The organism is Acinetobacter sp. P1(2023), from assembly GCF_028367635.1.
Classification (GTDB): domain Bacteria; phylum Pseudomonadota; class Gammaproteobacteria; order Pseudomonadales; family Moraxellaceae; genus Acinetobacter; species Acinetobacter pittii_E.
Map to the genome: position 1 here is coordinate 518,283 of NZ_JAQNDD010000001.1, position 115,343 is coordinate 633,625.

Here is a 115,343-nt window from a genome sequence, read left to right on the forward strand (position 1 = left end):
TCCCAACCATTGCGCCTTTTATCTTGACACGGTTACTTGATGAAGTGCATCAGCAGTTACCTAAAATTCAATTGCATCTGCATGAAGCTCAAAGTGAAAAAATTGTAGAGCGTCTAGAACACGGTAATCTAGACATGATTGTTCTTGCTCTACCATTTGATACTAGAGGCCTAAAAGTCGCTGAAATCTCGAAAGAAAACTTGTACCTTGTGTGTAGTAAACAAGATGCAAATGCTTTACAAGCAAACTCTTTAGATGATCTTGATTTATCAAGATTAATTTTGCTTGAAGAAGGTCACTGTTTACGTGACCACGTTTTAAGTGCCTGCCCTATCGGTGAACGTAAAAACGACAACCGTTTAAAAGCAAGCTCTTTACCAACTTTGGTGGAAATGGTTTCTTCTGATTTAGGCTTTACGCTTTTACCAGAAATTGCAATTGATAACAGTATGATCAAGTTTAATGATCAAATTACTGCAAAACCAATTGAAGATGCCCCGAGTCGGACTTTAGCGTTAGTCACTCGTAAAAGCACACCACTACAAAGTGAATTCGACGTGTTACTGCAAATTATGCAGAAAATAACGACAAACTTACATGAATAAAAAAAGGAGTCTACGGACTCCTTTTTGTTTTACTGAGCTGTAAGCGATGCCCACTTAAACACCCAAGCAGACGGCATATTCAAACTATTATCGGCAATAATTTTTTCTCTAATAATTTGTGCGATAGCATAGTCATTGGCTGGGTCTATCATAACTCGTATTCCTTTAGTGGTTGAACTAGTGACGACCTTATAGCCTTTTGCTTCAAGTTGAGATTGAACCCGGTTGGCTTTATTTTGATTAGCTGCTAATGCAACCTGAACCATCCACTTTTTTTCACCATTTTCTAAAATTTCTTTAGCGATTGCAGCATCAAGTTGTTTTTTATTTTCAGAATTTTTCTTTTCTTCTAACTTCTTTGTGTGAACATCTTCAGTTTTCTTTTGAGCTACAAACTCATCTTGCTTTTGTTTTCTTTTCTGGATAGTTATTGCTTTATTATTTACTTCACTTTTTTTATTTTTATCATTAGAAGCTGGGACAAAATAAGGATATATGGCTTGGTCATTAAATCTTTGAAAGACGATGATATCTCCATAACACTTCTGCTCTGCGTAAGCGGTCACTGGCATTATCCCCAAAAGTATTTTAAAAAGTAAACTTCTAATAAAGCATTGCATTTTATTCATTTACCAAAGTTAAGTATATTTAATGCGGCGTATTAAAGTAGATTTCACATGATTTGTATATTTTTAAAATTCAATGTTTTATGCTAAAAATCACATATTTTGAAAACATCTTGCTGTTCTTCAAATTATTATCGTTTATCCAACAACCATTTAGAAATACTAAGTAAATTAGATTGAATTTCAGTGAATTAAAAAGCCGACAAAATGTCGGCTTTTTAATGAGAGTTAAAAGTTCATTATTTAATAATTTCTAATAGTGCCCTTTGAGCATTATGTAGTTTTTCACCTTCTGCTGGCTCAGCACGTACCCAAGTACCATCTGACTGCAATAACCAAGCTTGCTGATTATCTTGCAAATAGTTCACGAGTCCTTGTTGATAAATACGCTTTTTCAATGCAGGATCTTCGACAGGGAAACATGCTTCAACACGGTTAAATAAATTGCGATCCATCCAGTCTGCGCTTGAGCAGTAAATACGTGCATCCCCATTATTACTGAAGTAGTAAACGCGAGTATGCTCAAGGAAACGGCCTACAATTGAACGTACACGAATATTTTCTGATAAGTTAGGTAAACCCGGACGTAAACAGCAAATAGAACGAATAATCAGGTCAATTTGAACACCTGCTTGAGATGCTTCATATAATTTATTGATCAATTGAACTTCCGTTAAGGCATTTACTTTCACAATAATTTGAGCTTTACGCCCAGCCTTAGCATTGGCAATTTCTTCATCAATAAAGTTGATGAGCTGAGCATGTAAGGTAAATGGCGCATGTAATAGCTTTTTCAATTTCGCCATTTTGCCCATACCTGTGAGTTCTTGGAATATGCGATGCACGTCTTCACACAGATCTTTATCAGTCGTCATGAGACCATAATCGGTATAAATTCGAGCATTCATCGCGTGGTAATTACCTGTTCCTAAATGAACATAACGCACCAGTTTGTTGTTTTCACGGCGTACCACCATAATCATTTTGGCGTGAGTTTTATAACCTACGATACCGTAAACAACGACAGCCCCCGCCTCTTGTAAAACGTTAGCGACTTCAATATTGGATTCTTCATCAAAGCGGGCACGCAATTCAATAACTGCGGTCACTTCTTTTCCATTACGCGCAGCTTCCGCCAAAATCTGTACAATTTCAGAGTCAGCACCACTACGGTAAAGTGTCTGCTTGATTGCCAATACTTGTGGGTCGCGTGCAGCTTCACGAAGTAGCTGAATGACGGGAGCGAAAGATTCAAATGGATGATGAAGCAAAATGTCTTGCTTCTGCATTGCAGAGAAAATGCTCTCGGTCTTTTTAAACACTTTAGGCACAACCGGCGTATGCGAGTCATAACGCAAATGAGGGCGTTTAAAATTTGAAACCAAACGAGCCAAGTTTACAGGACCATCAACTTTGTATAATTGCTCATCGGTTAAATCAAATTCTTCCAATAAGTACTCATAAATATGCTGTGGACAGTTATGAGTCACTTCTAAGCGAACCGCACGACCAAAACGTCGAGAACTTAACTCACCTTTTAAAGCTTTTGCTAAATCTTCAACATCTTCATTTAATGCCAAGTCAGCATTACGTGTAACACGGAATTGATAACATCCAGTTGCAGTCATTCCAGGGAATAAATCTGACACATGCTCATGGATAATGGCAGATAACATAACGTGATGTTCTTTACCACCTGTTAACTCATCTGGCAGTCGAACCACGCGAGGTAATGAACGTGGTGCTGGTACCACAGCTAAATCAATTTGACGACCGAAAGCATCTTTACCTTCTAATGTCACAATAAAGTTCAAGCTTTTATTGACGAGACGTGGGAACGGATGCGCTGGATCTAAGCTAATTGGCGTTAATACAGGTGCAACTTGCTCTTGGAAATATTTCTTAATCCAAGCCGACTGTGCTGGCGTTAACTCACCACGACGGAGGAAGCAAATATCTTCTTCACGTAACTTAGGTAAGATTTCCTCATTTAAAATACGATATTGACGTTCAATCGCAGCATGAGCGGTTTCAGAGATTTTTTGTAGGACTTGTCGTGGGGTTAAACCATCAGGGCTACGACTTTCATTGCCTAGAGAAAATTGCTCCATTACCCCCGCAACACGAATTTCAAAGAATTCATCGAGATTGCGTGAAAAAATGAGCAAGAAATTCATTCGCTCAAGTAATGGATGTAAAGGGTCTACCGCTTGCTCCAATACACGCAAATGGAAGTCAAGAATAGACAATTCACGATTTATATAACGGTCATTATAACTATATTCTGTTGGGGTCGTCGGTGTAATCGCTGTATTCATGTCTAACTCAATTCTCTATCCAGCCAAAATCTCTATAAAACAGTATGCTGCAAAAATATGACAATTTGGTAAAAACTAAAAAATTTACACATCTTTAAACATCATTATTCAGGAATCTGGGTGCTATTCATATAACGTAAAATAACGCGTTTTCTATATTGTAGTTTACGATCGTTGCGGTGATCTTGGTAATATTTCGGGTCAGGCAATAAAGCGGCTAAAAAAGCAGCTTGTTCACGTGTTAAGCTTTTAGCACTTTTACCATAATAATATTGCGCAGCTGCTTCAACACCATAACGATTTTTGCCAAACTCAACGGAGTTCATATACACCTCAAGAATTCGGCGTTTTGACCACATTCGCTCCATCATCCATGTTGCGATAGTTTCTTGGCCTTTACGAATAAACGAACGCTTGTTGTATAAAAATAAGTTCTTTGCAAGTTGCTGAGACACAGTAGAACCACCAGCAACCACTTCCCCCTTTTCATTATTACGCTCTAGAGCAAAACGAATACCATCCCAGTCAAAGCCATGATGATAAATAAACTTTGCGTCTTCCCCTGCTAAAATTGCATGTTTGAAATTGTCGCTAATATCATCATAGTCAAGCCATTCATGAATAATCGGCTCTGAGGTATCTGACCAATAATCTAATCGCATAAACATGGTGGTATCCACTTCATGTGTACGCCACCAAACTAAACTTGAGAAAATCCAAAGCTGAATAAGGAGAATTGCCCCAATAAAAATTAACAACACGCGAACAATAAAAGCTTTCATGTTCGTCCTGATCTCCTGTATTCAACTTTTTTCATGTTAAGCTGTTAAGCATGTTCATATATAACAAAAGCATAGCATGACTCAATATCAGCCTCCGCACATTAATCGTAAACTCAATGTACAAACTTGGTGGCTGACCGCCTTATTGATCTTGATTAATGTAGGTTTGTTTGTCTGGCAAATTGCGACTGGTGTCGATATTAGCGACCCAGCCATGAAAGATGCTATTCATTGGGGTGCAGATTTTACACCACTTACTTTTACTGGGCAGCCCGAACGCTTATTTACCAGCATGTTTTTCCATTTTGGTCTTGTTCACCTCATGCTTAACATGTGGGCTCTCTATATTTTTGGTAATGTTGCTGAGTCACTATTTGGTCGCTTCTATTTTATAGGCATGTATTTACTTGCTGGCTTATTCGGTAGTCTTTTAAGTAGTTATATGACCATTCAAAATGGGCATGAATTACTGCAACATTTCGATCAGAGCTTACTACCTCATGTCAGTGCAGGTGCTTCAGGCGCCGTAATGGGATTAGGTGCTGCGTTAACCGTCCTTTCCTTATTTCCACCGCTACCGCATCAAGCCTACATACTCGATAAAAAAGCATTATTAATGATTATGGCCATCAACCTTATTTTTGGTTTTGTCGCAACGGGTATTAATAATGCCGCGCATATTGGCGGCATGATTATTGGCGCATTCCTTGCGCTAATGTGGTACTTAAGCTATGTCAGCAAGCTAAAAACTATACTTAAAATTCTAGGCTTATTAGGCGCAGTAATTATTACAGGTGGTTTCTATATGTACTGTGTAAAAATCAATGCACCTTTACTTCCGCTATGGCATGAAATCATTATCCAGAATCCTGATATTATTCCTTAACCTACAATTGATTTAACTCTCTTAAACTTTGTAAAGGCGGTAAATTACAGAGATAACCTAGTCGATAACGACCAATTAGGGCGCAAATCAGCATCATGCCAAGAGGTAAAATCAGCCATATTTCAATATGCCACTGTAGGGCCATATTCATTTTATAACTTGCAATCGCACTAATCACTTCTGCAAAACAGCAGGCAACTATGCCTGCTAACAGACCTAAGAAACCAATCTCAAAACTGAGCATTTGCTTCATTTTATTTTTAGATAAACCAAATGAACGCAGTAAAGCAACCTCACGGCGTCGCTCGTCCATTAATAAGTTTAAGCATGCAATCAGTACCAATATTCCAGAAAAACCGACTAATGCTGCCAGTACAGTTACTATTTTGACCAAAACATTCATTAACCGTTTTACTTCATCTAAAACTCGGTCAACATCAATAAATACAGTATTGGAAAACTGCTGAATAATATTGATCATTTTAGGTTGATCTTGCTTAGGTACATAGAAACTACCTAAATAACTTCCAGCATTTTCATCTAAGGTTTTCGGTGAAAAAATAAAGAAAAAGTTAGGGCTAAAGCTTTCCCACTCTACGCTCCGGAAATTCACAACTTTGGCTTGTAATGTACCTTCAGGCAGGCTAAAGGTCAGCTTGTCTCCAATTTGGATTCCTAAACTTTCGGCAGTTTTACTTTCAACTGAAACTTGCCCAATGCCATTAAACTGAGCTTGTCCTTTTGTAATTGCATTGTCATTTGGCAATAGATTTGATTGAGTCAAATTTAATTCACGGCGCAAAGAATTATTTTGCTTTATCGCCTCTTCTGAAAAGGGTACATCATTTTTAGCCAGCAATCGGCCACGAATATTTGGATATAACGGGGTGCTTTGCCAACCATGTTGCTTTAACTGTTGCTCAAAGGCTTTTAAATCGAATGGAGGCAATCCATAAACAAATTGATTAGGTGTTCCTTCTGGAAGTTGCTGTTGCCAACGCTCCAATAAATCTGTTCTTAATACACTGAGGACTGTAATGAGGCTTAAGCCTAAAGCCAATGCGGTAATTTGTAAGGCACTCTGTGATGGGGAACGAATATAAAAAGACAAACGATTTTTCAGCTTTTTTAAGCTACGAAGCAATAGCCAAACAACGCTATAAAGCAAAATACAAAGAACAATAATGGCAGCCAAAACCAGAATGCTGAGCATTAAGTTTTCACTCAACACTAAACTAAAAACAATCAGGCTACTAATGCCAGCAAAAAACATAAAAAATAAAGATTTTCGAGATTTGGCTTGCTCGCGAATAACGCGAATTGGAGGTGTATTTAAAAGTTCCCAAATACTTGGCAAAATAAATCCAAGCAGCACAATCACACTCGTAAAAATAGCAATGGGTAAAGGTCCAACTAAAAGTGGTATGACCGAAAAACTTAGCTCTAATTGAGGAATTAATTGCAGCATAAGCTGGAGCAGACCATAACCCATGATTAAACCTAATAGACTGCCCAACACAATTGAAATCGCACTGACAACACTAAGTAATCCAATATATGCCCATAAGATTTGGAACTTACTGGCTCCTAAACATCTGATCAGCGCAATATGATCTTGGTTTTGTTGCACATAACGTTGACTCGTTAGAGCGATGGCAATCCCACACAACAAAATCGTTAAAATATTGGCTAATTGCAAAAAGGTATCTAGGTTTTCAAGCGGGCGTAATAATCTACTATTCGATTCACTTGCATCACGTAAACGCAAGCCAGCCGTCTCATCTGCGTCTTTAGCTGTTTGATGTTGTTGCTTAAATTGCTTTGAAAATGCCTGAACCTGTTCAGGGCTACCTGCCATTAACAGTCGATAATCGATTCTACTGCCTGTTTGAATTGCATGCGTTTTAGCAATATCAGCTTGATGGATAATAACCGTTGGAGAAAAACCTGAAAAACCGAGTTCCTGATTTGAATCACGCACAATTACGCCACTAAAGTGGAAGCTACCGTCAGCAATAGAAACAATATCTCCTCTTTTTACTTTCAGTAAGTCTGCTGCTCTTTGACTTAGCCAAACTTCACCAGACTGAATCTCTTGAGTTTTTGGCTCAATTTCAAGCTGTCCTCTTAGTGGAAAATCAGGTTCTATCGCTTTTACATTGACCATGACAAACTGATCTTGGGTATGCGCCATAGAGCTAAATATGGTGACATTGGTTTGTTTTAAACCAAGCTGCTCTGCCTTTTTTTTCCACGGCTGTTCGATCAGCTCGTTATCCGACAAAACCAAATCCGCACCCAGCATTTGTGAAGCTTGCAGACTTACTGCCTGTTTGACTTGGTCATTACTAAACTTCAGGGCAGTTGTTGCACTGATCGCCAGCGATAGAGCAATAATGAGTAGATATAATCCACCCGTACGAAAACTTTGTAGTAAAAGTGGTTTGAGAAGATTACGCATCATTTAACCACCCTGTACTGTCTTTAATCGGCCGTCATCTAACTCAACATGACGCTGACAAAGGGTTGCTAAATTACGATCATGGGTTACCAAAATTAGAGTGGTCCCTAACTCTCGGTTTAAATCAAAGAGTAAGCTTTCAATTTCTTGTGCCGTCTGACCATCTAGGTTTCCAGTCGGTTCATCCGCAAAAATAATTTGTGGTTCTGCAATAAGAGCTCGTGCAATTGCCACACGTTGCTGTTCGCCTCCAGATAAGACTTTAGGCGTTTGTTCAACCTGTCGACTAAGCCCTACTCGATGCAACCAATCTAAAGCTTTTTTCTCTGCGGTTTTATAATCAAAATCTTTACGTAATCGTAAGGGCAACATCACATTTTCAAGCGCACTCAACTGAGGTAAAAGTTGAAAAGACTGAAATACGAAACCAATATGCTGCATTCGGATTTGAGCGCGCTGTTCCTCTGTTAACTGATGAACAGCTTGACCACATAACCAGACTTCCCCTTCAGACGGTTGATCTAAAGTCGCCAAAATTCCCAATAAGGTTGATTTACCTGAGCCAGAACGTCCCGTAATTGCTACCTGTTCCCCTTCAAAAATCTCTAAATCGATATCTTTTAAAATCGTAAACTGATTTTGGTTAATCTGAATAGTTTGTGTAACTTGATGGGCAGCAATGATGGGTTGTGGCATGATGTGAAAAGTCCTATGTATTCAGAATCAGGGTCGAAGTACAAATGTCTAAATCTTTTTTGATTGGTTCTAAAAGCATCATGCTCATCTCATTAAGTATGCTGCCTATGCTTGTATCGGCGAAAACTATTTTAATTTTAGGAGATAGTATTAGTGCCGGTTACGGAATTGATCCCAAACAAGGTTGGGTACAATTACTGCAAAAACGCTTAGACCAACAGTATCCCAAACAACACAAAGTGGTCAATGCAAGTGTGAGTGGAGAAACAACCAGCGGCGCTTTAGCCCGATTACCTAAATTATTGCAGACGTATAAACCAAATGTAGTCGTGATTGAATTAGGCGGGAATGATGGCTTGCGTGGTCAACCACCTCAAATGATTCAAAAAAATCTGGATCAGCTCATTCATTTAAGCCAAAAACAAAAAGCCAAAGTTATTCTTTTTGGTATGAAAATTCCGCCAAATTATGGGGCTGCATATAGCAAAGCTTTTGAAAATAACTATAAAGTTGTCAGCCAAAAATATCAGGTGAAATTACTACCGTTTTTTCTAGATGGTGTTGCAGGTCAAAAACAGCTTATGCAAAATGACTTGATTCATCCAAATGCTCAAGCACAGTCAAAATTACTTAATTTAGCTTATCCATATATAAAAGGTGCCCTGTAGGCACCTTTTAGTTTTAAGCATTATTATTAATATAATCAGAAATCAAAGAAGGTTACTTCACCAGTTTCTAGCGAATATTCTGCACCCACAACAATCAACTCACCTTTCGCAATCAGGCTCTCTAACACAGCCGAACCATGACGTAATTGATTTACCGAAGCAAAAACGTTTGAACGTACCGCATGACATGAAAGTTTTTTCAAATCATTTTTTAAATCAGTCTGCATTAAAATTTCAACTGACGGACGAACACGGTTCACAATCGACATTAAGTTAGATGATGGCGGGTGATCAGGATTCATCAACGTATCAATTGTTGCTTGAATCGCGCCACAATGACTATGTCCTAATACGACAACAACCGGACAGTCATAGCGCTCTGCCGCGAACTCAACACTACCGACTTGTGAAGGTGCAACCACGTTACCAGCAACACGAATTACGAATAAGTCACCAAGACCTTGATCAAATACCATTTCTGCTGGAACACGAGAATCTGAGCAACCTAATACAATCGCAAATGGATTTTGATCCTTTGCCATTTCAGCGCGTTCATGATGCGATAAGGTTTTTGCAAGGGAAGTATTTCCATTTACAAATCGTTGATTACCAGCTTTCAGACGATCTAAAACTTCTTGCGCAGTAGGCATTTTATATTTCCATTGTTTTTTCAAGGTTAGAAATCATTTTAATGTGTCAAAATTTGAATGTCACTGACAAAAAATAAATCCTTTGTCATGAAAAAAATGAAAAGTACGTCATCTTGTTTAATGTAGATTTTACGGCAAATTCCCTGCTGTTTAGCGAAAAAATAGACATACTTTGGTCCTCGGATTGACTATAATTTTCTTCATTCCAAACATTTGGCAAATGACTCATTGGCAAAGTTTTTCAATAATTTTTCAAACTCGCTTAAGCATCAAGGATGAAATCTATGGCAAGGCTGTCCACATCAATTAAAGCCTCTATGAAAAAAACTGCTACTGCCCTGACTTTGGCTTGTAGCGTATTGTCAGTCATGAGCATTTCTCAAGTGCAGGCAGCCGATAATATTGATGTCAGCTTTCAAACAATATTACAACAAGAGCGTAGCTGGGCCGGACTACAAAGCAAAAGTCTAAAGGTCGGCGATATCACTTGGTCGTATAGTGAAGGTGGCTCTAGCACAAAGCCAACTTTACTACTCATTCATGGTTTAGCGGGCAGTCGTGATAACTGGAACCGAGTAGCTCGTTATCTCACCACAAATTACCATGTCATTATTCCTGATTTACCGGGTAGTGGTGAAACTATCGTTTCTCAAGACTTCGACTATTCGGTCCCAAATCTTGCAGAAAAATTACGTCGATTTGTTGAAGCTGCAAATTTAAAAGGTCCAATCCATATTGCAGGACATTCACTCGGCGGATCTATTGCCCTACTTTATGCTGGACAATATCCATTTGAAACCAAAAGTCTATTCTTGGTTGATAGTGGCGGTATTTTCCGTTCTGCAAATACAATTTATCTCAAAGATCCAACCTATCTAAAACAACTTTTAGTATCTAAAAAAGGCGACTTTAATTATTTATTAAAACAAACCATGTTTAATCCTCCATTTATTCCTAAAGAGTTTTTGCAAGCTCAAGAAAAATTGATGATTGATCAGGCGCCTCAAACACAAAAACTGGTTGATCAACTGATTGCACTTAATAAGGTTTATACGCCAGATTCATTTGCCGTACTTACCAAAACAATTGATGCACCGACGCTCATTTTATGGGGTAAGCAAGATAAAATTATTAATGTAGAAGTCGCAAATGAACTGAAACGGCTTTTAAAGAAGGCTGAGCCTCCCGTTATTTTGGAAAACGTAGGCCATATGCCAATATTGGAAGCTGAACAGTTGGTCATTCAACAATATGTACCGTTTTTATTGAAAGTAGAAGCAAACCAGTCTTTAAAAACGACTACGCCTTAAATAAAACTTTTAATTTGTGAGACCTTATGTCTACCCAACCCCTCATTGAAAAACTTATTGAAGCTCATCTAGATTTTTTAGATGAGCAATTTGCTCAGACTCAGGTGATTCAACAAGAGTTTGAGCAGTTTTATCATTGGTTGGGAAGTCGGCAATTACAACACATTTGGACTTTTGAACCGATTCAACAGCTGATTCAAAAGCAGATTTTAGACACGCCTGCTTCTGATTTTCTGATTGAACAAATTGCTGAGCATATTCGCTTTGCTTTGATTCATCCTGCAAATGACACGGCAACTGTTGAAGACGTTATTCCTGTTTTAACGATTGACCGAATTGCACAGTACGTTGCAAGTAAGGAAGATCACCGTAAAAAGCTGATTAAAACGATTGTGAATAACCCTGCCTTTTCAGCCTTGCTCACGCAACTGATTCAGCAAACAATGCATGATTATTTAGATGAATCAATGTCAAAGCGTGTGCCAGGTGTAGGCCGTTTCATGAAAATGGGTAAATCCGTTTTAGAAACAGTAACCGATTCCAACCTGGACGATACGATTAATCATTATTTGCAAAAGAATATTTTAAAACTGAGCCAGATGAGTGAGCGTGTTTTAAATCAACATTTTGACAATGATAAGCTCTACCATTTTCAGGCAAATGTTTGGCATAAAGTTAAAACGATGCCGCTGTCTGTTTTAAAAAATTATGTAGAAGTTCAAGATCTAACCAAAACCGTAGGTTTAGGACATGAAATCTGGGACCACATTCGTCAGAGCGATTATTTAAAACAACAAGTACATGATGGCATTTACACTTGGTATGTACGTAATCAGGAACGTAATTTTGACTTGTTACTTCGTGACCTCAATATTGACGAAAGTTTAGTGAAGCATGAACTGACCGCATTGCTTGTACCCGTACTACAACAATTAGTCACAACTGGACATTTAAGACGCCGTGCCCGTGTTTACCTAGAAAAGTTTTATTATTCTGAAAAAGCATTAGATATTTTAAATAACAAAGGCGCTTAAAGCGCCTTTGTTATTTAACTATTTAAAATTTATAAATAATACCTAAATTATAACGACGTCCGTCTAAGACATAATTATAAGTTGCTACATCAATGTCTTTATCAAATAAGTTATAGATGCCTGCCGCAACTTGGATTTTGTCAGTCGGTTTATAGTTCATACCAACATCAACCAGTCCATAAGCAGGCTTTCCTTCAGCCATTGAGGTACGGCTTAAATATTCAGAAGTTTTGCTACGGAAATTCAAGCGGCTCCACATATTGACTAAGTCATTAACTTGCCAATCTAAAGTGGTATTAAACATATGTTCCGGCATTTCATTTAAAGGTTGACCTTTAAATTGACCACTTTTTTGCTCAGTATCGGTATACGTATAATTGGCATTCATTTTTAAATCTGGTGAAATTAACCAACCAAATGTCGCTTCAACACCTCTCATATTGGCTTTATCCACATTTGTACGTTGACTCACAAAATCAAAATCTAGACCTAACCACTTACATTCGCGAGCACCTGCATCTCCTGAGCACGTTCTAACTTCTGTAATTTTATCTTTAAATTCACTATTAAAAATCGTTAAGCCAGCATTCAAGTTATCTAAATTATCCCACGCGAATGACAGCTCATAGTTAGTACTTTTCTCTGGTTTTAAATTTGGATTACCAACAATCACTCCAGCAGAACTGCTGCCACCTGTAGCTTGCCCCCATTCTGCTACAGTCGCTCGTAGTGCAGGTGTTTTATAACCTGTTGATACGCCGCCTTTAATAATCCAGTTATCATTTAAAGTCCATACACCATATACTTTAGGACTGAAATGATCTCCAAATTTTTCATCCTGATCCATTCGTAATGACATTGTTAAAGTGAAAGGATCAATAATATTCCATGCATCTTCTGCAAATAACGCCCAGCTATAACGATCTAAATTAGAAACAGGTTGTGAACCACCCACTTTTAACTGGTTACCTAAATCGTCTAATTCTTCTTTTAAATAGCTTCCGCCCACGCTAAGCGCATGATTTGCGAGTGTGATCTGGTTAAGCGTGTTAAATGTAGTATTTACAGCTTCCATATTTCTAGATGGATTCTTATTTTCTTCGCGTTGAATATAAGAATGAGTCTTTACAGGACCGATGTCACCACGGTGCGTTAAGCTATATTCTGTACGGTAATAGTCTGTTAATGAATCTGCTGGTGGATTACGTCCAGTTTGAATTGGTGAAACTGTTTTACCTATTGTGGCGTTACGATTTTGGATAGAACGCTGGTATTCAAGCTCAATGGTATGTTGATCATTAGGAGTCAAGCTTAAAGTCGCCCCTCCTGCACGAATTTTTTGTTTGTGGTAACCACCAATAATTTCATCTTCATCTCTTTGTGAAAATGTACCATTGGCTTTTAATCCAAGTAAATTCTTAATTAATGGTCCCGACACATAAGTATTGGCTTGGTAAAGATTTCCAGATTTATTATTTTCTTGAATTGTTGTATCTAACTTAACCGAACTGTTCCAAACATCTGCAACTTTTTTAGTGATGATATTAATAACACCACCCATGGCATCTGAACCATATAAGCCAGACATTGGACCACGAATAACCTCAATACGTTCAATACTTTCGATTCCCGGTAACCAACCTTGCTCAATACCTGAATTATCACTATTTGGTCGCACAGAACGTGTATTTACTTTCTTACCATCGACCATAATAACGGTATATGCACTTCCCATTCCTCGAATACTGATATCAGATGAGCTTCCACCACCCGTAACAACCACACCAGGTACATCTTTAAGTGCATCAGTTACATCACGATATGCTTTTTTATTAATTTCATCTTGAGTTAAAACAGAAATAGAAGCTGCTGCTTTTTTTATATTTTGTTCAAAACCACTTGCTGTTACGACAATTTTTTCTAGTTGTGCCACTTCACTTTCTTTTTTATTTTTTATGGAAGAATCAACTAAAATATTTTCACTTTCAGCAGCATAAGCCACAGGAAACATTACTGTAAGTACCGAAATTGATAATACAGATTGGAAAATACTCTTCGTCATACCCTACTCCAACAGATTAAATTATGAATAAATATTAAGTTTTGCTTAAACAAATGTAACAAATTTAAATACAAAAATAAATAATATTGATAATTATTTTCAATTACAAGACCATAAAAAAACCTCATTGCGAGGCTTTTTTATTTCACTTTTCAAATAATTTGATTATTTGAAATAAGCACCTTCTGCTTGCGTATGGTCAGTTTGGTCAACCACACGTTGAAGTTCAGGAATGTTCTCTCTTAGAGTGGTTTCTACACCTTGTTTCAAGGTAACGTCAATTGCTGAACAGCCTTGACAACCGCCACCAAATTTTAGTACAGCAGTTAAACCATGTTCTGGGTCATCTTGTACTTCTATCAAGCTACAATTTCCGCCATGCCCTGCAAGACCTGGGTTAATTTCTGCTTGAAGAATGTAAGTAATACGTTCTTCAATCGAAGCATCTGGACCAACACGTGGAACTTTAGAATTTGGAGCACGGAAAGTGAGCTGACCACCAAAACGGTCTTTGTTGTAATCGATTACGGCATCTAAAAGATAAGGAATAGATGGCGCATCAATATACGCAGGAAAATCAGGATAGTCCTGTTTATAATCTGTTGGAATCACTTCTTCTGGCGCACTATATGCCATACAGCATTCGGCACGTGGCGTACCCGGATGCTCAACAAAAATTCGAACGCCAATTCCCGGAGTATTTTGCTTCGTTAATAAATCGTGCAAATACTCTTGTGCAGATGGTGTAATCAAAAGGTTTGGAATTTCTTCTGCAACAGCAGTGTTGGTGTTCTCAGTCGACATAACAATATTCCTCAAGCTGATGCCTTTATATTAACCGAAGATGAGGTAGATTTAAAAAAAATCAACTAAATTTGTCGGATTTATATACAACAGGGTTTCAAGTTAAGTTTTTAATGGCATTATTGACCTCAGTATTGATCATTTTTTAAATATTTCTTATGTTGCATTTGCCGTTTAACCATACAGTTACTCTTATTATTATTACGGTCATTATCTCTTTACTTGCTTTTAGCAATCAAAACGTAATGAACCGATTGATTTTTTGGCCGCCTGCAATGCAACGTGGACAAATTGATCGATTCATTACTCATGGCTTTATCCATGCCGATGGAACACATCTACTCTTCAACATGATTACCCTATTTTTCTTTGGCAGTATTATTGAAAGTTTTTATCGCCAATATTTTTACGACATGGGTTTTGTGTTGTTTTACTTAGGGGGCTTAATCTTCGCGATTTTGCCAAGCTATTTACAACATAAAAATGATGCAAATTGGGCCAGTCTAGGCGCCTCAGGGGCTGTTTCAGCAGTTTTATTTGCTTATATTCTGTTTCAGCCATGGAAGCTGATTTTTGTATTTTTCATTCCTGTCCCTGCTATTATTTTCGCTATTTTATATGTGGCTTATAGCATTTGGGCAGGTAAACGTGGCAATAGCCATATTAACCATAGTGCTCATTTGTGGGGTGCAGCTTACGGGATCATCGTCACCATTTTACTTGAGCCAAAAGTTATTCCACATTTCTTAGATCAACTTACACGCCTTCCTTTCTAAGGGACATAAATCAAAGGAAAGTCCTTAGTGGGCTTTTCTTTTTTTCTCATTAATTTATCACTATAAATTCTCAGTCTTTTTTCTGATTTTCTTTGATCAATTCGTTGTTTTGTTTGCAAAAACCATCTGATTAAACTCATGCCAGTTCTTTTAATAATTCAGATGATACAATGAAGTACAAAGCAATTTTATCTAGCCTTTCCATTGCTTTATTTAGCTTATCTTTGGCTGGATGTAATGACAACGATAATCAAGAAAATGTTGTAAGCACACCTAAGCAACCGAATATCTTATTTATTATGGCTGATGACTTAGGCTATTCAGATTTAGGGGCTTTTGGTGGTGAAATTCACACGCCTAATATTGATAGTTTGGCTCAGGAAGGCCGCCTTTTAACAGATTATCATACTGCCCCGACCTGTTCTCCGACACGCTCTCAACTCATTTCCGGTACTGATCACCATTTAGCTGGCATTGGGGCAATGGCTGAACTCACACCTGAGCATTTGAAGGGACAACCAGGCTACGAAGGCTATTTAAATGAACGTTCTCTATCTATCGCACAAGTACTTAAAGATAATGGTTACCGCACGTACATTAGCGGTAAATGGCATTTAGGCCTAACACCTGAAACCAATGCACATGCTAAAGGTTTTGATCATTCATTTACCCTCTTACAAGGTCTAGATCACCACTTTAAACAAGCGCCAAGTGCGTTTAAACGAAATTCAACTTATACAGAAGATGGGCAGGTTATTCCTGTTTCAGCTTTGCCTGATGACTTTTTCTCGACAAATTATTTTACCGATAAATTACTAAGCTACTTAGATTCAGGCAAAAATAGTGGCAAACCATTCTTTGCTTATGCAGCTTATACAGCACCTCACTGGCCAATTCAGGCACCTGCTGAATACCGCGAAAAATATCGCGGAGTTTATGATGTCGGTTACGATGCTATTCGTAACGCACGTATTGCTAGGCAAAAACAGCTTGGAATTATCCCTACAAACTTTGAAGCAGCAGAACCAATTGCAACTCAAAATGCCCCACAAAAATATGGAAAATGGGATGAGTTAACAGCCGAGCAAAAGGCACTCGAAGCCCGTAAAATGGAAATATATGCAGGCATGGTCGAAAACCTCGATGCTAATGTAGGCCGTATTATTCAATATCTCAAACAAAATAATCTTTATGACAATACTTTAATTTTCTTTGTTTCTGACAATGGCGCAGAAGGTTTTGTACGTGGCGGATATGGCAGTGAATCTGGTTTTGATAACTCTGTAGCAAATGTGGGAACACCAACTTCGTACCACTATATCGGGCCACGTTGGGCCGAGGTCAGCGCGGCACCATTTCATTTATGGAAAGATACAGCTGGTGAAGGTGCAACCACTGCCCCTGCTATTGTGAAATTACCGAACCAGAAAAAAGCAGAAGCAACCAATAATAGCTTTGCATCTGTACTCGATGTTTTCCCAACCCTATTAGAATATGCCCATATTCCAGTACCACAAGGCCAATACAATGGTCGTACCATTAATACGCCATCAGGGGTTTCATGGAAGCCTTTACTTGAAAATAAAACCACTACCATTCGCCCTGCTAATTTTAGTTTTGCCGATGAATTACATGGCAGCAAATATGCAAAACAAGGTGAATGGAAAATTGCAGTTCAAGGACGCCCTGAGTTAGGCACAGGAACTTGGGAGTTGTATAACATTGCCACTGATCGTGGAGAAAACCACAATGTTGCGCAACTTTACCCAGCAAAAGTGCAAGAGTTATTATCGGTTTATCAAAAATATACTGAGAAAAATGGTGTGCAGGAATATAACGCCAAATGAGATTAAAACTATTTTTAGTTACCACAATCAGCCTGTCTTTTATGACAGGCTGTAACCAATCTTTAAAAATTTCTGAGTCATCCTCTTCGACCCAAAAGCCAAATTCTTTAACCGACCTGGGCTCTATTGAAAAGTGTAAAAACTACTCTGGACTACCCCAAGGTTGGCTTAAACAACCTACAGCTGGCATGGTTTTAATTGCCGATGGACATTTTAATTTTGGTTCTGAGAAAGCCTATCCCGATGAATTGAATTTTGGAAAGAAACAACGAGAAGTCAAAGGATTTTGGATTGATCAGACTGAAGTTACCGTTGCTCAGTTTGCAAGCTTCGTAAAAGCAACAGGTTATATTACCGATGCCGAAAAACAAAATCAGGCTGCAGTTTTTTCACCAGACCCTCATCATCCACAGCAATGGTGGCAACTAAAATCGGGATATACATGGAAAACCCCAAACAGCAGTGCTGGTGCTATAGCAACTCCTAATGAGCCCGTACGATATGTGAGTAAAAATGATGCGGAACATTATGCAGTGTGGCTAGGACGTGATTTACCAACAGAACTAGAATGGGAATATGCAGCTAAAGCCAATTCAAAAACTGATACACCTTTACATCAAGCTCCTACTGATGAACATCAGCATCCCCAAGCAAATTACTGGCAAGGTGAATTCCCTTTTCAAAATCTAAATCAAGATCACTTTAAAGATGTGGCACCCGTTGGATGTTTTGCATCAAACAATTTCAAACTATTTGATATGATTGGAAATGTATGGGAATGGACATCATCACCGTATCAAGGTGCTCATGACCAACATATGGGAAATTATTCTGATTTACGACAAAAACAAATCGCGAGCACACAATATGTAATTAAAGGTGGATCTTTCCTTTGTGCACAAAATTATTGTTCACGTTATCGTAGTAGTAGTCGCTACCCACAAGATTTCGATTTAGCTGCAACACATGTAGGGTTTCGAACAATTTTACGGTCTCCTTAATTTCTTCTTAATTAAGCTTATTAAAGATATTTTTTAACCAAAATTAGATCGAAAAATAATCAAAATATTTTTATAGTACAAATGAGAATGATAAAAAAGTGAGAACAAGATGAAAACTTTACTTCTTTGCGCCGCAGCAATTTTCACGATGTCACTATCAGCCTGTGCAGTCCATACTCCCGAAGGTAGTATTGTGATTGACCCAGATTCACCATATTACGGACATCCAGGAGGCTTTTGCCCACCAGGACAAGCTAAAAAAGGACGTTGTTAGAAACTCCCTTTTTTAGAGTAATTTTTAAGTTACTCTAAAGAAATAGAGTTCAATCAAGTAATTGAATACTCAATGAAGGGTTCCACGCCCAAATTAGATGGGATGAAACTAGAAAATTATGGTGTAAAAAAATCACCATATCCCCAAGATTTTTAAAAGACAATCTTACGTTGTCTTCTATCTAGTTTCACCCCAATTCTTTCTTATTCCGTTTGACTTTTCTTACTACTTAAGAAAAAAGTCTAATTTTTAGTCATTTCTGTATCTCTATTATTGATACATTTTGAACATTTTACCTTCAGGTTAAAACTGATGTATTTGCTTAATACAAAATAATCATTTATGTAACGTAAGTCTATAAAAATGTTTTAAAAATGTGAAAAAAATTAAGACTAAAATGAGATGAATTTATCATAATAATCCTCTCTTTCCAGTTTCATCACACAAATAATCAATATTATTTTGTCAGTTATTGCCACTCGTTTCCTTTCATTGGCATAGATAATGTATACATCTGTATATTAACCCAGTCGTATTAACGAGATATTTTATGTCCAGCACAAGTCAAGTCGAAGGTCTACAATTTCCGGTACACGCCTCAACAAAAAAACAAAGTACGTCTCGTACAGGCCAAGAGATTTTATCCGAGGCTTTATCTATTGTAGATAATAAAACTGCACAACAAGTGTTGAATGAAAAAAACTGGCGAAAAAACTATCCTATATATTTTAAAGCCCTTGTTAAACAAGGAATTTCTAATATCAACAACCCAATTACCATTGCAAAGCAAGGTTTGCATAAAGCTCATCATATTTTTGATTATTATCGTGATAATAAGCATTACTTTTTAAAAGATGCCGTTCATATTGCTTCATCTAAACCACTTTATACAGTAAAACTTAAAGGTGAAAGTGACGCTGCACCAGAATGGTATGTTCCTTATAAAGGACAAAAGCTCAGTGGACAAAGCTTACTAGACCAAATTCAACGCTGGGAAAAGGCAGGTATTATTGAACCAAGCCATGCTAAGGCTTTACGTGAAGCTATTGCACATCCAGAATGGTTCGATTTATCTGACCGTACCATGGTGTTATTTGGAGCTGCCTCAGAAGCAGGTCCTCTACCTTGGTTAGCTAAATGGAAAGCGAATATTGTTGCGGTAGATTTACCCAACTCACGAGTCTGGGGAAAAATCTTAAATACGATTCAAAAAGGCAATGCCACCCTCATTGCACCAAGTGCTGAACAAATTGATTCTTCAGTAAAAGCTTCCGAGCTAAAAGATAAGTTAGGTGCAAACTTACTGACTCAATTACCAGAAATTGCGCAATGGTTAGTGCAGTTTCCGCAAAAGTTAGATTTGGCAGCAATCGCCTATTTAGATGGTGAAAAGCATGTACGCGTTTCCATGGCAATGGACAGTATCATGCAATATGTGAGCGAGCATAAATCTGATACAAGCCTTATGTTTATGTGTACTCCAACCGATGTTTATGCGGTACCAAAGGAAGTTGCAGAGGCTGCTCAAGAGAAATTTAAATCACGCAAAAAAATACAAAAATTAGCAGTAAAAGGTGTTTCCACACTTTCTCTCAATCGTTTTTTTCAAGCGCCATATCAAGACTTGGTTACATGTGAAAATGGAAAAACTTATGGTATTGCTGACTGTTTAGTGGTTGAACAAGGTCCAAACTATGCTTTGGCGAAACGTATTCAACAATGGCGTGCAATTTTGGCCCGTCATCAAGGACAACGTGTCAGTATTAATATTGCTCCATCGACCACGACCCATTCAGTAACTAAGAATCCATTACTGAAAGCTGCTTTTAATGGCGCAGAGCTTTTTGATGTAGAAGCATTTAGCCCTGAAACCACTAATGCCATTATGGCGGCACTCTGGATTCATGACTTAAGAAATGAGTCTTCTGTGGCAAATCCTGAAACTGTATTGGACCACCCACTTGAACTTATGATGGAAGGTGCCAACCATGGCGGATTATGGCGTGTGGCTTATTTAGCAAGAACTGCTCTGCCTTTCGCTGCAATTTATGGCTTTGCTACCGAAAAGCTACCTTTTAGAAAATCATCTAAAAAATAATTTATTAAAGCCCAATTTTAGAATTGGGCTTTTTTCTAGTGTGTCTTTATTTAGCTTGAAAGTGTGATAGATATTTTTGCATTTCATCAGATGGTACCATACCGCCTCCAGTCGCCCATATCACATGATTTGCCTGCTGCAACTGCTCAGCTGTTAACTGATGCAAAGCCAAGTAATCAGGACTCGTCTGAACATAATATGGACCCATCATGCCTGCTGCGGCAGAAGGCTCAAGCTGAATATTCTCAGTTCGATTTAAAAGCGCAATGAGCTCATATAAACTTTCATCATGAATGGTATAGTAACCATCGATTAACTGTTGCATCGCACGTCCGACAAAACCTGAAGCACGCCCTACCGCAAGCCCGTCTGCCGCCGTAACATTATCAATACCGATGTCATTTACTGAAATCTGATCATGCAAGCCTGTGTGAACACCCAGTAACATACACGGTGAATGGGTTGGTTCCGCAAAGATACAATGTACATGCTCACCAAAAGCCAGTTTTAGTCCAAAACTTACCCCACCTGGGCCGCCACCGACGCCACACGGCAAATAAACAAATAATGGATGTTCAGCATCGACTTTAATTTGTTTTTGCTCAAATTGCTGTTTTAAGCGTATTCCTGCAACGGCATAACCTAAAAATAATGTTGTTGAGTTTTCATCATCAATGAAAAAACAATGGGGATCTTGCTCTGCGGCTTTTCTTCCCTCGTCAACAGCTACGCCATAATCACTGGCATATTCCACAACATTAACACCCAGTGAACGCAATTTGTCTTTTTTCCACTGTCTCGCATCAGCCGACATATGAACAGTAACTCTAAAGCCGAGTTTGGCGCTCATAATCCCAATAGAAAGCCCAAGATTGCCCGTAGAACCCACTGCAATTTGGTACTTAGAAAAGAAAGCCCGAAATGAATCTTGATCTAATTTACGATAATCATCTTCTGGTTTGAGTAAGCCCGCCTCAATTGCCAATTTTTCGGCGTGAGTTAAGACTTCATAAATACCACCACGTGCTTTAATAGAACCTGAAATAGGTAAATGGCTGTCTTTTTTCAGCCAGAATTTTCCAGTCAATTGTACTTGTTCTGTTGAAGAAAGTGCTTGTTGCATATAAGCAATTTCGACGATATCTGATTCAATTTTTCCCTGTTGTGTTTGAGTTTCAGTAAACACTTTTGCTAAATAAGGTGCGAAACGTGCCAGTCTTGCTTCTGCTTCCCTTACATCCTCAGCAGTTAGCCCAACTTTTGCTAAAGCTTCTTTTAAAGGATAGCGATGAGGTGTAAACCAAAATGTCTCTTGATAAGCTTGCAACGTTTTAATAAGTGGGAATTGTTGTTTTAGCTGATCTATTTGAACCGCATCCATAATCTATCCTGATATAAAATTTTAAGCCCAGCCTATGAAGCTGTTTGGCCTACAACAAATATTAATTTATAGCTGAATGTACATTAAAAACAGTCTCAACTTTAAAAACTAGACAAATAAAAAAGCCACTGTGAACAGTGGCTTTAATTTTTTAAATGCTTTTATACAAACTGTAAGAATAACCAGTACAAACCGCCTGATAAGCAGATTGTTGCTGGAAGAGTAAATACCCATGCAGAGAGAATTGTCTTCACAGTATTAAAGTTTAAACCTGATTTATTCGCGACCATCGTACCCGCAACAGCACTGTTTAAAACGTGTGTTGTTGAAACTGGCATACCTAAACCATCGGCAGCTGCAATTGTACTCATCGCGACAAGCTCAGCAGACATCCCTTGACCATAAGTCATGTGATGCTTACCAATACGCTCACCCACAGTCACAACAATACGTTTCCAACCCACCATTGTGCCGAGACCAAGTGCTAAAGCTACCGCTACTTTTACCCAAGTCGGGATGTATTGTAAGAATGAGTCTAAGCTACTACGGTATTCTTTTACGAGTTTTTGCTGTGATTGATCCATTTTTGGTAAAGCATCTGCTTTATCCAAACGCTTAAACGTCGTTGTACTCAAATACATGTCATTACGAATTTCGCTAATGGCAGCTTCAGGAATATCTTTTAAGTTGTTATAGCTAGAAACTCGCTCACCCAAGTGATCAGTCATACTTGCCAATGCAGGGACAACTTCAGGAGTTTGCTGTTTAGTTTGAATATATTTAGTCAGAATAACACGTGCTTTTTCATCGGTTAATTCAGGCTGATTTTGATTCAAAAATACGGCAGTTTGAGAAGAAAGCTGATGGAATGATTGAACTTGTTGTGTATCGAGGTTTTTATTTAATGAATAAGCCAACGGCACCAGACCAACCAAAATCAGCATGATGAGTCCCATACCCTTTTGGCCGTCATTAGAACCATGTGCAAAACTTACACCTGTACAGGTAAAGATCAAGATTGCACGAATGATTGCTGGTGGTGGTTTATTCCCTTCAGGTGGTTGGAATAATTCTAATTGGCGTTTAAAAATAGTTTTAACCAACAAGAATACAATCGCTGCAAAAGCGAAACCAATTAAAGGTGAAAATAATAATGCCTTACCAACTTTAATCACCTGATCCATATCAACACCACTGGTCGTTACGCCAGTCGATGCACTCAATAGATGGTTCATAATGCCCACACCTAAGATTGAACCAATCAAGGTATGAGAACTAGATGCAGGAATACCTAAGAACCATGTACCTAAGTTCCAGAGAATCGCAGCTATAAGAAGCGCAAAAACCATTGCGAAACCTGCACCACTGCCCATATTCATAATCAGTTCAACAGGCAACAATGCAATAATGCCGTAAGCGACTGCGCCGCTTGCAACCATTACCCCAAGAAAATTACAAAAACCAGCCCACATGACTGCAACCGGTGCCGGTAAAGCATTGGTGTAAATTACTGTTGCCACTGCATTTGCAGTATCGTGAAAGCCATTTACAAATTCAAAGCCTAAAGCAATCAAGAGTGCAGTAGATAAAAGAATAACTGAATAAAGGCTCAAAGGTGGTACATGTGCTAAATCAGCACTCACCTGAAATCCGATATAAATAAGTGTTGCAACAATAATCGTCAGAAACACCGGCATAAAAAACTTAGGTGTCGGGACATGTACATTCGTCGATTTGACTTGCAGGTTTGCCGCAAGTTTTGAATCCGAAACAGGGGGTAGATTAGAATTCATGCAGACGGTAAGAGGATAAGAAAATCCTCTGTATTCTTAAATTAAATTATGACAATTATATGACAAAGCGGCGCCTGATGAAGTCAATTTTTCATATTTTGACCTCATTTGATGCACCTTTCCCCTACCTATTTTATTTTTTTATTAAAATACAATAATTTATATAACTCCATATCCATCGAATTTATGACTATTTTTAAAGCAAAAATATCTAAAAAATTACCTAAACGGCCACTTTTTAAACAACACAATTGTCATAAAACCGAATATTGGAGATGAAATATTTCAATATCATGATCATTTTATGAATATTTGATGAAAAATCAGACTCTACTTTGTCATAAAGCGCTTGTTTGCTGAATAAGTTACAGTGAATGATGGGTCGTTATAGGTCATCTATTGCGCAACTATTCTGTTACAATAGCGCCGCATTTTTAAATTTGTACAATATCGGGGTTTTATATGTCCACGCTTGCCACCCTAAAAGCGCTTCTTGCCAAACGTATTTTGATAATTGATGGTGCAATGGGCACTATGATTCAGCGCCATAAATTGGAAGAAGCCGACTATCGTGGTGAGCGTTTTGCCGATTGGGCACATGACTTAAAAGGTAACAATGACCTTTTAGTGCTGACGCAACCCCAAATTATTCAAGGTATTCATGAGGCTTATCTTGATGCGGGTGCGGACATTATTGAAACCAACAGCTTTAACGGCACACGTGTTTCAATGTCTGATTACCACATGGAAGATCTTGTTCCAGAGATTAACCGTGAAGCAGCACGTTTAGCTAAAGCAGCTTGTGAAAAGTATTCGACTCCAGATAAGCCGCGTTTTGTCGCAGGTGTGCTTGGGCCAACATCACGTACTTGTTCAATTTCACCGAATGTAAATGACCCTGCCTTTCGTAACATTACCTTTGATGAGCTAAAAGAAAACTATATTGAAGCGACTCATGCGCTGATTGAAGGCGGCGCAGATATCATTTTGATTGAAACCGTATTTGATACATTAAACTGTAAAGCTGCGATTTTTGCGGTCAAAGAAGTCTTTAAACAAATTGGTCGCGAATTACCAATCATGATTTCGGGGACCATTACCGATGCGTCGGGTCGTACCTTAACAGGTCAAACTGCCGAAGCGTTCTGGAACTCTGTACGTCATGGTGACTTGCTATCGATTGGCTTTAACTGTGCGCTTGGTGCAGATGCAATGCGTCCTCACGTAAAAACCATTTCTGATGTAGCAGATACGTTTGTTTCAGCACATCCAAATGCAGGCTTACCAAACGCTTTTGGTGAATATGATGAAACACCAGAGCAAACTGCAGCATTCCTAAAAGAATTTGCAGAAAGCGGTTTGATCAACATTACTGGGGGGTGCTGTGGTACAACGCCTGACCACATCCGTGCAATTGCCAATGCGGTAAAAGATATTGCGCCTCGTCAAGTTCCTGAAACTGTACCTGCGTGTCGTTTAAGTGGTTTAGAACCATTTAATATTTATGATGACTCATTGTTCGTAAACGTGGGTGAACGTACTAACGTTACAGGTTCAAAAAAATTCTTACGCTTAATTCGTGAAGAAAACTTTGCCGAAGCTTTAGAAGTGGCACAGCAGCAAGTTGAAGCTGGCGCACAGATTATCGACATTAACATGGATGAAGGGATGCTCGATTCGCAAAATGCGATGGTGCATTTCTTAAACCTTGTGGCTTCTGAGCCAGATATTTCACGTGTGCCAATTATGATTGACTCATCAAAATGGGAAATCATTGAAGCTGGCTTAAAATGCGTACAAGGTAAACCCGTTGTTAACTCGATTTCATTAAAAGAAGGTTATGACGAGTTTGTCGAAAAAGCTCGCCTGTGCCGCCAATATGGTGCTGCGATTATTGTCATGGCATTTGACGAAACAGGTCAGGCCGACACTGCTGAGCGCAAACGTGAAATCTGTAAACGTTCTTATGATGTATTGGTTAATGATGTCGGCTTCCCTGCTGAAGATATTATTTTTGACCCGAACGTGTTTGCAGTAGCAACGGGTATTGAAGAACACAATAATTATGGCGTCGATTTTATTGATGCTACAGGTTGGATTAAACAAAACTTACCTCACGCCATGATTTCTGGTGGTGTATCGAACGTTTCATTCTCGTTCCGCGGTAATGAACCTGTTCGTGAAGCGATTCACTCTGTGTTCTTGTACCATGCCATTAAACAAGGCATGACCATGGGTATTGTAAATGCCGGCCAAATGGCAATTTATGATGATATTCCAACCGAACTTAAAGAAGCAGTTGAAGATGTCATCCTAAACAAAAACCAAGGTGAGTCTGGTCAAGCTGCGACTGAAAAATTACTTGAAGTCGCTGAAAAATATCGTGGACAAGGCGGTGCGGCAAAAGAAGCTGAGAACCTTGAATGGCGTAATGAGTCTGTAGAAAAGCGTCTTGAATATGCCTTAGTTAAAGGTATCACGACTTATATTGATGAAGATACCGAAGAAGCGCGCCTCAAAGCTAAACGTCCTTTAGATGTAATCGAAGGCGCTTTGATGGATGGCATGAATGTCGTTGGTGACTTGTTCGGTTCGGGCAAAATGTTCTTACCACAGGTTGTGAAATCTGCACGTGTTATGAAGCAAGCTGTAGCTTGGCTCAACCCGTACATTGAAGCAGAAAAAACAGGTAGCCAATCTAAAGGTAAAGTCCTGATGGCAACTGTTAAAGGTGACGTACATGATATTGGTAAAAATATTGTAGGCGTAGTACTGGGTTGTAATGGTTATGACATTGTTGACCTTGGCGTGATGGTACCTTGCGAGAAAATCTTGCAAACTGCAATTGATGAAAAATGTGACATCATCGGTTTGTCAGGTCTGATTACCCCATCTTTAGATGAGATGGTCTTCGTTGCGAAAGAAATGCAACGTAAAGGCTTTAACATTCCTTTATTAATTGGTGGCGCGACTACATCAAAAGCACACACAGCAGTAAAAATTGATCCTCAGTATCAAAACGATGCGGTAATTTATGTTGCCGATGCTTCGCGTGCGGTAGGTGTTGCAACGACCCTACTTTCGAAAGAAATGCGTGGAAACTTTATTGCAGAGCACCGTGCTGAATATGCCAAGATCCGTGAACGCTTAGCCAACAAACAGCCAAAAGCTGCCAAATTGACTTATAGCGAGTCAGTTGAAAATGGTTTTAAAATTGACCAAAGCTATGTACCGCCAAAACCAAATCTATTGGGAACACAAGTTTTAACGAACTACCCACTTGCTACACTCGTAGAGTATTTTGACTGGACACCATTCTTTATTTCTTGGAGCTTGGCAGGTAAGTTCCCGAAAATTTTAGAAGATGAAGTGGTTGGTGAAGCGGCAACTGACTTGTACAACCAAGCTCAAGCGATGCTGAAAGATATTATCGACAACAATCGTTTTGATGCTCGTGCTGTATTTGGTATGTTCCCTGCAGAGCGCACTGACGCCGACACTGTCAGCGTATTTGATGAAGCTGGTCAAACTGTTACCCATACTTTTGAGCACTTACGTCAACAATCTGACAAAGTCACAGGTAAACCAAACTTGTCTTTGGCAGATTACATTCGCGCTGACCGTGAGCAACAGGACTACTTAGGCGGATTCACTGTATCGATTTTTGGTGCAGAAGAATTGGCAAATGAATACAAAGCCAAAGGTGATGACTACTCTGCAATCTTAGTTCAGTCATTGGCTGACCGTTTTGCTGAAGCCTTTGCAGAACACTTACATGAACGCATTCGTAAAGAGTTCTGGGGCTATAAAACTGATGAACAGCTTAGCAATGAAGAACTGATTAAAGAGAAATATGTCGGTATTCGCCCTGCTCCAGGCTACCCTGCTTGCCCTGAGCACTCTGAAAAAGCAGTGTTGTTTGACTGGTTAGGTTCTACCGACAAAATCGGTACTAAACTCACTGAACACTTTGCAATGATGCCACCATCTTCGGTAAGTGGTTTCTATTATTCTCACCCTCAAAGTGAATACTTTAACGTGGGTAAAATCTCTCAAGACCAACTTGAAGATTATGCAAAACGTAAAGGTTGGACACTGGACGAAGCGAAGCGTTGGTTAGGGCCGAATTTAGATGATTCGATTGTTTAAGTTTTTCAATCACCCTGATTAAAAAATAGGGCGTGAAGGAAATTCCATCACGCCCTTTTCAATTCTAGAGTTTAGTCTTTTTACTTCAAATGTGACTTAATCTTCTCTTTAATTGCTTCAGTTGAAATACCATATCGATCATGCAAAGTGGGTAAAGCCCCTGCATCTAAAAATGCATCAGGCAAACCAATCATGTCAAAACGAGGATGTTGTCCATTTCTTAGAAGTAATGAGCCAACTGCTTCGCCTAACCCACCAATGACTGAGTGATTTTCAGCAGTTAAAACAGGTCGGCCACCTTTTGCGACTTCATCCAAAATGGTTTGTTCATCTAAAGGCTTAATGGTCGGTACATGTAGCACTGAAACCTCAATGCCCTCTTTTTCAAGCTCTTCGGCTGCCTCAAGCGCACGCATGGTCAATAAACCAGTCGAAATAATGAGTAAATCTTTACCAGGTTTAATCACCTGTGCCTTACCTAACTTAAACTGGTAATTGTATTTATCGAGTACTAATGGAACCTGTCCACGTAATAAACGCATATATACAGGGCCATTATGCGCAGCAATTTGAGGAATCGCCTGTTCGATTTCTAAAGCATCACATGGATCGATAACCATCAAGTTCGGCATAGCACGGAAAATTGCAATATCATCTGTCGCCTGATGGCTTGGGCCGTAGCCCGTAGTTAACCCCGGAAGTGCTGCCACAATTTTGACATTCAGGTTATCTTCCGCAATCGCCATACAAATAAAGTCATAGGCACGGCGTGATGCAAACACGGCATAAGTTGTTGCAAAAGGAACAAATCCTTCACGAGCAAGTCCTGCTGCTGCGCTCATCAAAAGTTGTTCTGCCATGCCCATTTGGAAAAACTTGTCTGGGTTTTCTTTAGCAAAGATATGTAGGTCAGTGTATTTAGATAAATCTGCTGACAAACCTACGATATCGTCACGCTCTTTTGCCAAGGCATTCAATGCATGTCCAAATGGTGCGGGTTTGGTCGGTTGGCCCTCCGCAGCAATAGAAGCAATCATTGCCGAAGTGGTTAGTTTTTTCTTAGGAGGATTGGCTAACTGGCTCATGGTGTATTCCTTACTGTCCGTAGTGGGTCAAAATATTTAAAGCATCATCCCATTCATGTTCATCAACACGAATGAAGTGTGTTTTTTCGCGGCTTTCCAAGAACGACACGCCCTTACCCATCTTGGTGTCACAAATAATGACACGTGGGCATGTTCCCTCATGGTTTCGTGCTTGGTCGAATGCTGTAAGTAAAGCTTCCACGTCATTGCCATCTACGCGTTGGGTGTACCAACCAAATGATTGCCAACGATCAACAATTGGTTCAAACGCTAAAATTTCGCTTGAGTGCCCATCTGCCTGCTGATTATTCACATCAATAATCGCAATCAAGTTATCTAGTTTCCAATGAGAAGCAGACATCACAGCCTCCCATGTTGAGCCTTCATTTAGCTCTCCATCGGACAGTAAGTTATATACAAAAGCATCTGATTTTTTCTGTTTTAGCCCTAGACACGCACCGACCGCAATTCCAAGACCATGTCCCAATGAACCACCAGTAATTTCCATACCCGGTGTATATGAAGCCATGCCCGACATCGGTAGACGACTGTCATCTGCACCGTAAGTTTCAAGTTCTTCAAGTGGGATAATTTTTGCTTCAATTAAGGCCGCATAAAGTGCAATTGCATAGTGCCCAATAGAGAGATAAAAACGGTCACGACCTTCCCACTCAGGGTTTTCTGGCTGATATTTCATGGCATGGAAATAAGATACTGCCAGTAGATCTGCGGCACCTAAAGCTTGTCCGACATAACCTTGACCTTGTACTTGCCCCATACGTAAAGCATGTTGGCGAATGTGGTAGGCACGTTGTTGCAACTCGGCAATTTGGCCTGCTTTATCAATATTTAACATTGTCATTTACTATTTCCTTATTAACGATTGACCAGTTTTGCTGGAACACGCAGAACCAGACTGGCACCGAAAATTAATACTGCCGTGATTAAGAACATGCCGATTGCATTTGAACCAGTGTTGGTGGTGATCCAACCAATTAGATAAGGTGAGCAGAAGCCTGCGAGGTTGGCGAAGCTATTGACGGCTGCAATACCTGCCGCAGCGGAAACACCACCTAAAAAGTTGGTCGGTAACATCCAGAATAAAGAGGATGCCGTCAGCACACCTGAAGCTGCGATGCAAAGGCAAATTAGAGAAAGGGTTAGGTTTGAAGCGAATAAGGTCGCAAATGTAAGTGCTATAGCGCCTGCACACATCGGGATAATTAAATGCCAGCGGCGTTCTTGGAAATGGTCACCGCTACGCCCTGCCAAAATCATAACCACAATCGCACACATATAAGGCAGGCTTGTGAGCAAACCGATATGCCAGTTATCGCTAATGCCCGAGTTACGAATGAGAGTTGGTAGCCAAAAGGTAATGGCGTATTGGCCCATCACTACACAAAAGTAGATGCCCGCCAGTAACCATAACCGTTTATCCGCAATAAACTCTTTAACGCTAGCATGACCTTCTTTGTGCTGGTTATCTTGAGCAAGCTCTTGCTTCACCAAGTTCTTTTCGTCTTGGGTTAACCAATTGGCGTCTTGAACTGAATCTTTTAAAACAGCTAGTACCAGTAGGCCAACAAGCACAGTAGGAATGGCTTCGATCACAAACATCCACTGCCACCCAAACCAACCATGTACACCGCTCATCCGGTCCATGATTAAGCCTGAAAGCGGCCCACCAATCATTCCCGAAATTGGAATCGCGATAAACCAAAGTACGGTCATGCGTGCACGGCGGTAAGACGGGAACCAGTAAGTGAGGTAAAGCAACAAGCCTGGAGCCAGACCAGCTTCGGCAACACCGAGCAGAAAACGTAAGGCATAAAATTGCCATTCAGTTTGAACAAAAGCAAAACAGCCTGACAAAATACCCCATGTAATCATGATACGGGCAATCCAACGTCTTGCACCTACCTTATGGAGTACGATGTTGCTTGGTACTTCACAAAGAAAATAACCAATAAAGAAAATCCCTGCGCCTAGCCCATATACAGCTTCACTAAACTGTAAATCACTCATCATCTGGAGCTTGGCAAAACCTACATTTACTCGATCTAAATAGGCACAAAAATAACAAAGCATTAAAAATGGCATGAGCCGAAATGCAATTTTTCGATACGCCGATTTACGAACCGTTGTATCTACTTCAGATGAAAATACTGTATCCATCATGCGAATCCCTTTACATTTGGTCACAGTATCCTCTTGTGACCATCATTCTATTTTTAGTTTTGAAATAGTGAGCGATTAATGAATCAGCATGCCACCATTTACATCAAGTGTGACACCAGTTAAGTAAGCTGACAGATCACTTGCCAAAAATAATGCTGCATTTGCAACATCTTGCGCTTTACCTAAGCGGCCGAGTGGAATACCTGCCAGAATGTCGTGACGGCGGTCATCATTCATTAAACCGCCAGTAATATCAGTCTGGATTAGGCCCGGCGTAAGAGAATTTACACGGATCTGATCGCCACCAAACTCACGTGCCATCGCTTTTGCCAAACCTAAAACCCCTGCCTTTGCAGCGCTGTAATGTGGTCCACCAAAAATACCGCCACCACGTTGTGCTGAAACTGAAGATAGACACACAATGCTTCCACCACCGTTTGCTTTCATGGATGGAATAACCGCTTGCGACATAATGAGTGTTCCGCGGAGGCTGACATCTAAAATACGGTCATAGTCATTGCGCTGAATATCAAGTGTTTTAACTGGCTGAGTAATACCAGCATTGTTAATTAAAATATCAATCTTGCCATAGTGCTGTAACGCTTGTTCAACAGCTGCTTTGACCTGTTCTTCGTTCGCAACGTTTGCAGCAAGACCTAAATGTCCTTCACCAAGTTCCTTTGCAGCGTTTTGGCTTTGAGCAAGATCTAAATCAACAATAATGACTTTGGCACCTTGTTGTGCAAAGATTTCTGCGGTTGCTCGCCCAATTCCACGTTCTGATGCTGCACCGGTAATTAATGCCACTTTTCCTTGTAGTAACATGTTTAATCCTCTTTTACGCTTTATATCCTGAGTTCTGACTTAGAATCTCTTTTTTCACAAAGCCCAGCAATCAGCTCGAATTCAACAAGGCATGAAAAAAATTCATGCCTATGCTATTTTTAAATAAGTTTTAGGGATAAAAACGGATCATTTCATGGATAGCAGTGAAAACAATTTCAATCAGATGCCTTCAATTAAAACATTACAGGCTTTTGAACAAACCGCCCGTTTCGGCAATGTTGCCAAGGCAGCCGAGAATTTAAATCTCACGCCATCAGCAGTGAGTCATCAAATTGCTAAGCTTGAAGAAATGATTGGGCAGAGTTTATTTATTCGTGGTGCTCGTGGTGTGACGCTGACTCCTTCTGGCGAACGCTATTTTCAAGATGTCACCACCATTTTGCATAACCTAATGTTAGCGACTGAAAAAGCTGCCGATAAAAGCCCGAAAGACAGTTTATATATTCATTCATCACCAAGTTTTGGTTTGCTCTGGTTACTCCCCCGCCTTGAGTCATTTAAAGAAAAATTTCCAATGATTCAGGTCAACTTGTCATGTTCATATGAAAATTTGCACTTCACCCGTGACAAGATTGACATTGATATCCGTCATGGTTTGCCCAACTGGACAGGCGTAGAAATCAGAACCATTCGTAATGAAAAGCTAGAAGTGCTTGCATCTCCTAAGTTACTTGAACGTAGTCCTGTGCATAAACCTCAAGATTTATTAAAGAAAGAACTGATTTTATCGCGTTCAACCTTAGTTACTTGGCCCCAATGGTTTGCCCATCAGGGTTTAAGCATTCCTGAGTTTCCCTACACTTTGAGTTTTGACCGCTCTTATATGTCACTTGAGGCAGCCACACATGGACTAGGTTTTGTTTTAGAAAGTAATTTACTTACTCAAAATTATTTGGAATCTGGAAAGTTGGTTAGAGTTTTTGCCGATGAGCTATCGATTCCTATCTCTGCTCATCATTTGGTTTATCCACGAACCCACCAGTTTATTCCTAAAATTGAGCTGTTTTTAAACTGGATTCATGATGAGTTGGCAGATTGAGAAAGTGGTTTCTTAAAGGATCTGAATTTGCTCAACTCGTAAGTGATGCATCATCTCTCGAACAAATACAAAGTAGGTAAAAATATTAAGCTGATCTGAAGCCACTTGGTTTGTGTAGTAGCTCAAACGCTCAATAAAACTATTAAATCCATGCTCAAGCTCAATACGGCTGATTTGCTTTTTAGCACTAAAAAATAACTGACTGAGTTGTTTCATGGCTTTATCAGAAGTAACAGCTACACCACTTATATTTAAATTTCTAAGTGGCTGAGACTCGATGATTTCTTCAATAAGATAAATCATCTTTTCAATAGCAAGTTCATCAATAACGCCATGGCCGATACTTTTTGAACCAACAAAACCTAAGCCCTGTTCAAGGTGAATGTGTTGGCTGTCTACATCAAACGAGAGACTATTTAGACCAAGTGAAAATTTTAAAACCGAGTCGGGATGATTCATAAAAATAACTTACCGTCGAATTTTGCTCATAAGATTAATTTCTTTATAAGCGTAAATTGAACCAGTTTTTTCAATATTTAACATTAACAGTTCCATTGTTATTAACACTATCTATAATAAAAACTTCTTTAAAAAGATGAAAAATCAATCTTATATTCATCCAGTCCAACTATTACAAGATAGAGTATAAACATGAAAAAATTAGCAATTTTAGGTTTTACGATTTATAGCTTTGCACAACTTACAAATGCAGCAACATTAAATGTTAAGCCATATGGTACAACTCAAGACGGTCAAAAAGTTGATCTATACACCATGAGTAATAACAATGGTGTCTCCGTATCATTTATCAGTTTCGGTGGTGTAATTACCCAGATTTTAACTCCTGATGTTCAAGGTAAAAAAGACAATATCGTTTTGGGCTTTGATGATCTAAAAGGCTATGAAGTTACTGACACCAAGGCAGGTATTCATTTTGGTGGATTGATTGGCCGTTATGCGAACCGTATTGGTAATGCTAAATTTAGCTTAGATGGAAAAACGTATAACCTTGAAAAAAATAATGGGCCGAATTCATTACATAGCGGGAATCCTGGTTTTGATAAACGTGTTTGGCAAGTTAAACCCCTCATTTCTAAAGGTGAAACTGTTAAAGCTTCTCTGAAGTTAACCAGTCCAAATGGTGATCAAGGTTTTCCCGGAAAATTAGATGTAGAAGTGATCTATAGTCTTTCAGATCAAAATGAATTCAAGATTGAATATAAGGCCAAAACTGATCAGCCTACAGTCGTTAATCTCACCAACCACAGTTATTTCAATTTATCAGGCGCTGGCAATAACCCTTATGGTGTACTAGATCATGTGGTACAACTCAATGCAGACCGTATATTGGTAACCGATCAATACTCTTTACCAACAGGTGAAATTGCTTCAGTTGCAGGTACACCTTTTGATTTTCGGACGCCTAAAGCCATTGTGAAAGATATTCGAGCGAATAATCAGCAATTGGCCTATGGATATGGCTATGACCAAACTTGGGTAATTAATCAAAAGTCTCAAGGGAAATTAAATCTTGCAGCTGTTGTGGTTGATCCAAAATCTAAACGAACCATGCAGGTTTTAACCACTGAACCAAGTGTTCAAATGTATACGGCGAATCATTTGCTAGGAAATATTGTTGGCGCAAATGGTGTGCTCTATCGACAAGCAGACGCACTAGCACTAGAAACACAACATTTTCCAGACAGCCCGAATCAACCATCTTTCCCATCTACACATTTGAACCCAAATCAAACTTATAACAGTGTTACCGTATTTAAATTTGGTATTCAAAAATAGTCTTTTGAACTGGAACTATTTTTATCTAAAAAAGACTCTCAACCGAATATGACTGAGAGTCTTTTCATTTATTTAACTTTTGTGTTTGGTAAAAATGCAGTTGCAAACCCAAGTAATGGCAACAATGAACATAAACCAAATACCCATTCAATGCCGTTAATATCCGCTAAATGTCCTAAGCCTGCTGCGGCAATACCACTTACCCCAAACATGAGACCAAACATTAAACCTGCAATCATGCCTACACGGCCCGGAACAGCTTCTTGTGCGTAGACCACCATTGCTGCAAAAGCTGATGACAACACCAAACCTGCAATAATTGAGAAAACTGTTGTCCAAAATAAATTCGCATACGGCATCATTAATGCAAACGGCGCCATGCCAACAAATGAAACCCAGATCACAGCTTTACGGCCGATCTTATCGCCAATTGGGCCACCTGCAAATGTGCCTAAGGCAACGGCTGCCAAGAAGGCAAACAAATGCAACTGAGCTGTTTGAATGCTGATATGGAACTTTTGAATAAGATAAAAAGTAAAGTAGTTACTAATGCTGGCAATGTAGGTAAATTTAGCAAACATCAACACACTAATTGTGCTCAAAGCAATAATGAGCTTACGACCATGCAATTTAGTATGTGCTTGCGTTGCACGTGCAGCTACCTGATTTTTAGCATGATTCACCGTCCAACGGCTTACCCCAAATAAAACCCAAATCGCTAAAAGTGCAAATATCACTAAGCCCGCAACTGCATGCTGCCCAAACGGTACAATCAATAACGCTGCTAATAACGGGCCAATGGCAGTACCGGTGTTTCCACCCACTTGGAAAGTTGACTGAGCTGTACCGAAGCGCCCGCCAGATGCCATTCGTGCCACCCGTGAAGCTTCAGGGTGAAAAGTTGCCGAACCTACCCCAATAAGTGCAGATGCACATAACAACACTGTAAAGCTTGGTGAAAATGCCAACAAAATAATGCCGCAAAATGTAACCATCATCCCGAGTGGGAGAAGATACGGTTTTGGATGTTTATCGGTATAAAGTCCAATCCAAGGCTGAAGCAGTGAACCTGTAATTTGATATACAAACGAAATCAGGCCAACTTGAGCAAAACTCAGCGAAAAGTTTGCTTTTAGCATTGGATAGATGGCCGGTAGCACTGCCTGAATTAAATCGTTCAGTAAATGTGCGACCGCCACGGCGCCTACAATTTTAATAATCATTCCCTGAGGCTGATCATTTGCAACGGTATTGGCAATACCATCTTTCAATTGTATTGAAGACGTCATACCTGAAAAACTCCAATATTTTTAAATGAGATGCTTATTGTAAATTGTCGCTTATAAAGTTATCTTCCAATAATCATCGCATAAGTGACAATTTTTAGGATAATTTATGTCCGATTCTCTTATTCAGTCTGATTTGTCTGAACTTGTGATTGGACTCTCTTCTGAACATTCTTACCGAGAAATCACGCCTACTCACACGCATACACGTGCACAGTTTTTATATGCCTCTACAGGAAATATTCAGGTTTTTACACCCAACCATGTGTGGATTGTGCCACCCATGTGTGCCTTATGGATTCCAGCACATGTTGAGCACAGCGTAATTTCACTGAGTCACGTGAAGTTAAATACGGCATTGGTTGAAGTAAATGCAGCCGCTCTAATGGGACAACATTGTTTTATTATTCGAGTCAGTAATCTGCTGCATGAACTTTTAATTCGTTTAAATGAAATTGAACGAGAAGAAACTCCAAATACAGCAACCTCTCAAGAGCTTTCACGTTCTTTACAAATCTTAATTTTTGAAGAAATTCATCGCGCTAATTTGTTGCCTATTCAGATTCCGTGGCCGAAAGACAAACGATTATTAAAAATTTGCCAAGAGTTATTACATACGCCTGACCATTCAAAAGATTTAACAGATTGGGCTGATGATATTGGCGCGAGCTCTAGAACTTTAATGCGTATGTTCCAAAAAGAAACCGGGCTATCTTATCGGGCATGGGTACAGCAAATGCATATTGCACTTGCCTTGAGTAAAATCGCGAATGGTGAATCTATTGCTCAAATTTCAGAGTCACTGGGGTATACAAACCCCAGCGCGTTCAGTGCAATGTTTAAGCGACATCTAGGGAAAACACCTCAGCAGTTTAGAAGTGCCGCGATGTCGCTATAAGTCTTTTTTTTAGAGCGGATCTCATGCTTTTCTAATAAATCATCGAAATCATGATAGACATGAAGTTCTCGATCTTTGGCGGTTCTCGCATGATCTAGGCGCTGTTCGGGGTCAACCAAAACAAGGGTATGACCATCATCAATCAGACGGTCTACCCCTTCTAAGAACATACGTTTACCCACATCATGAATCAGTGAAATCTGGGTTAAATCAATGACGATTGTGCTTTGGTCAGTCGTCTCTTCTTGCAAAATACGCAACAACATTTCAGCTTCGGTAAATTTCAATACACCGCGAAGCACATACACACTTAACGATGCATCCTTACCTGTACGATAATGGCTTTGGACAATAGTTTGTGCAGAAGGCGTACCTTCCATGAGATGTAGTCCCATGTCACGAGATAACCGTTCTAAAATATCGATGCCTCGAACACTATGACCATGCTCATCTAGTCGAGGTGAAAAAGCAGCAATACTGACCTGACCTGGCAGCACCCCCAAGATACCGCCTGCTACACCACTTTTAGCAGGAATACCGACAGTTGAAAGCCAGTCACCCGCTGCATCGTACATACCACAGCTCATCATGACACTAAGCACTTGTCTAACCACCGATCGGTTCAAGAGGCGTTTTCCAGTTTTAGGGTCAACCCCACCATTGGCAAGTACACTGCCCATACGTACCAGATCTTTAACGGTCACCAAAATCGCACATTGGCGAATATACCCATTCACAATATCAACTGGATCGGTTTCTAAAATTCCCACAGTTCGTAACATATAACCGATCGAAAGATTACGGTAAGCAGTTTTGACTTCCGAATCATAGACAGACTCATCAAAACTTAATTCGCGACCTGCAAGTTCGCTCATAAAGCGGCGTAGAATTTCTGCGCTATGTAAACCATGTTTGACCTGAATTAATGAATGTGTCGTAATTGCGCCAGAGTTGATCATCGGGTTTTTTGGACGGCCATCTTTACCCAATGAAATTTCATTGAATGCTTCCCCTGAAGGCTCCACTCCTACTTTCGCAAGTACTGCATCAATACCCAGCTGTTGTAAAACATAAGCATATACGAATGGTTTAGAAATCGATTGTATGGTGAATTCAACATCATCATCGCCAACCGAATAAATTTCACCATCTACCGTAGACATTGCTAAAGCTAATCGATCTGGGTTTGCATTTGCCAACTCAGGAATATAATCGGCGAGATGACCGCTGTTATCGATGTCACAGGCTTCAATAACATTTGCCAAATATTCTGGGAGAGGGGTTTTCATGGTCAGTAACCTTAAATGAGGAGATTTACAACATCGCGCAAAATTTCAGCACAACCTGCTGATAATATTAAAATTATATCTTTTGTAATGAGTTAAAAATCACGATATAAGTATTTTAATTCCGTTACCTTATTTATTTCAAGCTCATTATAGGTTTTTCAAAACTTTAAACAGAAGATTAGATTATTCTTTCTACAAACAAGATCCCATTTAAATGATCGACTTCATGTTGAACAATACGAGCAGGAAAACCATGAAAAACTGTCTCAACCATTTCACCCTGAAGCGTTAAATATTTCACCTTTACCATTTCTGCACGTTCAACTTGTCCACGCTCATCCGGCACGCTTAAGCAGCCTTCTTCACCTAAACACACCTCGTTTGAGAACTCTAAAATTTCAGGATTTACCATAACTACCGCCTCCATTTCTGGTGCATCGGGATAGCGTGGATTTGGTCGAGACGCCACAATAATGACGCGTTTAGAGATATAAACTTGCGGTGCAGCAATCCCTACTCCATTACGCTCAAGCATTGTCGCATGCATAGCGTCAGCAAGCTGATAAAGCCAATTACTGTTTAACTCATTTACCGAAACGGGAGCCGCAATGAGTTTTAAAATATCTTCGCCACGCTTCGCGACAGGTAGAACTACACTCATCCTTTGAATTTCTCATTAAACTGGCTATGACAAGTTTTATTGTGTCGCTGAATGACTCAAAAGAAAAGTCATTCCTACATCTGTTTTTGTTTCATCTAAAGCATTTTTTGATTTAAAGCTTTTTGTTCTGAGTAAGCCCAATAGCCATCGCCCTGTAGAACAAATTTCCTCCATTTACTTTTACTTCACTTTTCCATTAATATCCAAACTTCAATTACAACAATTAAGTAAAAAATGGATCAGGACTTAACTTTGCAGGATGCGAACTATCTTAATAAAGAAGATAAACGAACCCTTGCCCTTTCTTCATTGGGTGGAGCTTTAGAATTTTACGATTTTGTGATTTATGTGTTTTACGCCAAAATCATTTCCGACCTCTTTTTCCCCAGCACGCTTAGTCCATTTTGGGCCATGCTTAATACTTACGGTATTTTTGCAGCTGGTTACTTTTTTAGGCCTTTAGGCGGGGTCGTCATGGCCCATTTTGGTGACTTGGTCGGGCGCAAAAAGTTATTTTCACTTTCTATTTTACTCATGGCACTGCCTACTCTGTTTATCGGGATTTTGCCTACTTTTGAAAATATTGGGTATTTAGCGCCGTTACTTTTATTGCTCATGCGTGTGGTGCAAGGTATTGCGATTGGGGGGGAAATTCCAGCCGCGTGGACCTTTGTGTCAGAACATGTTCCCGAAAGAAAAATTGGACTGGCAAATGGGTTACTCACCGCGGGGCTATCTTTAGGAATTTTACTAGGTGCGCTCATGTCTTTATGGATTTCACTGAATTTTAGTGAAGTACAAATTCATGACTGGGCATGGCGGATTCCTTTTATTGCAGGTGGTATTTTTGGTCTAGTCGCACTTTATTTACGGACCTATTTAAAAGAAACACCTGTGTTTAAAGCCATGCAGGCGCGTAAAGAAATTTCAAAAGAAATGCCTGTAAAACAAGTATTAAAAACGCATAAAACAGCCGTAGCGATTGGCATGTTATTTACATGGTTTTTAACTGGCTGTGTGGTGGTGGTGATTTTAGCCATGCCCAACCTACTGATTGGTTCATTTGGTTTTGAACGCGCACAAACTTTTGAAATGCAAAGCGCAGCTATTGTCATGCAAATGGTCGGCTGTATTTTGGCAGGTTATTTTGCTGACCGTTTTGGCTGTGGCAAAGTCATGATGGTCGGTGCACTTGCCGTCGCACTTACAGCAGCAGTTTTTTATAACAGTTTGGGGCACGCGGCACATTCAACCATTTTTGGTTTATATATGTTGTTAGGCCTATGCTCAGGTACTGTCGGCATGGTGTCGAGCAGTATGGTTAAAATGTTCCCTGCGCCTGTGCGTTTTTCAGGTATTTCATTTTCTTATAATTTGTCTTATGCGATTGTTGGGGGTATGACGCTGCCTTTAGTACATTGGCTCAGTCAATATAGTGACATTGGTGCGATGTATTATATTTTCGCGCTGACCATTTTGGCCTTTGTAACTGCTTTTGTATTTTGGAATAAATTTGAAAAAAACAGATATTAAAAGCCTCAACATGTGAAATAAAAAACCACGCCAATTGCGTGGTTTTTTAATGCAGTTCAGTTTAGAAAGTAAACCCAATATTAAAGTTTAAACGATATAGCCATTTATCACTATTTGGTGAGGTTGCAGAGGTATAACCCGTTGAGTTGGTCGAACCACCAATAATATTTGAGTTTTTACCCCACGTATAATCCGCCCAAACCATAAATGGTGAAGCAATAAACATCATTCCTGTAGTGTTCATTTGCGAATCTGACCAATCATCACGTTTTTTATCGAGATAACTATAGTCATTATAAAACTTAATGGCTTTCAGTTTACCCATATTGGTGACAGGCAACGTATAGGCAAGGTTTAAACTGGCAATGGTCCCTTCTGAAGCAATAAAGTAAGCAGGTGTAAAACCATTATTGCCCATTAAAGTCACATCATTACTTACACCATCCGGATTTTTAGCATCGTATTGATAGTGAATAACCGAACTTTGTAAGTTAAAGCGTTTGTAGTTATTTTCAGTATGCAAACCGACTGCATAATATTTACCGTCTTTATCGGTCATTTTATTATGTAACTGAGCAATTGCCCCCGAAACACCAAACTCTTGTTTACCAAAATCGGTCTCTAACTTGCGCACAATGCGAGTATTAAACTGATGACGTTTTTCATTCTGATAAGCTTTTTGAGATGGAAATGCGTTTTCTTCCAAGTCATCATAAGTTGCACTTTCAGGGGAATAACGCAAGTTCGTCTCTAGCATTTGCGGATAATAGCCGAGTTTTACATCCCAATCTTTATCGTGATAATTCCAGTTGATCCCTGGCGCAATGTTGTTGCCATAACCTAAAAAGAATGGAATGTGGTAAGTCCAGCCATTTTGCGGATAGGGATAAATCGTAAATGGTTTATAAACCAGACCTGCTTCAATGCTGTTATTGGCATCAAGGTTATAACCCACATATGCTTTTTCAATGGACGTTTTTTGCTGATCTTGAAATAGATAGCTGGCGTTGAGGTATGCATCATCAAACTTACCTTTGAGATCTACCCTGAAAATATCAAAATAGAGCTTACCAAAACCGCGGTTTGGCCCTTCCCAATCTTCATAACGTTGATTTAAGCGAACCACCCCACCTAACTTTAATGAGTCGGTGCCATCATCACTTTTCCATTCAAGCAATGAATCTTTTGCAAAAGCATTGACGCTTACCCCCAGCGTAAGCTGCGCAATGAATGCCATGATCAATGAAGTCTTTTTCATCTCTACATCCTTGATTGAGTTCCAGCATCCTGCTGGAACTTTATTTGTTTTACCTGTAAAACTTAGTTTTTATTGTTTTTTAGACAAAAAATTTTATCTAAAAAAAGGATGGCTTAGCAGCTCCCATCGCATATGTACTAAACCATCCAAACTGGTTAATACAGTTTCTTTTGCGGTGGACCCGCAAAGTTTAATGGCCCAATCGAGTTCATATCGAGCTCAATCACAGTTGGTCCTTCAAAAGCGACAGCCTCTTGAATAACCGTTTTAAACTCATCTGCACTACCCACTTTCCAGCTCTTCACACCCATTGATTCGCCAAGAAGTTTGTAGTCTGGTGTATGTAATTCATTGAAATACTGACGACCACCAAAGTAGTTATTTTGAATGCCACGCATTACACCATAACCACCATCATTCATAATCATGAGGACCATGTTGGTGTTTTCTTGCACCATGGTTGCAATCTCACCAATGCCAAGCATTAAGCCACCATCGCCGACTAAACCAATTACTTTTTTGTCAGGGTTAGCAACCGAAGCACCGATTGCTGTTGCAAGACCTAAACCAATTGCACCTGCGAGTGAATGGATATTTTGGTTGGGTGCTTGTACTGGGAATAAACGGCTCCCCCATGTACTGCCCGACATGGTGATGTCTCGTACAAAAATGCCATCTTGCGGTAAAGCTGCACGCAAGTGATCACAAATCAAAGCGTATTGGTCGATTTGTTTACGCAGAGCATCAATTGCAGCCTGTTTAGCAGCCACTACAGCAGCATCGTAGTCAGCATCAACTTTTGAAGTTCCTTGAAGCTGCTCTAATACACGTGTTAAGACATCTTTGGCATCGCCACAAATGAAGTTACGAATTTTGTAATTACGTTGCTGAGCCACGGGGTTAGCATCAACCTGAATAATATTTTCAGGGAACTCAACCGAATAGGTTTTAGTTTCATTACTACGTAAACGGGAACCCACCACAACCATTAAGTCAGCATCTTTTAATAGTTGCTCAACACCTGCCGAGTTATGGAATGCACCTAAACTACGTGGATGATCATCTGCCAACACACCGCGGCCGTGTGTAGATGAAACAACTGGAATACCTAAATCTGCAATTGCTTTAACTTCGGCAACACTATTTAAAGTTCCACCACCAATCCAGAAAATCGGGCGTTTTGCTTTTTTGATTTCACTCACAAGAAGATCAATTTCAGCTTGTTCTGCCTGTGGCAATTCAAGTGCTTTTACTGGGCCTAAATTAAGTGGTAAATCAATTTCTGCTGCCTGCACATCAATTGGTAGCTCAACACTAACCGGTCCCATTGGAACAGTCGTTGCAACACGGATGGCTTCACGAATCACACCAACAGCATTGTCTGGACTGGTAATGCGAAATGCCGCTTTGCTTGATGCACGTAAAAACGTAAGTTGGTCTTTAGTTTCATGGATGAAACTTGCATCACGGTCGAGATATTCACGCTCAACTTGACCTGTTAAATGCAATACAGGGCTACCCGCATTCATTGCTTCAATGAGTGAACCCACCGCATTACCAGCCCCTGCACCGGTACTGGTCAACGCTACACCTAGGCCTTTAAAGCGTGAGTGTGCATCTGCCATGGTGACCGCACCCGCTTCACCACGGGCTGCAACAAAGCGCATTTTTTCACGGCGTCCTACTGCATCGGCAATAGGTAAATTGTGGATGGAAATAACACCATAAATACTATCAACTTGGTGCGCTTCTAAAACTCTTGCGATTGCTTCGCCTACATTTACACGTTCAGTCATGTCTGTTCCTCAAAATTTGTTTTCAGTCCTTGAATTTATTAATCGCACCAAGGGTTAGGCTGTTCATTCAGCCCCATATAAATACTCTTTTGTTGCATGTACGATAAAATGCCCAAACGACCTTTTTCGCGCCCAATCCCACTGTCTTTAAAACCACCAAACGGCGCACTAATCGAGAACTTTTTATAGGTATTAATCCATACCGTTCCCACTTCTAATGCACGTGCAATGCGCCAAGCTTTGCGATAGCTTTCAGTCCAGATGCCTGCGGCAAGACCAAAACAACTGTCATTGGCTTGGGCAATTAAATCTTGCTCGTTGTCATATTTCATAACGACTAAAACAGGGCCAAAAATTTCTTCCTGACAAGTTTGAGCACTGTTACTTAAGCCCGTGATAATGGTCGGTAAGTAATAGCTTCCTTTAGCATAGTCACCAGTGGTAAGCGCTTCACCACCCATCAGAACCTGACCACCTTCGCTTTTGGCAAGCTGCACATAGCGGTCAACTGACTGCAAATGTTTGTCATTCACTAGTGGCCCTAAATGCACACCCGCCTGTTCTGGATGGCCCACACGTAAGCCTTTGGTAATTTCAACCAAACGTGTTAAAAACTGATCGTAAAGACTGCTATGAATAAACAAGCGAGAACCTGCGATACACGCTTGGCCTGCCGAGCTAAAAATACCGTACGCGACACCTTTAGCTGCCAGTTCGACATCTGCATCAGGTAAAACGATGGTTGGGGACTTTCCACCCAACTCAAGTGAAGTGGTAATCAGTTTGTCAGCGGCAATGTGTGCCAAATGACGCCCTGTGGTTGTTCCACCCGTAAAAGAAATTTTACGAACCAATGGGTGCTGAGCAATTGCGTCACCAATGATCGAACCACGCCCAACCAACACACTCAGCAAACCTTTTGGTAAACCTGCCTCTTCAAAAATTTTGGCAAGCTCTAAAGCAATCAGTGAAGTCGCTTCAGCTGGTTTTAACACCACGGCATTTCCTGCTGCTAAAGCTGGAGCAAGCTTTTGAACTTCACTCGCAATTGGAGAGTTCCAAGGGGTAATGGCTGCTACTACGCCTACAGGTTCATGCACACTCATGGTCATAAAGTCTGGAGCACGCTGAGTGGTGAGCTCATCATTCATTGTTTCACATGCCGCTGCAACATAACGTGCAGTCGCCGCAGCGCTCATCACCAAACCACGAGTTTCGGTTAAAGGTTTACCATTATCGCGTGTCTGTAATTTTGCTAATTCATCGACACGCGCTTCAATAATATCTGCAACTTTGTAGAGAATACGTGCGCGCTCATGCGGCAAACTGTTTCTCCAGCTTGGTTGACGCCAAGCCTGATCCGCTTTTTCAATTGCTTCATTTACATCTTCAAGCGTTGCTGTTGAAAGCTCAGCGTTTACCGACTGATCTGCCGGAAACAGGCTTTGAATGACTGCACCACGACCTAATCGCCATTCACCTGCAATATAAATTTCCTTTGCCATGATCAAATCCTTCTTAAATCTGTATTGCTTCTACACTGTTGCGACAAGCACGAATCACGCTAAGCGCAGCCAAAGTTGATGTTTTCGGGTTACTTGGCAACGGCACACCCACCAGTTCAATGGTCATTTGTCCAAAGCCACCTTCTGCCACAATGGTGTGTTTGTTTTTGTTGATGGTTGGATCAACAGTTAACTCGACCATGGTTTCATCCATTCCAAGCCCTGCAAGCGCAATGGTTGCTGCAACGTTGGCATTGGCTGGAAATTTGGTCGCAGCTTCACGCGCAGTTCCTGTGAAAAAGACCGTAGGTTCAGTAACATGGTCTAAATCGACCAATTGCTCTGCATAACTACCCTTCCAGCTTTTTGGACTTTTACAGCCTTTGTAAGTGACTTTTTGCAAGCCACCTTCTTTAGCCGCAGAAATACCGTCAATACCTGCGATAGCGCCTGCCAGTAAATGCAGATGGGCATCATTTTTTTCAGCAGTTTGCTTAAGCTGAACCAAAAACTCGTTATCAGCTAAAGTACCGACAGAGATCAAACCAATGGTCCAGCCTTTCGCTAAAACTTTCTGAGCATGCTCTTTCACAGCTGCTTGACCTGCCACCTCAATGACATAGTCTGGCGTACCATCACATTGCTCAATATCGGAAATCACCTGAATCTCGGAAGAGACTTGTGATTGAACTTTTTCAATACTGCGAGATGGCACGACAATCCATTTGAGTTGCAGATCTTGAGGCAAATGGGCATACACTTCTGCTGCCATTGCGCCAAAACCAATCATCATCAACTTTTTCATGACAGCACCTGATATTTATAAATGTTTATTAAAACCACCCGAGACATCTATTGCCGAACCTGTGGTGTAAGATGCCAATGGTGATGCCAAGAAAACTAAAGCACGTGCAGGTTCTTCTGGACGACCTAAACGCTGCATTGGGATACCGCGATTTTTTGCGATATTGCCTGTCCACTCTTCCCATGACAGATTTAAATCTGAACGTGTTTCATAGCGGCGTTTCCACTGCGCAGATTCGACCATACCCAGTAAAATCGAGTTCACACGAACACCATATTGAGTAAATTCATGCGCCAACGAATGGGTTAAATTCAATAAAGCAGCGCGTGCAGATGAAGTCGCAATCATGTGCGGTTCCGGTTGCAATGCCAGTAATGAGTTCACATTGGTAATTGAGGCATTTGCCGACTGTTTTAAGTCGTCAAGAAAAGCCCGTACCGGATGTAAAACACTGAAATATTTCAGCTCGATTTCTTTCATCCAGTCTTCATCTTGCGTATTTTCAAAATTTGAAACACGACCTTGCCCAGCATTGTTAATGAGCATGTCCACATTGCCCAAATTGAGTTTGACGTCTTTAGCAAATTGCTGAACTTCTTCTTTTTTCAATACATTACATGCTTTAGTAAAAATATTGGCATGTGGGAAATTTTCTAAAATATAGTCTTTAGACGCATTTAAACGTTCTTCATCGCGACCACACCAAGCTACTTTTGCACCCTCTGCAACCAGTATTTCAACAGCAGCCAGCCCAATCCCAGATGAGCCACCGGTAACAACTGCAACTTTTCCTTCAACTTGGAAGCTCATAATCCTTAATCTCTCTTACGATTGTTCCTGAATCGTCAACATAATTTGGTTAAATGCTTGCGGTTGGTCGACATAACTTAAATGTCCTGCGTCTTCTATGACGAAGCGCTGTTCCAACTGCAATTCCTGAGCAAGCTCTTGTATACCTAACGCAGGAGTGATTTGATCTTGCTGCCCTGCAATCACTGTGCATGGGACTTTTAAATCGGTTAAATAATTACGTATTTCGTCATATGCCAGTAAGTAAGATGCATGTGTAAAACCCTGTAGAGTCAACTGTTGCATCACCTCTGAAACTAAAGCTAAGGCTTGTGGTTCTTGTTTATAAATCAAATGAGGTCCACGGCTTTCGGCCATTCCTTTAGCACCTAACTCTTTCAACATTTTTGGTCTTTTTTCAAAAACCTGAATTTGTGTCTGTTCATCGTGGCGTTGGTAGCCTTGCGCTAAATTAGCGACGACCAAGTGTTCCACTCGCTCTGGGTAAAGTGCAGCAAATGCACTCGCCTGTAAGGCACCTAATGAGTGTCCGACCACAATGGCTTTTTCAATTTTTAAAACATCGAACAACGCTGCTAAACGCTTTGCGTAGTCGGTCGCATTGGGTTGATCAGTTAAAAGTTCATCTGATTTGCCATAGCCCGGTGCGTCCCAGGCAATGACATGAAAATGATGAGACAACACTTCAAGTTGGTTCACCCATGAAGCAGAACCTGAACTAATGCCATGCAACAGCACAAGGTACTCGCCCTGACCGGCTTCCCGATAGGCTTGTTGCTGACCTTGAACAGTCACGGTTTTCACCGGAAATTCTGCTAACTTTTCAATGAGTGTCATCATTTTCAATTCTTTCCTTTCATTCACTTCATCAAACAATTAACGTTTGATTTGAGACAATGGATGCTCTGGTGGATAGTTCGGAATGGTTGGTTTACCTGTTCCCAACATCACACACATCAAGGCATCTTCTTGACCTGGGTTAAATAGACCACGGTAAATACCCGGTGGAATTGAAATCAGGTCACGCTCTTTTAAACGGGTCTCAAATTTTTCGCCGTTGTGCTCAATGAACAAATCAATTTCGCCGCGGAGCATAAAGAACACTTCTTCAACATCGTGGTGAATATGCAAAGGGCCTTCACACTGTGGTGGCAGAACCATGGTTGAAAACGTGAAGTTTTCTGCTGGAACGGTGTTACCGTCATTTACGACACCTGTTGCACCCGTACCCATGTAACGCATTTGTGCACGGCGATATTTCGGGTCGTAATCTGCTTGGAACTTCAAAGCATCGAAGTCATATTTACGTGTCTCAAAGCGAGCAATACGTGTGTTTAACCAATCTTCTAAAGAAGTACCTTCTGGTTGTGCCCATGATTCGAATTGTTGTGTAGTCATTTTTTAAACTCCTATACAGTGAATTAATAACGCTTTAAAAGAGGAACCAAGAATAACGACCCAATGACAGCGACGGCAGCCAAGAAGGTAATTCCTAAATTAAAACTATGTGTTTGCATCACGATGTAACCGATAAGAACAGGCGCAATTGCACTTGCAAAATTACCTAACCCGTTAAATATTCCACCTGCAGTCGCCCCTACATTTGAGGTCGTCACTCTTGCAAGCAGAGCAAATACAGCAGCTACTCCAAAACCCCACGCCATCGCGCTTAAAGACATGGCAGCAATAATCAATAATGGCTTGGTCATAATGACCATCACATACATGAAGATGCCCGCGAGTAATAAACCGCTAAATACTTGAATTGCTCGGCGGCCTAACTTGTCAGATAAAAACGCACCCACCACTTCGCCAATTAACATGGCAATGAATGGAAAACTTGAATACATCCCAAACTCTTTGAGATTGAATCCTTTGTCTTGCATAAGATAAGAAGGAACCCAGCTATTTAGGCCCCACAAATACGTCATCAATGCAATGTTAAATAGACACACCAACCAGAATGCGCTGTTGCTGAGTAGCAATTTAGTATTGGCAATGTGGCCTTTGAAATTGGTACGTTTACTCTCGCCCTCAATTTCGACAGTTTTCTTGAGTTGTAAGTTACGCAAACCGAAAACAATGCTGAAAATCGCGATTAGTGTTAATCCAGCCATCACAAAGAAAGTGGTATGCCAGTCATGGTGTGCTAAAACATTTGCAGTGATCGGGAACCCAAGGAATGCACCAATCGGCGTTCCAAGTAAGAACATGGTAGAAGCACGTGCCTGCTGACGGTCAGTGTAAGTCTGCTTAACAATGGTGTAAGCCAAGGCAAATAACGGACCTTCTGCTAAACCGAGCAGTACACGTAAAATCAACATGCCTGAATAACTGGTGGTAAACCCCATGCAAAACATGAGTAAGCCCCACGATGTTACGCTCCAGAACAGCATTTTCTTTGGGTTAAAGATGTCACCCAAAAAGCTTAGAAAGACTGACGAAAAACCATAAGCAAGTAAGAAACTTGTCATGAGCCATCCGAGCTTGGCCTTATCTTCAGCAATTCCCATTGCACTTTGAAAATGAGGATCTGAAAATAAAACCGCAATACTAATCTTGTCGAAAAATGCCAGTACCACACACACCATAAGGACAAAAGCAGGTACCCAATGCTTCAATCCACTTTTTTCTTCATTACTCATGTGTCATTCCTTCGATTTGGTAATGAGAACCAGATTTAATGTTTACGGTTTTAACTTCATGACATTAAATTCAGAATCTGCTAACAGTTTTGGATCTAAAACGGTGTTGGCTTGCATCCAACGTTTTGCCAGTTTGATCAGTTTAGAATCATTAATGGCAATCATATTGAGCAAACGATTTTCATGATCTAGATATAAATAGCTCACCTGATCTTCACCGCCTTGGCGAATCACCAATTCTTTGGTTTTTTCAGGCTGATAAGTCCCTAAAATTTGAATATTGAAGTGATATTGATCCGACCAAAGCCATGGAATATCGCTATATTCCGTTTCAATTCCGAGCATCGATTTCGCTGCGGCAATCGCCTGATTTTGTGCATTTGCCCAAGACTGAATGCAATAACCCAAGCCCGGATGAATCGCGACATCGCCTGCGGCATAAATGTTTTGATCTGAGGTTTGCCCAAAACAATTCACCACAATGCCATCTTTCACATCGAGACCAGCGTGTACACCTAACTCTTTGGCAATTTCGGCGCCCGCACCCACCACAACACAGTCAAATAACTGACTATTTTGAGGATGGTTCACTACTTCAACTTTTTGATTAGGCGCTTCAACCAAATGAAGGCTCTTACTGTCTAAGTGAATTTTTGTGCCTTGGGTCTCATGCATATTTTTTAAAAATGCAGAAACTTCCGGACTCACACTTCTTGCGCATAAACGGTCACCATATTCAAAAATATGAACATCTTTACCTTGCTTACGTGCAGTTGCAGCAATTTCTAAACCAATCCAGCCACCGCCGATCACAGCGACATTTTTTGCATTCTTTAAAATTTCAGCCAAACGTTCACAGTCATGTACATTGCGTAAGGTCACAACATTTGGAATAAACTGCCATGTATTGACCGGTACACGTGCACGGCTTCCAGTTGCAATCAGCAATTTGTCATATGGCAAAATTTGGCCACTTTCTAAATGAACCTGTTTTTGCTCACGGTCGACTTTTGTTGCAATTTCCGGTTTATGCCATTGAACGTTGAACTCTTGAACCTGTTCAGGAGAGAACAGATTCAAACTTTCATAAGTTGCTTCTTTTGAAAGTACTTGCTTAGACAGTGGCGGACGCTCATAAAACACTTGATCTTCATTTGAAACCACGTGAATTTCGCCCACATACCCATTTTGACGTAAGGTACTTACTGCCCAACCCGCTGCCTGTCCGGCACCTACAATTACGATCTTTTCCATAGCCATCTTCCTTGTAAAGCAATCCCTGTTAAACAGGCTTCACCTGACGGCGGGTTGTGTCATCAAGACCACCTTCAATCGCCCATTCGGTGAAAAGCTCTAGACGATGTTCTTCTACACGAGGTTGCCATTCTTCTGTCAAATAATCATCGTTGGTGTAATATTCAAATGCACCACCTAATGGTGAGTTGACGTACCAGAAATAAGCAGAAGAAATTGGATGACGTCCCGGCCCAATGAAAGTTGACCATTCCGAACGATTCATATTTAAACCGCCCCCAATTACTTCATGGATATCACGAACAACAAACGCAACGTGATTTAAGCCAGCAGGTTTATTTGGAACACTGAGCAAGAATAAATCATGGTGATAACCTTCACCGCGGCAGCGTAAGAATGCACCACGATTTTTGTAAGCGTCAGATAAATGAAAGCCTACTTTTTCAATATAGAAGTTTTCAGTTGTTGCCAAATCTGGTGTGAAGAACACCACATGTCCAATCGCAACAGGTTGACCTTTTTCATAGACAGGACTTGCTGCATTCACACGTTGAATGTTGCCGTATTGGTTAATACCTTCCGTTTTAAGTTCTGGTACTTCTTTTACAAAACTTTGTTCAAAACGAATAGTCATGCCATTTGGGTCAAGACACTGAACTGTACTTTCAGAACGTTTAAAACCTTCTACATCGGCCAAACGAGCTGCTAAATCTTCGAGGTCTTGTGTGCTTTCAACACCCCACGTGACTTCACGTAAAGTTGAACCTTGTTCAATGGCAGCAGGCAAACGGTCATCATCACAATTAAATAAATAAATTTTGCTACCGTTTTGAGTCTGGTATAAATCTGTGCCTTCAATATCTGAAGTACTTTGGCTTAAACCAAAATCTGCTAAAAACTTGTTTGAAGCGGCTCTATCTTCAACTCCAAACTTTAAAATCTCGATCCCTGTAATCATTTGACTACTCCTTAGTTAAAGACAAAACCGCCATTGACCGGAATATTTTGACCTGTCACAAAAGAGGACAAATCCGACAGTAGATACAATGCTGTTCCATTTAAATCTTGTGGAAGTTGCTGACGTTGAATCGCTCTTCCGTTCACATATAAATCGTGACGTTCCTGTGGCACATACTCAGTTGCTTCAACCAGAGTAAGGCCGGGTGACAAGGTGTTAATACAGATATTGAACTGTCCCAACTCTCTTGCCATTGAACGTGTCATGGCAAGAATTGCACCTTTACTTGCCACATAAGCCATCAAGTTCGGTGCGCCCCAAAGTGCTGTATCGGAAGCAACATTAATAATTTTGCCAGCAGCCGATTGTTTTAGATGGGGAACGCATGCCTTACTGATGAGCCATGTGCCTTTCACATTAATATTCATGACCCGATCCCAAAGTTCAGGATCATAATCAATCATATTTTTTCCACCGACATTGGTGGCCAGTGCCGCACAGTTCACAAGGCCGTCTAGTCCTTGTAATACTTCCACACTTTCGGCAACCGCATTTTCAATAGAGTCTGCATTGGCAAGGTCAACTGTTACTGCATGAACGTTTAGCCCTTGTTTCTGTAAAGCTTGTGCTTCTTGTTGTACCAAGTCAGATAAAATATCTGCCATCACAACTTCAGCACCAGCCTCGGCAATGGCTTGAGCAAAATCTCGGCCTAAACCACGCGCAGCACCAGTCACTAAAACTTTTTTGCCTTGCAACAACGCTACATTAGCCATGAGCTTCTTCCTGCATCTCGATACGGTTTGATGCATTTAGCGCAGCAATTTTCTTTAATTGCTTCTCAGCTTCTTTCTTCATTAAACGGCGTAAACGTGCAAGACCAACGTCATGTTGATATAAGAATTCTCGTGCACGGGCATTTGGCGCAAGGTTTTCTAAAATAATGCGATCTTGTTCCAATACATCCCAATGCAACTGTTCTAAATGATTGCGATATAAGAAACGCCATACATTACGTTGCCAGCCACTAACCTTACGGCAGCGCCAGAAAAATACGCGGGTATTGTTGGCATCAATTGGGGTTGCATAACCCACAATCCAGAATTCGCCACCCGGACCAAATTGTTTACGATAAGGAATTGAAAGACGTAACCAGCTTGCACCAGTTGAACCATATTCAACCCAGTCAAAGTTCACACCTGTTTGACCTTCTTTTTCAAAAACAAAGCCATTATCAGTCGTGCGGTGCTTCATCTCTGCAGTACGTTCACCATCTGCCATCGAGTGCGATGTCGCATGTAAATAGGTCCCATGCATTGGGTCCATCACATTATCAATCGCGTATTGATGGTTTACTTTCCAGTCTGCTTGGCAAAGGAATGCACTCCACTCTTCACTTGCAAGTTGCTCAGGGAACTCAAGCGGTGCTGGTTGTTCATTTGCATCGATGCCAAACCAGATAAAAATTGCGCCATGTTGCTCAATGACAGGATAGTTCTTTAAACATTTAGTTCCGGTCATTGGACATTCATGAACGGCTGGTACATCAGCAACCACACCGTCAGCACGAACTTCAACACCGTGATACCAGCAAGCAACTCGGTCACCCAAGTTCCAACCCAGTGAAAGACGAGCACCGCGGTGTGGACAGCGATCTTCAAGCGCATGAACCTGACCTTCGGCATCACGCCAAACCACAATATTTTCGCCTAAACGGGTAATTCCAACTGGATTAGCAGCGACTTCCCAACTTGCTAAAACTGGGTGCCATTGGTCACGTAAACCAAGTTCTAAATATTCTTCAGCGCTTTGTGAAGTTGATACGATTGCGTTCATTTTATTCTTCCTTGAATCAATAACCTAAACGTTGCATTTCTTCTGTAAAGCTTGCAGAAGTCCATTCATCACCAGATTCACAGCGGAAACCCTGTTGATTAAGTGCAGAAACAACATCATCTAACTCAGTTGCGCCCGCAGAAAATGCCTGAATCAAGTTCTTTACAAAATCTTGTTCGTAGAGAGTTGGCTCTTTATAACGTGTCTGCCAAACCAACAATTCAGATTGACCTGGAACTTGAATATTGTTGATACCTGCTTCGGTTGCTGGCGTTGCATGAATCCAGCTTGCCAACTTTTCATTAAATGTCTTCATTGTTCTGCTTCCTTGTACATGTGAGGACTAGAGTTGAATTTGAATATCCTGTCCTTCAACACGAACTGGGTACGTACATAGGTTTCTACACCCGGGTCCACTTTTTAGCTCACCTGTCTGAATGTCAAAAATTGCTTCATGCAATGGACATTCAACAGTCTGATCTTCGATAAATCCTTCGGTTAATAAGGCATACGCATGAGGGCAAACATTTTCGATAGCAAAGTAATTTTCATCGACAAAAAATACGCCTATTTTTTTCCCTTCAATTTCGATGGCTTTCGGCTCATCTTCGCTAACGTCACCCTGCTGACAAACTGAGATCCAACTCATACCTTGCGTCCTCATTTTGTTTTATATACAAAACATAATTTGATTTTCAAAACACAAGCTAAGCATAATCCCCTTGATCATTTTTTGTCAAAGTAAAAATAAATATAAAATTCATCTATTTAGTAAATTTTAAATATTTTGTTACGTTTCAAACAAGAAACAAAGTTTTAAATATAAAAATTGTTTTATGCATTTTTAACAATTACAATGGTTATAAAATAAAGCAGCATGCCCCAAATTGAACCTTGTTTTATTTATAGGAAAAAGAGACGAATGAGCCTAGCGATTGAAGAAGATTCTCAAGAATCAGAAACAACAAAAAATGATGATCGATATTTAGTACCCGGACTTGTGCGGGGTTTAGCTATCTTGCAAGCATTTAACCAACAAGCGCAAGAAATGACAATTACAGAAATCGCTGAAATTTTAGAAGTGAACCGTTCTAGTGCATTTCGTCTGATCTATACACTCGAATCTTGTGGTTATTTAAGAAAAGCATCTCAAAAAACTTATGCTCTCGATTCTAAAGTGATGGAACTTGGTTTTAACAGTTTATCTAAACTTTCATTACTCGATTTATCGACACCTTTAATGAAAGAACTACGTGATCAAACCAAACTTGCGGTGCATCTTTCAATTTTAGAAGGTACTCATATTGTCTTTGTAAATAACATTCAGTCGATGGGAACATTTACGAGTAACATTAGCTTAGGCACCCGCTGGCCTGCTCATGCCACAGTGATTGGTCAAATGTTACTGTCTGATTTACCTGAAACAGAAGTACGTCAGCGTTACCGTAACTTTAGCGATTGGGACAGTTTCTCTGACCTGACGCCAACCAATTTAAAAGCTTTATTGCAAAGGCTGTCGTACGTAAAAACTCAAAAAACTATGGTGAGTTGGGGTCATTATAATCATGATATGGCAGCCTGCGCGGCACCTATTTTTAAACAGTCAAATGGTAAAATGGTCGCTGTTATTTCTGTAAGTTGCCCAATTACGACGTATGATGAAAGAACATTCAAAGAAGATATCGCAAGTCTCGTAATTGAAACCGCAAATAAAATTTCCAAATTTATTTATTAAAAAAAGCGACGTTAAGTCGCTTTTTTATGAAAGTTTATTTTATAAATTAGAAGTTACATTCAAATACTTTCCCATTCATATCCTGAAAAACAAGTATCAAATGATGCTCTTTAATATCAAACTTTAAATACTGCTTTTTAAACTGAATAATTGCATAAAACTCTTCAGCACCATCATCTAAGCCAGTGGCAGAAATCTGGCTGCCTTGTGGAAAATCTGTGAGCCATGCGGCATTATAAAAATCAGATACCGAATTAAATTCACAATACTGTTTTGGCTCTGCCATTATTTTTGCAGCAATTTGATCAAACTGTTGTTGTTTATAAACATCTAAGCTTAACAGCATGATCGCTCTCCAAATTAAAGCTGGTTTGAGGCCAAAAGCTGTTTCTTTTTAACCTTTTCCCATTGATACCAACCATAAGCTGCCATCAATACAAATGCTGCATACAAAGCGGCTGTTAAAAATAAATCTTTATAGATAAACATCCCGACATAAATAATATCGACAAATACCCAAAGTATCCAAGTCGCAATATGCTTTCGACTGGTCCAATACGTTGCGAGCAAACTAAATGCTGCAAGCTGTGAGTCAAGCATTGGTACTGCTGCATCGGTAAAGTTTTTAAGAATTAAACCAAACAGTAAACCACCTACCGCGGCAATAACCATTTGAATGATAGCGGTTTGAACTCTAATTGGTTCAATTCGAATGTCGTGATCTTGCTGTTTTCCCTTAAGCCAGTAGTAAAAGCCATAAAAATTTACGACCATAAAAAAGAACTGCAAAATTGTTTCGCCATATAGCTTAAATTCGTAAAACAAATAGGCATATAAAACAAAGGCAAAGAAATTAAACAGCCAACACCACATATTACGGATGACAGTTAATCCGACTCCAATCAGGCTAATCAAGACCGCGAAAATTTCTAGAGGTGACATAAAAACAGCTGCTTATTGAGATCAATTTGACGGGGATATTATGAGAAAAATATAAAGTTAAGCAAACTGCTAATTTAATATAATCAAAAAATCTATGGTTTATGCTTGAATATAATTTGTACTTTTCTATTTCTATGTTATAAAAATTACATCTGTATTTTTAATATACTTATCATGTTTTTACCTAAAGCCCAATACTGTCTAGCGCGTCAATTATACGCCCCAAAGATTAAGTTCGATGTGGTCAATTGGCGACGTCCTAATTTTGGACAATTTGGCGCTTTAGATACGAAAATCGAGATATTTAATTTGTAATATATCCCCTGATTTTCATCACAAGCCGCCATAAAACGCGGCTTTTTTTATGCCCTTTTAAAACACAAAGAACAAACTTTCTGGAGCTTTATATGAAACCATTATTTGAACAACAGAGTATATCCACCCCGCAGATTCAGCCGGCTGTAGCATTATCTTCATCCCCGACTCGCCTTGCTACAGCCGGCCAATTTCTTGCTGTCGTCATTATTTGGTCGCTTACTCCACTCGCAGCCGTCTGGACAGTACAAGAAATTCACTGGGCATGGGGATTATTTATTCGATTCACTTTGGCTATTCCAATCGCCTTGCTGTGTCTAAGATTTTTTCGTTTAAAGCTCATCTTTAGTAAAAAAGCTGTTTTAAGTTATTGTGCTGGAGCCATTGGCTTATTTGGTTCAATGGCCTTTTGCTACATGGGTGCAGATAAAGTCCCATCTGCCATTATTTCAATTATTTACGGCACCTCTCCGTTGCTATCTGGACTGATTAGCTCCTTTTTATTAGGACGTGAACGTTTTTCACTATGGCAATGGCTTGGACTCGGTACTGCTCTTGTCGGGATGAGTTTTACTTTAGGGCTGTCTTCATCAGGTTTTCAGCTCAACCGCATCGGTATTATATTAGAACTGATTGCTATGCTGTTTTATGTCTTGTCGACGTTTGCCGTGAAATCTATCGGAGCACATATTCCGCCCATTACACAAATGACAGGTGCTACCCTTGTCTCATGGGTCGGTTATGTATGTTTGTTACCTTTCTTTTGGTCACATCTTCCCACTGAATTTCCAAGCCTGAAAATTTCGCTAGCAGTACTCTACAGCGCGTTTTTTTCATCGGTGCTTGCCATGATTTTTTATTATCAACTCATCAAGATACTACAACCGACGACTGTACTACTTATTACCATTATCACTCCAGTGTTAGCTACATTTTGGGGAACATGGTTCAACCATGAACAGCTCAGCTCACATCTTATTTTAGGTTTAACCTTGTTATGCCTAGGACTAATGATGTATTCACGACGCTCTGCATAATTTTTTAAAACCTGACAAATTTATTTGTCAGGTTTTACTTTTAAGTATTATTGGCAACATTCACCATAAAATAAGAACTTAGTTTTACTTTCATCACCCTTTTATTTTTTGCTTACTAAGTAGTCAACAAATTATATTTGACACTTTTTAAACGATCGTTTAAAAACTTATTAAAAATAAACAAAGGACATCGGAACAATGTCAAATCAAGAAGGAAAAGTCAGCCGTGAAACTCGGGGACATATTTTTTTAATTGGTCTAGATCGGGCAGCAAAACGTAATGCCTTTGATAGCCACCTAATTAAAGATTTATCACTGGCGCTTACCGAATATGAAAATAATGATGCGCTTCGCTGTGCAGTTATCTTTGCTCATGGCGAACATTTTACGGCCGGATTAGATCTAGTTGAGCTACAACCCAAGCTCGCTACAGGTGTTTTTGATTTTAGTGATGAAGAAGTGAACCCTTGGGGTACAGTGGGACGAAAACTGAGTAAACCATTGATTGTTGCGGTACAAGGTTATTGCTACACCGCTGGTATCGAACTCTTTCTCAATGCAGATATTGCGATTGCGAGTGAAAATACCCAGTTTGCACAGATGGAAGTGCAACGTGGCATCTTACCTTTTGGAGGAGCTACAGCACGATTTACTCAAGCTGCCGGTTGGGCCAAAGCTATGCGCTATTTACTCACCGGTGACCCTTTTGACGCAAAAGCGGCCTTTGATATGAACCTGATTACAGAAATATGCCCTGAAGGTACGGAGCTCAACCGTGCAATAGAACTCGCTGAACATATTGCTCAAGCAGCCCCTCTTGCTGTAAAAGCCACCCTTGCTTCTGCCCGTGAAGCCATTAATGAAGGTTATGAAACTGCTTTTACCCAATTACAGGGCCATCTTCAACCTTTACTCACCACAGAAGATGTTCAAGAAGGTGTGTTTGCCATGTTGCAAAAAAGACCGCCTATTTTTAAAGGTAAATAACACTTCAACACGCTAGAAAAATAAAGAGAAAAGTAATGCAATCAGCAACTCAAATAAATGAACAGCTTAGCCAAACTGTACAATTCCCCGCTTTAGATGGTTATCAACTCAAGGGCACACGTTACTTTACAACGACACCAGCTAAAGCAAATATTGTCGTTGCGGGAGCAACGGGCGTGCCACATGAGTTTTACCGTCGCTTCGCTGAATATATGACGCAATTTGGCTATCAGATATTCACGTTTGACTATCGAGGCGTTGGAAAATCGAGCCCAAAATCTTTAAAAGGATTTGATATGTCTTATTTAGACTGGGGCAAACTCGATTTAGCAGGTGCAATTGAATATCTATCAAAAGAGCCATTGCCTCTTTTCATGGTTGGTCATTCCTATGGTGGCCATGCACTAGGTTTGCTACCTAATCATGATAAATTATTGGCTTGCTATACATTTGGTACAGGTGCAGGTTGGCACGGCTATATGCCACTGAAAGAACGCTTTAAAGTGCAAGTGGTCTGGAATATCGTGTTTCCACCTATTGTTGCTGTGACAGGTTATTTGCCTTGGAGCAAATTTAATATGGGTTCTGATTTACCCCTCAATGTTTATAAACAATGGCGTAAATGGTGTAAAAACCCTAAGTATTTTTTTGCCGACCCAGAACAGCAACACTTAATTGAACAATATGCTACTGTCAAAATTCCAATTTATGCGGTCTCTGCCCTAGATGATGATTGGGCTTTACCTGCTTCATGTCGCGCATTTATGCAACATTATCAACAAGCTCAAGTTTCATACGTCAGTCTTCAACCTCAAGATGTTGCTATGAAAGCCATTGGCCACATGGGCTACTTTAAAAAAGATGCCGAACACATCTGGAATAAAATCCGCATCACTTTTGATGTTTTTTTATAAATCTGCTTTATGTTTTGGATAATGTGAAATGAGACCGCAAAAACTGACCAAAGAAGATCTGCTTAAGCACTGTGCTTTGCAGTTCAAAACTTACGGATATGCAGGAACGAGCATGGACATGCTGGCAAAAGCTTGCGGTCTCACCAAAGCTTCTTTTTATTATTATTATCCAAATAAAGAAGCGCTTTTGCTTGAAGTGTTAAATGGCACTCATCAATATTTAATCCATTCTTTATTTAGAACGACTGCAAGTTCAGAACTCTCAGCCATTGAGCGTTTTGAGCAAATGCATAAACGTGCTGTGCAGTTTTTTACCCAAGGGGTGAATGGTTGTCTGATTGGGGTAATTTCAATGGAAGCGGCGTATGGTTCACCTGAAATTTTAGCCAAAATACGTAGTATTTTTCAGGACTGGCAACTGGCTATTCAGTCTATTTTTGCTTGTTGCATTGCTCAAGATCAAGCTGAGATTTTAGCAAAACAAAGTATTGCTGATTATGAAGGAGCGATCTTGATGTACCGTGTCACTCATGATGAGTTTTACATCAATCAAGTTAAGCAACGTATTCTTGGACTTCTTCATTCTTAAAAAAATAAAGCCCACTTAACGTGGGCTTCCTTTTCTGGGTAATCGTTATTCAACTCTAACGATTTTACCTAATTCATCATGGTGAACGACTGTAATTTTCTGACTACGTCCCTGCTCAATTTCATGTTCAGGTAAATCAAAATAGCGTGCATAGTCATCTGTCTGTTTTGCTTTAAGCGCACTGCCACCGACACGGCACTCTGGTAGTACATGGCTCCATAACAATAAGCAAATTGCACAACCAATTAATGCTGTAATGCCATGTTCAATACCTACACCAAAGGCATTAAATAAACGATGAACCAAATGTGTTTTTTGAAGCTCAGCCAATACCCAGATCAGTACAAACGGACGCCACAACAACAACCAAACCGCCCACATCATGGCTGTGCTTGTTGTAGAAGCATAGCGTTTATGCCATGGTAATTGACGGCGTAAATCAATAATCAACGAATTTGTCTTCATTTCTCTCTTTACCTAACGAAGTGCTGTGGTTTTCCCCAGACATCAATACAGCACGATCTTTAAAATCTCATGACTCTTGCATTTCATCCACGAATGCCCCGATCCGGGCTCACCCAACGCGCACGTTTCTCATCCCCACGTTTTAAAACTTTTGGAAATGCCACGATAGTTGCCGAGATGGTGATTAGCCAAAAGACCAATGGATACCAGATCATCCAGAAATAGTTTTTTCCCAGATGTGGTTCATAACGACTATCCATCCATTTGCTTAAAGCAAACTGAATGAGACAGGTTGCCCCCAATAAAATACCGCTACCATACGGTAAAAATGGAGAGCTCACAACGGCTAAAGCAGGTACAGGTAAAATAAAATGTACCAGCCATAATAAAGCCATCGCGAGCATTAAATAGGACCAGACTAAAGTTAAGCAAAGCTCAAACATTAAAGGCCATAAAAAGTTTAATTTCGGTTTGGTGAACACATCAATATTTTTAATTAATACCTGTGCCCCACCCATAGCCCAACGTAAACGCTGTTTCCACAAACCGTTTAGAGTTTCAGGCATTAAAATCCAGACCAAGGCATTCGGTTCAAAACGTATATCCCAGCCTGCGCGCTGCAATTTCCAAGTAATATCGATATCTTCAGTCAACATATTGGGTGACCAATAGTCGACTTGGTGAACAGCACTCTTACGAAAAGCAGTAATTACACCCGATACGGTAAACAAGCGACCAAAGGTACGTTGTGCACGTTTAATCATGCCGACAATCGATGAAAACTCACCGACCTGAATACGCCCCAGTAAAGTTGAGCGAGTACGAATACGCGGGTTGCCCGTAACAGCTGCCACCGTTGGATTTTCCAGAAAATGACGAATCATCCACTTTGCTGCATGTGGATCGAGTAAAGCATCCCCATCAATACCAATTAAAAACTCGGCATCGGTCATTAAGCTTCCAGCTTGCAACCCCATGGCTTTACCTTGGTTTTGAGCCAAATGAACAACACGTAGTTTTTCATGTTGTGCTGCTAAGCGGTCGAGTACTTCGCCGGTATTGTCTGAGCTACCATCATTAATCGCAATGACTTCAAAATGAGGATAGTCCAGTTTTAAAGCATGGCTGATCGTTTCCTCTGCATTATCTCCCTCATTAAAACAAGGAATTAACACAGCGACTTTCGGATAACTCTCTAATGGAGCAGGTTGATCGTAAGGCGGAGCCTGACGTTCTTTCCAATAGAAAATGATCGCGCCAATCATCCATAAATACGACATGAATAATGGATAATAGAAAACGAATTTTAAGGCATGCGACCATATTGCAGCAAAGATTGTCATGTTTTAGCCTCAACTACGGCACAAGACGAGATGATTTTTCAGCAAATGCTTTATGCATAGTGTTCACATCCGGATGATCTTTAATTGGGTCATCTGGGTAATATCCAACATGCATGACACCTTGCTGATAAAGAGAATGAATTGTTGCAGCCATTTCAGCCGATGGTACCTTTTCGTTTTTACGCCAGTCGGTTGCCTGTAATTCAAAAACGGTTTTCTTGAGGCCATTAGGATATTGTTTCACACGATCAATCATATCTTTATAGAATTGATCAGAGTTATCGACCTGTTCCATATAAGGCATTGCCATAATAGCCGTAAAGTCATAACGTTTTAACGACTCTTCAAGCGATTGCGAATACCAGTTTTCTGCATATGGTTTCAAAGCAACTTGCGCGTATAAGTTACGTGCGGTAAGCAAGAACGGTTCATATTGTCGCACGTCATCAACGAGTTGCATGGCAAAATCATCTAGATATTTTGTCTTATACGCAGTCCATTTTTGCAAATCTTGATCGTTATCACGAATTTTTGCTAAATCTGTTGGTAAACCTTGTTTCGCATAAGCTTTTAATGCATCTGGGCTTGCATCTTCATAGTCAGATAAGGTGACATCGTCATGGAATAAAATTCCGTTAAATGAAGATGACTTAGCCAAATCTTGATAAATCTCACGAATAGTTTGGCGTGCGTCAGATGAGAACGGACTTAAACGGATATACCCCATGTTGAGGTGTTCACCAGCTTTTGCTTGCTCTGTCACCACCAAATCCTTTGAAACAGGATCAGTTTTTGGTAGTTCCCATGCCAATAAAGGCATCCATGCATAAATACGACTTACAGGCGTACGGGTTTGAATTTGCCATGCTACACGGTTAAATAAGTCGGCACGCATTGGAATGTGACGGTTTGGGAAATAAACCATATCGGCAGAACCATTAGCATCTGGGTCTGAAAAAGCTTGTAAATAAACGGTATTTACACCCATCGCATTAATTCGGTCTAACAAATGACCTAAATTACGCTCTTGCTGTTTCGGATCTGGGTCATAAATATAGTCCAGATCGACATGCATAATTTTTTGCGGACGGTTATTATCCGTTAAATTCAATTCACGATTTTTGATTTCTTGAGCCAAATCATCAGTCGTCATATCGCCTTCTACCAAAATACGACTCATATTTTGTAGAGATTGTTTTGCGTGATCAGCCCCATCATCCAGTGTAATAGTCACTGGCATACCCAATTTTTTCGCAATTTGGACAGTTTGCATATTATAGCGACCATATGGCCACACCATAATACGTGGCGAACGTAAGCCATGTGCTTTAAGTAGCTCGTTATTTTTCTTTAAATCATTATAGATACGTGATTGATATTGTTCATCGTTCTCGTAGGTTTGAGTTTTAACATCATAAAAACGAGTTGTTGCAGCAGGTTCAGAGTTACCTTGCGGGTTGCCTGTAATACCGCGGTGTAAATGATAGCTATGGCTTGCAATTTCTACAAAACCACTATCTTGCATCTCTTTCAGCTCACCCCAGCTTAAGATTTTGTCACGTGGGATTTCTTCCCCTGAAAAATCAACTTTCTGCCCTGCTTTTGGTTCTAACCATGAACCTACGACAGCTAGAACAACCGGAATTTTTTTAGCTTTAATGACTGGATAAGCATTTTGATAGAAAGATTGATAACCATCATCTACAGTTAATAAAATCGGTTTTGTAGGCAGTTGAGCCTTACCCTGATGAGCACGGATCAACTGATCAACCGTAATAAAATGAAATCCGTTTTTTTGTAGCCATTCAACGTGCTGTGTAAATTGTTGAGTGGTCACTGCATATTGAGGAATTAAGGCATTTTTAGTATCGGTAATTTCATGATAACCAATCACCGTAAGTGTTGAAGCGTCCAGTTTAGGTGGTTTAGCTAATGCCATGCCTGACAAACCTGCCAAGGCCAAGCCAAGTGATATGTTCAACAAAGGAGATGCAAAGCGGATAGTCATGAAATAGCGTCTCAATATCAATATAGATTATTTATGTGAAATTTGATGTTAAGGCACAAATTTTTTGAAATTTGGTCTTAATATCACACTGCCTGCAAATGAACAGTTTTTCAGTCAGCATTTATAATCAAATAATCTGAAAATAATCTTAAATATTCAAAAAGCTAAAATATAAATTAATAATGTATTTATATTTAAAGCTCATATAAATAAGAAAGCCCCCTAAAGGGCTTTAATTTTTCACTAGTCACGAGTTTTGACATCGAATAATTCAATTTCAAAAATTAAATTAGAGTTAGCGGGAATAATCTTACCCATTTTACGCTCACCATAAGCTAAATGAGCAGGTACGATGAGTTTACGTTTGCCGCCAACTTTCATTCCTATAATGCCTTGGTCCCAGCCTTTAATTACACGGCCTGTGCCAATCACACATTCAAAATAATTACCGCGGTCAATCGAAGAATCAAATTTTGTGCCGTCTTCTAACCAACCTGTATAGTGAGTTGTAATCAAAGCGCCTTTAACCGCTTCTTTGCCTTCACCCACTTTTAAATCGATAATTTCTAATTCATTTGACATGGTATACCCCTTAAACTGAAACTCTAAATCAAAATTAGTACTTAGTGTACCAACTGAATCTGTAGAATTTGTTGCGCTTTTCTATGTTACTGTAACTGTGTCCACACAACACTTGCCTGACCCTTTTCACCTAAAAGTGTCCATTCATTGTCCATGACATTTAATTGAAGCTGCATCGTACGTTCACAAAGTTGCTCAAGCTCAGCGGTGCTTTGAGAGGCAATTTGCCACACTTGAACGTTATTTAATGTTTTAATTTTACTATTTCTCTTCCACCAGTCTTCGACTTGTGTGCCATAAACAACAATCGCAACTGTTTTACAACGCGCACTGGCTTTTTTGACTTTATCTTCAGACGGCAAACCGACTTCAATCCATGTTTCTAGCTGACCGGTTAAATCTTTTTGCCATAATGCTGGCTCGTCAGTTTCAAAAAGATCTTTAGTAAACTCAAGCTCATCACTTGCGAAACGGGCAAAAGCCATTAGACGAACCATTAAACGTTCTAAAGTTTCCGAAGGATGTAAGGCAAGCGTCAGCTGATAATCACCATAAATATGGTCATCCATATTAGCAATATTCAAGTCTGCCTTATAAATTGTTGCTTTAAGCGCCATGATTAATATGTCCAAAAATTTGGCGCTAAGGATACTCGATTTTGGGTAAAAAATTATAAAAAAACTGAACAATGCAAAGCCTAGTCATGCGAAATTTGCATATTCTTCCAAAACGCTCAGCTTATTTTATAGTTGGCCGACTTTTTGCTTGAAAGAGAAATATTCTCCTCTTGCTAAAATTGATGACTTATGTGGCAAAAGCTCAAGCGTAGTTTATTTTTACAGGTTCTTTGTGCTCTGTTTCTTGGGGTTGCAGTTGGAATTGGTTTTCATGATTTCTCCCTATCTCTAAAACCATTAGGTGATGGTTTTATTTCTTTAATTAAAATGCTGATTGCCCCAATTGTGTTTTGTGTGGTTGTACTGGGAATCTATGGTGCAAATGACATCAAAAAAATGGGCAAAGTCGGTGCAAAAACCATTCTTTATTTTGAAGTGGTGACCAGTATTGCTTTAGTTTTAGGCATTATTGTGGCCTATGTATTTAAACCGGGCGTCGGTATGAATATCGATATTAGCCATTTAGATGCAAAAGATTTAAGTACCTACACCGAACGTGCCCATGAAATGCATACAGGTTCAGAATTTCTACTCAATATTATTCCAAAAACCTTCACTGCCGCTTTTGCAAACGGCGATATTTTACAGGTTTTACTCATCGCTATTTTATTTGGCATTTCTCTACTTTTAATTCCTAAACATTTAGCAGAGCTGGTACGCCAAGCGTTGGAAGCTTTTTCGGAAGTCTTCTTTAAAATTATGGGACTTATTATACGTTTAGCCCCAATTGGTGTATTTGGTTCAGTCGCCTACACCACTGCTAAGTTTGGTTTAGATTCGCTCTTACAATTGGGTTATTTGGTTTTACTGTTTTATGCAACCTGCATTTTATTTGTCGTTATTGTTTTAGGTTCGATTTTAAAAATCGCTGGTCTCAATATTTTCAAATTTGTGGGCTATTTTAGAGATGAACTCGCCATTGTTTTAGGTACAGCCTCTTCAGACTCTGTTCTTCCTCAAGTTATGAAAAAGCTCAAAAATCTAGGAATTAAAGACTCAACTGTGGGTTTAGTTATTCCCACGGGTTATTCATTTAATTTGGATGGGTTTTCAATTTACTTAACGTTAGGTGTAATTTTTATTGCGCAAGCCTGCAATATTGATTTGTCTATGCATGACTTGCTAGCAATCTTACTGGTTTCACTCATCACATCTAAAGGGGCGCACGGCATTCCCGGCTCAGCTTTAGTTATTCTTGCAGCAACACTTTCAGTTATTCCAAGTCTCCCTGCAATTGGCTTAGTGCTGCTACTTTCAGTCGATTGGTTTATTGGAATTATTCGTGCCTGTACCAACTTAATCGGTAACTGTGTGGCGACCGTAGTGATTGCTCACTGGGAAAAAGATATTGATCATGCCCAAGCTAAAGCTGTGTTAGAAGCTAAGCCTTAAAACTATTTATAGAGAACATTGGCTCTTCTTTTGCTCAATGTTCTCTATTCTTCAAACTGACAAGCAAGTAACGCTGTTTCAAAAGCCAACCAATCGTGATTATGTTCGCTAATGATCTCAATTCGGTTATCAATACCCTCTTCGCCCGACTTATAATTAAACTGATCAGGATTAAAGTTAAAAACTTTCCAACCTTGATCTGTATTAAAAATTCCCTTGATTCTTAGCCAATCTTGCTGCGCACATAATACGTCTAGCAAAGCATAAAAATCGAATTTCCAGCGTTTAGGTAATTTCCAACCTGCCACAATATAACCTTGTGCCGACTCGACATAATGATAAGGTAATTGCTGAATTTCCTTTACGACCTCGCTCTCACTCATTTGTTTTTGCAGTTTAAGTAAAGGTTGTATAAATCGTTCAGTTAAACGAGCAGCCACATCAATTTTATTTAAGGCTAACTGACCATGTTCAGTTTTAATCCACTCTTGGTGATAAGGCTGGTATTCATCTTTTAATAACTCAAGCGCCTGATCATCTTCAAAAGTCATTACATCGGTATGTGACACCACCACAATCTGGGCAGCTTTTAACTGATCTTCATAAAGGTTTTGTTTAACCCAATTGGTATCATGCAAACGACTACCATCGACCACCGTAATCAACGCTCGCATGGCTAAACTACTTTGCCAATGGGGTTCAGTCAGTTGGTCAAATAACTGAGAAGGATGCCCAAGTCCAGTCGGCTCAATAAAGAGTCTATCTGGTTTCTGTTCACTTAACAGTCGAGCTAAAGCAATATGCATAGGCAACTGACTGCTGCAACATAGACAACCACCTAATAGTTCTTTGACTGCATATCCTTCATCTTGAGGTAAGAGTTGTTGGTCTACTCCAATTTGCCCAAACTCATTCATTAATACCGCCCAAACCTCATCTTTAGGCTTCTGGCTTAATAAATGCTGTAATAATGTGGTTTTTCCTGCCCCTAAAAAACCAGAGATAATATGGGTAGGAACAATTTTTTGGGCAATCAGTTTCACAAGCGGCTCAAATCAACAAGGTTTAAAAAAACTAAGAAAGGTATATCACTGTTTAAGTAGCATGAAAATGATTTTTCACTTTGAAGATATACTTTTCAATTATCGGGCTAAAGCCCCAAATATGTGACAAGCATCTCATCAATTATCTAAATTAGCTTTTGATATTTATAATTCAAACGAAATATCCTATTCAAGCATATTCACAATTCATGCCAAAGTGTTAGGTTTACGTAAACAATTTGGTTTTTTTTCACTCAAAAAGAAATATTTTTTCACATTTTAAGGTGTAATTAAGGCGTTTAACTTTACAGATTCCGCACATAAACGGCCCGTATATTTCATATTGTTAAGATAGGCGTAATAGATTGTTAAGTTAATTGATGTAATCCAAACCTCGGCTTAGCATGTGTCCTAGCTTAGTCATTCAGCCATACAGGTTTCATGTAGGTATGAACGATTAGGTTTAATTTATTTTTAAATGAAATTTAAGGATGCCATAAAATGAAATTAGCTAAAACTTTACTCGCTACTACACTTGCTTTAACTGCTGCTTCAACTTTCGCTGCTTCTAAGCACGACCAAGCACATAACACTGCTGGTGAAGAAAAAGTTGTTGTTTCAACTCAAGAACAAGCAAACACTGCAAATGCTGCATCTGATGCTGTAGGTTCTGCTTCTGAAGCTGCTCCTGCAACTCGTTAATTCTCTAAGCACTCTCCTCCAAGCTCAGAGATAATTTTACTGAAAGGAAATATGGACGCTGAATTTTAGTAAAGAAAAGAAAGGATCGAACCATGCTGCGGTTCGGTCCTTTTTTAATTCAATTTGTTTTTTTAAGAAGTTTTCTTATACATGCTACAAGATGGATTATGGTTTTCTTGCAGACGTAAAACCTTACGGTGCTCAGCTGCTTCAAAGCGACAACGTTTCCACTCAGTATTGAGATTTAATTGAGGTACTTCACATGGCTTGCCCTGTTCATCAACAGCAACCATCGTGAAATAACAGCTATTAGTATGGCGCACTGTACGCTTCTGGATATTTTGGGCTTCAACACGGATACCTACTTCCATTGAAGTACGGCCTACATGGTTCACACTTGCCAAAAACGTTACCAGCTCACCTACATAAATCGGTTCTTTAAAATTCACTTTATCTACAGATAAAGTCACCACATAGCCACCCGAATAACGACTTGCGCAAGCGTAAGCGACTTGGTCGAGTAGTTTTAGAATCGTACCACCATGAACATTACCTGAAAAATTTGCCATATCAGGCGTCATCAAAACTGACATCGTCAATTCAGACTGGTCATCAGTTGCTGGGGTTATTTCATCTAATGTAGGCATAGCTAAACTCTGGGTCTTAAAACAAGCTCAGACAACATTATGGTTGATAATTCACAAAAAAAACATGCTTAAATCCACAACATGGCATTGTATTTTTTAATATCTTTGATTGTTTTTTAAAATTTAATTTTTTAAGGCTTTATTTTTAAAGTTATTTTTTAAAGCTGTTTTATTTATCTTAGAGTTTTTTAGAAGATGCTATGCCATTTTATTCCATGTTCAATGACATAGCAGATTCTTATGAATGACTTGCTATACTTTATTAATGACGCCTGTTACACCATTAATGATCATATCAATGGCGATCGTACCGATTAATAAAGCAGATAAACGCCCAACAATATCAAAATAGCGGTCGATATGCTTGGCATGTTTATAGCGTAAATGATCATGTGAAAATTTCATCAAAATCAAAATACTGCATGTTAAGAACAAGGTAAAGGCAATCACTAGGGCTGCCTCACCAATTGACATTTCAATCCCTGTGACCACAGCCGCACTAATGGTGCCCGGGCCGATCATAAATGGCATGGCAATGGTGCCAGCCAGATGTTCTGGTGCACCGCGCATTTCACCAATGGTATCGGCACCCTGAAAAACATAGCGATAGCCAATCACCAAAAAGATGAGGCCTCCAAAGATCTGAAAGGCTTCAAAACGTACATTCAGATATTTACTAAAAATTGTTTCGCCGCCCCATGCAAATAGCATGAACACGACAAAAGCAATCACACTTCCCTGAATCAGTGCTTTATTAAACACCTTTGCTTCTGAATGGCGGAGCAAGCCAATCATATAAATGCTCATTAAAAATGGATTGAGCAATGAGAAAAATAAAGCAAAAGAATGTAGATAAGGAGAAGCCATGCATTTTCCTCTTAAGCTTGTGGATCTGGGAACAATGGACGGTTCCCCGGGCTAATACGATTAATATGTAAGAACGTCATATGTCTTTCATATTTATCTAAAATATCGTTAATCACCTGTTCTTTACTGTAGCCAACCAGATCGTTATCTTGCGAGCCGTCATAAAGATAGGTTTCAAGTCGGAAATAGAACTGTTTGCCACGTTTTACACGCTGACTGAAGTTCGGCGCGCTATAGCGTACAGGCCAGATCTGATAAACAAAGTTTTGCTCTTCTTCGAGATGAATGGTGAGATCTAGATGGTAAAGCGTGTCTTCATCTTCTAGTGGCGTTTGCTGCACATCTACATTCATGCCCTGCTTAACAAGCTCATCGGCAACAGCCTGAACGGCTGGCAAACACACTGTGTCTAGCATGCGCTGTGTTTCAGTGGTTCCCGGATGATGCATGACTCGAGTTAAACGTTGTTTCCAGTTCAGAATATCCACGTTCCCTACGACTGGAGCAGCATTCATACTTCGACTGGCATGCCTGTAATCTTCAAGTCTGAGCGACTTGTAAAGCCCTGCCATCACAAGGAACATCACAAAACTAAACGGCAGTCCCATAATAATCGTTGCATTTTGCAAAGCGGTAATGCCGTTGGTCATTAACATAGCTAATGTGAGCAAACCAATAGCCACCGCCCAAAACACACTTAACCAACGAGGAGCATCATTATCAATATGGGTCAGTTTTGTGGTGAAGTTACCTAAAACCAGCGCCCCCGAATCGGCAGAAGTCACGTAGAACAAAAGTCCTGTCACAGTGGCAATTGAAGCAATAAAGGTAAAGCCCGGATATTGCGCTAACAGGTCATAAAAACCATGTGCAGGATTTGCCAACACTGTTGCGGCTAAGGTTTGATTACCTTCAAAAATAACGCTGTGTAATGCGCTATTACCAAAAATAGATAACCACGTAAGTGTAAATAGAAGTGGAATAATTAAAGTACCGCACACAAACTCACGAATGGTACGTCCTCTTGAGATGCGTGCCAGAAAGAGTCCAACAAATGGAGACCAAGCAATCCACCATGCCCAGAAGAAGAAAGTCCAACTACTCATCCACTCTTTAGGCTGTTCAAAAGCGAAACTTTGTAAGGCTAAAGTTGGGAAACGGGTTAAATAGTCACCAATATTTTGGACAAGGGCATTGAGTAAAAACTCGGTATTTCCCAAGAACAAAATAAACAGTAATAGCCCGATCGAAACATAAATATTAATTTCAGATAAAATCCGCAGGCCTTTATTGACCCCAGATGTCACCGAAATAACACTAATACCAACCGCGACAGCAATTAGAATAAATTGCATCCAGATATTTTCAGGCACCCCCAATAACACATGTAGGCCGTAATTCAGCTGTACCACTCCAATCCCGCAGGTTGTCGCAATACCGAAAATTGTCCCGATCACGGCAGCCGTATCTACACTATGTCCAATCGCACCATTAATTCTGTTCCCAAAAATTGGGTAAAGTGCAGAACGAATGGTAAGCGGTAAGTTATAACGATAACTGAAATATCCCAATGACATACCAATCAAGGCATACATACACCAGCCAGTTAAGCCATAGTGAAACAATGTCCAAACCATACTTTGGCGCGCTGCTTCATAGGTTTGACCTGCTCCGACCGGAGGTTGCATATAATGAGATAGTGGTTCAGCGACCGAGAAAAACATTAGGTCGATACCGATACCAGCCGAAAACAGCATCGCAGACCAACTGAGTAAACTAAACTCAGGCTTTGAATGCTTAGGTCCTAATTTGATACTGCCATATCTTGAACAGGCAATAAAAATCACGAAAACCATATAGAGCGTTGCGGCAAGCAGATAATACCAACCAAAGGTTGAAGTTACCCACTGTAGTACCGTGTTCATGACTCGATTTGCAAAATCGTTGAACAAAAACGTGACGAGAGAGAAAATTAAAATAAGTAGAGCTGAAAAATAAAAAACCACACGGTTGAGCGGGTCTTTTTTAGATTTAGATAATGTTAAATCATCAACTGCTCTTGGATTATCTGTTGCCATACAATCCTCAAGGAATAAAATAAAAACAAAATATTTAATTTCGTCTTTTCACTCTTATTTAAAACAGTGAAAAGACGACTTTAAACGCAAAAAAATAATATATAGATGTGATTGGGTGAGGTTATAAAACCTCAGTCACTTTATTCTGGTCACAATCCGATGGGACCGAAATGTCTTTTGAAACAGCTAACCGTTTTTTCACTAATTGAGGGTCAAAATCATCTTGCTTTAATGCTTTAGCTAAACCAAACATATAGAGCAAAATAATGACTGAAAATGGTAAACCACATAACACCACAGCACTTTGCATGGAGTTAAAACTACCGGCTAAAAGCAAGCCAATACTTACAATGGTAATTACCACAGACCAAAAGACGCGTAACCAGATCGGTGAATCACTATCATTGGTGCCCCCTTTTGAGGACAAATTAGCGATCATTAGTGTACCAGAGCCAACTGGTGTCAAAAATAAAACGAAACAAATTACAACAACAATACCGGCAACGTAAGGATTAAACGGCAGATATTCGAGTAATTTAAATAAAGATAATGCTGGATCAGTTAAGACCATATCGCCTAAAACTTTCTGTTTTTGCTGCAAAATTAAATAAATTGCAGTATTTCCAAAAACCGAAATCCAAGCCAATGTAAAACCAAGTGGAATCAGGCATACACCCAATACAACTTCGCGAATGGTACGACCTTTTGAAATGCGGGCAATAAACATGCCGACAAAAGGCGCCCAAGCAATCCACCAAGCCCAATAAAATACGGTCCACGAACCTAACCAACCACTGGCTTTTTGGTTGTATAAATACATATCAAAGCTTTTACCCATAAAATTATTAAGGTAATCGCCCGTATTTTGCACAAGACCATTTAATAAATGGTTTGTCGGACCTGTCAAGAATACAAATAAAAGTAAGGCATACAGCAAACGTAAATTAATACGCGACAACCACGCTAAACCTTTTTCAATACCCACCACTGTCGTGATCGTGGCAACGAACATCATGATGAGCACAGCAGTAATTAAAGTTGCAGAGTTATCTGGAATTTGAGGAAGTAAATAACAAATACCCGATACGAGCACCAAAGCTCCAATTCCCAAATTGGTGACCAAGGAAATAACTGTCGCTAAAATTCCAAAGCCATCGACAAAATCACCCACCAAGCCATGCACTCGCTCTCCAAAAATTGGGTAAAGCGCTGAACGCAGTGCTAATGGCAAGTTTTGTCTGAAAGCGAAGTAACCTAAAGTAACTCCGAGCAATGCATAAAGTACCCAGCCATGAATCCCCCAATGCAAAAAGCTATAAGTCATCGCATTACGGGCTGCCTGAATCGTTCCTGCCTCGCCTTCTGGTGGTCTTAAAAAATGGTCAACAGGTTCGGCCACGCCATAATAAAGTAGCGCAATACCAATCCCTGCCGAGAACAACATTGAAGTCCAAGCCAGATAAGTGAACTCAGGTTTATCGTCATCTTTACCTAGAGGAATCTGCCCTACTTTTGAAAAAGCGAGCCAAGCAACAAAGCCCAAACACAGCACAATAACCAGCATGTAATACCACCCAAAAAAGTGATTTACCTGCTCTTGTACATAGGTCAACCAAAACTGACTTTTTTCTGGAAACAGCACAAAAAGTAGGCCAAAAATGCCAATACTGATGGCTGAACTCCAAAATACAAAACGATTTAACCGAATATGGTCTGAAGAATATCTATCACTTTTCAACACCATCTTATTGCTCCTTGCAATCGGTGTATTTTTCTCAAAATAACGTGATAAGTACTGTACTTATGCGCATCATCCTATCCTTAAGAACCTTTGATTTCACCTCTTTATTTCAGAAGTTATCTTCAAAAATTCATTGATTTTTACATATCATACTTGTTATTGATTGAACGTTCAATCAATAACAAGTATGATAAAAAAGTGCTATGATGCTCTGCAAGTTAACATGTTGAATTTTAAGCACCCCTAAAAAGTGCTGATGTGGACAACCATGACAAAACGCAGAGTAAAACCAGAACATGTGCGACGTGAAGAAATCATGAACGCTGCACTCGACGTAATTTATGAAGTGGGGTTATCCAATACCACCATTGCACAAATTGCAAAAAAAGCCGAGTTGTCGACCGGCATTGTCAGCCATTATTTTGGTGACAAACAAGGGTTGATAAATACCTGTATGCAAGAAATGTTAAATGTTCTGCGTCGTAAAACCGAACAGTACAGAGCAGAAGCAGATTCGCATCCAGAGAGCCAGATTAAGGCCATTATCGACTCTAACTTTGACATTAGTCAGGTCAATGAAAAAGCAATGCGGGTCTGGTTAGACTTTTGGTCAGCAAGTATGCATGTACCAGACTTAAGCCGCTTACAAAAGATTAATGATCAACGCCTGTACTCCAACTTGAAGTTTTATTTCCTCAAGTTAATGAATGAACAACAGGCCAGTGTTGCCGCTAGAGGGTTGGCAGCATTGATTGATGGATTATGGTTACGAGGCAGTTTAAGCCGTCATAACGAATTTGACAGCAACCTTGCTCGTTCCATTGCTTACGATTATGTACAAACGCAATTGCAATTTGCGAACAAGCCTTTGCAGGAGAGACAAAATGAGTGATGTACAAGTTCATCAGTTGTATATCCATGGACGCTACGTTAAAGCAACCAGTGGTAAAACATTTAATAGTATTAACCCTGCCAACGGCGAAACAATCGCGACTCTTCAGCAAGCTTCTGAACAAGATATTGAAGCTGCTGTACAAAGTGCCCAACAAGGACAAAAAATCTGGGCTGCCATGACTGCCATGGAGCGTTCACGTATTTTACGTCGTGCTGTCGACATTCTTCGTGAACGAAATGATGAGCTTGCCCGTCTTGAAACTCTCGACACAGGTAAAGCCTATAGCGAAACATCGACAGTTGATATTGTGACTGGTGCAGATGTACTCGAGTACTACGCAGGACTTGCAACAGCCATTCAAGGTGAACAAGTTCCGCTTCGCGAATCTAGTTTCTTTTATACACGCCGTGAACCTTTAGGCGTGGTTGCCGGTATTGGTGCTTGGAACTATCCAATTCAAATCGCTTTATGGAAATCTGCCCCTGCTCTTGCAGCCGGCAATGCCATGATTTTCAAACCAAGTGAAACCACTCCCCTTACTGCATTTAAACTTGCAGAAATCTATACTGAAGCTGGCTTACCAGACGGCGTATTTAACGTTGTACAAGGTGCTGGCCGTGAAATTGGTCAGTGGCTCACTGAACATCCTGTGATTGAAAAAATCTCATTCACAGGCGGCGTGGAAACCGGCAAAAAAGTTATGGCAAGCGCTGCTGGCTCTACGCTGAAAGAAGTGACCATGGAACTCGGCGGTAAATCTCCACTGATTATTTGTGAAGATGCCGACCTTAACCGTGCCGCAGATATTGCAGTTATGGCGAACTTCTTTAGCTCAGGTCAGGTATGTACTAACGGTACACGCGTATTTGTTCCAAAATCACTTTTAGCAGATTTTGAAAAAGCTGTTGTAGAGCGTGTACAACGTATTCGCATTGGCGACCCAATGGCTGAAGATACGAACTTTGGTCCACTCACTAGCTTCCCTCATATGGAAAAAGTGTTGTCTTTCATTGAGTCAGGCAAACAACAAGGCGCTAAAGTGTTAATCGGTGGTGGGCGTGCGACTGAAGGCGAACTTGCCAAAGGTGCTTATGTATTACCGACAGTATTTAGCGACTGCACTGACCAGATGGCCATTGTTCAAGAAGAAATTTTTGGACCTGTCATGAGCATTTTAAGCTATGAAACCGAAGAAGAAGTCATCCGTCGTGCTAACGACACGACCTTTGGTTTAGCTGCTGGCGTTGTCACTCAAGACATTAGCCGCGCTCATCGCATTATTCACCAGATTGAAGCAGGTATTTGCTGGATTAACACTTGGGGTGAATCACCTGCCGAAATGCCAGTCGGTGGCTACAAGCAATCTGGTGTGGGCCGCGAAAATGGCTTAACCACACTTGGGCACTATACCCGTATCAAATCTATTCAAGTTGAACTTGGCGATTATCAAAGCATTTTTTAATGCCTCAATCGCTCTAAAACCTTCAACCTAAATCACATATGCCGGGCAGTCTTTATAGATTGCTCAGGCAAACTGTTAGTAAAAAAAGGATAGTTATGAATATTAAAGAATATGATTACATTATTATTGGCGCAGGATCTGCCGGAAATGTACTCGCTGCGCGTCTTACTGAAGACAAAGATACCACCGTTTTATTATTAGAAGCGGGTGGCCCCGATTACCGCTTGGATTTCCGTACACAAATGCCGGCAGCTTTGGCCTACCCTCTTCAAGGTCGTCGCTATAACTGGGCTTATTTAACTGACCCAGAACCACATATGAATAACCGCCGTATGGAGTGTGGTCGTGGTAAAGGTTTAGGTGGCTCATCTTTAATTAATGGCATGTGCTATATCCGTGGTAACGCAATGGATTTAGAGCAATGGTCAACCCATAAAGGCCTTGAAAACTGGACTTATGCCGACTGTTTGCCTTACTACAAAAAAGCCGAGACTCGTGACATTGGTGGCAACGACTACCATGGTGATAGTGGGCCTGTATCAGTGGCTACACCTAAAAATGGCAACAATGTATTGTTCCATGCCATGGTTGAAGCAGGTGTACAAGCAGGTTACCCACGTACTGATGACTTAAATGGTTATCAACAAGAAGGCTTTGGTCCAATGGACCGTACGGTTACCCCCAAAGGTCGCCGCTCAAGCACTGCACGTGGCTATTTGGATATGGCAAAAGGTCGTCCAAATCTGACTATTTTGACTCATGCTACAACCAACAAAATCTTGTTTAATCAAAAACAAGCGGTTGGTGTTGAATACATTATTGGTGCTGACCAAAACAATTTACAACGCGCATTAGTTAAACGCGAAGTATTACTATGTGCGGGCGCAATTGCTTCACCACAAATTTTACAGCGCTCGGGTGTTGGTCAAAGTACCTTCTTAAAATCAATGGACATTGATGTAGTACATGATTTGCCTGGTGTAGGTGAAAACCTGCAAGACCACTTGGAAATGTACTTGCAATATAAATGTAAGCAGCCCGTTTCTTTATACCCAGCCTTGAAATGGTATAACCAACCTGCGATTGGTGCCAAGTGGTTATTTAATGGTACAGGTATTGGTGCAAGTAACCAGTTTGAAGCAGGCGGATTTATCCGTAGTTCGGATGAGTTTACATGGCCAAACATTCAGTACCATTTCTTGCCGGTTGCCATTAACTACAACGGTAGTAATGCAGTGAAAGAACATGGTTTCCAAGCTCACGTTGGTTCAATGCGTTCGCCTTCACGCGGTCGAATCAAACTTAAATCGAAGGATCCGTTTGAACATCCAAGTATCTTGTTTAACTATATGTCGACTGAACAAGACTGGCGCGAATTCCGTGATGCAATTCGTATCACTCGTGAAATCATGCAGCAACCTGCACTTGACCCATATCGTGGTGAAGAAATTAGTCCGGGTAAACATTTACAATCTGATGCAGAGCTTGATGACTTTGTTCGTAACCATGCAGAAACAGCTTACCACCCTTCTTGTAGCTGTAAGATGGGCGAAGACGAAATGGCTGTTGTAGATGGTCAAGGCCGTGTACATGGTATGCATGGTTTGCGTGTAGTTGATGCCTCAATTATGCCGCTCATTATTACCGGTAACTTAAACGCAACTACCATTATGATTGCCGAGAAAATTGCAGACCAAATTCGTGGACGTGAAGCGTTACCACGCTCAACTGCACCTTTCTATGTAGCGTCATAAAACTTTAAAGGGTATATTTCTTATACAGAGATATGCCCTTAATTTAAATCTATAGAGTCAATATTAATAAGAACGATGTATGACAGAAAATAAGCATTTATAAGCAGCTTGTTTACACAAATATGGCATGTAATAAAAATTAATCTATTTTTATAGGCAAATTTCCCTCAAGTGATTTAACTTTAATCAAATTAAAATTATTGTTTTACTTTCAAATATTTAAATAAAAATATTTAACTTAAATTAACTTATTAAAACTAAATTTGGTTAAATATAAATCATATTTATGATTTTGATGAACCCCATTTATTATAAAAATTGTCTTGTCAATGCAAAATTAGTCTAAAATATAGTGTGTTTGCGATAATGCCCAGTCATTTTTATTTTTTTCGAAGTTCTCGAATTTTGAGAATTCACTTTCGCATTTATATCCATTTTGTCTGGATACGCTGTCTAGGTTTCCTCACACCTTAAGTGACTCAAATAACTTATTTTAAGGTCCCCCTTACATGAAAAAGTTTTTGAAATACCTTCTGGTATTAATCATTCTTATTTTAATTGCAGGTATTGTTTTCTTGTTTAGACCAACTGCGTCAAAACAAGTAGAAACTGCAAAAGATGAGCCAGTTGTTGATGCTGTTCTTGTTGGCGGCGGCATCATGAGTGCCACTCTCGGTACTTATTTCACTGAGCTTGAACCAAACTGGCAAATTCGTATGTATGAACGTCTTGACCAAGTTGCTCAAGAAAGTTCAAACGGCTTTAACAATGCCGGAACAGGCCACTCTGGCTTTATGGAAATGAACTATACCGAAGAGAAAAACGGTAAGATGGAAATTGCCAAAGCTGAAAAAGTTGCTTCTCAATTTGAAGTTGCTAAACAGTTCTGGTCACATCAGGTAAAACAAGGCGTTTTAGCTGAACCAAAATCATTCATTAATCCAGTTCCGCACATTGCTTTCGTTTGGGGCGATAACGTTCAATTCTTAGAAAAACGTTATGCTGCCATGATCCAAAGCCCGCTGTTTAAAGGCATGAAATTTACTGAAGACCCAGCTGTAATTAAACAATGGGCACCTTTAGTGATGAATGACCGTGACCCTAGTCAAAAAGTTGCAGCAACCCGTATGGATGTTGGCTCTGACGTTAACTATGGTTCAATCACTAAACAATTAGTGAGTCATTTAAATCAAAACCCTAATTTCAAATTACAGACTTCAACTGAAGTGACTGGCATCAGCCAAAATGATGACAAAACTTGGACAGTGGCTTTCAAAAATTTGAAAACTGGTAAAGTAGATCACGTTAAAACACGTTTTGTATTTATCGGTGCAGGTGGTGCAGCAGTTAAATTATTGCAACTTACTGGTTTACCAGAAGCGAAACAATATGCGGGCTTCCCTGTTGGTGGTGAGTTCTTAATTACTGATAATCCAAAAATTACTGCAGAACATACAGCGAAAGTATATGGCCGTGCTGAACTTGGTGCGCCTCCAATGTCTGTACCACATATTGATACACGTTATATCGACGGTAAAAAATATGTATTGTTTGGACCATTTGCAACATATTCAAACAAGTTCCTGAAAAATGGTTCTCAGCTTGACTTGCTTGCATCAACAAACAAAAGCAACGTTTTACCAATGACCACTGTTGGTTTGGAAAACCTTGATCTTGTTAAATACTTGGTAAGCCAAGTCATGATGTCAGATGAAGACCGTCTCAATGAACTTCGTAAATACTACCCAGATGCGAAAGCTGAAGACTGGCGTTTAAGCCAAGGTGGTCAACGTGTTCAGATCATCAAAAAAGAACCAGGTAAACCAGCAACGCTTCAATTCGGTACAGAAATCTTTGCGTCTAAAGATGGTGCTGTAACTGCATTGTTAGGTGCGTCTCCAGGTGCTTCGACTTCTCCATACATCATGCTTAACTTGCTTGAAAAAGCTTTCCCTCAGCAAACTGAAGGTAAATGGAACCAGAAGCTTCATGAGATTGTACTGTCTTATAAACAAGACTTAAGCAAAGACCCTGTGTTACTCGACAAAGTTCGTCAATACACAAGTTCTACGCTTGGCTTGAACTATACATCTCCGTTCAAAGCTGCAAACGATGAAACTGCTGCTGCCCCAGTTGCAAAAGCAAACTAAGTTTGACGATGTATAAGTAAAATACCAAAAGGATGAATTTCGATTCGTCCTTTTGTTTTTTAAGCCCTCACTTGAGATATTTAGATTCGCTATGACGCCTTTAAACACATCATCTAGCCTCTTGTCATTTAGTTTTAAGCTCATGCTTGTTTTGCTGCTGGCTTATCTTTTGTTAAGCGGGTTTTATATGTGGATGATTGGCGGTACAGCGATTTATGTCAGCTCAGCTGTATTACTTACTATCACTGCTTATGCATTTAAGCTCGGTAAATATCAAAAGCTATGTTCTGTTCTAAATCTGCTCATCAGTGCTGTTGCATTACATTTCAGTACTGCTCATCTATTTTTCTCCCCTGTTCAGTTCTTTATATTTTTACCTGCCCTGTTTTTTGTTTTATTGGCTTTTGCTCGCCTAGAAAAAGTTCGTGGCTTATCTAAAGTTTTAATATTCATCAGTTTATTGATTTGGTGTAGCATACACTTTACACAGCTCGAACAACTTCAAGCCTATTATAAAACGCAGCACACGGGTGAAAGCTGGCAACAATATGGCGCGCTATAAGATCATTTTTTATTCTGTATTTTTAAATAAAAATATTTTCAGTTTCACATGAAGTTCATCAGTAAAACTGAACATCGTTTACAGAATTCCTCTTAAGAAAAATTATTCATAACAATCTAATTTATTTAGAAATATATCGAGCATATTAGCGATTGAACACGATTCATCTACACGCTAGATTAGCTGAATTATGTTTCTCCCTTTATGTTGTAATTTATGAAAATTTTAGATGGCGGTTTAGGCCGTGAATTGGCCCGCCGTGGTGCTCCGTTTCGTCAACCAGAGTGGTCTGCACTTGCACTCATTGAAGCCCCTGAAACAGTAAAAGAAGTACATCTCGATTTTATTAACGCTGGTTCAGAAGTGATTACCACCAATAACTACGCTGTTGTGCCATTTCATATTGGTCAAGAACGCTTTGAAACTGACGGCGTACGCTTAATTAAAGTCGCTATCGAGCAAGCAAAAAATGCAGTTAAAGAAAGCGGCAAAAATGTCAAAATTGCTGGCTGTTTACCACCGTTATTTGGTTCTTACCGTGCGGACTTGTTCCAACCTGAACAAGCTAAAAACCTTGCTGAACCCATCATTAACACCTTGGCGCCAGAAGTAGATTTTTGGCTCGCTGAAACCCAATCTTGCTTAAAAGAAGTTGAAACAGTGCATGCGTTATTACCTCAAGATGGTAAGGACTATTGGGTGTCATTTACGCTGCAAGATGAAATTAAACAAGAACAAGCACTACTTCGTTCTGGCGAAAACATGCAACAAGCAGCTGATTTCATTAAACAATCAAATGCCAAAGCTGTATTGTTTAACTGCTGCCAACCTGAAGTGATCTTGCAAGCAATTAATGAAATTAAAGGACTTATTCCAGAGTCTGTACAAATTGGTGCCTATGCCAACGCTTTCCCACCACAAGATGAAAGTGCTACTGCCAACGATGGTCTGGATGAAATTCGTAAAGACTTAGATGCGCCTGCTTATCTTGGTTTTGCTAAGCAATGGCAGCAAGCAGGTGCAAGCCTAGTCGGCGGTTGCTGCGGTATTGGCCCAGAACACATTGCTGAACTTTCTCAATTTTTTAAAGAATAAATACCATGTCTGCTGCCAAAATTGGATTGTTGTCGCTTACAGCGCTGGTATTTAGCTCTATGGTGGGGTCAGGCGTTTTTAGCCTTCCCCAAAACATGGCTCAGGTTGCCAACGGCTCTGCCCTTCTTGTTGCATGGCTCATTACCGGAGTCGGCATTATTTTCTTAGCCCTCACGCTATTACATTTAACCCGCCAACGACCAGATCTAGATGGCGGTATTTATAACTATGCGCGCGAAGGCTTTGGAGACCTGATTGGTTTTTGCTCGGCGTGGGGCTATTGGTTGTGTACCACCATTGGTATTGTCGGCTATGTCGTCATTGCCTTTTCTGGCGTCGGCATGTTTACCGACAGTAAAGACCATATTATTTTTGGTGAAGGTAATACGCTTTACTCGCTGATTGGTTCAAGCATTTTTGTATGGCTGGTACACTGGTTAGTAAGCCGAGGCATTAAAGAAGCTGCGATTGTGAATTTACTGGCAACCATTGCCAAAATCATTCCAATGGTGGTTTTTATCTTCTTTACCTTTATTGCCTTTAAGTTTGATTTGTTCAAACTCAACCTACATGATTTTTCTTTGCAAGTTCCGCTTTGGCAGCAAGTAAAAGACCTGATGCTGATTACCCTTTGGGTATTTACTGGTATTGAAGGTGCAGTGGTTTTATCATCACGTGCAAAAAAACGTCATGACATTGGTAAGGCGACCATTTTAGGTGTGTTACTGGCGTTAAGTTTTTACGTCATGGTGACGGTATTGGCTTACGGTGTAGTCAGTCGTGAAGCGCTTGCTGGCATGCACAACCCTTCTATGGCTACTATTTTGCAGCAATTGATCGGCTTGCCGGGTACCATCATTATTACTATCGGGCTGATTATTTCCGTTGCATCGTCTTATTTAAGTTGGACGTTATTTGCTACTGAAATTCCATTTTTGGCTGCAAAAAATGGTGCATTTCCTAAATTATTTTTAAAGAATAATCAGAACAATGTACCTATTTCATCCCTTTGGCTAACAACGCTTGTGGTACAAGGCTCACTCATTGCCGTGTATTTTTTCAATAAAAACTACACCCAGCTTTTATTGATTTCATCAGTGATGATTTTACTGCCTTATTTTCTGGTGTCGGCTTTTTATCTTAAAGAATCCATTCGCCACAAACGCACGCCGCATATTGCCATTGCAAGTGTCGCTTCAATCTATGCACTTTGGTTGCTCTATGCAGCAGGATTAGACTTATTACTCTTGTCTGGTGTGTTGTATTTAGTCGGTCTGGTTATTTTTTCAATCAGCTATTTTGAGCACAAAAAATCGCTCAAACAAAATCAGCTTAATTAATTATTTTAACCACTGTTGACTCAGTTCAGCAGTGGTTTTCTAAAAACAAAAATTTCTATTTTGAAGGCTGCGACTGCTTTAAGTGTAATCGCAAAATACGGCGTAGTTCTAAAATTGCCTCAGGGCTAGTTTGAATCGAATGCCCACCCTTAATTATCAACTCCGACTGTTCACCACCTAAATGCGAACTTTGATACGGCACAATCCCATCGCTGCTTTTTAACTTATCAGTCGTGCCATCAATATTGCCCATAATCGAATGATAGACCACTTGTGGCGATGGTTGAATGGCTTGGGTAAGCTGCATAAAGTTAGAAGAACGACTTAAATTACTTGCCCCGTTTTCAATTAAGCCCTTTCTGAGTTTGGTATTTTTCTCATCTCTCATTTCAACAGCAATAAAAAAATCAGCAGGCAAACGAATAACACGGCGCGCAATTTGGGTAAACCATCGGTCAGCGTAGTCAGTACCATGATGCGGTGCCGATACAAAAATAACCCGCTTAAAATAAGGCAAAGCTTTGAACTGAAAGCGCTCTCGAATAACAGGATTTTCTTTTAAACGGTTTAACTGCGCCTCATTCATTTTTTGTATGGCTTGCTCTGAAACATCTGCATCGCTTACCAATAGGCGGCTAATCACTCCGCCCATACTATGCCCAACCAGCACGGCATCCTGTGCGGCATAGCTGTCTTTGGCAACGTTTTGAAAAGCTTGATTCAGCAAAGAATAAATCTGAAAACGACTTTCAAAAATCGGCATATTGGTTGAATAAAACACCTGCCAAACTTGGTAGTTTTGTCTTAATTCGGCATCGCCCATAATGTCATTGGTTAGGCTCACCCAAGCCTCGGGGCTACTCGCCAAACCATGAATAAACACAATGATTTTCTTATTTGGGTTAAAAGGTTCCAGCATATATAAATGCGGCATGATCAAATTGGCTTCTTTATTAATTAAGGACCAATAGCCTGCTGCACCTAAATTATATTTCGACAGCCAAAGCCCATAAGGCGCCGAATAGTTGGCAGTGAGCGGATAGTCCATACCTTCAACCTTTACGCGGTCTTGCCGATATGGATCAAACATGGCAATTTCTAACTCTGCCCCTGCAATGACCTGATCTGCTGTGGCTTTTTGTTTTGGATAAGCGATGGCAGTAACCGGAAAGAAGCGTGGTAAATGTATGTTGGGATTATTCTGCTGAGCATAAAAAGCATCTGGGTCTAAAATGAAGCCGTGATTTACATCATGCTCTTTACGCCCGACAATAAACTCTGCCCCTAAACCATCCTTACGGTTGACGGTATTAAAACCAGAAAAGTTCATGTTATAGCTTGAGCGAAAAGTATCGACTTCAATTTTTTGTACATCTACGGCATGGTCAAAATTGACGTGGTACTCATGCTCGTCTGCTTTCAGCAACGGTGGAAAACGATGCGTATTTAAATGATTAAAATACGTGGTCATGAGCTTCGACAAGGCAACGTTATAAAAAATACGCACCTGATTTTGGCGATGGTCAAATACCCGATCGAACGGTGACTCTTCAGAGTCAAATAAATAGACATAGCTATAGCGTAAGCTTTTATCAAACAGCGCTAACTCTTGCTCAATACAACTGCTACTTTTATTAATGACATTACACTGGCTACTACGTCCGACGTCTAAAGCCTTGGCTAAATAGATTTCACTCAGCGCAGCATAGCGTTCTTCTCGGCTGCTATTTTCAGACAAGCTCTGAATTTTATTTAAACAATCATCAAAATTTTGCAGACAAGACTTTTCATCTTTTTTGACCAAATACAGTAAGTTTTGGGTTTGATGGCTTAAGGTGCCATCGGTCAGAATACTTTCATTCTTACTTTTTAAAGCATTGCTTAAATTACTTTCTTTTAAATGAATAACCTGACAGCCACTGAGCAAAGCCATTATTGTTATCACTAAATAATGGTAAGACTTTGTCATTGTGCCTTCCTTAATCGAATATATTCCCCATCTGGTCATTATGCCTGTAAAGCAGTGAACGAACAATTTTGTCTCAGCTTCTGTTTTTCTTTAATGCGAAAAAAGCCTGAACTCATTTTAATTCAGGCTAATTTATTCTTTTTTCTCATTAAGCTTGGTTAAACTTTTGCTGTGAAGCTAAATATGAAAAATACAAAATGGGTAAGATAAACGGCGCTACACTCCAAAAATCAAAATAGACATAGAGTACCGCTCCCAAGAAAGCACCAATGACAAAGCCAATCACAATACTGGCGCTTTTTAAAAAACTAGCCCGATTAGCTGCATTATTGTTTTTAAGCAAGTTGGCAATATCAATCCCGAGCTGCGTGGTGTTGCCGGTCATCATGGTACTTGGGCTAATATTTTTAATGAGCGTTTTGCTAGAAGTATTACGAATAGCCAAAGCAATTAAACCTAGTCCGCCTGTCACTGCAACTGTTAGCGCGTCCGGATTTTTAAATGGCTCGAAATAAAGGCCTGCAACCATGAAGGCACATAGAAAAATGGCTTCAAATAAAAATAAATAAGACAGCGTTTTATGCTTGACCTGACTGCGGTCAATTAACAGTTTGGTAATCACTACTGTCAAAATAAATAGCGGGATAGCGGCGAGCTTGATCCATAGACCTGAGCCGCCTTTAACCCATGCAGCGCCTGCCAACACTAAGTTCCCCGTCACATGCGCGGTAAAAAAACCAAACAATGCAATAAAGCCAATGGTGTCAATTGCCCCGCCCACCATGGTCAGCAAAACAGGATCTCGACATATGGCCCAAGTACTTTGTTTCTCTTGTTGCATTGAGGTATCAGGCATAAGCTGCATCCTATTATTTTAAAGTCATTAATTCAGTACAAAGATGTTTTAAATATTTAAAAACAAATCAAAACTAAAGCGTTTATAAAAACAAAAAAGCATGTAAAAACATAGAGGGTTTAATGTCGCAACACTGTCTTCAAAACAGCAACAATAACGATTGTTTACTTTTAAAACATTAAACGCTTCTCATCCGCAAATCAATTTGACCTCTAAAACTGTTCTGACTATGATGAAGCCACGAGTTGATATCAACTGGTTTTAAACCTGAAAAAGTTATGCCAGATATGGATAATGCAAAACAACAATCACGAGTAGATATATGTCGCTTTATCATTATTTAGTTTTTTTAGGGGGATTATTATTTGTATCAATTGCCTCTGCTGGATATAAAAGTAATGCACACCGTGATTTTTACTCAAAATGCATCGCAGCTGGACATAGCCGTTCAACCTGTCTGTGTATTTATCATCGTTTAGAACGTCAATACTCCCCTAAGCTCATGCATAAACTTGGAAGTTTAAGCCTTCAAAGTCCTGAAGTACCGCGTGATTTCGTGAAAACCATGATGCGTACCATGCAACAGTGCAGATCATAATTTTTTCATTTTTTAAGCCACATCCAGGCTAACACCCCAGCCATACATAAAATTGCAGGATAGACAAACCACGGATGTGGAATAGTCCAAATCATAAGGCCCGCAGCCAAACTCATGCTCAACGTCGAGATGTATTTTGCTTTTTTTGGAATACGCCGATGTTCTTGCCACTCACGAATGAGTGGACCGATATAACGATGATTTCGAAACCATTGATGAAGTTTTTCAGAGCCACGAGCCGCAAAGAAAACAGCCAAAATTATAAAATCAACGGTGGGTAAACCCGGAATAAAAATACCCAATATGCCAAGCGCAATACACAACCAAGCCAAACCAATAAACACCCACCGCGCCCAAACAGAACGGGCAAGCTTACTGACTGGTTGAGCAGGTGCTAACGACTGCTCATGTTTTACGATTGCATTTACTTGATTGAGTTTGTCCATATCGGGTATTCCCTTTATCCACTTTTTATTATTTCAATTCATCAAGCTGATCAAGCGCCTGACCAAAATATCCAAAGGCATCTAACGCTCCCTGAACGACTCGGTCTTGTTGGGTTTGGTCAAAGCCTGTTTTATCAAGTGCTTGAATAAAACGTTTCCAAACTTTAGCGCGCCCTTCTGGATAGGCAGCTAAATTACGCGCAGCAAACGTTTCAGAAAAACCCAAATGCTTTTGAGCTTCTTTAAATAAAAATGCAGCCCCTAAAGTTGAACCTTCAGACACATAAATCCAGCCTAAAGCTTCGGGTAGTTGTACGTTTTCACTGTGTAATTGCTGTTCGTTAGGTTGAATACCCAAATCATTTAAATCGGCAAGTGCTTGTTTTGAGCGGCCACGAATGTCGAGGTCTGGAATCAGCCCTGCCACACCCTCTTTTTCAAAAAGATGTTCAATTTCACGCTGAAAGTAATATTGAGACAACGTAAATTGCGCGTATTTTTCTTTACTTGAAAATACCTTTGCCTCTGACATTAATTGATGCATACGTTCATGTTCAGCAGCGGTTTCTTGTTTCAAACGTAAAGATAAGCTGTTGCTAATGATTTGTTCTGTAGATGAGTTCATCATCTTTCTCCTGCAAAATGGATATCGTTCATCGGTTAACGGCCCCGATTGAGTTTAAGTTGGACTGGAAAATCCACAACAATAGTCACGGCTCGACCGTTAATTTTGTGGGGTTTAAATCTGGATTTACGTGTAGCTTGCATGACCCGTTCATCAAGGCTTTGAATGCCCGAACTTTGACGTAATTGAATATCGATCGGCTGCCCTTTTTCATTAATGCGAATCCGAAGCTCAACCAAACGATTTTGTTGTTTTAACTCGCGGTCATCATAGTCAAGCCCGCCAAAACTCAGCACATCCACGCTACTCACCTGAACAACGTCATCATGTTCAACTTGAGTACTCGGTGCTTTGGAATATTCTTGCTGCATTGCGGGTGTTTTGACGCCGCCACTTTTGGTTCCGCTATTGGTGTTTTGTGGCAAATGCTCAGTTTGCGTTTGTTCAGGGTCTGTCGAACTCAGTTTTTTATCGTTATGAACCGCTAGCCTTTCTGTACGCTGCAATGGTGGGAGCGAAGTTGAATTGTTTAAAGTCGTTTTTGATTGTATTTGCTGTTTGTCATTTAAAGTATTTTGCACGACCTCTTTAGAGGCAGTTTTTGATGCTAATGTTTGAATATTGGTAGGCGAGTTTTTTGATTCTTCAGGTACTGAAGATACCGAACTGTTTAATGTAGATTTAGGCGTTACACTTTTTTCAGGTTGGCTTTCGATCTTTTCAGCCGATGGCTTTTTAGCAGGTGCCAGCGACACAAAACTTACTTTTAAAGCATCTACTTTTGGCGATGCTTGAAAAGTATAAGGTTCAATTAAATGACTCAGCATCCAGATAACAAATACATGCAGACCAATCACCACAACTACGGTTAAGCACTTATAAAAATGCTTCGGCCCTTGAGGTAAAGGCAACATAACCATTGGCTCATGTGTAGGAAATAAAGATTTTGATTTCATGACTTATTCCCTAAAAACGATGCTCAAGCTTGAGGCTAATGTTGTGTTTATCGTAGGAATAGAGCCAATCGATATTGCTTTTATTATGGTTATAGCGATAGGTTAAATTAGGCGTCATACCATAAAACTCAAAGCGCGGCATTTGCACAACAAAGGTATAATTCTGTTCAAAATCATGACGACGTGCCAAGAAAGTTTCTGCATATTTATCAAACAGACGCCAACGATAAGAACTCAGCAAAGTGGTATTAAATCCAGTGCTCCAAGATTTGCTTAACCCCAACCGCACACCTTGCTGTTGATAGGCAGCCATATATTTCTCTTGGGTCGAATGGTCGACTACGTCTAAACCACTAAAAACGGTCCACTGATTTGGGAGAATTTTCCAGAAAGTAGCAAAAGCTGAACTTTCTACCCCATCTAGGGTTTTATATTTCTGATAATTTAAATCTTTACTCTCAGCCTCAAGCTTGAAGGCTTTATCTGCCGAGATAAAATGCATCCACTCGGCACGCGCGCCCCACGCATTGTAAAGGCCATCATTGCCATAACGTTTATGTTCAAAAAGCGGACTCACCCCAATTTGATTTTTTAAGTCAAAGTAGCTGTAGCCAGCATTAATGTTAACGGTAGATTCATTAAATGCCGCGTGGTCGTTATAGGACTGTCCAAACGCCAGCGCACGTAAAGCCACGCCATGATGCCCCTTAATCGCATAGCGTTTTATAAGACTGGCTTCGTAATCTAAACCCGTTGCCGACTCAGCTTTAGGCGTCCCACGGGTAACTTGCTCAATTGGAATAATATTACCGTTACTATCTTTTCCATAAAGCGTCCATGTTTTACTCTGTTCAGAAGAACTATTTAAATTACTGACATAGGTATAACCCGCTGAAACCGAGCCTTGCCAAGAGTCTCGTTTTTTTAATGCCTGAACAAAAGTATTCACTGTGGTTAAAACTCCAGACGGGATTACCGCAGGATCACTTTGTTTCAGTTTGTCTTGAATGGAAATAAAAAGGCGTGCTGCTTCCTTATTTTTCTGTTGTTCAAACAGCACGCGCGCTAACTCAAGTTCACAAATTAAATTATGAGGTTGTTGTTTTAGGCTGCTTTGAAATTTTTGTTCAGCCAATTTCAGTTGACCCTGAGAACGTGCAACTGCCCCTTCGGCAAAGTCGGTTAAAGCCCGATCGTAGCCAACATATTTCTTATAATGTTTTAAATAAACCGTGGCTTTGAGCCACTGTTTTTGCATGACTGCCAAATATAATGCCTTGGCAAGATCATTCTGGTTTTGTTCAACACTGTATTCTTGTCCATTAATTTGAAGTTTTGGTAATTGCTCGGTACTACGAATGGTTCCCTGCTCATGAAACTTGCGCTGTTCTTGTAAAAGTGTTTGGTCCAAGCTTTGATTGAGACGAAGCTGTGTGTCTTCGTCGGCATATAAAAATGGACAACTCAACAATGTCAGACAGCACAAAAGCGTTCGTTTCATAAAACAATAAACCTGAAGCAACCAAGCAAAAGCCCAAAAAACAAAAGGAATCTACGTGTGTAGATTCCTTTCGCATTCATTAATTTTTAGCACCGCCAAAAGCAGTGTTGTAAGACACGTTATCAAACTGGGCAATACCCGCTAAAGCCGAAGCATTTGCACCGAAGAATTGACCTTGAACCACACCAGAGTTGTCGACACCAGCCGTACCGTTAGCCGTTGCCAAACCTGCAAACGCAGCAGTACCCGGGTTAAATGCCACACCATCTAGGCTTAATGATGAAACAGCGGTACCTGTTCCTGTAAGCGTTCCTTCAAGTGTGCCCGCGCCATAATTTGCCGTGAACGTACCACTTAACAGATTGCTTCCAGAACCGTTAATCCCTGCAACGGTATAAGTTGCAGTACCCGCAGTTGGAACAGTGGTATTGGTGTTATCACCCGCGTAGTAAACGGTATGGCTCGCGCTTGCCGGTGTGTCGCCCGCTTTCCACCATTCACCAAAATAGACTTCCTGTGTGCCCACCTGACCAAAGTTAAAATTACCTAATGCACTGTGTGAAGGTGGCATTGCAGACACTGGAATATGCGAAATATTAAAGGTTTTGCTGCCAACCGTTACATTGGTGTTACTCGTTCCCTGAGCAGCGAAAGCCTGAGCCAAACCTTTTAAAGAACTAAAACCTGTAAAAGCGTTATATGGCGCACCCGCAGCTTGAACCGATACCGCTGACACACCACCCGGATGGCTTGCATTGGCAGCAGCACCAATTTTGATGTTACTTTCATTACTCGAAATACCATCAATACCTGCATAAGCAAATACAGTTGAACAAGCAACAAGACCCAAGAACAATTGAGAGATTTTCATTTGTTGTTACTCCATCTTTTTTAAAACTAAGTTATTGTTTAATTTAAAATAACGATTTCGCTATTTTTAGTTTATTGAGTAGGCCCAGCTGCAAACCTACTCGGTTTTTTGTAAATAATAATCATTCAATCTTATTATTTACCGTTACCTGACTCCCCTTTTATGTATATGTAGAGGGAATCAAATTCTGTTTAAAATTTGGTGGTCCAACTAATTTTCATCGTTCGGCCAGGTGCGGCCATGGCACTACGGGTTAAAGGATCGATATAAAACTGGTTAGAAAGATTACTGCCGACAAATTCAACCGTGTTGTAGTTATCAACCTGATAACGCGCATAGGCATCAAAAATCCACGTGTCATCCCAAGCCAAAGGCACATTGAGGTAATAGCCTTTATTAACGCTAGCATCATTGTTTTTGCGTAGCGGGCTTTCATAAGCTTTATAGAATGTGGCACGTGCACCGAGCTCTAACTTTTCATCAAAAAAGCGTGCGCCAAGCAAACCGTGAAAACTCAGTTCAGGTGTAGCCATAGTTACCAAGTAGCCATTTGGGAAACCGTCATCAACACAACGCTGATACGGTTCACGGAACTCAAGGCCTTGCTCGGTTTGAACCGTACCGCCTAAAATCATTTTGTTAATAGCACTATTGGTATCACACACTTCATTTTTTAAGTTATAGGCCACGCTCAAGTCTGTGAAGAAACCGCCATTATCAAAACGGCTTTGTAGCTCTAGACCTGATAGCTTTTGCTCATCCATATTGGTAAAAATAAGGTTCTGGTCACGCTCAATCACATTTTTGGTTTTATTGTAGTAATAAGCGAGCTTAATGTCGGCATTGCGCGCTGTGCTGAACCAATCACGCATGTCATAGACATAACCCACTTCGTAGTTAAAAGCATGTTCAGGTTTGATTGCTTGATATGGCAACATAGCAGAAAAACCGACAGTGCTTTCAAACAAACTTGGTAAGCGATATTCCTCTGCATAGCGTGCATAGATTCTGCTGTTTGGCGTGAGATGAATTGAGGCGCCTAACTGCGGTGCCCAGCCGCTATCTTTAACTTTGTCGGCCGACTCAACCAGAACTTGGTCTACCACCGACATAAAGTTCCCGCCAGTTACGACGTACTTTTGTCCAGAGGCATTGAGCTGATTTAAAGGATTATCAGCAAGCGACAATTGCCCATTCGCATCTGCTTTCCAGCTCAGCGTATTTTTCTGTGACCAGATCATGTTATACAACGTGCTCTCTGAGGCAGGCACAGTATCGAGCTGCCCATCCCACTCAGGATTTTTTGTGGCATAGCGCTGTTTTAAAACATTGATTAAACGCTGCTGGGTAGAGGTGTAACTCTCAGGCATGGTTTGATATTCAAAGGTATATTCTTTAAGCCTACTTTTTTTGGTAAACAGCGGATTTAAACTCGGGTCAATCTCGCTTTGCAAAGACTTATTTAAAAAGTCATCAACAGCCCAATACGAACGATAACGCATGCCCGTATCAAAACTTAACCAAGATAACGGTCTATAATTAAAGTTAAAGTCGAACGTTTTTTCCTCACGGCGCCCTGCTCGTGGCAGTGCCTGATAGAGCGAATAACTTGGGCCAAATTCACCATATACATCGTCAGATGTTAATTTTTCTTTTAAGAAACTTCCGCCGAGCGTCAAATCAAGCTGGTCTAATAAACGGGTTTTATTACTGACTGTAATACCCTTACGCGTATTGTCAGAATGGCTTATTGCCGTATTAATAATGGTGTTATCTCTAAAATCGATTGTGGTTGGCCACCCACCACGTGTGTATGTCTGGCTTTCGGTGTCGGTTTGCCAAATGTTGGCATAGAAATCAATCCAGCGATTATTCTCAGGCTTAAACTTGTATTCGAGGCTATAGGCTTTAGAGTGAATATTGCTTAAAGGCCACTGCGGAACACCCAAGTCAGGCGTAATGCCCCAAACAATTCGAGATGGCATAATTTCACCAAAAATATTTTTGGTATCTCGGTAGGTCAATTTAAGAGTTTGGCTATCGGTTGGGCGATAGGTCCCTTTTAACAACCACGACTCCATATGACTTGAAGTGTTGGGAACTTCATCACCCGGTTGATAGGCATAGGCAAAGTAAGGAATAAAATCGAGACTGCTGTCTGGTGTCGCTCGTTTATAGTAGCCCGCGCCATGTGTACCCGAAAAATAGTTGCCGCGCTCACGTACTGCGTAGACTGCCAGTAAATCAAATTTATCTTGCTTGGTGGCAATTGCCAGTCGACCCGCCAAGTCGTCGCCCGAAAAATGAGAGTTATCACTTCTGGTACGGTTCTTTTTATAAATATCAGGGTCGTATTTTGACCCATTCATGTCGATCCAAGGCGTTGTGTCATCGTAGTTTTGGCCCACTTTGCTCATGTCTGGCAAAGACGGATCGATTGAGTTGGTTGAGCCTTCTACTTTTAATTCGGCACCAAAAGACTTACCCGGTCGAATAATATCATCGGCCTCTAGCGTTTTAACCACTACGCCACCACCTACAGAAGTTGTGGTATTTCGCTCTAAAGATGGGCCTTTAATGACTTCAATGCCCGCAATGAGATTGGGGTCGATATAGTTTCGGTTGTTTACCCCGTTGTAGCCACGCCATACCGCAATCGACTGTTCAGTGCCATCAATGGTTAAAGGCACACGGCCAACACCCTGCACACCACGTACACTCGGGTCGAGTGCCCCACTGTTGCGAGCATCGCCGCTATAGACTCCCACCATACCTTGTAAAACATCGGCTGGGTTGGTTCCTTTAAAGCGCTCGACATAGTCTTTGCCCGCATAGACCGAAGAGCGATTTGCATCATAAACTTTGTTATAGCCTTCGGTGTCACGGTCTTCTTTGCCATACACCACAATTGGCGTGAGTCGTACCGACGCATCTTCTTCAATTACGGCACTACTTGGCGGCAGGCTAGTGGCCTGAACCTTAGCGGGAGTGACCCGAGGCGTAGTTTTTTTGCTGAGTGTGTAGCCCTGCCCAACTTTTACAGCATTAAATTCGGTTGCTTTTAAAAGCTGCTCAAAACCTTGCTCGACGGCAAAGTTACCTTTTAAGCCTAGGCTATGAAGCCCTTGAAGTTGCTGGGCATCCATTGCAACTGAAGTACCCGATTGTTCAGCAAACTGATTCAGTACGTTAGCAAGACGGCCGGCTGGAATGTTATAGCTTTTAACCCCGGCTGTTTGTGCATAGGCCTGCTGCATAGGCAGCGTAACAAGCCCGCCCATCGACACAGCATGTATAGCAAACGCCAGTGTCGAGAATCGAAAAATCGATCGATTCCGCTTTTGCCCCATTCCCGCTTTTTCCATTTGCCCGCCCCAGTAAATCGTAATAAGAATCATTCAATACAACAAATTAAAATGATCCATATTTATTGCTTCTACTTACTATGACGAACGACTTTCAAAAAAGTGGAACCTAAAATCGAAAATAAATTTAATTTTTTATTATTTTAAAGAAACCATGACCACAAACGGCGTGATTTGCTTAATTTTCAGATCAGGAAAAACTGTAGCCAAAAGCTTAAGCGATTCTGTGGTTTGGTCTAAAGGCAACACCGCATTGACCCGCACATGTTGCAGTGCCGCATCATTAAAAATAATTTTGCCTTTGTAGTTACGGTCTAGCTCTTGTAGCACCTGATTCAGCGGCAAGTTTTCTACCATAAGCTGATGCTTTTGCCATTTTTGTTGTTCATTATAAACATTCAGTGCAGGCAGTTTTTGTACGCCATTTTTGTCCATTTTAATGGCTTGCCCGGCTTCAACAATAGCCTGACGAGTCGCATGCAATTGGGTAGTTTTAACTTGCGTGGCTTCTACTTTTACCTTTGAGTGCAACATGTTAAGTTCAGTTGCCGAAGGGTCATAGGTTACGCTAAAAGCTGTGCCGAGTGCCTGAATTTGACCATGACTGGTTTTGACCAAAAACGGTCTAGCCTTATCTTTGGCAATATCAACATAAATTTGACCTTGCACCAGCTCAACCACTCGCTGGTCAGTTTTAAAATCAAGATTAACTGCGCTTTTACCACGTAAAATTAAACGTGAACCATCTGGCAAGGTTTGCGTAGTCCACTGCCCCGATTGCCCGTGAATGTCTGCCGTCACATAGGCCACGGTGGTGTCAGTTAAATAAAATAACGCCCCACTCATGGCAACAAAAACAACCGCAAAAGCTGTTCCTGCACGTAAATGTTTATAGGCTTTGCCTGAGTTTAGACCAGCTTTAAGGGCAACCTTGGTGACTTTTTTATGTCCGCTGGTTTGGGAAAGTTTTTGAATTGATCCAATACACTGCTCAATATCGGCAGCCACTTGGCGGTGTTGCTTACTGGTTTTTTTCCACTCTTCAAATTTTTGTTTGGCGGTTTTTCGTGAGCTTTCATCATCCGAACTCAGTTGAACAATCCAATGCGCGGCTTCTTCAACGAGCTGATGATGTTTGCTTTTGTCCATAGCCATTTAAATACATGCGTCCATGTCTTGTCGGTTTTGGTAGCACTGAATTAAACAGCTCGCCAAATATTTTTGAATCATTTTGGTCGAAACATTTAAACGCTCGGCAATTTCTTTATGGGTATAGCCTTCGAGGTAATGCAAAATAAAAGCTTGCTGTGCTTTTTCGGAAACCCCTTCGAGTGATTTGCAAAGTTGGTTAATCGCTTGAATAATTTGCATTTGCTCTTCGGGTGAAGCCACCGCATCAAGCATATATTCCATTTGACTCAAGCCATCTAAATAGGCCTGTTCAATGCGTTTACGGCGCACTTGGTCAATCAGCAGGTTTTTAGCAATCGACGTTAAATAGGCACGCGGTTCCTTAATGCCGAATAGCTCGTCACGCGTTTGTAGCAGTTTAATAAATGTGTCCTGAACCAGATCTGCGGCCTGATCAGTATTACCTAATTTTTGTCTCAACCATTGGTGAAGCCAGCTTTGGTGACTTCTATACAACTGATCTACAAGCAAAGAAGTTTTGTTCACAGCAATTGGACTCAAAACAAGGAACCTACAAATGATAATAATTATCATTTAAACAAGTCAAGCAATAATTCAAGTAAAACTTAAATCACTGTTTAATAAATTGAATTAATTGCCTGCTCGCTTTGCTGCACTTCTCTTAAAGCAAATCGGCAAGATTTCTAATTTCTTCCATTACCGCCTTACACGCAGGTGTTAAATAGCCGTGTTTAGAAATAGACAAAGAAATATAGCGCTTGAGTGCGGGGTTAATGATTTTTGCAGCTTGAATTGAAGTGTATTGGCTGGCCTTCTTTAATGCTTGCGGCCCAAGCATGGTGTACATGCGAGACTCGGAAACCAAATGCGTTTGTAAACTAATCGAGTCAGCCTCAAACACAATATTCAGCTCGACCCCATTTTCATAGGCCATGTGGTCTAAAAAGTTTCGCCAATTACTTGGCCTGCAAAACGTGACCAGTGGTAACTGACTTACCTCTTTAAACTCGACTTCACTGGCCTGAGTAAGCATATCTCCTTCGCAGCCGACCAAATAGGTATCGGCTTGGGTAAGGTAAACATCGCCCTGTTTAGGCGTTGGGTTAAACCGATAAAGTATGGCTAAATCGACGCTGCCATCTTCCAGCCATTTTTCTAAATGCACCCCTTGCCCTTCACGCACCGAGAGTTTAATTAAGGGATATTTTTGTTGAAGCACTTTATAGAGGGTCGATAACAACGGATGTGAAGTAGACGGCAAACTGGCAATGCGAACCGTACCAATTGGAGTATCGGTCGAGTGCAAAATTTCATTATTGAGTTGGTCGGTCACGTTCAGCCATGAACGAATTTTAGGAAGTAAATGCTGGCCTAAATCGGTGAGTTCGACACCACGCCCAGTTCGGTTAAACAAACGGCCACCGCATTGCGCCTCAAGTTCGTTCATTTGCCGACTGATTTGCGGTTGGTTGGTGTTATGCAGCATGGCGACTTTGCTTAAGCTACCGAGTTCCACCGCATCTAAAAATATTTTCCATAATTCATAATTCATCGATTCTTCCTAAACCGTCATAGGCAGCATTTTGAGCCATACATTTTCAGTATAACTGAAATTCAAGAATTGGTAATTCCTACATAGCTCATCTATTTCTATACTCCAATCATGTTCTCTACAACACGATTTAAGTCAGATTAAGAACCAGAGAATATTTAATTACACTGTATAGGAAGTACGATTATGAGTTTAGATTTACGTGGATTAACCCCAGCACCTGTGACTCCTTTTACCCGTGACGGACAAGTAGACCATGATGCGATTCAACGTTTAGGTTCATGGTTAGGAAGCATTGATGGTGTGAAAGGCTTGGTTGTTCTTGGGCATGCAGGTGAAGGAACATTCTTGTCACAAAAAGAACAAATGCAGGTCATCGAAAGCTTTGTTAAATCGGTAGATGACAAAATTCCGGTAATCGCAGGTATTACGCTCGAAGGTACTTCGGTTGCAGCAGAAGAAGCAAAACGTGCAGTGAGCGCGGGTGCTTCGGCAGGTTTGATTTACCCTTCACATGGCTGGTTGCGTTTTGGTTATCAAAAAGGTGCACCACAAGACCGCTATAAAGCAATTTATGAAGAAAGCGGTTTGCCATCTATTTTATTCCAATATCCAGATGCAACGAAGGCCACTTACGACCTAGAGACTCTACTCGACATTTCTGCACAGCCAGGCGTGTTTGCCATGAAAAATGGTGTACGTAACATGCGCCGCTGGGATGTTGAAATTCCGATTATTCGCCGTGAACGTCCAGACTTACAGGTGTTGACGTGCCACGATGAATATTTGCTTCACACCATGTTTGATGTAGACGGCGCATTGGTTGGCTACGGCAACATTGCCCCTGAACTGTTAATTGAAATGATTAAAGCAGGTAAAGCTAAAGATTACGCTAAAGCGCGTGCCATTCACGACCAATTATTACCAGTGACTCGCAATGTCTATCACCGTGGTTCACACATGGAAGGTACGGTCGCGCTTAAACATGCATTGGTTGCTCGTGGAATTTTGGACCATGCCACTGTGCGTTCGCCACTGCTTCCACTTGCAGATGGTGCTGAGCAAGAAATTCATGATGCGATGCGTCAAGCCGGAATTGGCAAGGTCGATTTAACCCAAGCCGTTGCTTAAATTCTATTCGGGCTAGCATGTACGCTAGCCTTTTTTTCCTGTACGCTGCCTGAGGCCAAACATCGGGCATGTCTCTTAAAAATAATAATAAAAAGCATGCAAACTGTGGTGAACAGGTAGTGCGAAATAGAACAACAAAACTACGAGGAATGTAGTGATAAGGAGATATAAGATGACAAATCTAGCGGATGTAGAACAAATTAGTCATCATCAAAAAAATGCGGAAATTATTGCAAGACTTGAACGGCTACCCGTCACTGGTCGAATGCAATTTATGCGAATTACCATTGGTATAGCGACCTTTTTTGACGCTTATACTGTTCTAGCAATTGCCTTTGCTCTACCCCAACTCATTACCGAATGGCACCTGACGCCTGCCTACGTCGGTGCGATCATTGCCGCGGGCTATGTCGGGCAACTGGTCGGTGCAATCTTCTTTGGTTCTCTTGCCGAAAAAGTCGGTCGTTTAAAAGTGCTGTCTTTTACCATTTTACTGTTTGTGGCAATGGACATTTCCTGTCTGTTTGCGTGGAGCGGAATGTCGCTGTTAATTTTCCGTTTCTTACAAGGTGTTGGAACTGGCGGTGAAGTGCCTGTTGCGAGTGCCTATATTAACGAGTTTATTGGTGCAGAAAAGCGCGGTAAGTTTTTCTTGCTCTATGAAGTTTTATTCCCACTCGGCCTGATGTTTGCAGGCATGGCAGCATTTTTCCTGATGCCAATTTACGGCTGGAAAGTCATGTTTATTGTGGGCTTAGTTCCATCTTTACTGGTCATTCCTTTACGGTTTTTCTTGCCTGAATCACCACGCTGGCTGGCTTCAAAAGGCCGTTTTAAAGAAGCAGATAAAGTCGTCAAAAGTTTTGAAGACAGTGCCATTAAAAGCGGTAAAACGTTGCCTGAACCTGTGGTTAAAGAAATCAACCCACAAGGCATGGCAAAAACCGACTGGCGCGAGCTGTTCCGTGGCATTTACCGCAAACGTACCTTTACGCTGTGGGGCATGTGGTTTTGCGTATATATGGTGAACAATGCCATGGTGACTTGGTTGCCATCTCTCTACAAACAACACTTTGGCCTGTCGCTTCAAACCAGTTTAGGTTATGGCTGGATTACGTCGGGCGTGGGTGTAATTGCCTCTATTATCTGTGCGTTGATGATTGATAAAGTCGGCCGCCGTCCTTGGTACAGTGCAGCGTTTTTCTTAGCGATCATTCCACTCATGAGCCTCTCGATTTTAGGTGCAAAATCGGCGATGGAAGTTGTGATTTTAGCAACACTGAGCTATGCCATTTTGCAGACCATTTCATTCTCTTTATATCTTTACGCTGCCGAACTGTATCCAACTCGCCTACGTGCGATGGGCATCGGGTTTAGTACCGCTTGGCTACGTGCCGGCTCTGCAATTGGGCCTGTTATGGTCGGTCTGGTTGTCGGTGGTTACGGCATTCAATATGTGTTTAGTGTGCTTGCGGTTGTGGCGCTGATTGGTGGGCTTGTGACCTTCTTGTTTGCCATTGAAACCAAAGGCCAAGTGCTCGAAAAACTCTCTCCTTAATTCATCCATTTCATAAAAAGCTTGCCTAACCCAGCGTTAGGCAAAGGGCTTATTCATGCTTAAAAAAGGAATTTAAAATGAATAAATATTTGCTATGGGGCTGTATTGGTTTAGGCAGTGTGAGCAATGCGTATGCAGAGCTTCCTCAAGAATTTGGCAAGTTAGAATTAAAGCTTAACACCCGTTACTGGAACGATGAAGGCACTGCCCACCCCACGCTTGCCAACCCTTCGCCTTCGTCGAGTGAATATGAACAAAGTGCATTAGGGCTTGAGTTAAATTATCAATCACCGTACATGTGGGACTGGCTTGGAGTAGATGGCTCACTCTATGCAGTCACCAAGTTATTTGACTCTGGCAAACCGAGTGCCCAGCTTTTAGAGGTCGAAAATAACGGCAAGCTTGACCAAAACTTTGCAACTTTAGGTCAGCTCTACATCAAAGCAAAACTGGGAAACAAAGGCGAAATTAAATTAGGCCGCCAGTTACATGACTCGCTGTTGCTTAAAAGCACCAATAACCGCGCGGTGCCAGACACCTTTTCGGGTGCGAACGGTCAGTTTCAACTCAATGATCAGCTACAGACTTACATTGCTTACTATGACCGTTGGAAACCGCGCAGCATGGATAGTTTTGAAAAACTGGTGACTGAAAATGACGAGCGCATTGATTATGTCGGTTTGCTTGGCGCCAAATATCAGTACAAAAACTGGAGCGTGAATGCCGAATATTTAAATAGCAAAGATTATTTAAAAAAGTACGGGGCGATTGCTCAATATAAATTGCCCTTGCATGGCCTTGTATGGACATTCAACACAGGTGCTTTTTTCACGCGTGACGATGGCAAGCTGTTTAAATGTGGTGCCGAAACCGAGTTGGACTGTGTCAAAGGCCAAGACATTAACAACCGTGGCAATGGTTATTTTGTCGATGTAAATGTGGCTAAAAATAATATTGAAGGCGGCATTGCCGTTTCAAAGTTTGATGGTTTTTGGATTGAAGATAACTTTGCCGTGCACTCCGCCCGTAACTCGGTTTTAACGCAAGACCACGGTACCAACCCATTTCCGACCTCTGCGACCATTGGCCCTGACTTTACCAATAATGATGAAACTGCCGTTGCCCTTCGCCTGAAATATAACTGGAAAGACTATGTGAAAGGTTTAAAAACCGAAGCGAAGTATATTTATGGCTTTGGCGCTCACCAAAGTAACATCAGCAGTGATATTGAGGGTAAAGAGCGTTACTTTGACTTTACGGTGAGTTATGCCTTGCCGTGGGTAAAAAACTTAGATGTGCGTTATTCATTTTTACATTATGAGTCAAAGTTTGAAAATGCAAATCTAGTTGAAAAAATAAATGGCATGTCTCGGAAAGATTGGGACCAGCATCGTGTATTTATTAATTATCGTTATACATTTTAAGCACAGGCTAAACGTTTAGTTTAGCTTTACTATTTTTATTAATTTTACGATTTAAATAGATTAACTTTTGAGTTTAATTAAAATATAAATTTATATTTAAAATTTTTATAATATTTTATTTAAATTGAATTGACCTGTTAAAAACTTATGATTATTATGGTCCCGCTGGCCTACATTGCCAGTCGGTTTTGACAGACCGAGTATACAGCGTATCAGGTTTATACTTCCTGAGTATCAGACTTGTGCGCAACCTGCACCTCCCCCTTACCGTTGCGGTAGGACGGGAGGGGGACGCGCTTGCGCGTGCTGGTGTATACCCAGTCTGTCAACCCCTTCTCGTTCTACCACCATAATCAATTGACGGTGATTTTTGGTGGTAGAGCTCCATAAATTTTAAGGAGTTAACCATGACCTTTTTTAAATTAATCCCCTATCCTCTCTCGTAATTTTATTTATTTAAAATTTAGATTTTTTATTATCTAATTTTTTAAATTTATAAATTATTTTTATTTTAAGATTTAAATCATTTTATTTTATTGCTTTTATAGGCGGGTTAACTATTGCCTTTAAAAATGATTTTAAAATTTAAATATAGCGGTTTATTTTTTCTCATTGATATATCCCCAATCATTACGAGAATAATATGAAATTTTATAAAACTATTTTGGTTTTAGGCCTTGTGATCGGCGATTACAGCGTTTCGGGTTGTGACATACGCACGCAGCAGGAGTTTGAAAAAATTTGCCTGTCTGGTGGGCACAGCCAAGCCAGTTGCGACTGTATTTACCAACGGCTTGAACAAGTGTATTCGCCTAAGCTCATGCAACGTCTAGAACATGTCAGTTTGCAAAGTCCAGCTCTCCCACAGGACTTTGCCCCTACTTTTTTTAGTGTGATGCGGCGGTGCGATAAAGACGACATGGGCTAAGCGTTTGGCTTAGCTCCCTTATCTCTGTGTCGCAATGGTAGATGACTTTAAATCAGCGCAAAAAATTAAAGTTCTGTTGTGGCACGGGGGCCTGAATACATTAAGATAAGTAGAGCAATACTCTAATTATTCACCACTATAATTCATTAGAAGATCAAAGTATCCATTTCCGCATAAATCTGTACTTGTAATTGTTCCTCTATCAAGTAATGAATTAAAACATTCACATGATGTTTCTGGTAACAATGCACAATTATGACATGCAGCTAAATTCATACCATTAGGCCCTTGCCCACCATTATTTCCTACTTCTCGACAGATAGGATCTGAACTACACCAATTTGAACTTTCAATTGCTTTTCGAATGATTAACTCAAGAGTTCCTTGCTTAGCCATACGTACCAACCCTCCAAGAGATCCTTCGCTATCTCCCGAAGCCGTATATATAAGTAAACCATACATTTCCATTTCAGGAGCGCTATTGACATATAGTCTTTCTCTTAGAGAAGCAGTACTATAACCACATTCAAAAATAAGCTGATTAATTAACAGATGAGAAAAGGTATGGATCAAAATAAATTCAGGGGTTAACTCTTCTAAATTCTGGAACAGAGTTGAATTACCTAATTTACTACTAAGTTTTCTAAATGATTCATTCTTTTTGAAATTTAATGACCATTTTCTTATTAAGATTGGGTTAAACTCTAAAAAAATGCCTTCACCATATACTTTAACAGCAGGTAACCAATTTGCCTCAGTACTATTAGGTAATCGTAAACACTTTTTATAACTTTCAATTTTACGACTATTCTGCGCTTGGATACGATCAAATCCATATAGGGCATTCGTAACAGTCAACTCTTTAACTTGCGTTACTGCTGAAAAATATTCCCCAAACCATACTTTAAAAGATTCGATAGGTAAAGGCTTAGTTACCAATACTCCATCTTCAGTTTTACGGAAAAATTTTTGATATTCTTGAAATCTATATTCAGCTTCTGTTGTTTTTTGATCAATTTCAAAAGTAGCTTTGTCCTTTTTTTCTAAATATGAACGTATTTCATCATCTGAAAATTCATGATTTAAAGCCATCATAAGAAATTTAATTTTATTATCTATTTCACCACATAAATTTATTAAATTTTTATCATTAATTGATAACTTTTCATAAGCCTCCTCAATTTCTAAATCTTTAGTCTCTCCCTCCAATGGAATTAAAATAGACGACTCTGTTTTAGAAAAATATATATTTGTAGCTTGACGTAAAGCACCAACTAAAGGCATATCACACGGTTCTGAACAATCTTGTCCTAACCAAGGTGAATGCCCAGAACACATAATACCTTTTTCTTGTAGAGTTGAGGTTATAATTCCATTGCTATTTTCAATCTTAAAAATACCTAAAAGAGGAACTGATCTTGACTGGTGAGTTAGACATTTAACTTTTACATCAGCTACCGAAGTACTACCAGTACCAGCTAAAGCTATTTCACAAGATTCACTACAATTTGAATTGTTATGTGAATTTAACCATTGGATCCACGGAAAATCTTGTAAATGACCATTATTACAACAGCTTACGAATCTAGACTGATAAGCTATTGACGTACATTTTGGACATTTAACTTCTTTTTCATCAATCGACGAAACTTTAATAAGTAGCTGACAATAGGTATTACTGCAAATATGCCAATATGGAAAACGAATACCAGGAATAGGAGAATCAACTTTATAGTCTCCATCTAATGTAACTGAGTTGGGAGGTATTCTAAAATGATCCACATTCAATCTTTTAGCTAATCTAGCATCATTAAAAATATACTTATTGATTAATTTTTTATCTAAAGGCTCTGTCATTCCCGATTTTGTAAACCAAAAATCTAAACCACAAGCAATAATAGAAATACCATCTTTATTAACCTGCATAGCTCCAGGGCCAAAAGTATGGATTAGCTGACCTTTTCTTGTCCTTACTTCACTTTTCTTACTCATCATCCCAATCCTCCATATTTAAATGATTTTGTTCATATACATCTGTAATCCATAAACTAGATTCTGCATCTACATTTCTCATACTTGTCGGACAAGGAATTTTATTATCTCTTTTCCCAGCAATTCCCAATGGAAATAATAGATCATTCAGTTTTGGCTCACTATCAATTTTCAATTGTCCCCAATCATTATAAACAACCTTTTTTCTATCCCATTTATCCACAAAACTCTTAAAAAATTTATTAATATCATTATATTCATCTTCACTCATAGTATGCTTTCTTAGTTCAAGGAATCTATTAATCCAGTTTTGTATAACTGCCTTATCAATTTCTCCAGGTCTTGCTTCTAGATGAGAAAATTGTCTTATATTTGCAATAATAATCGCTCCTAATCCTCGTTTTAATGCAGGTCTAGAAAAAGGGGTAACTGTCGAAGGTTCTACTCTTGCGTAAAGTCTTTGATGATATCCACGAAAATCTTCGTAATGGGATTTATCTCGTGGTTTCGAATTATTATAAATACTAACCACTAATCCTGGTCTTTCTTCATTTTTACGTCCAACACGACCAGATACCTGAATATATTGTGCGGTTGTTTTAGGTTGTCCAATAATTGACATTACTGATAATCTATCAATATCAACTCCAACCTCAATAATACTTGAAGCTAAACAAAATGCTTGTACATTACTATTAAGGCATAAACTATAAAACTTCCTAAAATTCTTAGGTAATTTATATTTAGAGTTTTTAATTTTTAGACCTGCACTTATCTTTTCAAAATGGATATAGCTTTCTAAATTAATCTTTTGATTCAACTCAATACAATTAATTAAATGAGAAGTTGATTCTGAAAATTCAGGATTATTTTTTTCTATTTCTTTTAGTTCTAATACTAAAGATTTATAAAATTTAGTGTCCAACTCTAACGTTTCAACTTTTTTCTCTAAAGCTACAATAGCTTTAGGAATTTCATCATCTTTTAAACGACTAGTTAACTCCATGCCCCGTTCTTGAATATTTCTTCTCGGTAAAATCCAACGAGGATAACGCCGTTTTTGTTCTAATAAGTAACTTACTATATCAGACTGGAATAATGTGATTGCACCACCAAGTTCTCGAATACTATTGTAAAAAGAAAGTAATGTTACCCAAGGATCTCTTTCCTCAACTTCTACCCTGTTTGCAGCTAATAATAATGCAGAATGCGTTCTAACTTGGGTTGTTAAAACAGAACCTAATCCTGGAGCACAGACACCAACATATTTACGACCTGGAAGTAATTTACCTTCTTTATCTCTAGCATATCTAGCAAAAAAAGAATCTTCTGCATCAATGCCGGCCGGAGGAAATATACTAATATCCTGGCGACCATAAATACTTTTGATTTGCTCTTGATAACCTTTAGTCGTTGCCGTAGCACAAACTATTTTAGGCTTAGTGAAAGAACCATCTAAACTATCCGAGCAAAGCTCTTCAATAAGAGGTTCATAGAGAGCAACCATAGAACCCAATGGACCTGAAATAAGGTGCAATTCATCTTGAATAATTAATTGCGGTGGTAAAGAAAATCTCCTTCCTTTTTCATTTATGCCAAAAATACTTCTAATTTTTGGTTGCCAAGCTAGCATTGCAAACTTATCCACAGTTGCTATAACAATGGAAGGACGTTCAAAATAGATATCTTCATCAATTAAAAAAATTGGAATCTTTTGGCTAAACTTACAGTTTTGATCAACGCAGGAAAATATAATCGTCTCACTATGTCTATCTACTTTATAGCCAACCACAGTTTTGCGATGATTTTGAGTGGAAACAATACCTAGCTGAGTTGCACAGTAAGGGCATCGATCTAATAAGAAAGGGTTATTATATGTTTTACCAGCCTCAACCCCATTTTTTAATTTTCTAAAAGCTTTTAATGCATTATCTCTCGTATTAGGAGTATTCTTTCCCCCTACCCATAGACCAATACTAAAAGCTTTTCCTGGTAGATTTTCTTCTTGTCTAATGACTTCAAGACAACAAATTAAAGTGGCCGCTCTCTGTAATTGTTGTGCTGTAAGAAGTCTTAATGTATACCTCATTAATACTTGCACACCATCGGCATTTTCTCCATCTTTAATTCGTCCTAAAATTAAGGTAAATGCTGCTAATGCTAGATATGCCTCGGTTTTCCCTCCCCCTGTTGGAAACCAAATAAGATCCACTTTGTCATGGTCTGCATGTGATTTATCAATAGCACCTTGAATACACATTAATAAAAAACCAATCTGAAACGGTCTCCAAATTCCTTTTATATTTATATTTGACATATAAGGAGTTTCAACAACAGGGTAACCTTTGTTAAAGCTTATAGTTCTAATTGTTTTAGGAGCATGTTTTTGCTGCTCCAACATCGCCTTATTAGTTAATTTGAATGCCCTTTGTACATCCATATTATTACAAATTAATAAATAACCAGCCTTAATTCTTTCTAACGTAAGTTTACAATTTTGAATATGTTCATGTGCCCTAATTTTTAGATTACTATCTAGAATCGTTTCATCAATCAATTCTGTATTTTTTCTAATCCATTTTTCATACGCTTCTATCATGGATTGTAACTGATAATCACCTTCTCCTTGTAAAGTGAAAGCAGCTAATGCAGCCATTGAAATTTCAAGCTTACCATTATCTTCGGTTATAACCTCAGATGAAATACTTGGTGTTTCAAAAGTAGGAAGCGCCTCTGTATACACTGAGTTCACACCATCAACTTCACAATAAGCTGGAATATCCCAATTACAGGCTACACCATGCCCTTTACCAAAGACCGGAGCCTTTCTATATAATAGCTGATTACTTACATCTTCTTGAGTTTCATTTATAGCTTCAGGATAAGGTAAAATAGCTTTTTTCCCACCTTCAGAAACACTAACTCTTAACTGAGTTTGAAAAAAACTATGTTTATTTTTAGCAATAAAGGTAGTGCTGGAAGGCGAACGATTTACTAATGCTACTGTAATTAAAAGTTTGTCTTTGTAATTTCTAACAATACCTTCAATATAAAAATTTTTTAACAATTCTTCAGAAGAATCTCCAGACTCTACAAAAAGATTAAACTTAAAAATACTTTCTAACTCATTTATTTTTTTATTAAAAGATATTAAAACTGGTTTTCTATACCACCACTTATCAATATTTTTTTTAATTTCATATTGGACTTCAAAATCTTTATAAAATGCACCTGAAATAATAAATTCTAATTGATTTGATTGATTAGGGTCTAATAAAAATGATAAGCCTACACTAGAAGGAAATCTAGTATTAGCAAGGGATATATCAAAATCATCACTATCACTAGATATCGTTTTTTTATCAAAACTTAATTTTTTCGAATAATGTTCAATATCCTCAGGTATAAAATCATCTATATTATTATCTTCTATTTGATTCGATGAAATTTGATCATTTATTAAATCTCTATCACTGTCTGCTGGATATATGACCCCTACACCATATCTTTGTACTGGATACACTTTAAGTATCTCTTCTTTACTATGTTTAGTTATAAAAGGTGTATCATTCTTTATTAAAATCCTTGAACCACTTTGTACATCTAATTCTTCCCCATAGCTACAAGGCCCTAATAATTCTTCTTGCAAAGTTTTAAATATTATTTGATCTCTTACAAAAGCACCATTGATCATGACTTATTTCCTTTTAAATATGAAAGTAAAGTATTTTGAACACTTTTATGAAAAAGATAGTGAACTGAATCGGTTGCTCGGCTAGCACCCGTAAAAAGTAAATTTTTAGCCTCAATTGTTTCAATCTCATCAAAATCAGTCAGAATAATTACTGGAGCTTCTAACCCTTTAAATTTATAAATTGATGTATATCTCAAACAATCTAGATCAAAATCATAAATACTTGCCTTCAACTGACTAATATTCTGATGCACTAAACTCTTAAATTCAGCACTCTTAGAAAGAATGACGATATCAGAATACTTAAAGCCTTCCCTTACACAATTCTGAATAATATTTTTCAACTTATTCATCTGCTCAACTTCATTCGAATAAATATAGAATTTTGAATCCAATATAGGAGAAGATTTTCGAAGATAACTTAAATAAGGAGAATCAATTGCAATAAGATTTAAGTTATGACGTACTGACAACTCAATATTTCTACAATTTTTTTTTAGTTTAAAGTGAACAAAGTCAGGGTTTCTCTTTTTTAATAAAATTAAAAAATCATTTTCTAATAATTTTTTAGTATAAATATTTTGATGAATAAAATCTCCAAAAAAATACCAACAACCCTGTGTAATTCCTTTTTTTAATAACAAATCAAGACAATCAAGCCAGAGATCATTTCCTATAATATCTTGTGCTTCATCTACAATTAATAAGTCATATATTGAGTCTAAAGATTTTTCAAGTATTCTAGTATAAGCAATTTCTGGTAAAGTTTCAGTCCAATATTTATTATCATTTTCATCTATCGTATAATTATTAATATTATAACTCTTCATTAAAGCATGAAAAGTAGTAATATTAATATTTTTCCAACTTATTAGTTTTCTCTTTAAAAAATCTCCTAACAACTTATTCATACATACAAATAATATCTCTTTTCCTTCTTTCGCAGCACGAATAGCAGATTCTATAGCAATAAATGTTTTACCAGTTCCTGGAGCCCCACTAAATAATACACGCGAATGGTCAGCCAAGGAATCTATAGCATCATACTGTTCTGATGTAAATTTTAGAAGTTCCTTATCAATAATTGAATTATAGCTTTCAGCTAACATAATAGGTTCAATATTAGGTCGTAAAATTTTGATTAGTCTTAAAATATCACTAGCATTAGGACGATTAGAATTTAAAGACAACCATTTTAAGGATTCTTTATTAAATGCTTCTTCCCGGTATTTTTTTATCCTTGCCTCCAATAAAGTAGAAAGTTTATTTTCTCTATATTCTTTACAAGATATAAAATTATTTCTATTAATTTCGATACTTTTTGGTTGAATTTCACAATGTGTAAATATTACCAAAGGGAATATCGGAATTGTTTTTAAATACGGATCATTATTTGCAATAAATTTTTGTACACTAAACATTGCTGTGTTCAACTGCACAAAAGGACTTAGTGAGCCATTTATATCATTTTTACCTAAATACCATATACCATCTTGAAATTTAATAGTACGATGCGCTTTAATTTCGATAGCTAATATTCCATATTGAGGAATAATTACAAGGAAGTCCAACTCACCCATTAATCTATTTTGATGATGTGCAATATTTAATGAGTGCATAACCACCCAATTATTGATATTTTTATCAGTAGAAATTCTTTCAAAAAAATCTCTTTCACCTGGACTTATATTATCTGAGTAAAAAACTCTGGGAATCATTTTTGGCATTATATTATCAACCTAAAGCAATAATTGAAAAAGTTATTCCCTCAATGTTAAAATACCCCTCTAAATTTTCAAAAGTATTAATCTTATTCAGATAATCTAAAATAAGTTCTTGTCCGACTACTTTCCTTTCATGACCATCACTTATTGAATCTCCTCTAATTTTTCGTGCCATTTCTAAAAATCTATCTACTTCCTTTTTATCACTTATTCCTGCAAATAAAAGTACTGCTTTATAATCTTCTATACATCTTGGAGCTATAGTATCCCGACTATACCAGTTTTTAACATTTTGTAATGTAGCCTTTATTGAACCAAGTTTTTTTAATTCAGTTACCAGTTTATCTAAATTAGAATATTCCCTTAAAGGTTTTTTCCACTTTTCCATAATTATATTTTTTGCTTGTTTTAAATTTTCTGATGTTAAATTAGAGGTATCAATATCTTTTATAATATATTTAACACAACGAACTTGTTCCTCATTATCAAATACAAGTATTTCAACATTATTATCATTCAAAATTGTTATATATTGCTTATTATATTCTAAATTATGAGTAACACCGAATTTATCATTAAACTCAATATAATATAAAGGTCTATCTGAACAATTATAAAAATCTTCTGAAAAAATTAATTTTTCTGTAAAATCTTTTTTTAAAATAAACTTACTATTAAAATCACCACACGCCTCAATATTTATCAATGAACCATAAATAAATTCAAATTCTTCACATGCAACTTCAATAGAACTATTATCAGGTGCTTTAAAATTTATTTTTGATTCTTTTTGCTTAAAAGAAAAGTCCGGTTGTATAAAAAATAAATTTTCAGTGATAGGTTGCACTATAATTTCATAAATCCATGAAATAGGGAAAAAAGTTATTATAGGAATATCGAAGTATTTTTCGCGAATTTGATTTTTAAAAACTGGTTGCAAAAAACCCAATAAATCATTATTTTCTAGCAATTTCACAATATATTTCCATTGTTTTTCATTTTCTACCAATAGTCCATATTTATCAAAAGAATTAAGTAGAACTAAATTCTCCAAACACTCAGCTATTATAATTTTTGGTTTAATATATAAAATTACTTTATATATTATTTTTGCACTTTCGATTAAATCTGATCTACAAAGATATTTTTTACATAGACTTCTTATTTCTTCAATCTCTTGTTCTAGGATTTCTTTCCCTATAATATAATAGTTTATTACTTTTTTTATTCTCTTTAAAATACTACTTATCTCATATTCTTCATGAGTAAGATTTATTATTTTATATATTTCATTAAAAAACAAAGATAAAGGTTCATAGTGATAAGGAACAAAATTAAATTTTACTTGATCAAAATCTAAAAAAAAATGACTCATTTATTTTTCTCCTTCATTATAGTCCCAGTAAATATTGCTTTATTTCCTATACCATTTTTTCTAAGTTCTTCCCCTACTTCATCAATTCCTAGATAGGTCAAATTATTCTCTGCATAAAGGTCATTGACTTCTATCGTCAAGTCATCAAAATTGCTAGTATAAGGCGACAAAATTATTAAAAAATTTCCTTCATTAATATCTTTCGGTACATTATTTATCCAAATCTGCTCTTCAAAATTTTTCATATTAATACTGTAAGGGTTTTGAATATTAAAATTTTCTAAATATTTTCCCTCTCCTCCTGTGTTAATAATATTTGCCATAGATAAATCAGGTGAAAAATCAATTCCTAGTGGAATATTTAACCAATAATCAATATTTGATTTACACTTTTTCCCTACTATAACGGGAAATAGAGAGTTTGATAGATTACTTAAATTTTTTAAATGTATATTACGCTTTCCTAGCCATTCGTGTTCTTTTTGATTAGGAAAAACCTTTCCAACAGATTCAATAAAAGAAGTTTTTTTCGCTATTCTTACTGGCGCAACATTAGAATTTTCACGCTTTTTATGCCGCCTAAAATAATAGAATTTCTCATTATCAAAGTATACAGTCTCATCAATTACTGCATGAAAATATCCCTTACTTAAGTCTTCTTCTGGCAGTAAAATACAGGTTCCTGTAGAAAAAGGTGGTACAATTTCTATTTTTGCCCCATGACAAGCTATTAATGCTGTTAAATATGGTGTCTTAGACACAAGTGCTACACACTTAAAATTTTTCTTTATAAATAGTTGCTCTGAAAGATTATAAATCAATCTATATTGCTTAGGTAATTTGTTCAAATCCATGCGAATTTAATAGTATTAAAAGTATAGAAAATTTAGTCGTATAACATATCACTTTCCCAGTCTACCATATTATAAATATTTATAAAATTTTATACGCAATTATCTATAACTAACATATCTAATTTTATATTTAGCAATGAACTGAAATTACCTAAATTTCTAATCTTTTCCGTAGAAAACTAGTAGAAATAAGTTTAGTGACTATTGCCTACTTGACAAGACCTGGTATCATTCAACTGTTTTGACAAGTAAGAATGCTATGAAAGGTAATAATATTTTAGTAATTGATCTCTTCTCTGGTCCAGGTGGTCTAGGAGAAGGATTTGCATCATTTCTAAATGAAAATAATATTTCCCCTTTCAAAATTGGCATGTCTGTCGAAAAGGATCAAAATGCGCATAAGACATTGACGACTAGGGCCTTTTATAGAATTGCTAAGGAAAGTAATTCTTTAGAAGGATATTACCAATATTTAGAAGGAAAAATTTCAAGAGAAGAACTTTTTGAAACCTATAAATCGATATCTGAAGCAGCTAATTATGAAACACTCAATGCACCACGTGAACTGGGTAAGGATAACCAGCTAATTCATGAACGAGTTCGTGAGTTGATTAATAAACATACTGGTCCCAAAATATTAATCGGGGGTCCACCTTGTCAAGCTTATAGTTTGGCTGGCCGTTCCAGAAATGCAGGTAATAAAAATTATGTACCTGAAAATGATCATCGTCATTTTCTCTATAAAGAATATTTACAGGTTCTATCAATAGCACAGCCTGATATTTTTGTAATGGAAAACGTAAGAGGTATTCTTACAGCAAAAATCGAAGATAAATTAATATTTCCACAAATACTTAATGACTTGCGTAACCCTTCAAAAATTACAAAAGGGGCAGAACATTGTCCTTCATACAAGATCTATTCACTTGTAGAAAAAACTAATGAAAATTCAGAAAATAATTGTTCTGAAAAAATAAATTATTTAATTAAATCCGAAGAATTTGGTATTCCTCAAGCAAGACATCGTGTTATTTTACTTGGTATAAGAGAAGATATTAAACAGATTCCGGATATTTTAAATAAGGATAATTATCCAAAAGTTTCAGTTAAAGAGGCTATTGGAGATTTACCTAAATTAAGAAGTGGTTTATCAAAAAAAATTGACTCAGAAAGTTCTTGGAAAGAAGTGATTTTAAATAATATAGAAATTCTCAATAAATTGAATAATATCAATTTTAAGGATAAAGATCTTTATCCCTATAAGAATTTGAAAAGAAAAGAAAAAATCCATAAAAACAAGCATAAAAATCAATTACCGAAACATTTATGTGACTGGATTCTTGATTCACAACTTAATAATTTAGTATTAAATCATGAGACTAGAGGACATATGGAATCAGATCTTCTTAGATACAGTTTTTGTGCTTTATATGGCCAGAAAAAAGGAGTTTCACCTAAGTCCGAAGATTTTCCTCATGAGCTTGCTCCTCAACATCAAAATTGGAACACAGGTACACATAATGACCGATTTCGTGTCCAAATTTCATCAAAAGTAGCTACTACTATTACCAGTCATATTTCAAAAGATGGACATTATTTTATTCATTACGATCCAAAACAATGTAGAAGCCTTACTGTGAGGGAAAGTGCCAGATTACAAACTTTTCCAGATAATTATATTTTCGAAGGTAATCGCACTAACCAATACATACAAGTAGGTAATGCTGTTCCGCCTTATCTTGCTCTACAAATTAGTTCTATTGTCTATTCATTATTGAAAAAACACTATATTAATTTATAAGATTAAAAAACTAGTGAATATTAATTAGAACTTATCCACTAGTTTTATTACTAATTTTATAAATAAAAATTAATATATTTCAGTAAAAATACTATCACTTAACAACCAATTAGAAATACTATTAATGACTATATTTAAATCTTTTTTTGCACCTCTTACACTACACTCCCATACAACACAAACTCGCCAATCATTATCTAATAGTAATTTTATCGTTTTAGTATCATTCAATTGATTCTTATTTATTTTTTCTTCCCAAAAATCAGTTCTTGTAGCAGGAAGTTTGAAAAGATGACAATCTTTATGGCCATGCCAAAAACATCCATTAATAAAAATAACTGCTTTATATTTTTTTAATACAACATCTGGTTTACCTGGAAGTTCTTTTACATGAAGACGGAAACGGAATCCCCTTTTATGTAATAATTTACGAATTAATATCTCTGGTTTTGTATCTCGACCTTTTATACTTGCCATAATACGGCTTCGAGTAGATGTATCAACTATATCAATCATTTCTTTAATCCTAACTTTTTCTTATTTTATTAACTATTATCTTATTTTTTGACTTTTATTTAGTATAAAAAGTATTCTAGTTATATAAATTTCAAATAGTAAATTATAACTTTTGTAAAATAACTACTCTAAAAATAGTAAAATTCACTTTTAAAATACTAAAAAACCCCGAAACTTTCGTTTCAGGGCTTTTCACGAATCTTGGTGGAGATGGCGGGAGTTGAACCCGCGTCCGCCAGCACTACGCTCGAGAATACTACATGCTTAGATATCGTCTATTGTTTTAACACCAAGTGACCCGACGAACAGGGTACAAGGTGCGATCCTCTAAGTTTGGTATAAAGCCCCGAGGCTTGACTCTATACGGACTTGTGTGCGTGCGCTACGGTCGGGTTCCTAAACCACAAGTATTCTAGGAAGCGGACAAACTGCCCTTAGGCAGCTAGAGCGTAAGTTTCGTCGTTTGCGACTATTAAAATGCAAATTTTATTTACGAGAGAAAATGCGCTCTCGGCATGCATCTATGAGTTTCATCACCGGCGTCGAAGCCAATAACATCCCCATGAATGTCTGAACATCATAGCATAACTAAAATAAAATGCTGTGCAATTTATCAACAGTCTGCTACTGATGAACATATTTACATAATGGAGAGCCTTTTGTTTTTTTCAAGGGTCACATAAAAAAAGCTGCCAAAAATGACAGCTTTTTTTAAAGTGTGGCCTATAAAGCACCGTTGCCTAACACAATCCCTTCACGGCGTGGGTCTACCCCACCTGCGTATTTGCTTTGATTATTAATATTTACTTTCATAATCGTTGAAATACCACTGGTTTGCGCAGTGTTCGATATGCCATGCCCTTTTGCTTTTAAGCCTTCTATCAGGTCAACTAAAGAAAGCTGCACATTCGAGCTATCAACATTGGTGTTTTTACTATTGGTCGCGCCAAAGTTCACAAGCGAAGTCGCCTGCTGTGCATTTAAGTTCCAGTCCAATGCACCCACCAAAGTTTTAACTACATATTGAATGATCGTACCGCCACCTGGTGAACCTGTTGCCATATAAAACTCATCTGGCGTAGTGCCTTTAAACACTAAAGTTGGCGCCATGGTACTCCGTGGGCGTTTGCCCCCTTCTACACGGTTGGCAACCAGAGCTCCAGTGCTGTCATAAGGGTTCGCGCTAAAGTCAGTTAACTGGTTCGATAGCAAGAAACCATCCACCATGTGGAAAGAACCCATGCTCGATTCAACAGTCGATGTCATTGAAACCACATTGCCATATGCATCTACAATCGTGAACTGAGTTGTTCCGTGTTCAACAGTGGTGTCAACTCCCGAAGCTGTATTGAAATTACCTGCTGGTGCAACGCCCATACTTTGGTCTGGGTTAATCAATGCTGCGCGTTGTTTTAAGTAGTTTTTATCAA

At 39.3% G+C, this 115,343-nt stretch carries 97 protein-coding genes, 1 other RNA gene and 1 pseudogene (2 of these 99 cut by a window edge); 36 read left to right on the forward strand and 63 right to left on the reverse strand.

The window, feature by feature from the left end; all coding sequences use genetic code 11:
- Positions 1-605, forward strand: partial view of a LysR family transcriptional regulator OxyR gene (oxyR, locus tag POD11_RS02400; RefSeq protein ID WP_016144631.1) — the 3' portion only. The gene continues 304 nt to the left of window position 1, outside the view; the window shows 605 of its 909 coding nt (coding positions 305-909); the start codon falls outside the window, past its left edge; it ends in the stop codon at positions 603-605.
- A 29-nt stretch (positions 606-634) separates the two neighbouring features.
- Here oxyR and POD11_RS02405 read toward each other — a convergent pair whose 3' ends face one another.
- On the reverse strand, positions 635-1,225 hold the full coding sequence (locus POD11_RS02405; protein ID WP_262456283.1) for an SPOR domain-containing protein: 591 nt from the start codon (positions 1,223-1,225) through the stop codon (positions 635-637).
- Between the two features lie 57 nt (positions 1,226-1,282).
- Here POD11_RS02405 and POD11_RS02410 point away from each other — a divergent pair.
- Positions 1,283-1,411, forward strand: a pseudogene (locus POD11_RS02410) (hypothetical protein).
- Between the two features lie 59 nt (positions 1,412-1,470).
- Here the strand turns inward: POD11_RS02410 and ppk1 are convergent.
- Positions 1,471-3,549 carry a polyphosphate kinase 1 gene (gene ppk1, locus POD11_RS02415; RefSeq protein WP_262456185.1) on the reverse strand — a complete coding sequence of 693 codons (2,079 nt, stop codon included), beginning with the start codon at positions 3,547-3,549 and terminating at the stop codon, positions 1,471-1,473.
- Between the two features lie 104 nt (positions 3,550-3,653).
- The gene (gene mtgA / locus POD11_RS02420) at positions 3,654-4,331 is read right to left on the reverse strand and encodes a monofunctional biosynthetic peptidoglycan transglycosylase (protein WP_016141906.1); all 678 of its coding nucleotides are present in this window, start codon (positions 4,329-4,331) and stop codon (positions 3,654-3,656) included.
- A 76-nt stretch (positions 4,332-4,407) separates the two neighbouring features.
- Between mtgA and POD11_RS02425 the strand changes: the two genes are divergently transcribed.
- Positions 4,408-5,217, forward strand: a complete 810-nt coding sequence (locus tag POD11_RS02425; RefSeq protein WP_262456186.1) for a rhomboid family intramembrane serine protease — start codon at positions 4,408-4,410, stop codon at positions 5,215-5,217.
- 1 nt (position 5,218) lies between these two features.
- Here the strand turns inward: POD11_RS02425 and POD11_RS02430 are convergent, their stop codons facing one another.
- Complete coding sequence (locus POD11_RS02430; protein WP_262456284.1) at positions 5,219-7,678, reverse strand: ABC transporter permease; 2,460 nt, start codon at positions 7,676-7,678, stop codon at positions 5,219-5,221.
- 3 nt (positions 7,679-7,681) lie between these two features.
- Positions 7,682-8,374: an ABC transporter ATP-binding protein gene (locus tag POD11_RS02435; protein WP_005802976.1), complete on the reverse strand. Its 693-nt coding sequence runs from the start codon at positions 8,372-8,374 to the stop codon at positions 7,682-7,684.
- 44 nt (positions 8,375-8,418) lie between these two features.
- Here POD11_RS02435 and POD11_RS02440 point away from each other — a divergent pair, with 44 nt between their 5' ends.
- Positions 8,419-9,042 (forward strand): arylesterase, encoded by a 624-nt coding sequence (locus POD11_RS02440; RefSeq protein WP_239967555.1) that lies wholly within the window; start codon positions 8,419-8,421, stop codon positions 9,040-9,042.
- Between the two features lie 35 nt (positions 9,043-9,077).
- On the opposite strand, the gene POD11_RS02445 is transcribed toward POD11_RS02440, so the two are convergent.
- A complete protein-coding gene (locus POD11_RS02445) occupies positions 9,078-9,692 on the reverse strand; it encodes a carbonic anhydrase (RefSeq protein ID WP_004703121.1) in 615 nt (204 codons plus the stop codon).
- Positions 9,693-9,976: 284 nt separating this feature from the next.
- Between POD11_RS02445 and POD11_RS02450 the strand changes: the two genes are divergently transcribed.
- Positions 9,977-11,002 (forward strand): alpha/beta fold hydrolase, encoded by a 1,026-nt coding sequence (locus POD11_RS02450; protein WP_239967556.1) that lies wholly within the window; start codon positions 9,977-9,979, stop codon positions 11,000-11,002.
- Between the two features lie 26 nt (positions 11,003-11,028).
- Positions 11,029-12,036 carry a hypothetical protein gene (locus POD11_RS02455; protein ID WP_239967557.1) on the forward strand — a complete coding sequence of 336 codons (1,008 nt, stop codon included), beginning with the start codon at positions 11,029-11,031 and terminating at the stop codon, positions 12,034-12,036.
- A gap of 22 nt (positions 12,037-12,058) precedes the next feature.
- On the opposite strand, the gene POD11_RS02460 is transcribed toward POD11_RS02455, so the two are convergent.
- A complete protein-coding gene (locus POD11_RS02460; protein WP_016141914.1) occupies positions 12,059-14,098 on the reverse strand; it encodes a ligand-gated channel protein in 2,040 nt (679 codons plus the stop codon).
- Positions 14,099-14,263: 165 nt separating this feature from the next.
- Complete coding sequence (gene nfuA, locus POD11_RS02465; protein ID WP_262456188.1) at positions 14,264-14,902, reverse strand: Fe-S biogenesis protein NfuA; 639 nt, start codon at positions 14,900-14,902, stop codon at positions 14,264-14,266.
- 158 nt (positions 14,903-15,060) lie between these two features.
- Between nfuA and POD11_RS02470 the strand changes: the two genes are divergently transcribed.
- The 5 genes from POD11_RS02470 to POD11_RS02490 all read left to right on the forward strand — a co-directional run bounded on the left by POD11_RS02470 (position 15,061) and on the right by POD11_RS02490 (position 20,898).
- The gene (locus tag POD11_RS02470) at positions 15,061-15,678 is read left to right on the forward strand and encodes a rhomboid family intramembrane serine protease (RefSeq protein WP_002117778.1); all 618 of its coding nucleotides are present in this window, start codon (positions 15,061-15,063) and stop codon (positions 15,676-15,678) included.
- Positions 15,679-15,848: 170 nt separating this feature from the next.
- The gene (locus POD11_RS02475) at positions 15,849-17,525 is read left to right on the forward strand and encodes an arylsulfatase (RefSeq protein ID WP_262456189.1); all 1,677 of its coding nucleotides are present in this window, start codon (positions 15,849-15,851) and stop codon (positions 17,523-17,525) included.
- Complete coding sequence (locus POD11_RS02480) at positions 17,522-18,526, forward strand: formylglycine-generating enzyme family protein (protein WP_262456190.1); 1,005 nt, start codon at positions 17,522-17,524, stop codon at positions 18,524-18,526. The genes POD11_RS02475 and POD11_RS02480 overlap by 4 nt, the downstream gene beginning before the upstream one ends.
- Before the next feature lie 109 nt (positions 18,527-18,635).
- A complete protein-coding gene (locus tag POD11_RS02485) occupies positions 18,636-18,800 on the forward strand; it encodes a hypothetical protein (protein WP_000854552.1) in 165 nt (54 codons plus the stop codon).
- A gap of 550 nt (positions 18,801-19,350) precedes the next feature.
- Complete coding sequence (locus tag POD11_RS02490; protein WP_262456191.1) at positions 19,351-20,898, forward strand: hypothetical protein; 1,548 nt, start codon at positions 19,351-19,353, stop codon at positions 20,896-20,898.
- Positions 20,899-20,944: 46 nt separating this feature from the next.
- On the opposite strand, the gene POD11_RS02495 is transcribed toward POD11_RS02490, so the two are convergent.
- The gene (locus tag POD11_RS02495) at positions 20,945-22,279 is read right to left on the reverse strand and encodes a D-serine ammonia-lyase (RefSeq protein ID WP_262456192.1); all 1,335 of its coding nucleotides are present in this window, start codon (positions 22,277-22,279) and stop codon (positions 20,945-20,947) included.
- A gap of 161 nt (positions 22,280-22,440) precedes the next feature.
- The gene (locus POD11_RS02500) at positions 22,441-24,072 is read right to left on the reverse strand and encodes an inorganic phosphate transporter (protein WP_016141919.1); all 1,632 of its coding nucleotides are present in this window, start codon (positions 24,070-24,072) and stop codon (positions 22,441-22,443) included.
- A 462-nt stretch (positions 24,073-24,534) separates the two neighbouring features.
- On the opposite strand from POD11_RS02500, the gene metH reads away from it, so the two are divergent.
- On the forward strand, positions 24,535-28,221 hold the full coding sequence (gene metH / locus POD11_RS02505) for a methionine synthase (protein WP_262456193.1): 3,687 nt from the start codon (positions 24,535-24,537) through the stop codon (positions 28,219-28,221).
- Between the two features lie 80 nt (positions 28,222-28,301).
- On the opposite strand, the gene POD11_RS02510 is transcribed toward metH, so the two are convergent.
- The 4 genes from POD11_RS02510 to POD11_RS02525 all read right to left on the reverse strand — a co-directional run bounded on the left by POD11_RS02510 (position 28,302) and on the right by POD11_RS02525 (position 32,312).
- Complete coding sequence (locus POD11_RS02510) at positions 28,302-29,306, reverse strand: transketolase family protein (protein WP_239967564.1); 1,005 nt, start codon at positions 29,304-29,306, stop codon at positions 28,302-28,304.
- 10 nt (positions 29,307-29,316) lie between these two features.
- Positions 29,317-30,162 carry a transketolase gene (locus POD11_RS02515; RefSeq protein WP_239967642.1) on the reverse strand — a complete coding sequence of 282 codons (846 nt, stop codon included), beginning with the start codon at positions 30,160-30,162 and terminating at the stop codon, positions 29,317-29,319.
- 20 nt (positions 30,163-30,182) lie between these two features.
- Positions 30,183-31,484 carry an MFS transporter gene (locus POD11_RS02520; protein WP_213071934.1) on the reverse strand — a complete coding sequence of 434 codons (1,302 nt, stop codon included), beginning with the start codon at positions 31,482-31,484 and terminating at the stop codon, positions 30,183-30,185.
- Positions 31,485-31,562: 78 nt separating this feature from the next.
- Complete coding sequence (locus tag POD11_RS02525) at positions 31,563-32,312, reverse strand: SDR family NAD(P)-dependent oxidoreductase (RefSeq protein WP_239967565.1); 750 nt, start codon at positions 32,310-32,312, stop codon at positions 31,563-31,565.
- 184 nt (positions 32,313-32,496) lie between these two features.
- Between POD11_RS02525 and POD11_RS02530 the strand changes: the two genes are divergently transcribed.
- Complete coding sequence (locus POD11_RS02530) at positions 32,497-33,372, forward strand: LysR substrate-binding domain-containing protein (RefSeq protein WP_080593047.1); 876 nt, start codon at positions 32,497-32,499, stop codon at positions 33,370-33,372.
- Between the two features lie 12 nt (positions 33,373-33,384).
- On the opposite strand, the gene POD11_RS02535 is transcribed toward POD11_RS02530, so the two are convergent.
- Positions 33,385-33,831 (reverse strand): hypothetical protein, encoded by a 447-nt coding sequence (locus tag POD11_RS02535; protein WP_239967566.1) that lies wholly within the window; start codon positions 33,829-33,831, stop codon positions 33,385-33,387.
- A gap of 192 nt (positions 33,832-34,023) precedes the next feature.
- Between POD11_RS02535 and POD11_RS02540 the strand changes: the two genes are divergently transcribed.
- Entirely contained in the window at positions 34,024-35,169 is a 1,146-nt protein-coding gene (locus POD11_RS02540; protein WP_262456194.1) for an aldose epimerase family protein, read from the forward strand.
- A gap of 68 nt (positions 35,170-35,237) precedes the next feature.
- Here POD11_RS02540 and POD11_RS02545 read toward each other — a convergent pair whose 3' ends face one another.
- A complete protein-coding gene (locus POD11_RS02545) occupies positions 35,238-36,458 on the reverse strand; it encodes an MFS transporter (RefSeq protein ID WP_262456195.1) in 1,221 nt (406 codons plus the stop codon).
- A gap of 106 nt (positions 36,459-36,564) precedes the next feature.
- On the opposite strand from POD11_RS02545, the gene POD11_RS02550 reads away from it, so the two are divergent.
- A complete protein-coding gene (locus tag POD11_RS02550) occupies positions 36,565-37,353 on the forward strand; it encodes an AraC family transcriptional regulator (protein ID WP_262456196.1) in 789 nt (262 codons plus the stop codon).
- Here POD11_RS02550 and POD11_RS02555 read toward each other — a convergent pair.
- Positions 37,320-38,642 (reverse strand): glutaminase, encoded by a 1,323-nt coding sequence (locus tag POD11_RS02555; RefSeq protein WP_239967569.1) that lies wholly within the window; start codon positions 38,640-38,642, stop codon positions 37,320-37,322. The genes POD11_RS02550 and POD11_RS02555 overlap by 34 nt on opposite strands.
- Positions 38,643-38,820: 178 nt before the next feature.
- Entirely contained in the window at positions 38,821-39,303 is a 483-nt protein-coding gene (def, locus tag POD11_RS02560; RefSeq protein WP_239967571.1) for a peptide deformylase, read from the reverse strand.
- A gap of 234 nt (positions 39,304-39,537) precedes the next feature.
- On the opposite strand from def, the gene POD11_RS02565 reads away from it, so the two are divergent.
- Entirely contained in the window at positions 39,538-40,836 is a 1,299-nt protein-coding gene (locus tag POD11_RS02565; protein WP_262456197.1) for an MFS transporter, read from the forward strand.
- A 61-nt stretch (positions 40,837-40,897) separates the two neighbouring features.
- On the opposite strand, the gene POD11_RS02570 is transcribed toward POD11_RS02565, so the two are convergent.
- From POD11_RS02570 to POD11_RS02635, 14 genes are all read right to left on the reverse strand, one after another.
- Complete coding sequence (locus tag POD11_RS02570; RefSeq protein ID WP_016141927.1) at positions 40,898-42,094, reverse strand: hypothetical protein; 1,197 nt, start codon at positions 42,092-42,094, stop codon at positions 40,898-40,900.
- A 155-nt stretch (positions 42,095-42,249) separates the two neighbouring features.
- Positions 42,250-43,890 (reverse strand): thiamine pyrophosphate-binding protein, encoded by a 1,641-nt coding sequence (locus POD11_RS02575; protein ID WP_016141928.1) that lies wholly within the window; start codon positions 43,888-43,890, stop codon positions 42,250-42,252.
- Between the two features lie 38 nt (positions 43,891-43,928).
- The gene (locus tag POD11_RS02580) at positions 43,929-45,395 is read right to left on the reverse strand and encodes an aldehyde dehydrogenase (RefSeq protein ID WP_262456199.1); all 1,467 of its coding nucleotides are present in this window, start codon (positions 45,393-45,395) and stop codon (positions 43,929-43,931) included.
- Between the two features lie 13 nt (positions 45,396-45,408).
- Positions 45,409-46,200 (reverse strand): aspartate dehydrogenase, encoded by a 792-nt coding sequence (locus tag POD11_RS02585; RefSeq protein ID WP_016141930.1) that lies wholly within the window; start codon positions 46,198-46,200, stop codon positions 45,409-45,411.
- Positions 46,201-46,215: 15 nt separating this feature from the next.
- Entirely contained in the window at positions 46,216-47,010 is a 795-nt protein-coding gene (locus tag POD11_RS02590) for an SDR family oxidoreductase (protein WP_262456200.1), read from the reverse strand.
- Positions 47,011-47,025: 15 nt separating this feature from the next.
- On the reverse strand, positions 47,026-47,850 hold the full coding sequence (locus POD11_RS02595) for an alpha/beta fold hydrolase (protein WP_016141931.1): 825 nt from the start codon (positions 47,848-47,850) through the stop codon (positions 47,026-47,028).
- Between the two features lie 36 nt (positions 47,851-47,886).
- The gene (locus POD11_RS02600; RefSeq protein ID WP_125739166.1) at positions 47,887-48,408 is read right to left on the reverse strand and encodes a cupin domain-containing protein; all 522 of its coding nucleotides are present in this window, start codon (positions 48,406-48,408) and stop codon (positions 47,887-47,889) included.
- Between the two features lie 23 nt (positions 48,409-48,431).
- A complete protein-coding gene (locus POD11_RS02605; RefSeq protein WP_016141932.1) occupies positions 48,432-49,655 on the reverse strand; it encodes an MFS transporter in 1,224 nt (407 codons plus the stop codon).
- A gap of 42 nt (positions 49,656-49,697) precedes the next feature.
- On the reverse strand, positions 49,698-50,909 hold the full coding sequence (locus POD11_RS02610) for an NAD(P)/FAD-dependent oxidoreductase (protein ID WP_262445186.1): 1,212 nt from the start codon (positions 50,907-50,909) through the stop codon (positions 49,698-49,700).
- Positions 50,910-50,937: 28 nt separating this feature from the next.
- A complete protein-coding gene (locus POD11_RS02615; RefSeq protein ID WP_262456202.1) occupies positions 50,938-51,867 on the reverse strand; it encodes a VOC family protein in 930 nt (309 codons plus the stop codon).
- A gap of 11 nt (positions 51,868-51,878) precedes the next feature.
- Positions 51,879-52,643: an SDR family oxidoreductase gene (locus POD11_RS02620; RefSeq protein ID WP_262456203.1), complete on the reverse strand. Its 765-nt coding sequence runs from the start codon at positions 52,641-52,643 to the stop codon at positions 51,879-51,881.
- Positions 52,636-53,703, reverse strand: coding sequence for an aromatic ring-hydroxylating oxygenase subunit alpha (locus POD11_RS02625; RefSeq protein WP_017387110.1), 1,068 nt, complete (start codon positions 53,701-53,703; stop codon positions 52,636-52,638). The genes POD11_RS02620 and POD11_RS02625 overlap by 8 nt, the downstream gene beginning before the upstream one ends.
- Positions 53,704-53,719: 16 nt before the next feature.
- Positions 53,720-54,019, reverse strand: coding sequence for a recombinase-like helix-turn-helix domain-containing protein (locus tag POD11_RS02630; protein WP_016141937.1), 300 nt, complete (start codon positions 54,017-54,019; stop codon positions 53,720-53,722).
- Positions 54,020-54,046: 27 nt separating this feature from the next.
- The gene (locus tag POD11_RS02635) at positions 54,047-54,352 is read right to left on the reverse strand and encodes a non-heme iron oxygenase ferredoxin subunit (protein ID WP_002117586.1); all 306 of its coding nucleotides are present in this window, start codon (positions 54,350-54,352) and stop codon (positions 54,047-54,049) included.
- A 273-nt stretch (positions 54,353-54,625) separates the two neighbouring features.
- Here POD11_RS02635 and POD11_RS02640 point away from each other — a divergent pair, with 273 nt between their 5' ends.
- Positions 54,626-55,438: an IclR family transcriptional regulator gene (locus POD11_RS02640; RefSeq protein ID WP_004794038.1), complete on the forward strand. Its 813-nt coding sequence runs from the start codon at positions 54,626-54,628 to the stop codon at positions 55,436-55,438.
- Positions 55,439-55,484: 46 nt separating this feature from the next.
- Here POD11_RS02640 and POD11_RS02645 read toward each other — a convergent pair whose 3' ends face one another.
- Both POD11_RS02645 and pnuC read right to left on the reverse strand, forming a co-directional pair.
- A complete protein-coding gene (locus tag POD11_RS02645) occupies positions 55,485-55,784 on the reverse strand; it encodes a hypothetical protein (RefSeq protein WP_262456204.1) in 300 nt (99 codons plus the stop codon).
- 14 nt (positions 55,785-55,798) lie between these two features.
- A complete protein-coding gene (pnuC, locus tag POD11_RS02650; protein ID WP_004794040.1) occupies positions 55,799-56,380 on the reverse strand; it encodes a nicotinamide riboside transporter PnuC in 582 nt (193 codons plus the stop codon).
- Positions 56,381-56,787: 407 nt separating this feature from the next.
- Between pnuC and POD11_RS02655 the strand changes: the two genes are divergently transcribed.
- From POD11_RS02655 to POD11_RS02670, 4 genes are all read left to right on the forward strand, one after another.
- A complete protein-coding gene (locus POD11_RS02655; RefSeq protein ID WP_239967586.1) occupies positions 56,788-57,732 on the forward strand; it encodes a DMT family transporter in 945 nt (314 codons plus the stop codon).
- 198 nt (positions 57,733-57,930) lie between these two features.
- Entirely contained in the window at positions 57,931-58,719 is a 789-nt protein-coding gene (locus POD11_RS02660; protein WP_262456205.1) for a crotonase/enoyl-CoA hydratase family protein, read from the forward strand.
- 35 nt (positions 58,720-58,754) lie between these two features.
- Positions 58,755-59,633 (forward strand): alpha/beta hydrolase family protein, encoded by an 879-nt coding sequence (locus POD11_RS02665; RefSeq protein WP_262456206.1) that lies wholly within the window; start codon positions 58,755-58,757, stop codon positions 59,631-59,633.
- A gap of 28 nt (positions 59,634-59,661) precedes the next feature.
- Positions 59,662-60,222, forward strand: coding sequence for a TetR/AcrR family transcriptional regulator (locus POD11_RS02670; protein ID WP_016141942.1), 561 nt, complete (start codon positions 59,662-59,664; stop codon positions 60,220-60,222).
- A gap of 45 nt (positions 60,223-60,267) precedes the next feature.
- On the opposite strand, the gene pgaD is transcribed toward POD11_RS02670, so the two are convergent.
- The 5 genes from pgaD to POD11_RS02695 form a co-directional block, all read right to left on the reverse strand.
- Positions 60,268-60,687: a poly-beta-1,6-N-acetyl-D-glucosamine biosynthesis protein PgaD gene (gene pgaD, locus POD11_RS02675; protein ID WP_262456207.1), complete on the reverse strand. Its 420-nt coding sequence runs from the start codon at positions 60,685-60,687 to the stop codon at positions 60,268-60,270.
- Positions 60,688-60,770: 83 nt separating this feature from the next.
- Positions 60,771-62,030 (reverse strand): poly-beta-1,6-N-acetyl-D-glucosamine synthase, encoded by a 1,260-nt coding sequence (gene pgaC, locus POD11_RS02680; RefSeq protein WP_016141944.1) that lies wholly within the window; start codon positions 62,028-62,030, stop codon positions 60,771-60,773.
- A gap of 13 nt (positions 62,031-62,043) precedes the next feature.
- Entirely contained in the window at positions 62,044-64,038 is a 1,995-nt protein-coding gene (gene pgaB, locus POD11_RS02685; protein WP_262456208.1) for a poly-beta-1,6-N-acetyl-D-glucosamine N-deacetylase PgaB, read from the reverse strand.
- A gap of 243 nt (positions 64,039-64,281) precedes the next feature.
- Complete coding sequence (locus POD11_RS02690; RefSeq protein WP_262456209.1) at positions 64,282-64,620, reverse strand: FKBP-type peptidyl-prolyl cis-trans isomerase; 339 nt, start codon at positions 64,618-64,620, stop codon at positions 64,282-64,284.
- 86 nt (positions 64,621-64,706) lie between these two features.
- Positions 64,707-65,237, reverse strand: a complete 531-nt coding sequence (locus POD11_RS02695; RefSeq protein WP_262456212.1) for a YaeQ family protein — start codon at positions 65,235-65,237, stop codon at positions 64,707-64,709.
- 189 nt (positions 65,238-65,426) lie between these two features.
- Here POD11_RS02695 and dctA point away from each other — a divergent pair, with 189 nt between their 5' ends.
- A complete protein-coding gene (gene dctA / locus POD11_RS02700) occupies positions 65,427-66,689 on the forward strand; it encodes a C4-dicarboxylate transporter DctA (protein ID WP_262445197.1) in 1,263 nt (420 codons plus the stop codon).
- A gap of 44 nt (positions 66,690-66,733) precedes the next feature.
- Here the strand turns inward: dctA and POD11_RS02705 are convergent, their stop codons facing one another.
- Entirely contained in the window at positions 66,734-67,732 is a 999-nt protein-coding gene (locus POD11_RS02705; protein ID WP_262456213.1) for a CobW family GTP-binding protein, read from the reverse strand.
- A 501-nt stretch (positions 67,733-68,233) separates the two neighbouring features.
- On the opposite strand from POD11_RS02705, the gene POD11_RS02710 reads away from it, so the two are divergent.
- A complete protein-coding gene (locus tag POD11_RS02710) occupies positions 68,234-68,434 on the forward strand; it encodes a hypothetical protein (RefSeq protein WP_000761577.1) in 201 nt (66 codons plus the stop codon).
- 131 nt (positions 68,435-68,565) lie between these two features.
- On the opposite strand, the gene POD11_RS02715 is transcribed toward POD11_RS02710, so the two are convergent.
- The 4 genes from POD11_RS02715 to POD11_RS02730 form a co-directional block, all read right to left on the reverse strand.
- Entirely contained in the window at positions 68,566-69,081 is a 516-nt protein-coding gene (locus POD11_RS02715) for an acyl-CoA thioesterase (RefSeq protein WP_016141949.1), read from the reverse strand.
- 252 nt (positions 69,082-69,333) lie between these two features.
- The gene (locus tag POD11_RS02720; protein ID WP_016141950.1) at positions 69,334-69,948 is read right to left on the reverse strand and encodes a MarC family protein; all 615 of its coding nucleotides are present in this window, start codon (positions 69,946-69,948) and stop codon (positions 69,334-69,336) included.
- A gap of 11 nt (positions 69,949-69,959) precedes the next feature.
- A complete protein-coding gene (locus POD11_RS02725) occupies positions 69,960-72,026 on the reverse strand; it encodes a choline transporter (RefSeq protein WP_239967599.1) in 2,067 nt (688 codons plus the stop codon).
- A 121-nt stretch (positions 72,027-72,147) separates the two neighbouring features.
- On the reverse strand, positions 72,148-73,770 hold the full coding sequence (locus POD11_RS02730) for a BCCT family transporter (RefSeq protein WP_262456215.1): 1,623 nt from the start codon (positions 73,768-73,770) through the stop codon (positions 72,148-72,150).
- A gap of 265 nt (positions 73,771-74,035) precedes the next feature.
- Between POD11_RS02730 and betI the strand changes: the two genes are divergently transcribed.
- The 7 genes from betI (at position 74,036) to POD11_RS02765 (ending at position 83,025) form a co-directional block, all read left to right on the forward strand.
- Entirely contained in the window at positions 74,036-74,659 is a 624-nt protein-coding gene (betI, locus tag POD11_RS02735) for a transcriptional regulator BetI (protein ID WP_016141953.1), read from the forward strand.
- Complete coding sequence (gene betB / locus POD11_RS02740; RefSeq protein WP_016141954.1) at positions 74,652-76,124, forward strand: betaine-aldehyde dehydrogenase; 1,473 nt, start codon at positions 74,652-74,654, stop codon at positions 76,122-76,124. Before betI ends, betB begins: the two co-directional genes overlap by 8 nt.
- A 95-nt stretch (positions 76,125-76,219) precedes the next feature.
- Positions 76,220-77,878 (forward strand): choline dehydrogenase, encoded by a 1,659-nt coding sequence (gene betA / locus POD11_RS02745; RefSeq protein WP_262456216.1) that lies wholly within the window; start codon positions 76,220-76,222, stop codon positions 77,876-77,878.
- Between the two features lie 509 nt (positions 77,879-78,387).
- Positions 78,388-80,028 carry a malate dehydrogenase (quinone) gene (mqo, locus tag POD11_RS02750; protein WP_262456217.1) on the forward strand — a complete coding sequence of 547 codons (1,641 nt, stop codon included), beginning with the start codon at positions 78,388-78,390 and terminating at the stop codon, positions 80,026-80,028.
- A gap of 91 nt (positions 80,029-80,119) precedes the next feature.
- Complete coding sequence (locus tag POD11_RS02755; protein ID WP_262456218.1) at positions 80,120-80,590, forward strand: hypothetical protein; 471 nt, start codon at positions 80,120-80,122, stop codon at positions 80,588-80,590.
- Positions 80,591-80,806: 216 nt separating this feature from the next.
- Positions 80,807-81,685, forward strand: coding sequence for a homocysteine S-methyltransferase family protein (locus tag POD11_RS02760; protein WP_262456220.1), 879 nt, complete (start codon positions 80,807-80,809; stop codon positions 81,683-81,685).
- Positions 81,686-81,690: 5 nt separating this feature from the next.
- Positions 81,691-83,025, forward strand: coding sequence for a basic amino acid/polyamine antiporter (locus POD11_RS02765; protein ID WP_216966990.1), 1,335 nt, complete (start codon positions 81,691-81,693; stop codon positions 83,023-83,025).
- Positions 83,026-83,080: 55 nt separating this feature from the next.
- Here POD11_RS02765 and POD11_RS02770 read toward each other — a convergent pair whose 3' ends face one another.
- On the reverse strand, positions 83,081-84,994 hold the full coding sequence (locus tag POD11_RS02770) for an esterase/lipase family protein (protein ID WP_262456225.1): 1,914 nt from the start codon (positions 84,992-84,994) through the stop codon (positions 83,081-83,083).
- Between the two features lie 148 nt (positions 84,995-85,142).
- Positions 85,143-85,850: a YoaK family protein gene (locus tag POD11_RS02775; protein WP_239975531.1), complete on the reverse strand. Its 708-nt coding sequence runs from the start codon at positions 85,848-85,850 to the stop codon at positions 85,143-85,145.
- 322 nt (positions 85,851-86,172) lie between these two features.
- Between POD11_RS02775 and POD11_RS02780 the strand changes: the two genes are divergently transcribed.
- Positions 86,173-86,448, forward strand: a complete 276-nt coding sequence (locus POD11_RS02780; protein WP_151766819.1) for a hypothetical protein — start codon at positions 86,173-86,175, stop codon at positions 86,446-86,448.
- Positions 86,449-86,453: 5 nt separating this feature from the next.
- On the opposite strand, the gene POD11_RS02785 is transcribed toward POD11_RS02780, so the two are convergent.
- From POD11_RS02785 to POD11_RS02825, 9 genes are all read right to left on the reverse strand, one after another.
- On the reverse strand, positions 86,454-86,894 hold the full coding sequence (locus POD11_RS02785) for a YbaN family protein (protein WP_144733168.1): 441 nt from the start codon (positions 86,892-86,894) through the stop codon (positions 86,454-86,456).
- A 28-nt stretch (positions 86,895-86,922) separates the two neighbouring features.
- Positions 86,923-87,522 (reverse strand): biliverdin-producing heme oxygenase, encoded by a 600-nt coding sequence (locus POD11_RS02790; protein WP_174765210.1) that lies wholly within the window; start codon positions 87,520-87,522, stop codon positions 86,923-86,925.
- A gap of 32 nt (positions 87,523-87,554) precedes the next feature.
- A complete protein-coding gene (locus tag POD11_RS02795; RefSeq protein WP_174765211.1) occupies positions 87,555-88,475 on the reverse strand; it encodes an energy transducer TonB in 921 nt (306 codons plus the stop codon).
- Between the two features lie 10 nt (positions 88,476-88,485).
- Complete coding sequence (locus POD11_RS02800) at positions 88,486-89,976, reverse strand: surface lipoprotein assembly modifier (RefSeq protein WP_442866957.1); 1,491 nt, start codon at positions 89,974-89,976, stop codon at positions 88,486-88,488.
- A 79-nt stretch (positions 89,977-90,055) separates the two neighbouring features.
- Positions 90,056-90,847: a Slam-dependent surface lipoprotein gene (locus POD11_RS02805; protein ID WP_262456233.1), complete on the reverse strand. Its 792-nt coding sequence runs from the start codon at positions 90,845-90,847 to the stop codon at positions 90,056-90,058.
- Positions 90,848-91,038: 191 nt separating this feature from the next.
- Complete coding sequence (locus tag POD11_RS02810; protein ID WP_316249932.1) at positions 91,039-94,212, reverse strand: TonB-dependent receptor domain-containing protein; 3,174 nt, start codon at positions 94,210-94,212, stop codon at positions 91,039-91,041.
- 138 nt (positions 94,213-94,350) lie between these two features.
- Positions 94,351-95,367 carry a FecR family protein gene (locus POD11_RS02815; RefSeq protein WP_262456234.1) on the reverse strand — a complete coding sequence of 339 codons (1,017 nt, stop codon included), beginning with the start codon at positions 95,365-95,367 and terminating at the stop codon, positions 94,351-94,353.
- Entirely contained in the window at positions 95,368-95,889 is a 522-nt protein-coding gene (locus POD11_RS02820) for a sigma-70 family RNA polymerase sigma factor (protein ID WP_262451825.1), read from the reverse strand.
- A 136-nt stretch (positions 95,890-96,025) separates the two neighbouring features.
- The gene (locus tag POD11_RS02825) at positions 96,026-96,916 is read right to left on the reverse strand and encodes a LysR family transcriptional regulator (RefSeq protein ID WP_262456235.1); all 891 of its coding nucleotides are present in this window, start codon (positions 96,914-96,916) and stop codon (positions 96,026-96,028) included.
- Between the two features lie 186 nt (positions 96,917-97,102).
- Here POD11_RS02825 and POD11_RS02830 point away from each other — a divergent pair, with 186 nt between their 5' ends.
- From POD11_RS02830 to POD11_RS02845, 4 genes are all read left to right on the forward strand, one after another.
- A complete protein-coding gene (locus tag POD11_RS02830; RefSeq protein WP_000050874.1) occupies positions 97,103-98,047 on the forward strand; it encodes a dihydrodipicolinate synthase family protein in 945 nt (314 codons plus the stop codon).
- Between the two features lie 172 nt (positions 98,048-98,219).
- The gene (locus tag POD11_RS02835; protein WP_057104986.1) at positions 98,220-99,605 is read left to right on the forward strand and encodes an MFS transporter; all 1,386 of its coding nucleotides are present in this window, start codon (positions 98,220-98,222) and stop codon (positions 99,603-99,605) included.
- 77 nt (positions 99,606-99,682) lie between these two features.
- Positions 99,683-101,029 carry an OprD family porin gene (locus POD11_RS02840; protein WP_262456236.1) on the forward strand — a complete coding sequence of 449 codons (1,347 nt, stop codon included), beginning with the start codon at positions 99,683-99,685 and terminating at the stop codon, positions 101,027-101,029.
- Between the two features lie 643 nt (positions 101,030-101,672).
- Positions 101,673-101,957: a hypothetical protein gene (locus tag POD11_RS02845; protein ID WP_262456238.1), complete on the forward strand. Its 285-nt coding sequence runs from the start codon at positions 101,673-101,675 to the stop codon at positions 101,955-101,957.
- A 126-nt stretch (positions 101,958-102,083) separates the two neighbouring features.
- On the opposite strand, the gene drmB is transcribed toward POD11_RS02845, so the two are convergent.
- The 5 genes from drmB to POD11_RS02870 are packed head-to-tail and all read right to left on the reverse strand — an operon-like array spanning position 102,084 to position 111,503.
- Positions 102,084-103,949 carry a DUF1998 domain-containing protein gene (gene drmB, locus POD11_RS02850; RefSeq protein WP_065712530.1) on the reverse strand — a complete coding sequence of 622 codons (1,866 nt, stop codon included), beginning with the start codon at positions 103,947-103,949 and terminating at the stop codon, positions 102,084-102,086.
- Entirely contained in the window at positions 103,942-107,643 is a 3,702-nt protein-coding gene (locus POD11_RS02855) for a helicase-related protein (RefSeq protein WP_262456239.1), read from the reverse strand. Before POD11_RS02855 ends, drmB begins: the two co-directional genes overlap by 8 nt.
- Positions 107,640-109,370, reverse strand: coding sequence for a nuclease-related domain-containing DEAD/DEAH box helicase (locus tag POD11_RS02860; RefSeq protein WP_262456240.1), 1,731 nt, complete (start codon positions 109,368-109,370; stop codon positions 107,640-107,642). The genes POD11_RS02855 and POD11_RS02860 overlap by 4 nt, the downstream gene beginning before the upstream one ends.
- Positions 109,371-109,377: 7 nt before the next feature.
- Entirely contained in the window at positions 109,378-110,742 is a 1,365-nt protein-coding gene (locus POD11_RS02865; RefSeq protein WP_262456241.1) for a hypothetical protein, read from the reverse strand.
- The gene (locus POD11_RS02870; RefSeq protein WP_262456242.1) at positions 110,739-111,503 is read right to left on the reverse strand and encodes a hypothetical protein; all 765 of its coding nucleotides are present in this window, start codon (positions 111,501-111,503) and stop codon (positions 110,739-110,741) included. The genes POD11_RS02865 and POD11_RS02870 overlap by 4 nt, the downstream gene beginning before the upstream one ends.
- A gap of 352 nt (positions 111,504-111,855) precedes the next feature.
- Between POD11_RS02870 and POD11_RS02875 the strand changes: the two genes are divergently transcribed.
- Complete coding sequence (locus tag POD11_RS02875; RefSeq protein ID WP_262456243.1) at positions 111,856-113,397, forward strand: DNA cytosine methyltransferase; 1,542 nt, start codon at positions 111,856-111,858, stop codon at positions 113,395-113,397.
- 69 nt (positions 113,398-113,466) lie between these two features.
- Here the strand turns inward: POD11_RS02875 and POD11_RS02880 are convergent, their stop codons facing one another.
- From POD11_RS02880 to POD11_RS02890, 3 genes are all read right to left on the reverse strand, one after another.
- The gene (locus tag POD11_RS02880; RefSeq protein ID WP_262456244.1) at positions 113,467-113,913 is read right to left on the reverse strand and encodes a very short patch repair endonuclease; all 447 of its coding nucleotides are present in this window, start codon (positions 113,911-113,913) and stop codon (positions 113,467-113,469) included.
- A 202-nt stretch (positions 113,914-114,115) separates the two neighbouring features.
- Positions 114,116-114,475, reverse strand: a transfer-messenger RNA (tmRNA) gene (gene ssrA, locus POD11_RS02885).
- Between the two features lie 161 nt (positions 114,476-114,636).
- On the reverse strand, positions 114,637-115,343 hold the final stretch of the coding sequence (locus POD11_RS02890) for a gamma-glutamyltransferase family protein (RefSeq protein WP_262456245.1). It continues 1,276 nt past the right edge of the window; the window shows 707 of its 1,983 coding nt (coding positions 1,277-1,983); its start codon lies off the right edge, out of view; the stop codon is at positions 114,637-114,639.

Bases quoted from the DNA above. Each gene is read 5' to 3' on its own strand.
- POD11_RS02795 (WP_174765211.1), bottom strand. From the start codon at position 88,475: ATGAAATCAAAATCTTTATTTCCTACACATGAGCCAATGGTTATGTTG.
- POD11_RS02825 (WP_262456235.1), bottom strand. From the start codon at position 96,916: ATGAATTATGAATTATGGAAAATATTTTTAGATGCGGTGGAACTCGGT.
- POD11_RS02525 (WP_239967565.1), bottom strand. From the start codon at position 32,312: ATGTTACTACAAGGAAAAGTGGCATTAATTACCGGTGCAGCATCAGAA.
- POD11_RS02630 (WP_016141937.1), bottom strand. From the start codon at position 54,019: ATGAAGACATTTAATGAAAAGTTGGCAAGCTGGATTCATGCAACGCCA.
- POD11_RS02690 (WP_262456209.1), bottom strand. From the start codon at position 64,620: ATGTCAAATGAATTAGAAATTATCGATTTAAAAGTGGGTGAAGGCAAA.
- POD11_RS02450 (WP_239967556.1), top strand. From the start codon at position 9,977: ATGGCAAGGCTGTCCACATCAATTAAAGCCTCTATGAAAAAAACTGCT.
- POD11_RS02765 (WP_216966990.1), top strand. From the start codon at position 81,691: ATGTCTGCTGCCAAAATTGGATTGTTGTCGCTTACAGCGCTGGTATTT.
- POD11_RS02520 (WP_213071934.1), bottom strand. From the start codon at position 31,484: ATGGATACAGTATTTTCATCTGAAGTAGATACAACGGTTCGTAAATCG.
- POD11_RS02755 (WP_262456218.1), top strand. From the start codon at position 80,120: ATGACGCCTTTAAACACATCATCTAGCCTCTTGTCATTTAGTTTTAAG.
- POD11_RS02810 (WP_316249932.1), bottom strand. From the start codon at position 94,212: ATGGAAAAAGCGGGAATGGGGCAAAAGCGGAATCGATCGATTTTTCGA.
- POD11_RS02475 (WP_262456189.1), top strand. From the start codon at position 15,849: ATGAAGTACAAAGCAATTTTATCTAGCCTTTCCATTGCTTTATTTAGC.
- pgaB (WP_262456208.1), bottom strand. From the start codon at position 64,038: ATGACTATCCGCTTTGCATCTCCTTTGTTGAACATATCACTTGGCTTG.
- pgaC (WP_016141944.1), bottom strand. From the start codon at position 62,030: ATGACAATCTTTGCTGCAATATGGTCGCATGCCTTAAAATTCGTTTTC.
- POD11_RS02615 (WP_262456202.1), bottom strand. From the start codon at position 51,867: ATGATTACAGGGATCGAGATTTTAAAGTTTGGAGTTGAAGATAGAGCC.
- POD11_RS02495 (WP_262456192.1), bottom strand. From the start codon at position 22,279: ATGGATGCGGTTCAAATAGATCAGCTAAAACAACAATTCCCACTTATT.
- POD11_RS02625 (WP_017387110.1), bottom strand. From the start codon at position 53,703: ATGAACGCAATCGTATCAACTTCACAAAGCGCTGAAGAATATTTAGAA.
- POD11_RS02635 (WP_002117586.1), bottom strand. From the start codon at position 54,352: ATGAGTTGGATCTCAGTTTGTCAGCAGGGTGACGTTAGCGAAGATGAG.
- POD11_RS02435 (WP_005802976.1), bottom strand. From the start codon at position 8,374: ATGCCACAACCCATCATTGCTGCCCATCAAGTTACACAAACTATTCAG.
- mqo (WP_262456217.1), top strand. From the start codon at position 78,388: ATGAAAAAGTTTTTGAAATACCTTCTGGTATTAATCATTCTTATTTTA.
- pgaD (WP_262456207.1), bottom strand. From the start codon at position 60,687: ATGAAGACAAATTCGTTGATTATTGATTTACGCCGTCAATTACCATGG.
- POD11_RS02660 (WP_262456205.1), top strand. From the start codon at position 57,931: ATGTCAAATCAAGAAGGAAAAGTCAGCCGTGAAACTCGGGGACATATT.
- POD11_RS02845 (WP_262456238.1), top strand. From the start codon at position 101,673: ATGAAATTTTATAAAACTATTTTGGTTTTAGGCCTTGTGATCGGCGAT.
- POD11_RS02790 (WP_174765210.1), bottom strand. From the start codon at position 87,522: ATGATGAACTCATCTACAGAACAAATCATTAGCAACAGCTTATCTTTA.
- POD11_RS02605 (WP_016141932.1), bottom strand. From the start codon at position 49,655: ATGAGTAATGAAGAAAAAAGTGGATTGAAGCATTGGGTACCTGCTTTT.
- POD11_RS02555 (WP_239967569.1), bottom strand. From the start codon at position 38,642: ATGAAAACCCCTCTCCCAGAATATTTGGCAAATGTTATTGAAGCCTGT.
- POD11_RS02665 (WP_262456206.1), top strand. From the start codon at position 58,755: ATGCAATCAGCAACTCAAATAAATGAACAGCTTAGCCAAACTGTACAA.
- POD11_RS02600 (WP_125739166.1), bottom strand. From the start codon at position 48,408: ATGACTACACAACAATTCGAATCATGGGCACAACCAGAAGGTACTTCT.
- POD11_RS02570 (WP_016141927.1), bottom strand. From the start codon at position 42,094: ATGAAAAAGACTTCATTGATCATGGCATTCATTGCGCAGCTTACGCTG.
- POD11_RS02865 (WP_262456241.1), bottom strand. From the start codon at position 110,742: ATGAGTCATTTTTTTTTAGATTTTGATCAAGTAAAATTTAATTTTGTT.
- ppk1 (WP_262456185.1), bottom strand. From the start codon at position 3,549: ATGAATACAGCGATTACACCGACGACCCCAACAGAATATAGTTATAAT.
- def (WP_239967571.1), bottom strand. From the start codon at position 39,303: ATGAGTGTAGTTCTACCTGTCGCGAAGCGTGGCGAAGATATTTTAAAA.
- betA (WP_262456216.1), top strand. From the start codon at position 76,220: ATGAATATTAAAGAATATGATTACATTATTATTGGCGCAGGATCTGCC.
- mtgA (WP_016141906.1), bottom strand. From the start codon at position 4,331: ATGAAAGCTTTTATTGTTCGCGTGTTGTTAATTTTTATTGGGGCAATT.
- POD11_RS02405 (WP_262456283.1), bottom strand. From the start codon at position 1,225: ATGCAATGCTTTATTAGAAGTTTACTTTTTAAAATACTTTTGGGGATA.
- pnuC (WP_004794040.1), bottom strand. From the start codon at position 56,380: ATGTCACCTCTAGAAATTTTCGCGGTCTTGATTAGCCTGATTGGAGTC.
- POD11_RS02515 (WP_239967642.1), bottom strand. From the start codon at position 30,162: ATGTTAAATATTGATAAAGCAGGCCAAATTGCCGAGTTGCAACAACGT.
- POD11_RS02535 (WP_239967566.1), bottom strand. From the start codon at position 33,831: ATGAATCATCCCGACTCGGTTTTAAAATTTTCACTTGGTCTAAATAGT.
- POD11_RS02670 (WP_016141942.1), top strand. From the start codon at position 59,662: ATGAGACCGCAAAAACTGACCAAAGAAGATCTGCTTAAGCACTGTGCT.
- POD11_RS02460 (WP_016141914.1), bottom strand. From the start codon at position 14,098: ATGACGAAGAGTATTTTCCAATCTGTATTATCAATTTCGGTACTTACA.
- metH (WP_262456193.1), top strand. From the start codon at position 24,535: ATGTCCACGCTTGCCACCCTAAAAGCGCTTCTTGCCAAACGTATTTTG.
- POD11_RS02860 (WP_262456240.1), bottom strand. From the start codon at position 109,370: ATGCCAAAAATGATTCCCAGAGTTTTTTACTCAGATAATATAAGTCCA.
- POD11_RS02470 (WP_002117778.1), top strand. From the start codon at position 15,061: ATGTTGCATTTGCCGTTTAACCATACAGTTACTCTTATTATTATTACG.
- POD11_RS02425 (WP_262456186.1), top strand. From the start codon at position 4,408: ATGACTCAATATCAGCCTCCGCACATTAATCGTAAACTCAATGTACAA.
- POD11_RS02620 (WP_262456203.1), bottom strand. From the start codon at position 52,643: ATGGCTAATGTAGCGTTGTTGCAAGGCAAAAAAGTTTTAGTGACTGGT.
- POD11_RS02830 (WP_000050874.1), top strand. From the start codon at position 97,103: ATGAGTTTAGATTTACGTGGATTAACCCCAGCACCTGTGACTCCTTTT.
- dctA (WP_262445197.1), top strand. From the start codon at position 65,427: ATGTGGCAAAAGCTCAAGCGTAGTTTATTTTTACAGGTTCTTTGTGCT.
- POD11_RS02480 (WP_262456190.1), top strand. From the start codon at position 17,522: ATGAGATTAAAACTATTTTTAGTTACCACAATCAGCCTGTCTTTTATG.
- POD11_RS02575 (WP_016141928.1), bottom strand. From the start codon at position 43,890: ATGACTGAACGTGTAAATGTAGGCGAAGCAATCGCAAGAGTTTTAGAA.
- POD11_RS02800 (WP_442866957.1), bottom strand. From the start codon at position 89,976: ATGAAACGAACGCTTTTGTGCTGTCTGACATTGTTGAGTTGTCCATTT.
- POD11_RS02725 (WP_239967599.1), bottom strand. From the start codon at position 72,026: ATGGCAACAGATAATCCAAGAGCAGTTGATGATTTAACATTATCTAAA.
- POD11_RS02550 (WP_262456196.1), top strand. From the start codon at position 36,565: ATGTCCGATTCTCTTATTCAGTCTGATTTGTCTGAACTTGTGATTGGA.
- POD11_RS02720 (WP_016141950.1), bottom strand. From the start codon at position 69,948: ATGGCTTCTCCTTATCTACATTCTTTTGCTTTATTTTTCTCATTGCTC.
- POD11_RS02645 (WP_262456204.1), bottom strand. From the start codon at position 55,784: ATGCTGTTAAGCTTAGATGTTTATAAACAACAACAGTTTGATCAAATT.
- POD11_RS02760 (WP_262456220.1), top strand. From the start codon at position 80,807: ATGAAAATTTTAGATGGCGGTTTAGGCCGTGAATTGGCCCGCCGTGGT.
- POD11_RS02445 (WP_004703121.1), bottom strand. From the start codon at position 9,692: ATGCCTACTGCGCAAGAAGTTTTAGATCGTCTGAAAGCTGGTAATCAA.
- POD11_RS02430 (WP_262456284.1), bottom strand. From the start codon at position 7,678: ATGCGTAATCTTCTCAAACCACTTTTACTACAAAGTTTTCGTACGGGT.
- POD11_RS02590 (WP_262456200.1), bottom strand. From the start codon at position 47,010: ATGAGCTTCCAAGTTGAAGGAAAAGTTGCAGTTGTTACCGGTGGCTCA.
- POD11_RS02580 (WP_262456199.1), bottom strand. From the start codon at position 45,395: ATGGCAAAGGAAATTTATATTGCAGGTGAATGGCGATTAGGTCGTGGT.
- POD11_RS02775 (WP_239975531.1), bottom strand. From the start codon at position 85,850: ATGCCTGATACCTCAATGCAACAAGAGAAACAAAGTACTTGGGCCATA.
- POD11_RS02640 (WP_004794038.1), top strand. From the start codon at position 54,626: ATGAGCCTAGCGATTGAAGAAGATTCTCAAGAATCAGAAACAACAAAA.
- POD11_RS02610 (WP_262445186.1), bottom strand. From the start codon at position 50,909: ATGGAAAAGATCGTAATTGTAGGTGCCGGACAGGCAGCGGGTTGGGCA.
- POD11_RS02715 (WP_016141949.1), bottom strand. From the start codon at position 69,081: ATGCCTACATTAGATGAAATAACCCCAGCAACTGATGACCAGTCTGAA.
- POD11_RS02595 (WP_016141931.1), bottom strand. From the start codon at position 47,850: ATGATGACACTCATTGAAAAGTTAGCAGAATTTCCGGTGAAAACCGTG.
- POD11_RS02855 (WP_262456239.1), bottom strand. From the start codon at position 107,643: ATGATCAATGGTGCTTTTGTAAGAGATCAAATAATATTTAAAACTTTG.
- POD11_RS02730 (WP_262456215.1), bottom strand. From the start codon at position 73,770: ATGGTGTTGAAAAGTGATAGATATTCTTCAGACCATATTCGGTTAAAT.
- betI (WP_016141953.1), top strand. From the start codon at position 74,036: ATGACAAAACGCAGAGTAAAACCAGAACATGTGCGACGTGAAGAAATC.
- POD11_RS02695 (WP_262456212.1), bottom strand. From the start codon at position 65,237: ATGGCGCTTAAAGCAACAATTTATAAGGCAGACTTGAATATTGCTAAT.
- POD11_RS02530 (WP_080593047.1), top strand. From the start codon at position 32,497: ATGCCTTCAATTAAAACATTACAGGCTTTTGAACAAACCGCCCGTTTC.
- POD11_RS02490 (WP_262456191.1), top strand. From the start codon at position 19,351: ATGTCCAGCACAAGTCAAGTCGAAGGTCTACAATTTCCGGTACACGCC.
- POD11_RS02780 (WP_151766819.1), top strand. From the start codon at position 86,173: ATGTCGCTTTATCATTATTTAGTTTTTTTAGGGGGATTATTATTTGTA.
- POD11_RS02875 (WP_262456243.1), top strand. From the start codon at position 111,856: ATGAAAGGTAATAATATTTTAGTAATTGATCTCTTCTCTGGTCCAGGT.
- POD11_RS02585 (WP_016141930.1), bottom strand. From the start codon at position 46,200: ATGAAAAAGTTGATGATGATTGGTTTTGGCGCAATGGCAGCAGAAGTG.
- POD11_RS02840 (WP_262456236.1), top strand. From the start codon at position 99,683: ATGAATAAATATTTGCTATGGGGCTGTATTGGTTTAGGCAGTGTGAGC.
- POD11_RS02880 (WP_262456244.1), bottom strand. From the start codon at position 113,913: ATGATTGATATAGTTGATACATCTACTCGAAGCCGTATTATGGCAAGT.
- POD11_RS02835 (WP_057104986.1), top strand. From the start codon at position 98,220: ATGACAAATCTAGCGGATGTAGAACAAATTAGTCATCATCAAAAAAAT.
- POD11_RS02540 (WP_262456194.1), top strand. From the start codon at position 34,024: ATGAAAAAATTAGCAATTTTAGGTTTTACGATTTATAGCTTTGCACAA.
- nfuA (WP_262456188.1), bottom strand. From the start codon at position 14,902: ATGTCGACTGAGAACACCAACACTGCTGTTGCAGAAGAAATTCCAAAC.
- POD11_RS02510 (WP_239967564.1), bottom strand. From the start codon at position 29,306: ATGAGCCAGTTAGCCAATCCTCCTAAGAAAAAACTAACCACTTCGGCA.
- POD11_RS02655 (WP_239967586.1), top strand. From the start codon at position 56,788: ATGAAACCATTATTTGAACAACAGAGTATATCCACCCCGCAGATTCAG.
- drmB (WP_065712530.1), bottom strand. From the start codon at position 103,949: ATGAGTAAGAAAAGTGAAGTAAGGACAAGAAAAGGTCAGCTAATCCAT.
- POD11_RS02440 (WP_239967555.1), top strand. From the start codon at position 8,419: ATGTCTAAATCTTTTTTGATTGGTTCTAAAAGCATCATGCTCATCTCA.
- POD11_RS02710 (WP_000761577.1), top strand. From the start codon at position 68,234: ATGAAATTAGCTAAAACTTTACTCGCTACTACACTTGCTTTAACTGCT.
- POD11_RS02805 (WP_262456233.1), bottom strand. From the start codon at position 90,847: ATGAAAATCTCTCAATTGTTCTTGGGTCTTGTTGCTTGTTCAACTGTA.
- POD11_RS02815 (WP_262456234.1), bottom strand. From the start codon at position 95,367: ATGGCTATGGACAAAAGCAAACATCATCAGCTCGTTGAAGAAGCCGCG.
- POD11_RS02770 (WP_262456225.1), bottom strand. From the start codon at position 84,994: ATGACAAAGTCTTACCATTATTTAGTGATAACAATAATGGCTTTGCTC.
- POD11_RS02545 (WP_262456195.1), bottom strand. From the start codon at position 36,458: ATGACGTCTTCAATACAATTGAAAGATGGTATTGCCAATACCGTTGCA.
- betB (WP_016141954.1), top strand. From the start codon at position 74,652: ATGAGTGATGTACAAGTTCATCAGTTGTATATCCATGGACGCTACGTT.
- POD11_RS02455 (WP_239967557.1), top strand. From the start codon at position 11,029: ATGTCTACCCAACCCCTCATTGAAAAACTTATTGAAGCTCATCTAGAT.
- POD11_RS02565 (WP_262456197.1), top strand. From the start codon at position 39,538: ATGGATCAGGACTTAACTTTGCAGGATGCGAACTATCTTAATAAAGAA.
- POD11_RS02500 (WP_016141919.1), bottom strand. From the start codon at position 24,072: ATGAATTCTAATCTACCCCCTGTTTCGGATTCAAAACTTGCGGCAAAC.
- POD11_RS02785 (WP_144733168.1), bottom strand. From the start codon at position 86,894: ATGGACAAACTCAATCAAGTAAATGCAATCGTAAAACATGAGCAGTCG.
- POD11_RS02485 (WP_000854552.1), top strand. From the start codon at position 18,636: ATGAAAACTTTACTTCTTTGCGCCGCAGCAATTTTCACGATGTCACTA.